Genomic DNA, 110,147 nt, shown 5'->3' with positions numbered 1-110,147 from the left:
AGGGTGACGACGAACAGGGTCAGGCCCAGGCCGAAGGCGGCCAGGGTCTTGGGGCTGTTGAACTCCTGGTCGCCGGTCAGCAGGGTGACGATCTGCACCGTGACGGTCGTCACCGTATCCAGCGGGTTCAGGGTCAGCTTGGCCGCCAGACCGGCGGCCATGGTCACGATCATGGTCTCGCCGATGGCGCGTGAGATGGCCAGCAGGAAGGCCCCGGCGATGCCCGGCAGGGCGGCGGGCAGCAGCACCCGCTTGACCGTCTCCGACTTGGTCGCGCCCATGGCGTAGGAACCGTCGCGCAAACTCTGCGGCACGGCGTTCATGATGTCGTCGGACAGGGAGCTGACGAAGGGGATCAGCATGATCCCCATGACCGCGCCGGCCACCAGCGCCATCTGGTTCTGCACCAGCATCAGATACTGGCCGACCCCGTCCAGCGGTCCGCCGACCAACCAGCCGCCGATGGTGTTGAAGAAGACGCGGAAGGCCGGCCCCACCGTCAGGGCGGCGAAGAAGCCGTAGACCACGGTCGGAACCCCGGCCAGGACCTCGAGCAGCGGTTTGACCACGGCGCGGGTGCGACGACCGGCGTATTCCGACAGATAGATGGCCGAGAACAGGCCGATGGGGCCCGCTACCATCATGGCGATCATCATGATCAGGAAGGTGCCCGCGAACAGCGGCACGGCCCCGAAGGCGCCCGACGAACCGATCTGGTCGGCGCGGATCGCCATCTGCGGGCTCCACTTGGTCCCGAACAGGAATTCGGTGATCGGCACCGCGTTGAAGAAGCGAAGGCTGTCCCACACCAGCGAGAAAATGATGCCCAGGGTGGTCAGCACCGCCACCGCCGAACAGGCGAACAGGACGATGCTGATCCAGCTTTCCACCCGGTTGCGCGCGCGCAGGTCGGGCCGGATGCGCACGAAGACGAACAGGCCGCCCAGCACCGCCGCGATCAGAGCCGCGACGCCGCCGCCCCAGCTCAGGGCGCTGGAGATGCTGTGGGCGCGACGCCCCTCGGACGGCAGTTCCTCGGCATAGGGGGCGGGCCAGATCTGCTGGGCCTCAAGCCCGTCGCCGATGCGGCGGGCGTCCGAGAAGAAGGCTTCGCGACGGAAGGGCTCCAACTGGGTGACGCTGGCGGGCGCGCCAGCCGCCAGCATCTGACGCTCCAGCGGCGTGGAGAAGATCGAGGCGGCGATCAGCACGGCCAAAGCCGGCGCGCCGACCCAGATCAGGGCGTAGAGGCCGTGCTGCCCCGGGCGCGAATGCGCCCTGACGCCCAGACTGCGACGCGCCGCAAGGCCGCGCCCGCCCAGATAGGCCAGCCCGGAGAAGGCGATCAGCAGTAACAGGAAAATCCAGATCATCCGGGTCCGTGCACGCGTGAATCATTAACGTGCCGGGTCCGGCGCGTTTCGGCCGGGAAACTGCCCGCGATTGGCGTGCGGATTACGACGGCCGCGTGACAGTTCTGTTACGGCGCCCATCCTTCATGTCGCAGGGCCGCCCACAGGTTCCGTCTCCCGCGCGGGCGCCAGGGGGAAGCAGGCGGCGAAGATCGCCCCCTGGCCCAGGGCGCTGTCCACCGCCAGGCCGCCGCGGTGACGGATGATGATGTGGCGCACGATGGCCAGACCCAGCCCCGTGCCCTGCCGCTCGCCGCTCTTCTGGCCTTCGACGCGATAGAACCGCTCTGTCAGGCGCGGCAGGTGCTCACGCGCCATGCCCGGGCCATGATCGCGCACCGTCACCACCGCGTATCGCTGGCCCGCCTCGCGGTCCGGCGTCGCCAGAGACAGCCGCGTGCCTTCCGGCATCCTCGCCGCCATGGCCTCGTCCAGGGTGCGGTCGCGGTCGATAGACAGTTCGACCACGCCGCCGCTGCTGGAATATTTCAGGGCGTTGTCGATCAGGTTCTGGATCACCTGGACGATCTCGTCGCGATCCCCGGCGACAGTCGCGCCGCCCTTCCCCAGGTCCGCCTTGATGGTCACGCCGCGCTCGCGCGAGATGACGCTGACGGCGTCCACCACATCCGCCGCCGCACGCGACAGATCCACCCGTCCCAGCGGCGCGATATGCTCGTTCAGCTCGATCCGGCTCAACGACAGCAGGTCCGCCACCAGTCGCCCCATCCGGTCGGCCTGGATGGCCATGATGTCGAGGAAACGGTCGCGCGCCTTGGGGTCGTCCTTGGCGTGGCCCTTCAGCGTTTCGATAAAGCCCGACAGCGAGGCCAACGGCGTCCGGAGTTCGTGGCTGGCGTTGGCCAGGAAGTCGACGCGCATCATCTCCATGCGCCTGGCATCGGTTTCGTCGCGCAGCCCGACCAGGGCCAGCGCCCCCGCCCCCCAGGCGTGGGCGTCGCGGGCCGGCAAAGGCCGGACGAAGGCGCGCCAGTGCCGCTCCTGGGCGCCGCCGCCGACATAGTCCACCGAACTGCTGATATCGCCGAACAGGGCCTCGTCCACCGCCTCCAGCACCTTGGGGTCGCGGATCACCGAGACCAGCAGGCCGCCGCCGGCGCCGTTCAGGCGAAACAGCTCGCGCGCGGCGGCGTTGGCCAAGGCGATTCGTCGCCCGGCGATGTCGTCAGCCTCGCCGCCGCTGACGATCAGGATGGGATCGCCCAGCGCCTCGAACACGTCGCCCAGGAGCGCCGCGTCCGGAGCCAGATCAACCGGGCCGCTGACGTCGAAATTGGTGTCGCTGAAGACGGCCGGCGGTCTGCGGTTCACCAGCCAGGTCGACAGCGCCACGGCCGCCGCGCCCGCCGCCAGCCACCCCGCCAACTCCGGCTTCATCACGGCCAGAACGAACATCACCAGAATGGCCACGCCGCCGCTGGCGCCTGCGGTCCACAGACGGGACGAGGCGGTAGGGGCGACCGGCGAAGGCGAGTGCTCGTAAGGCATGGTGATCGGCGTTATCTCATTATTCAGCGGACAGGCGATATGTTCGATACGACTTGGCGGAGCGGGGCGGCCGCGATCGGCAAACTCCGCGCATAGCGTATTTTCTTCACCGATTTGCGGCAGTTTGCATCAACGGCGCGGAGGGGCATCGGACGTGAATACGATCCTGAACTGTCTGGTTCAGCAGCACGACTGGCGGATCCTGCCTTTCGCCGGCCTAGTTTCGATCTTCAGCCTGTTGATCGCCCTCAGCCTGTTCGACCGCGCCCGCAGTTTGGCCCCACGTTCGCGCCGCCCCTATGTGATCGCCGTGCCCCTGATCGCGGGACTAGGCGTCTGGTCCACCCACTTCATCGCCATGCAGGCCTACGACGTCGGCGCGCCGGTCCGTTACGCCCTGACCGAGACCCTGGCGTCCCTGGCCATCATCCTTATTGCGTCCTTCACCGCCACGATTCTGGCGCTCGCGACCGAAGCGCGGCGCTGGCGGCTGCTGGCGGCGCTGACCTGCGGCGCCGGCGTGGCCGCCATGCATTTCGTCGGCATGGCCTCGCTGCGCATATCCGGCGCAACGCTGTCGTGGAACGCGCCCCTGGTCGCCCTCGCCGTCGGCGGCGGCATGGCCCTGATCTGCACGCCCTTCCTGGCCCTGCCCCCCGCCGGGATAAGGCGCGTCGTGATCACGCCCTTGATGGGAGCGCTGGGCGTCTGCTGGCTGCATGTGGTCGCCATGAGCGCCGTGGTTCTCACCCCCTCGCCCGGTGTTCTCCTGCCGGTCGCCGGAGCGCCGGCAACGACCATCACCCTGTGGGTCGGCGTCAGCGTCACGTTCCTGGCGATCACCGCCGCCTTCCTGACCGGCACGATCTGGTGGTCGCGACACAGCGCCCTGGGCCAGTTCCGCGAGGCCATCGAGGCCATGCCCGATGGCCTGGGTTTCTATGACGCCGACGACCGACTGGCGATCTGGAACCGCCGCTACGCCGAAGTGAACCCCGAGGTGGCGGCCGTTCTGAAGGTCGGCGTCACCTTCCACGAAATCCTCGTGGCCGGGGTCAAGGCCAGCCTCTATCCCTGCGCGAAAGATCGGGAACAGGCCTGGATCGCCGAACGCATGGCCAATCGCCGTCGACCGCGGGGCGCCATGGAGCAGCACATCGGCGACCGTTGGTTGCGGGTGCAGGATCGCCGCACCGCCGAGGGCGGCACGGTGACCATCTGCTCCGACATCACCGACCTGAAGCACGACGCCCAGGCCCTGGCCGAAGCCCGCGACGCCGCAGACGCCGCCAACCGCGCCAAGAGCCAGTTCCTGGCCAATATGAGCCATGAGATCCGCACCCCGATGAACGGCGTCATCGGCGTGGCCCAGGCCCTGGCCCGCACCGATCTGGACGAACAGCAGCGCGAGATGCTGGACCTGATCCATGCCTCCAGCCGGACCCTTCAGACCCTGCTCAGCGACATTCTCGATCTGGCGCGCGTCGAGTCGGGCCGCCTGGAGTTGCACGAGGAAGCGTTCGACCTGGCGCGTGCGGTGGACGAAGCGGCCCAGCTCTATGCCGCCGCCGCCCGCGACAAGGGGCTGCAGTTCTTCGTCGAGGTCGCGCCCGAGGCGCGCCTGTGGATTCACGGCGACGCCGTCCGCCTGAAGCAGGTCCTGACCAATCTGGTGTCCAACGCCGTCAAGTTCACCGCCTCGGGCTTCGTCAGCCTGACGGTCGACGCCGGGCCGCAAGGCCTGCGCTTCGTGGTCCAAGACACGGGGATCGGCTTCGACGCCGAGACACGCGATCGGCTGTTCAGCCGCTTCGAACAGGCGGACGGCGACATCACTCGGCGCTTCGGCGGATCTGGACTGGGGCTGGCGATCTGCCGCGAACTGGCCGGCATGATGGGCGGCGGACTGGGCTGCGAAAGCGAGCCCGGCGGCGGCGCGGCCTTCATCCTGACCCTGCCGCTGCGTGTGGTCGAAACGCCCGCCGCGCCCGAGCCGACGACCGTTCATGCCAGCGAAACGGCGCCGGTCGGAACGGCGCGCCGTCTGCGCATCCTGGTCGCCGACGACCATCCCACCAACCGCCGCGTGGTCGAACTGATCCTGGATCAGGCGGCGGTCGATCTGATCTCGGTCGAGGACGGGGCCCAGGCAGTGGAGGCCTGCCGCGCCTCCGCTTTCGATCTGGTGCTGATGGACATGCAGATGCCGGTCATGGACGGGTTGACGGCCACCCGCGAGATTCGCCTGCATGAAGCCGCCATGGGGTCGCCGCGCGTCCCCGTCGTCATGCTGACCGCCAACGCCCTGCCCGAACATGTGGCGGCGGGACTGGAGGCCGGCGCCGACCGCCATCTGGCCAAACCGTTCAGCGTCGAGGCCCTGCTGGCTACGGTGCAGGAACTGACGGCGAACGCGCCTCAGGCCGTCGAGCGGGCGGCCTGAGGATTTTCCGTCATTCGTAGCCGTGGGCAGCTTCGTTGATGACCTGCGACGGCATGGCCGAGAAGTCGACGCTCATCGCTCGGGCGGCCTTGGACTGGAAGGTCCTGATGACGTGCTCCAGCCGGCGGCGGACCTCGCGTTCGGCCTCGGTCGCGCCGTCCAGCGCCAGCGGCGCCAGACAGAAGTCGATGATGGCCTGGGGTCGGGTCAGCGGTTCCATGAGTGTCTCTCCTGATTGGATTTCGTTCTAGGCGGCGTGAAACTGGGCGGTCTCGGTGGAGTCTTTCAGGGCCGTGGTCGAGGACTGGCCGTTCGAGATCACCGTGGCGACCTGATCGAAATAGCCGGTGCCGACTTCGCGCTGGTGACGGGTGGCGGTGTAGCCGGCCGCCTCGTTCGAGAACTCGCGCTGCTGCAACTCGGAATAGGCCGCCATGCCGCGATCGCGGTAGCCGTCGGCCAGCTCGAACATGGCGTTGTTCAGGCTGTGGAAGCCGGCCAGGGTCACGAATTGGAACTTGTAGCCCATGGCGCCCAACTCGCGCTGGAACTTGGCGATCGCAGCGTCGTCCAGCTTGGCCTTCCAGTTGAAGGAGGGCGAGCAGTTGTAGGCCATCAGCTTGCCCGGATGCTCCTTCTGGATCGCCTCGGCGAACTTCTTGGCGTCGTCCAGATCCGGGTGCGAGGTTTCCCACCACAGCAGGTCAGCAATGTTGGCATAGGAAAGGCCACGCGCGATGCAGTGGTCCAGGCCGGTGCCTTCCTTCAGACGGAAGAAGCCCTCGGGCGTGCGGTTGTCGCGGTCGATGAAGGGCTGGTCGCGCTCGTCGATGTCCGAGGTGATCAGCTGGGCGCTCTCGGCGTCGGTGCGGGCGACGGTGATGGTCGGCGTGCCCATGACGTCGGCGGCCAGACGGGCGGCGACCAGGTTGCGGATATGGGCCTGGGTCGGGATCAGAACCTTGCCGCCCAGATGGCCGCACTTCTTCTCCGACGCCAGTTGGTCCTCGAAGTGAACGCCGGCAGCGCCCGCCTCGATGAAGGCCTTCATGATCTCGAAGCTGTTCAGCGGGCCGCCGAAGCCGGCCTCGGCGTCGGCGACGATGGGGGCGAACCACTCGCGCTTGGCCCCCTCTCCCGGCTTGGCCTCGGCGTGCTCGATCTGGTCGGCGCGTTGCAGGGTGCGGTTGATGCGGCGGCACAGTTCCGGCGCGGCGTTGGCCGGATACAGCGACTGGTCCGGATACATGGCCCCGGCGGTGTTGGCGTCGGCCGCGACCTGCCAGCCCGACAGATAGATGGCCTTCAGACCCGCCCGGACCATCTGCATCGCCTGATTGCCGGTGACGGCGCCCAGGGCGTTGATGAAGGGCTCGCTGTGCAGCAGTTCCCACAGACGGTTGGCGCCGCGCTCCGCCAGGGTGTGCGTGACCGGCACCGAGCCGCGCAGGCGCAGAACGTCCTCCGGCGTATAGGGGCGTTCGATGCCGTCGAAACGGCCAGCGGGCGAAGGAACCAGATCGGCGAAGGTCGTCATGTTCAACTCGGCTTTGAAAGGGCGCGGTCACTGCCGCTGTCACCCGGACCAGAACACCCAGCCGTCACGAATGACACACCGATGACCTCAACATTGAAGTCAAACAGTCACATAATGACACTTGCCAATCAGTCATATCATGACATCATCGCGTCATGAACGCCGCCGCTGATCGCAAGCTCTTCCTCGGCGGCCGCCTGAAACGGCTGCGGCGCGACCTCGGCCTGTCGCAGACGGCGATGGCGGGGGACCTAGGCGTCTCGCCCTCCTATCTGAACCATATCGAGCGCAATCAGCGGCCCGTCTCGGCCCAACTTCTGCTGCGTCTGGCCGAGACCTATGACGTGGACCTGAGGAACCTGGGCCAGTCCGGCGGCCCGGCGTCCGAGGCGGAACTGGCCGAGGCCTTCGCCGACCCCCTGTTCCAGGGCCTGGCCGTGCCGCGCCACGAGATCGTGCAACTGGCCGAGGATCAGCCCGCCGCCGCCGACGCCATTCTGAAGCTCTATCGCGCCTTCTCCGACCGGCGCGTGCGCGACCGAGCCGAGGCCGAGGTGGCCGGCGCCGCCTCCCCCGCCGACAGCCCGTCCGAATGGGTGCGCGAATACATCCAGGCCCGGCACAACCACGTTCCCGAACTGGATGCCCTGGGCGAGGCCCTGCACGAGGCCCTGAAGGCCGAGGCATCGTCGCCGGACGAGGGGTTCGAGGCCCTGGCCCGCGTGCGGCTGTTCGCCCGTCACGGCCTGACCGTCCGCACCCTGCCCGCCGAGGTCATGGTCGAATGGACCCGCCGCTTCGACCCGCACCGGGGACGGCTGCTGCTGTCCGAGACGCTGGGTCCGTCGTCGCGGGCCTTCGCCGTCGCCTGCCAACTGGCCCTGATGGAGCATGGGCCTGAGCTTCAGGCCCTGACCGAGACGGCCAATGCGCCCGACGCCCCGACGCGCAACCTGCTGAAGACCTCGCTGACCAACAGCCTGGCCGCCGCCATCCTGATGCCCTACGCCGCCTTCCAGCGCACGGCCGAGGAGACGGGCTATGATCTGGCCCGGCTGCAGGCTCGCTTCGGCGTCGGCTTCGAGCAGGCGGCGCACCGGCTGACGACGCTGTCGCGGCCTACGGCAAGAGGCGTGCCCTTCTTCCTGATGCGGGTCGATCAGGCGGGCAATGTGTCCAAGCGCTACGCCTCGGGTGCCTTTCCCTTTTCGCGCTTTGGCGGGTCCTGCCCGCGCTGGCGGCTGCACTCGGCCTTCCGCACTCCGGGCCGGATCGTCACCCAGATCATCGAGACTCCCGGCCAAGATGGGAAAGAGGGCTCGCGCTGGTTCACCCTGGCCCGCACCGTGGACCGCCAGGGCCAGGACGCCTTCACGGAAGGCCAGGACCTGGCTATCGGCCTAGGCTGCGAGCTGAAGCACGCCCACCGCCTGATCTATGCGCGCGGTCTGGACCTGCAGAAGCCCGAGGTCACGCCGATCGGGCCGGCCTGCCGGCTCTGTGAGAGACACCCCTGCGCCGAACGCGCCGCCCCGCCGGTCGGGCGGGCGCTGACGGTCGACGATTGGTCGAAGTCGGTCAGCCCGTATCCGTTTGCGTAAAAGACCTTCTCCCCTTGCGGGAGAAGGTGGCGGCCGAAGGCCGACGGATGAGGGGTTTTGCTGTCGGTTGAGAGACCCCTCATCCGACCTCGCTCCGCTCGGCCACCTTCTCCCGCAAGGGGAGAAGGGAGATTCTAGTGCGCCAGAAGCAGCGCCACCGGGGTTTCGGTCAGCAGGGTCTGGGTCACCCCGCCGAAGATCCACTGACGCATCCGCGCGTGGCCCCAGGCGCCACTGACGATGGCGCCGGCCTTCATCTCGGTGGCGCAATCCAGCAGGCGACGTCCGGCCGAGCGGTCGTCGTGGGCGCGGGCGTCGGCTTCGGCGGTCACGCCGTGGCGGACCAGCCAGGCGCAGACGTCGTCCGTCCTCAGACGGGCGCCGTCCATGTCCCCGGGATCGCACAGCTCGACCACCCGCACGGATTGCGCCCGCTGCATCAGCGGCAGGGCGGCCTGGGCCGCCAGACGGCTCTCGCGGCTGTCGGTCCAGGCCAGCAGGACCGGTCCGTCCATGATGGCGCGCGCGGGCGTCGGCGGCACGATCAGAACTGGACGGCCCGCCCGCATGACCAGATCGGCCGGATGCGGCGCGCGCCAGCCGCTGACGTTGGCGGCGTCCCGCCCCACGATCAGGACGTCGGCGGAACGCGCGTGCTTGACCAGAAGGCCCGTCGGATCGCCCACGTCGGCGCGCCACTCGCAGGGCACGCCCGCGCGGGTCACGGCCTCGCGAAACCGCTGCTCGGCCCCCTTCAGGGCGCTCTCGGCCCGTTCGTGCTGGGCGGCCAGCACTTCGCCCAACAGGATGCCGGCGCCATAGGCATCGGCCATGGGCGTTTCCGGCGCACAGGCGGAAACGCCGATCAGATGGGCGTCATGGATCAGGGCGAGGTCGCACGCCTGGGCGATGCGAGCCGCGTTGTCGGGTTCGTCATCGACATAGACGATCAGGCTGGACCAGGTCATGGCGACCTCCTCTTGCTCCACAGCCATAGAACACCCGGCGCAAGCTTTGGCCCTTGATCCCGATCAAATAACAGCGATCACGATCCGGACAGAACGACCTTGCCGTTCTCCAAACGGTGCGGGACGCCGGTCTTGCGGAACAACCCCGCGATCTCGGCCGCAGGATCGGCCGCGCCCTGATCCAGCATCCGGTCGATGGTCTGCGCCAGCCACGGATCGCCCGACACGCGAGTCAGCGCCTCCAGCCACTCGGCGCGAGTCAGCACCTTGTCCTCGCGGTTGGCCGCCAGGAGCCGGCGCAGGAAGTCGAACCAATCGCCGCCGTCGCGCCGCTTCTGCGCGCCCTCGGCCGCCATGGCGAAGACGGCTCCACAGGCGTAGTAGGCGCGGTGCTCGCCCCGCGCGCCAGCCTCGGCCACCGGCTTGCCGCGCGCCAGGTCGATGCAGTCGTCCACCTCGCTCTGCAACTCGGCCCGGTCGTCATAGGCCGGGTCCAGCGCCTTCAGCGCCCGCACGGCCATCAGGTCGGCGCCGCCCTCGGTGATCCAGGCGTCGCGCGCGAACTGATAGCGGACCGCCTGCCCCAGCCAGAAATGCGCGCCTTCGTGGCCGATGAACCAGCGCGACCGTTCCAGCATCTCCGCATTGGGCCGCAGCACGCCCACGCCCTCGAACTTCATGACGATCAGGCCGGGCAGGACGCTGCCGCCCATGCTGGACAGGCGTTCGGTCGGGCCGTTCCAGCTGACCATGACGGTCGAGGTCTCGCTGCCGACGCCGGGAGACCCCAGCCGACGCAGATAGTAGTCGCCGACATGGGGCGCGAAGCTGCGGATCTCCTCGCCGATCCAGGACGGCAGGTTGGGGTCGATGACCGTGGTCAGCCCCTCGCCCGGCGTCACCCGCGCCCGCCCCAGCAGGACGTAGGACCGCTCGCCCGTCGTGGTCAGTTGGGCGCGCCGCTCGCCGTTGAACAGCACCGGTCCAGCCGCGTCGCGCCAGGTCACGGAGGAAGCGCCGCCCTCCAGATCGATTCCGTTCAGATCGGCCGGCATGGCCTCGGCCGCCTCGACCGACGGCAGGGCGAAGACGTCGAACTGGCGCGTCGGCAGGGCCACGGCGCCGTCCGAGAAGGTCAGCGTGCCGTACTCCGCCTCCAGATAGACAGACTTGGGCTTGAGCGAAAAGCGCACGTGACGCGGCACGGGGCCCCCGTCCAGGCTGCGGATCACGTCATAGTAGCCGCGCCGCTCCATGACGACGCCGGGCGTGTCGACGCTCCACTGGGTCGGACGCCAGGGCTGACGGACGTCCACGATCAACGCCGAATCCATGAAGGCCCAGACCGGCGCGTCGCGATTGAACACATAGTCCGCCGTCCAGCGGTCGCCGTCGCGCGCGACCTCGACCATGGGCGCAGCCCGAGCATCCCAGGTCCCCGGCGGCAAGGGCGCGGCGGCGCAGGCGCCCAGCAGGGCGACAGCCAGAACGGTCGAGGCGGCGAGGGCTTTCAGACGCAAGGGACACTCCGGTATCGAATCATGAACGCCCCTGCCGAGGATCCATAAACGCGCCCGCTGGGGGTCCGAGGCGCAGCGATTGGACTAGCAGACCTCGAGTTTCTGGAAGGCCGAGGATGACGGATGGGGCCACCAGCGTCACCTTACGGATGGCTTAGGATTGCGCCCGCGCGAGGGCGCGCCCCGCCGCCGCCAGTTCGTCCGCCATCACCGATTTCAACCGCTGCGGCGACTCGATCGCCACCTGCTCGCCCCAGCTGAACAGGTGCCAGGCCAGTTCCCGCATCCCCGAGGCGCGGAAGCGCACCAGGACCGATCCGTCCGGCTGATCCTCCAGCGTCTGGGTCGGGTGCCAGCGCCAGCCGCGCGCCTCGGCCGCGCCCTCGGGCGTGATCCGCAGCACCACCTCCTCGATCTCGTCCTGATAGATGCCGAACGACTGGCTGGCGAAGGCGGCCAGATCGAAGTCACCGGGAGGCGTCGCCATCCCGTCGCCCGCCTCGACCGAGGTCATGCGATCAAGGCGAAATGTTTGAATGCGCCCGCTCTCGCGGTCCGCCGCCACCAGATAGTTGGCGCGGCCGAACATGACGCCGCAGGGGGCGACGCTGCGGCTGCGCGCCTCGGCCCCCGGTCGCGAATAGATGAAGCCGAGCGGCCGCCCCGCCAGCACCGCCCCGCGAATCTCGGCCAGCACCGCCTCGTCGGCCGAGGGACGCGGCCCGGCCTGGACGGCGATCGTCTCGGCCCGCACCAGGGCCTCCAGATCGGGGGCCAGCCGGTTCAGCGTGGTCGAGCGCATCGCCGCCTTCACCTTGCGCTCCAGCCCCTCCAGCGCCGCCGCCCGCCCGGCCTCGCCCGCGGCGCGCAGGCCCGCCGCCGCCTTGGTCAGCTCCAGCATCTCGGTCGCGGTCGGGGCCTGTTCAAAGGCCGACAGGCCGCCGCGAATGCGCCATCGCTTGGTCGGCGGGTCCGACACCTCCTCGACCTGAGGGAACAGCATCAGGACGGCGTCGCGCATCCGCTCGGCCGTGCGCCGCCCGACCCGCAGTTGCCCCGCCATCTCGTTCAGCGTCAGCCCCTCGGCGCTGGCCGCCATGCCGCGCGCCAGATCAATTACCATCGCCGCCTTGTCGTGCCGCACTGAAACGTCTCCACAAGCCTACGTCCGAAACTGGCGCAATGCTGTCGCATCCTCTCAACATCAGCAAGAGGCAATCGCTTCAGGAGATCCCGACATGGCCTTCGCCCGCACCCCCACCGTCCAGAAGCCCGCCCGCAAGGCGTTCGCCGAGCGCTACATGATTGTGCCGTGCGAGGCCGAAGGCGACCTGGCCGTCATCTGGGATCGCCAGGAAGAACAGGTCGTGGATGTCATCTCCGCCTCCGCCAGCAGCCGCTACTCCGACGAGGACGCCCTGTGGGACGAGTTCCACACCCCCGCCGCAGCGCACGCCGACTGGCGCATGGCGGCCTGAAGGAACCCCCAGCGGCTGACCGCGTTCGCCCAAGCGTGACCGTTCCGGTCCCGCCAGAACGGGGATTTGCCCATGACGTCGCCCCACTCCGCCGCGCCTTCGCTGGACAGCCTCGTGCGCTCGGCCCTGCACAAATCCTGGTGGCTGTTGCTGTTGCGCGGGATCGCCGCCGTGGTCTTCGGCGTGCTGACCTTCGCCTGGCCGCAGATCAGCCTGTTGAGCCTCATCATCGTTTACGGCGCCTATGCCCTGGTCGACGGGGTGCTGGCCATCGTCGCCGCCATTTGGGGCGGCGGCCTGGCCCCACGATGGTGGCTGGCGCTGTCGGGCGTGGCCGGGGTGGCGGCGGGCGTCCTGGCCTTCGTCTGGCCGGGGCTGACGGCTTTGGTGCTGATCTATCTGATCGGCTTCTGGTCGATCATGCGCGGCGTGCTGGAGATCGTCGGCGCCGTCCACCTGCGCAAGGAGATCGCCAACGAGTGGACGCTGGCGGCGGCGGGGATCCTGTCGATCCTGTTCGGCCTGATCCTGGTCTTCGCCCCTGGCCCCGGCGCCCTGGGCCTGCTGTGGCTGATCGCGGCCTGGGCCATCCTGTTCGGCGGCCTGATGATCTTCGTGGCCTTCCGCGTCAGGAAGCTGGCGAAGACTTGAAGGTCGCCTCGCGCGCCGTGACGCGGGCGCGGATCTCGCCGCGCATCCGTTCCAGTTCGCCGGCGTCGATCAGCCGGCCGCGCAGCACCACGTCGGCGATGCGCCGCGTCGCGCTGACGTCAGCCAGCGGGTCGGCGTCCAGCACCAGCAGGTCCGCCGACTTGCCCGCCGCCACGGCGCCGTAGCGCGCGCCCTGGTTCAGGAAGCGCGGGCCGTCGACGACCGAGCCCGCCAACGCCTCGCGCGGCGTCAGCCCCAGCTTCACATACAGCTCCAGCTCATCGTGCAGCGAGAAGCCCGGATAGTTGAACGAGTTGAGGAAGCCCGCGTCCGTTCCGGTCAGGATGGTCACGCCCGCGTCGCGCAGCATGGGCAGGGTGCGGGCGGTGACGTCCTTGACGAAGTGGCGGTCCGCCACCTGCTGCGGCGTGGCCTTGGCCGCACGCTCGACGCGCCAGTCATAGGTGGCGCGGATGCCCGGCCCGACATAGGCCAGCCCGGCGTCGTGCGAGTGGTCGTCCAGATCAAGGTTGGCCAGGGTGGTCGAGCCGTAGAGGGTCGGCGACACGGCCGTGCCCAACTCCCTCAGACGGGCATAGACCCGCCGCGCCGTCGCCACGTCGAAGGTGTCGGCATAGCGCCGCATGGTCTGGGCGTAGGTGTACTTGCCCGCCAGATAGTCGGCGGCGATGGCCGCTTCATCCTTCGAGCCCGCCTTCATGGCGTAGTCGAGGTGCTCGATCGACGACAGGCCCGCCTCGGCGGCCTCCAGCACGGTGATGCTGGCCGGGATGTGGGCCGAGGTCTTCATGCCCCGCTTCTTCGCCTCGCGCATGGCGTAGAGGAAGAGCTCGGGCTTCAGGGTGTTGTCGGTGATCTTGACGAAGTCGACGCGCAGGGCCTGCAGCCGGTCCAGAGCGGCGTCCACGTCGGCCTCGCTGCCGGTCTCGATCACGCCCTTCCAGACCGGGGCGATGCCCTCGATCTTGGGGCCGGAGGTGAAGATGCGCGGGCTGTCGGGCGTCGGCGGGGCGTCGCGCCAATCCAGCACCTGCTGCGCCAGATCGCCCGCCGCATCGCGCACCGCGACCACGCCGTTGACGACATAGAGGGGCATCAGCTCGGCGTTCTCGCCGATCAGGGTCTCGCCGCCGCCGAAGTGGACATGCATGTCCCACAGGCCCGGCAAGACGTAGCGGTCGCCGAGATCCTGCGTCCGCGTCGCGCGATAGCGGCGGGCCTCGCCTTCCGGCAGGACGGCGACGATGTCGCCCCCGCGCACGGCCACCAGTTGATCGGGCGTCGTCGTCCCCTTCTCGACATCGACCACCGTGGCCGAGGTCAGCAGCAGGTCGACCGTCTCGACCGGGGCTTCAACGGCGGTCAGCGGCGCCGTGGCGCAGGCGGACAAGAGGGCGGCGGCGGCGATCAGAAGGGTGCGCATGATCATCCGCTATACGCACGGCAGATTTCGCGGCAAGCCAATCAGGGATACCGGCGGTCCGTCAGGCGATGCGCCGCACAACTTCAGACGGGTGCGGACTCGACGGCGTCCGCAGCCAGCCCCGGCGCGGTCGAACAACTGGCCAGGGTCCAGTCGCCGAGGCTGCGGACCCGACGCCACGCGCCGCGCTCCGCAGCCGCCTGAGGCCGGTCAGGCCCCACGACCACCGGGCGCCGCCCCGTGTCGGTGACGATCTCCAGCTCCATCGGCGCGCCCATGTAGAAGGCCCAGATTTCGGTCGTCTCGACCAGACGCCACTCGCCCGCCTCGTCCGCCGTCAGCAGACGATAGTCAGTCGAGGCCTCCGACCCGCAGGCCGCCAGCCCCGGATCGCGCGCCATGGTGCGGAAATGCCCGCCCTCGGCATGCGGCGTCAGCGACAGGTTGGCGATGATCTCGTCCGCGCTGAAATCCACTTCACCCTCCCCCGTCATGACCGTCCGATACAGGTATCCGAGCCTTGATGGCGCTGTTCGCCAGCGGCGCCAATGCCCCGCCTCAACAGCCGCACTTTAGCCGCAAAACACCGATCTTTTTAATCACCGACGTTCACGTCGCAGGAGGGGAACCATGTTGATTGCGCTTATGTCTCTGGCCATGGCGCAGGCGCAGCCTGCCGCCGCCACTGACCCTTGCCCCCATGATCGGGCGGCGCTTCTGGCGCTGTCGCCGGCGGCCTTCGATCAGGATCTTGAGGGCGGCTGGCGAACCCTGGGTGAAAAGCCCGAATGCGCGGCTGCCGCCGCCGACCTTCTGGCCGCCTACCGCAAGGCGCATTGGGGCGAACTGACGCCCGGCGAACTGCACATCAACTTCTGGCACGAAGGCCAGCTTCGCGCGGGCCTCGGCCAGACCGAGGCCGCGACGCGGCTGATGATGGCAGGGGTGGATCCGGAACCCCCCAACAGCGGTTTTTCGGACTACGCCCTAGGGACCATCGCCTTCCTTCATCAGGATCGGCCAGGTCTGCTCGCCGCCAGGGAACGACTGGCCGAGACGCCCAAGCCCGTCGATTTCGATCGCGCCGCCGAACGCTTCAAGGCCGCCTACGGCTTCACCCTGACATGGCCAATGAACCTCGATGTGCTCGACGGTCTGATCGCCTGCTTTGGTCGCCCCTATAACGAAGCCTACGGCGACTGTCGGCCCGAGGCGCCCGCGCCCTAGAGCGCCTTCACGATCCCTTCGACCATCTTCTTGGCGTCGGCGAACAGCATCATGGTGTTGTCGCGGAAGAAGAGTTCGTTCTCGACCCCGGCGTAACCGGCCGCCATGCCGCGCTTGATGAAGAGGACGGTGCCGGCCTTCTCCACGTCCAGCACCGGCATGCCGTAGATGGGCGATTGCGGGTCGGTCTTGGCGGCGGGGTTGGTCACGTCGTTGGCGCCGATGACGAAGGCCACGTCGGCGGAGGAGAACTCGGAGTTGATGTCCTCCAGCTCGAACACCTCGTCATAGGGGACGTTGGCCTCGGCCAGCAGGACGTTCATGTGGCCCGGCATCCGGCCCGCGACGGGGTGGATGGCGTACTTAACCTCGACGCCCTCTTCCTTCAGCTTGTCGGCCATTTCGCGCAGAGCGTGCTGGGCCTGGGCCACGGCCATGCCGTAGCCCGGGACGATGATGACCTTGGACGCGTTCTTCAGGATGAAGGCGGCGTCCTCGGCCGAGCCCTGCTTGACGGGACGGGTTTCGACCGCGCCCGCGCCGCCGGCTGCTGCCGCATCGCCGCCGCCGAAGCCGCCCAGGATGACGCTGATGAAGCTGCGATTCATGCCCTTGCACATGATGTAGCTGAGGATGGCGCCGGACGAGCCGACCAGGGCGCCGGTGATGATCAGGGCGATGTTTTCCAGCGTGAAGCCCAGGGCCGCAGCGGCCCAGCCGGAATAGGAGTTCAGCATCGACACCACGACGGGCATGTCGGCCCCGCCGATGGGGATGATCAGGGTCGCGCCGAGGATCAGCGCGATGGCGAAGACGCCCCAGAAGGCCCATATGGCCGTGCCGCCGGTGACGATCAGCACGCCGATCAGGAAGACCAGGGCCAGGGCCAGGCCGATGTTGATCAGGTGCCGCGCCGGCAGCAGGATCGGCGATCCGCTCATGTTCCCGTTCAGCTTGGCGAAGGCGATGACCGAGCCGGTGAAGGTGACGGCGCCGATGGCCACGCCCAGCGACAGCTCGACGATCGACAGGGTCTTGATGCCGCCGGTCGCGGTCATGATGCCGAAGGCGTCGGGCGCATAGACGGCCCCGACCGCCACCAGACAGGCAGCCAGACCGACCAGCGAGTGGAAGGCCGCGACCAGCTGCGGCATGGCCGTCATCGGCACCCGCCTGGCGATCAGCGCCCCCGCGCCGCCGCCGACCACGACGCCGCCGCCGATCAAGGCGAGGGTGAGCCTATCCAGCGCGCCAGAGGTCGCCAGCGTCAGCAGGGTCACGCCGACGGCCAGCCCCATGCCGATCATGCCCAGGGTATTGCCGCGTCGGCTGGTCTCGGGGCTGGACAGGCCCCTGAGGGAGAGGATGAACAGGACCCCCGCGGCCAGATAGGCCAACGCGGCTATGGATGCGTTCATCAGATCCCCTCCCCCGGGGTTATTTCAGCGTGGTCAGAAAACGTTGATGACAGCCGGCTTGGCCGGATCGCGCGTGCCGGCGGCGGTGGCCTGACCGTTCTTGACGAGGGCGACGCCGACGGAGCCTTCGCCGCCCGTCTTGGTCAGGCGGCAGCTGCCGTTATCGCCCGGCAGGCGACCGGCCATGGGGCCCGTGCCCGTGTGATTGATGCGGTTCATATGGATGCCGCGCACGGTCACCGGCGCAAACTGGCACTGCAGCGCCCAGGTGGCGCCCTGCGGCGCGGCGACGGACCAGTGCAGGCCGCCGTAAGGGTTCTGGCCGACTTCTTCCGTGTGCTGGGCCGAGGCGGCGCCGGACGCGGCGACGGCGGCGGTCAGGGCGGCGGCGAAAATCAGGGTGGTCTTCATCACATACTCTTAGCGTTTGGTCAGACTTTGGGTGCGGGTCAGCCGCCACAACGCGGCGGCGATGAACAGCGGCCCCAATATTAACATGGCCCAGTCGAAGACCGTCATCTCGCGGTCCTGGATGACGATCCGCGTCAATACGGCGGCGAAGACCAGCACCACGCCGCAGTCCTGGAACCGCAGCTTGCCGATGGGGTCTTTCACTCGCAGCCAGCTCCAGATCCACAGGGCCACGCCCAGGCCGGTGGCGGCCCAGGAGACGTAGTAGGCGAACAGGGCGGGCGAGAAGATCACGAGGCCTTGGGCCTTTCCTTCTTCTTGTACATGGCCAGCATCCGTCGCGTGACCATAAAACCGCCGAAGATGTTGACGCTGGCCAGCGTGACGGCGACCACGCCCGCGCCCTTGGCGATCCAGGCGTTCGGCCCGGCGGCCTCGGGGCTGAGCGCCGCCGCGGCGATCAGGCCGCCGACGACGATGACGCTGGAAATGGCGTTGGTCACGGCCATCAGCGGCGTATGCAGGGCGGGCGTCACGCTCCACACCACATAATAACCGACAAAGATCGCCAGCACGAAAATGGCCAGGCGGAAGACGGTGGGATCGACGTGTTCCATGTTCAGACCCTTTGCTCCAGTCGAGCATCAATGCTGATGAGGACTCTCAAGAAACCACCGTTGAGCACGCTCCCAAAAAAGATCGGAGCAATGTTTGTGAGCCCTCGGCCGAATGCCTGGCCGGAACTATCCTCGACGAAGCCGATCATCAGCGCAAAGACGCAGAAGATCGGGCCTCCGAAAATCGCGACCAGCGAGAAGGTCGAAAGCGCATTTCGTAAACGAGCCGGAATCATCCCTTCACGCCCTCATGCACCACGGCCCCGCCGTGCGTCACGACGGCGGCCTTGAGGATTTCGTCTTCCAGATCCAGCGTCACCGCGCCGTCTTTCAGCATCAACCCGACGAAGGCGGCCAGGTTGCGGGCGTAAAGCGCGCTGGCGTCGGCCGCGATCCGGCCCGGCAGGTTGGTGTAGCCGACGATGGAGACGCCGCCCGCCGTGGTCACGACCTCGCCCGCCTTGGCGCCGGCGACATTGCCGCCCGCCTCGACCGCCAGATCGATCAGAACCGAGCCGGGCTTCATCGACGCCACCTGTTCGGCGCTGACCAGAACCGGCGCCGCGCGGCCGGGGATCAGGGCCGTGGTGATGACGATGTCCTGCTTCTTAATGTGTTCGCCGGTCAGGACGGCCTGCTTGGCCTGATACTCGGGGCTCATCGGCTTGGCGTAGCCGCCCGCCGTCTGGGCGTTCTTGAACTCTTCGTCCTCGACCGCCAGGAATTTGGCGCCCAGGCTCTCGACCTGTTCCTTGGTGGCCGGGCGCACGTCGGTGGCGGTGACGACCGCGCCCAGACGCCGCGCCGTGGCGATGGCCTGCAAGCCCGCCACGCCGACGCCCATGACAAAGACCTTGGCCGGGGCGACCGTGCCCGCCGCCGTCATCATCATCGGGAAGCCGCGGCCAAAGGCGTAGGCCGCCTCGATCACCGCGCGATAGCCGGCCAGATTGGCCTGGGACGACAGCACGTCCATGACCTGGGCGCGGGTGATGCGCGGCACGAATTCCATGGCGAAGGCGGTGACGCCGGCGCCTTTCAGCGCCTCGACCGTGTCCTTTTCGCGATAGGCGTCCAGCATGGCCACGACGACGGCGCCGGGCTTCAGGGCGCTGGTCTCCTGCGCCGTCGGGCCGCGCACCTTCAGCACGATGTCGGCCCCCTCCAGCACCGCGCGGGTGTCGGGCCTCACCGTCGCGCCGGCCGCGACGTAGTCCGCGTCGGGAATGGACGAGCCCAGCCCCGTCCCGGTCTCGACCGCAACGGTCGCGCCCAGGGCGATCAGCTTCTTCACCGTCTCCGGCGTTACGGCGCAGCGCGCTTCGCCTTCACGGCGCTCGCGGGTCACGGCGATGGCGACAGCCAAGCGAATCCCTCCCTTGTCCCCCAGAGCCCGAACGTTAGGACGAAGCGGAAGCGGGCGTCAAAGCGCAAATGGACCCGCGAGCCTGACGATTTGTTGCGACGAGAGGGCGAATTACGCGCCCAAAACGCAACTTTCGACCCGCCCGTTTACAACTCAAGACACGAAAAAGCCCGTCGAACGCGAAGCTCGACGGGCTTTCATGATTCGATACGCCGCGAGCGCGGCGCGGGCCTCAGTGCGCGGGCTTGGAGCGCAGGGCAAAGAAGCCGGCCACGAACAGGGCCACGGCGCTGATGGCACCCGCGATGAAGCCGGCGCCCACCGCAAACCAGACCGTCAGGAACAGCAGGACGGCGGCCATGAGCAGCGAGCCCCACTTGGCCAGGAACTGGAACAGGTGCCAGGTCGAAACCTGTTCCGAGATTTCCATCGAGCCGTGCACATAGGCGTGTTCGGCGTTGTCTGCGTGCTGGTCGGCCATTCAGGTCTTCCGAAAAAGAGTCGAGATTTCGACGGCCCTTATAGCGGTCGGGGCGCGCTGCTCAAGGCCCCGCCTCAATCAAGCGCGGCCAGAACGTCGCGGGCGAAGGCGGCGACGTCGAAACCCTTGCCCGTCGGGTCCTCGCCGCGCCGCACGATGACGACGTTGCGGCTGGGCACGATCACCACATACTGCCCGCGATTGCCGAAAGCGGCGAAGGCGTCGGCGGGCACGCCGTCCGACCGGTTCATCACCCAGAAGGTCGCGCCATAGCCGAAGGCGCCGGTCGGCGGCTGCGGCCCCGAGGGCGTCGAGACGAAGGCGCGCCAGCCCTCGGGCAGGATGCGCTCGCCCTCCCAGACTCCATCCTGAACATAGAGCTGGCCAAAGCGGGCCAGATCGCGCGCCGTGGTCCAGACCTGGCTCGACAGGATGTAGTTCCCGCGCCAATCGGTCTCGGCGAAGGTGTGCGTCATGCCCAGACGGTCGAACAGTTCAGCCGGCGGATGGGCGGCGAACGTCGGCGCGACGGCTAGGACCGCCAGCAGGGTGTCGTTGTTGGCGTAACGGTAGGTCGAGCCGACCGGCGCCAGCAGCGGCCAGCCGGGCGCCTGCTCGTCCACGGCGGTTCCGCCGAAATAGAGGGCGTCGGTGCGGTTGCCCGCCGTGTCGCTGGTCAGGCCGGAGGCCATCCGCATCAGGGCCTCCAGCGTGATGGCGCCGCGCGGATCGCCCTGCCCCCGCCAGTTGGCGATGGCGGCGGGGGCCTTCACATCGACCTCGCCGCGCTGGACCGCCGCCCCGATCAGGGTCCCGGCCAGGCTCTTGGCCACCGACCAGGTGCGCTGGGGCGTGTTGGGGCCAAAGCCCTCGGCGTATTTCTCGGCCACGATCCGGCCGTCCTGCAGCACGACCACGCCGGTCGTATTGGCGCCCGCGCCGAAACCGCCGCCGAACGCCTGCGCCACGGCGGCGTCCAGCGCCGCCGCATCGCCCTGCGCCTGCCCCGTCGGCAAGGCCGCCGCCGAGGTCCGCCGCGCTTGCGGCGCCCGCGCGGGCGCGCCGCCCACGACATAGCCCATCGGCTGAATGACGCAGCCGCGTCCCGGCGTGTGGACGGCGACGCGCGCGGGGGCCCTCTCGTCCCAGGCCACGGAGACGACATCGCCCGACATCTGGGCCGTCATCCCGTCGACCAGAGGCTGAAGCTCGGGATAGATTCCCACCAGCTCGTTCGCCTCGACGCTGGCCGGGGTGCGGGTCGCGCCCGCTTCCTTCGCCGTATGCAGGGCGCTGCACATCGTCAGCGCCTTGTAGCCCGCCGCCAGGGCGCGATGGTTGGCGGTCGGCGGCGTCTGGGCCAGCGCCGTCGTCGGCAGGGTGAGAACGGCGGCGAGAGCGAGGGCGCGATACGCGTGTTTCATACCGCCACGCTTTACGTCGCGGCGCCCGCTGTCAACGGCGGAACCCCTTCCTTCTCCCCTTGCGGGAGAAGGTGGCAGGCGAAGCCTGACGGATGAGGGGTCGCGCTGCCTCAAACGTCGCCAATATCCACTGTCGAGAAACCCCTCATCCGGCCGTGACGGGCCACCTTCTCCCGCAAGGGGAGAAGGGATTTTCTCAGCCCAGCGCCTCGAACTGATCCACCAGCCGCTCCAGCCGCTTGGTGCCGATGGTCCAGAAGGCCGGGTCGCGCGGGTTGAGGCCGAAGGGTTTCAGCGCCTCGACATAGGTATGCGCCCCGCCGCCGGACAGCAGGTCGCGATAGAGGGGCGTGAACGCCGCCGGGTCCTTGGCCCGCGTCTCCATCAGGGCCGCGACCAGCAGATCGCCAAAGGCGTAGGCGTAGACATAGAAGGGCGAGTGGACGAAGTGGCTGACATAGGCCCACCAGTTCTCATAGCCCGGGTTCAGCGTCACCGCCGAACCGAGGCTGGATCCCAGCTCCTCCATCCAGATTTCGCCGATGCGCTCGACGGGGACCTCGCCCGCCGCGCGCTCGTCGTGGAAGCGGGTCTCGAAGCGGTGGAAGGCGATCTGGCGCACCACCGTGTTCAGCCCGTCCTCGATGCGACCGGCCAGCAGGGCGCGCTGATCCTCGGGCGTCGCCTCGGCCAGCAGCCGATCAAACGTCAGACCCTCGGCGAAGATGGAGGCCGTCTCGGCCAGGGTCAGCGGCGTGTCGGCCAGCAGGCTCCCTTGCGCCGCCGCCAGGGTCTGGTGCACCCCGTGGCCCAGCTCGTGGGCCAGGGTCAGCAGGTCGCGCCGCTCGCCCATCCAGTTCAGGAAGACGTAGGGGTGGCGATCCGCCGTCACCGGGTGGGCGTAGGCCCCCGACTGCTTGCCCGCCCGCGCCTTGGCGTCGATCCACGGCCGGTCGAAGAACCAGCCCGCGCGCTCGGCGAAGTCGCCGCCCAGATCGCCGAAGCTGGCCAGCACCACCTCGCGGGCCTGAGCCCAGTCATAGGTGCGCGGCGGCGTCGCCTCAATGGGGGCGTTGCGATCCCAGTGATCCAGCGCCGTCTTGCCCATGGCCTTGGCCTTGAGCGCATAATAGCGGTGCGAGATGCGCGGATAGGCTTCGGCCACGGCCTCGGCCATGGCGTCCACGCTCTCGCCGTCCACCTCGTTGCCCAGGTGGCGGCTGTCGGCGGGGCGTTTGAAGCCGCGCCACTTGTCCTCCAGCGCCTTGTCGGCGGCGACGGTGTTCATGACCATGGCCATGGTCTGGGCCTTGTCGGCGAAGGCTTGCGACAGGCCCTCGGCGGCTGACGCGCGCTTGGCGCCGTCGGCGTCGCTGAGGCGGTTCAGGGCTTCCGACAGGGTCAGGCTCTCGCCGTCCGCCTCGGCCCGCAGCGCCGCCAGGGTCTCGTCGAACAGGCGCGGCCACTGGGCCTGGATGGGGCCGCGCTCGGCGATGAAGGTCTCCAGCTCGGTGGACAGCTCGTGCGGCTTCATGGCCCGCACCCGGCGCAGCCAGGGCGACCAGCGCGCGGCGGCCGGATGGGCGGTCAGAGCCGCGGCGATCTCGGCCTCGTCCAGCTGGTTGATCTCCAGCGTCAGCCAGACGGTCGGCGCAGCGATGACCGTCATCTTCTCGCGGATATTGGCCTCGAACCCTTGCGCGCCCGCATCGTCGCGCGCCGTGGAGGCCGCCAGGAAGGCGTAGGCGCCGAGGCCGCCCATGACGTCCGCCGCCTGCTCGTACAGCTCAATGGTCTGATCCAGCGCCTGACCCAGCGCCGCCGCCTCGCCGCGCTGGCCGACCAACTGGCCCTGATAGGCGTTCATCCGGTCCACCAACGCCTTGGTCCGCTCGAGGTCGGCGGCGATGCGCGCATCCTCGCGCGAGGCGTAGAGGTCGGACAGGTCCCACAGCGGGGCGTCGGCCAAGTCGGGGGTCAGGTCGGGGGTCTGGATGGGCGCGTTCATGCCGCTGTTGTGGAGACGGCGGGCCCAGGACGCAACGTCCGAAAGACGCCAGACACGCTCGGCCCACCGCGCGATGACGCCCCATGACCTATTGCATCACCCCCCTGCCGCTCGCGCCCTTTCGGCCTCTCTTCGCCCTCGACGACGCAGCTTTGGAACAACAGGGCGCCCGACGCATGATCGCGGAGACGCCCAACAGCGCCCCATGCCGCGTCTCGCTGATCGACGCCGAACCCGGCGAGCGCCTGATCCTGCTCAACCACGGCCACCTGACGACGTCCGCTTCGCCCTATCGGGCGACCGGGCCGATCTTCGTGCGCGAAGCCGCCGTGGAAGCGCCGCCCGTCGTGGACGCCCTGCCCGCCATTCTGGTCGGTCGCCTGCTGTCGCTGCGGGCCTATGATCGCGACTGGATGATGACGGATGCAGAGGTCGCGCAGGACGAGGCCGTCGAGGCCTGGCTGGCCGAACGCCTGGCCGACCCCGCGATCCGGACCGTTCACATCCACACCGCCCGGCGCGGCTGCTACATGGCCGCCGCCTGTCGCCGTTAACCCCTGACTCAGTTCTCCGAAACCCGATCTTCACCCCCTGTGGCCTAGGGTCAGCTCGAAACGAGCCGATCCCGAGCAACGAGGACGGCCGTTACGGTGATGTTTTAGGGTGTGTTTCACATGGCCAAGACCGTTCTGGTCGTCGACGATGATCCCACGCAGCGCCGCCTGATTCAGGCGGTGCTCGACCGCGAAGGCTATGCCGTCGTCCACGCCGAAAGCGGGGGCGAGGCGATCGACCGCCTGACCAAGGGCGGCGGGGCCGACGTGGTGCTGCTGGACCTCGTCATGCCCGGCCTGTCGGGGCTGGAGACGCTGGCGGAGATCCGCACGGCGGGCGTGGCCGTGCCGGTCATCGTCCTGACCGCCAACGGCGGCATCGAGACCGTGGTCAAGGCCATGCAGGCCGGGGCCCAGGACTTCTTCGTCAAGCCGGTCGGGCCTGAGCGCCTTCTGATCGGGGTGCGCAACGCCCTGCAGTTGACCCAGCTGTCGGCCGAGATCGGCCGCCTGAAGAAGCACGTCTCGGGCCGCACCTCGTTCGACGACATCGTCGGCGACAGCCCGCCGATGCGCATGGTCAAGGCTCTGGGCGTCCGCGCCGCCAAGTCCGGCATCCCGGTTCTGATCACCGGCGAAAGCGGCGTGGGTAAAGAGGTCATCGCCCGCGCCCTGCACGGCGCCTCGGACCGGGCCGGCAAGCCCTTCGTGGCCGTCAACTGCGGCGCCCTGCCCGCCAACCTGGTCGAGTCGATCCTGTTCGGCCACGAGAAGGGCAGCTTCACCGGCGCCACCGACAAACACCTCGGCAAGTTCATGGAGGCCAACGGCGGCACCCTGTTCCTGGACGAGATCGGCGAACTGCCGCTGGACATGCAGGTCAAGCTGCTGCGCGCTCTGCAAGAGGGCGAGATCGACCCGGTCGGCGCCAAGCGCGCGGTCAAGGTCGACGTCCGCATCGTCTCGGCCACCAATCGCGACCCGGCCCAGCAGGTCAAGGAAGGCGCCTTCCGCGAGGACCTGTTCTACCGCCTGAACGTCTTCCCGATCGAGGCCCCGGCCCTGCGCGAACGGCGCGAGGACATCCCGGCCCTGGTCGAGCACTTCATCGCCCGCTTCAACGTGGAAGAAGGCAAGCGCGTCGCTGGCTGCGCCGTCGAGACCATGGCCCTGCTGCAAGCCTTCGACTGGCCCGGCAACGTGCGCCAGCTGGAAAACTCGATCTATCGCGCCCTGGTGCTGGCCGATTCGCCGCTGTTGCAGCCGCACGACTTCCCGGCCATCTCGGGCGTCGCCATGCCCCTGACCTCGGGCGGCGTCATCTCGCATGACCGCGCCGAGACGCCCGCTGGCGACACGGGGGCCGAGGCCCTGCCCGACAGTCCTGTGCGCATCATCGACGCGCGCGGCCACCTGCGCACCCTGGAAGAGATCGAACGCGACCTGATCCAGCACGCCATCGAGGTCTATTCCGGCCACATGAGCGAGATCGCCCGTCGCCTCGGCATCGGCCGCTCGACCCTGTACCGAAAGGTCCGCGAACAGGGGCTGGAGGAGCAGCTGAAGGAAGCGGGCTGAGCCTTCAGACCCTCGGCCCGTAGCGATTCGGCCCCGGCGCGCCCCGCCCGGTCCCGCATCGCTTGACGCGACCGATCGGCGCCTCTATTGCCGCGACCGTCGAAAAGATTTTGAGGCCGGTGTGGTTATTCCGGCCCTCGCTCAGGCGAGATCTAGTCGCGCAGTTTTTGCGCGAACCCGCGGCGCCACCTGATCAGGAGGGCGCCCGGGGTATTCGATCCTCGTTCGCCGTCCGCAATTGCGAGAACGACGTGAACGAGAAGAAAGTCCTCCTGCTGGCCCAAGGCTTCATCACCATGATGATGGCCTTCTCCATGTCCGGCGTCATGAGCCTGATCGCGCTTGGCCCCACTCATCACTGGCTGATGGAATGGCCCAAGGCCTTCATCACGGCCTGGCCCATCGCCTTCTGTTTCACCCTGTTCGTGGGGCCGCTGGGCTTCAAGATGGCCTACAGGATCATGGGCCTGCTGGCCGCCCGCTCGGCGCGCTAGACGCGATCTGACGCCGTAGCCGGCGACGGCTGCGGCGTCGTCAGTCTTTCAGTTGCGCCGACGCCAGATCTCAGGGCTTCAGGAAGGCGACCACGTCTGCGGCGAACCGAGCAGGATCTTCGACAAACATGAAGTGTCCACGGCCCTCATATTCCAGCACCTGTGCATTGGGCAGATCGGACGCCAGCGCCCGCTGCGGTCCCACGCCCGTCTGGTAGTCGGCCCCACCCGCAACGATCATGACGGGCATTGTCAGGCTCTTGTGGCCCTCAAAGCGGTAATCCATCAGGCCATGCCCGAACAGGACACGCCCTATTTCGCCGGTGTTGCGCAGGCCCTCCTGCCCATCCGTTTCATCCACCAGAGTCATGATGGCCGGGTCCGGGAACATGGCGGAATCGATGAAGGCGCGCCCAGCGCTAAAGGCATTGCAGCGGGCCTTCATCCCCTCAGGCTTTTGCTCCACAGCGCGCTGATAGGCCTCGGGATCGACCACAGCCAGCCGGTCGCACTGCCCCTCTATGGCCCCCGGTAAATCCGGCGGCGCAGCCGTCAGTATAAGCCGCTCGGTATGACTGGGGTAACGGGCGGCGTATTCCAGCGCGATGATGGCGCCAAAGCTGTGCCCGACCACCACAATCTGTTCCACACCCCACAACTTGCGCAGCTGCTCCAGATCCTCAACCAGCAGATCCAGAGAGTAGGCCTCGTCCCACGGCCGTTCCGAGCGGCCGCTGCCCCGCTGGTCCAGATAGACCATGCGCAGATGCGGCTCGAGCTCGGGTCCGGCAAAACGGGCAAAGGTCTGACTGCCCTGTCCGGGCCCCCCGTGCAGGAAGACGACCGGCGCGCCCTCGGCCTGGCCCGCGACGCGATACCAGAGGCGCACCCCGTTCACGACCTGCTGGTGCTCACCGGTCGCAAGCGTCCGGACGTCATGAGCTTGGGCGACAGGGCCCCCCATGACCAGGGTCTGGGCCATGACCAGGCCGCACACGATTCCTGCAAGCTTGCGCACAATGGCCTCTCTGCCGTCACTGTTGAAACGGCGCTTTAGAGGCAAGCTCGACGACTTGAAAACAGCGTTCTGCTTTTGTGACCAAGGTTTAATCCGACTCAGGATCCGCCAGATCGCGGGTCGGTGTTCGCGTCCAGCGACGCTTGGGCTCCTCGCCCTTGGCCTTGGCGGTGATTTCTTTCAGCTTGCGGCCTTGCATGGTCGACAAGGCTTGACCGGGCGCGCCCTTCTCGGGGTCGGCGAATGCGCGGCCGTGGGTCTGGATTCGCTCGCCCACCGAATCGAGGAATTCGCCCTCCCATTCCGACAGCGAAACGCCCGCCTTCTCTGCCGAGCGGCGGGCGCGTTTCAGGGCGTTCAAGGCCGCCCGCTGGGCCGCTTCCTTCTGCTGCTCCCAGGGAGACAGCGAAGGCTTCTTTTTAGGGGCGCTACCGTCCTTCGGACTACTTGAGCGAGTCTTGTTGGCGCTATCGCCCTTCGGGCTGCTTGAGCGCAGCTTGGGAGCGCTACCGTCCTTCGGACTGCTTGAGCGCGAGAAGCCGCTGGACCGCAGCTTGCTCGCGTCGCCGCCCTTCAGGCTGCTGGAGCGTGAAGGGCCGTCGCAGGGGGGCTTGAAGGGGGTGCGCTTCAGGCCCGCCTCCCTCAGATCTCGCCGAGGGCCGACAGGTAGAGGTCCAGGATCGCTTCTTCTTCCTGACGCTTGGCCTTGTCCTGCTTGCGCAGGCGCAGGACCTTGCGCAGCACCTTGACGTCATAGCCCTCGCCCTTGGCCTCGGCGAAGACCTCCTTCATGTCGACCATGACGGCCTGCTTGTCCTCTTCGAGGCGCTCCAGGCGTTCGATGATGGAACGCAGACGGCCTTGAGCCGTGGCGGTCAGGACGTCAGCAGCAGAGGCGTCGAAGGCGGGGGCGTCGTCGGCCATGGGAGAGACTCCAGAACTCAAGCAGGCCAAGGGCCGTCAGAGCAGAAAGGGAATCGCCCCAGCCAGCCGTGGCCAACAAGAGCGACTAAGCACAAACGCCCTCAAGCAGGCCAAAGGCCGATTGGGCAACAAGAATGACCCGGACGCTAACCACGCCGCGCGGCGCGGCTCAACGCCGGACACGAAAAAGGCCGCGGACAATGTCCGCAGCCTTGTGGATATCGCAACCGCGACGCCCTTGCGGGCGCCGACGCGGTTCTTAGCCTTGCTTGGCTTTGAAGCGCGGGTCGGTCTTGTTGATCACATAGACCACGCCCTTGCGGCGAACGATCTTGCAGTCCCGGTGGCGGGTCTTGAGCGACTTGAGCGAGCTGCGGACCTTCATGGTCGGACGTCCCGAAAATTGGAGGCCCGTGAGGGCGTCAAAAAACAAATGCGCGAAACCCTGCGGACAGGACCTTGCGGCGGAGCGGTGCGTATAGAGAGGCCCTCGCCTTTCGTCAACATTCCGCACCGGGATTCCGCTGGAGCCTGTCCCCGGGTCGAACGGAGCGTCTCTGGACCTGGCCGTCCGGCACGTCGCGCCTCCGCCGCCGGGCCGTGTCCGAAGACAGATTCCCGCCTGTTAAAAGCACCGCCGTCGCAAAGGTTAGCGCCGCCTTAACCCTTATCACGGAAACCCCGACAGGCTTCGCGCGCTTGTGATTGGTAGTGGAATTCGGGGGCGTTAGCCTGTGGTCATGCGTATCGCTTATCGTCTTGTCCTGCTTGGTTCGGTCGCCGCCTGCGCGCCCATGATGCCGACGCCGCCACAGCCGCAGCCCGCGCCCCCGGCGGTCGTCGAGCCGGCCCCCGCCACGCCGCCCTCGACGCCGCCCCCGGCCGCCATGGACCTGTCGGACGCCTATGATCAGGCGGGCTTCGAGGCGTGGAAGCAGGGCTTCCTCAGCCGCCACGGCGGCGCGCGGAAGTGGGAGTATTCGCGCGAGCTGCAGAACGTGACGCCCAACGCCAGCGTCATCCGCCTGGACCGCAACCAGCCCGAATTCTCGCGCCCCGCCGGCGACTACATCAAGAGCGCCACGGCGGCCTCGCGAATCGCCATGGCCCGCCAACGCGTCGACCGCGTGCCGTGGGAGGTGACCCAGCGATTCGGCGTGCCGACCGAGATTCTTCTGGGCGTCTGGGCTCAGGAAAGCGCCTTCGGTCAGGTTCAGGGCGATTTCGACGTGATCCGCTCGCTGGCGACCCTGGCCTATGAAGGCCGCCGCCGCGCCTGGGCCGAGGACCAGTTGAAGAACGCGCTCGACATCGTCGTCGACGGTCGTCGCGATCGTGCAGGCCTGAAGGGCAGCTGGGCCGGCGCCATGGGCCAGACCCAGTTCATGCCCGACAGCTATCTGAAGCTGGGCGTCGATCAGAACGGCGACGGCAAGGTCGACATCTGGGGCTCGGACGCCGACGCCCTGGCCTCGGCGGCGAATCTGCTGGCCCAGGCCGGCTGGAAGCGTGGCCAGGGCTGGGCCTATGAGGTCATCCTGCCCGCCGGCTTCGACTACAGCCAGGCCGAGGGGCCGAAGCACAACTGGGCCTATTGGGCGGGGCGCGGCGTGCGTCTGGCCAACGGCGCGGTCCTGAACGCCGATGAAGCCGCCGAGGGCGCGACCATCCTGCTGCCGCAGGGCGCCAAGGGGCCGGTCTTCCTGGCCCTGCCCAACCACTATGTGATCCGGCGCTACAACAACTCGGTCAGCTATGCGCTCGCTATCGGCCTGATCGCCGACGGGGTGCAGGGCAAGCCTGCGCTGACCGCGACCTGGCCCAACGACGGCCCCCTGACCCGCGAACAGCGCGTCGGCGCCCAGACGGCCCTGACCAAGATGGGCTTCGACACGCAAGGCGTGGACGGCGTCATCGGCACCAACACCCGCACGGCCCTGCGCCGCTGGCAGCAGGCCAACGGGCGGGTCGCGGACGGCTATCTGACGGACATGCTGGCCGACGAGCTGATCCGAAAGGCGCGCTAAGCGGGCGGGCCGTCGCTGACGGCCCTGGCGATCCGGCTAACATGGCGAAGGTCGCCGCCGCAGCAGGCGCCCCATATGTTGATCCAGGGCAGACGGTCACGCAGCCTGCCGTGCAACTGGCCGAATTCATCGGGATCGCCCGCATCGAGATCGGGCGCTTCATCGAGTTCGACATGGCTGCGCCGTGAAGCGTTGGCGCGAACGCCCCGAATCCGGCGGGTCCAGTCGCGCCCGTCCAGAACGCTGGCGAAATGATCGGGATGGGCGCAGTTGATCATGAAATAGGCCGGGCCCTGATCGGTTTCGGCGTCCACCTCCGCGATCGCCTCGGCCAGGGGCTGACCGTCGGGCAGCGCGCCATCGGTTTCGACCGTGAAAGAAATCACCGCAGGCAGGCCCAAGGCCTTCGCCGCGCGCACCAACCCGACGGCTTCGCCCGCCTGGTTGAACGTCAGGCCGGTCACCATGTCGACCTCGGTCGCCGCCAGCCAGCCGAGTTGCTCTGCGAAGTAGCCCTCGGCGTCTTCGGCCGCGATGCGGCGCTCCGGTCGGTAGGCGTCGCCCTGAGGGCCGATCAAGGCGCCCAGGACGATGGGCCGGGCATTGTCCGCGCGATCACGCAGGGCGGCGGCGAAAGCCACCGCCGCCTCGTTCGCGGCCTGCAGTTCTTCGATCGACGCCTGGAGATCAGACGCCCAGCGCCGCTGCGCCTTCCACGTCACGGCGTCGAGGATGAACCCGGCGCCCACCTCCTGCGCCAGACGCAGAAAGCCGCTGAAATAGGCCTCCAGAGCCGCGCGCCCTGCCGGGTCGGGCAGCAGCGTGTGGGCAGCGAACTCCCGGATCGGAATGTTGCGGTTGAAGATGAGGTCGGTTTCCAGACCGGCGTCGGTCAGGAACATGTCGCCGCCAAGCTGGGGCAGCGCATTTCTGAAACGAGACATAGGCTAATCTCCCGGTTCCGCCTGTGTTCCGACCCCATCCATATCAGATTTCACCGTTCCCGCAGATCCGAGAAAAGACTCAGCCCTTCACCCGCCACGTCGCGCCCTGCGGGCCATCCATGACGACCACGTTCAGCTCGTTCAGGCGGTCGCGGATGCGGTCGGCTTCGCCCCAGTCCTTTTCGGCGCGCGCCGTCTGACGTTCGGCCAGCAGGGCTTCGACCTCGACCTTCAGGCCTTCGTCCACGCCCGAGAACCATTCCGACGGATCGGCCAGCAGCACGCCGAGAATCGATCCCGCCGCGATCAGTTGCCCCTTGGCGGTCCCCACCGCCGCGATGTCGCCAGCGGTCATGCCGCGCTCGATCTCGCTGGACAGGCCGAACAGCACCGCCATGGCGCCGGGCGTGTTCAGATCGTCTTCGACGGCTTTCAGGAACTCCGCCGGGGGTTCGTCCGTCAAAGGTTCGACCGCCGTCGCCCGCAGCAGGGCGCCGTACAGGCGGTCGAGGTTCTTGCGGCTCTGCTCCAGCAGGGTCTGGTTCCAGTCCAGAGGCTGACGATAATGCGCGCTCAACAAGGCCCAGCGCACCACCTCGCCCGGCACGGCCTGCACCAGATCGTGCAGCAGCAGGACGTTGCCGATCGACTTGGACATCTTCTCCGCGTCCACGGTCAGGAAGCCGTTGTGCATCCAGTAGCGGGCGTATTCGTCATGCGCTTTATCCCCATGCGCGTGGCCGTGGGCGCAGACGCCCTGGGCGATCTCGTTCTCATGGTGCGGGAAGACCAGGTCGATGCCACCGCCGTGGATGTCAATAGGCAGGCCCAGGGTCTGTTCGATCATGGCCGAGCATTCGATATGCCAGCCGGGACGCCCCTCGCCCCACGGCGACGGCCAGGACGGCTCGTCGGCCTTGGACGGCTTCCACAGGACGAAGTCGTGCGGGTTCTTCTTGTAGGGCGCGATCTCGACGCGGGCGCCGGCGATCATGTCGTCCAGATTGCGCCCCGACAGCGCGCCGTAGGCCGGGTAGCTGGACACGTCGAACAGCACGTGACCTTCGGCGGCATAGGCGCAGCCGGCGTCGACGATGGCCTGAATCTGGCTGACGATGGCGTCGATATAGTCGGTGACGTGCGGGGCGAGATCGGGCGGCGACACGTTCAACAGGCCCATGTCGGCCAGATAGGCGGCCTCGTAGCGGGCCGTGACCTCGCCGATGGCGACACCTTCACGGGCGGCCTTGGCGTTGATCTTGTCGTCCACGTCGGTGACGTTGCGGGCGTAGATCACCTGATCCGCGCCATAGGTCCGGCGCAGCAGCCGCACCAGGACGTCGAACACCACCGGCGGGCGCGCATTGCCGATATGGGCGTAGTCATAAACCGTCGGCCCGCAGACATAGAGGGTCACCCGGCTCGGATCGCGCGGTTCGAACAGACGCTTTTCACGGCGCAGGGTGTCATGAATGTGCAACGGCATCAGGAGCAGTCTTTGCGAGTTTTCTTGCGGGACGGACAACCTGTCCCATATAGCGGCCTGATACACATCCTACGCCCATTGGTAAAAGGTAAGCCGCAGCGGGCCCTCCCCCGCCGCCGTTGGACAGATTCATGAGCAACACGCCCGCCAAGCCCGTTCTCGTCGCCAACGAGGAAGCCCTCAAGCGCCCCAGCCGCGAGCAGGCGCTTGAAGCCGTGCGCACCCTGATCGCCTGGGCGGGCGACAATCCCGAACGTCCCGGCCTGATCGATACGCCCAAGCGCGTTGTCGACGCCTATGGCGAATGGTTCGACGGCTATGACGCCGATGCCGGCAAGGAGCTGTCGCGCACCTTCGAGGACGTGACCGGCTATGACGACATGGTCATCCTGCGCGACATCGAGATCGAGAGCCACTGCGAGCACCACATGGCCCCCTTCCTGGGCAAGGCCTATGTCGCCTATCTGCCGGGCGAAAAGGTCGTGGGCATCTCCAAGCTGGCGCGCGTGGTCGAGATCTACGCCCGTCGCCTGCAGAACCAGGAGACGCTGACCAACGACATCATCGAAGCCATCGAATCGCACCTGCAGCCGCGGGGCGTCGCCGTCCTGCTGGACGCCGCCCACCAGTGCATGACCACGCGCGGCGTGCATCACCGCCACGTCACCACCATCACCACCCGCTTCACCGGCGCCTTCAAGGACGACCCGGCCCTGGCTGACCGCTTCCTCAGGCTGGCCAAGGGCTGAGAGCAAGGGGTTTGAACCGGTCGTCTCGCACCTGCGAAACGGCCGGTTATGCAATCTTATTGCCCGATGACGCGAATTCGTCACGCATGACGGCTTTACAAGCCCGGCGCGGGACGCCAAGAGACGAACCATACCTTTGAGTGCTGCTCGCCGAAGAATGCGAGCCGTGATGGAGACGATGGCGTATGGGCTCTAAACTTTCCGGTCCCGCGGGCCAAGGCGGCAAGACGATCGAACAGAACGCGGACATCAACGTCACGCCGTTCGTCGACATCATGCTGGTGCTGCTGATCATCTTCATGGTCGCCGCGCCGCTGGCCACCGTGTCGATCAAGCTGGACCTTCCGCCGGCGACCCCGCCCGCCGCGAACGAGAAGCCCAAGGAACCCGTGTACATCACGATCCAAGAAGCGGGCGGCATCTACATCGCCGAGAAGGAAACCTCGCTCGCCACCCTGCCGGCCGACGTCTGCGCGGCTCAGGATGTGGCCACCGACTGCCGCGAAGAACGCGTCTTCGTCCGCGCCCAGGCGGAAGTGAAATACAACCAGTTCATGGAAGTCATGAACAAGCTTCAGGAAAACGGCTTCTACAAGGTCGGCCTTCTGAACGAAGACATCAGCTAAGACCCTCTTCACCGAGGATCAGGAAAAGGGTCGCCCCGTCGGGCGGCCCTTTTTCTTTGCCCGAATTCGTCGCCGATCGTCATCTCGACGCTTGCTCCCGCCCGCCGTCCGGTCCTTGATGCAGGCTGTTCATTTCGGGGGAAATCGCCATGCATCGCCGCACCTTCCTGTCCACCCTGCCTGCAGGCGCCCTTCTGGCCGGAGCCGGTTCAGCCGCCGCGCAGACCGCCGTGGCTCCCAGGCCCGCCGCCCCCGCCCCCCGTCCGGCCGATCCCTATGCGGGCGTCGGCATCGGCGACCGAGTGACGGGACCCAAGTTCGTCGGCCGCTCGACCGTCTGGGGCGCCAACGGCGCAGCCGCCACGGCCCACCCCGCCGCCACCCTGATCGGTCTGGACACCCTGCGGCGCGGCGGCTCGGCCATCGACGCCGCCATCGCCATCAACGCCGCCCTGGGCTTCCTTGAGCCGACCGCCAACGGCATCGGCGGCGACGCCTTCTGCCTGATGTGGGACCCGACCCAGAAGAAGGTCGTCGGCTTCAACGGCTCGGGAAACAGCCCGCGCGGCCTGTCTCTGGCCACCGCCCGTTCCAAGGCCGGCCCGGACGGCTACCTGCCCAAATACGGCGCCGTGACCGTCAACGTGCCCGGCACGGTCGACGCCTGGTGGAGCGCGCACCAGCGCTACGGCAAGCTGCCGTGGAAGGACGTCCTGCTGCCCGTCGCAGAACTGTGCGAACAGGGCGTGCCCATGCCCCAGGTCATCGCCTGGTATCTGGAGCGAAACATGGTCGGCTTCGACCGCGCCGCCGCCCAGATCGAAGAGAATGACAACCGTCAGAAGGTCTATCGCCCTAACGGCCGAACCCCGCGCGTGGGCGAGGTCTTCGCCAACCCGGACCTCGGCCGCACCCTGCGCCTGATCGCCGAGGGCGGCCGCGACGCCTTCTATGACGGCGTGATCGCCGACCATATCGAACGCTACTTCAAGCGCATCGGCGGCTGGATGACCCGCGCCGACCTGGCCGCCCATCGCACCGAATGGGTCGAGCCGCTGATGACCACCTATCGCGGGGTCGAAGTCTATAGCCTGGGGCCGAACACCCAGGGCCTGTCGACCAACCAGATCCTGAACATCTGCGAGCAGTTCGACCTGAAGGGCATGGGCTTCCAGTCCGCCGCCTCCATCCACCACCAGGCCGAGGCCAAGCGCCTGGCCTTCGAGGACCGCGCCCGCTACTTCGCCGACGAGCGGTTCAGCAAGGCCCCGACCGCCTGGCTGAACTCCAAGACCTACGCCGCCGAGCGGGCGAAACTGATCAACCCCGACCGCGTCATGGACCGGGTCTTCCCCGGCGACGCCCCGACCCAGGGCGACACCACCTATTTCAGCGTGGCCGACAAGGACGGGATGATGGTCAGCTGGATCCAGTCCAACTATCGCGGCATGGGCTCCGGCCTGACGCCCGATGGCCCCGACGGGCGGACGCTGGGCTTCATGTTCCAGGACCGGGGCGAACTGTTCGCCCTGACCGACGGCCACCCCAACGTCTATGCGCCGGGCAAGCGCCCCTTCCACACCATCATCCCCGGCTTCGCCTGCAAGGACGGCGAGCCCTGGCTGGCCTATGGCGTCATGGGCGGCGGGATGCAGCCCCAGGGTCAGGCCCAGATCATCATCAACATGGTCGACTACGGCCTGGACCCGCAGGAGGCCGGCGACAGCCCGCGCTGGCAGCACTACGGCTCGTCCGAGCCGACCGGCCAGCCCGCCGAGGGCGTCGGCAAGCTGCACCTGGAATCCGGCGTGCCGGCAGCGACCAAGCAGCGACTGACCGCGATGGGCTGGGACCTCGGCCCGCCCGACGGCGGCTTCGGCGGCTATCAGAACGTCATGAAGCAGATCAACGCACAGGGCCGCTGGACCTACGGCGCCGCCACCGAAATGCGCAAGGACGGCAACGCCCTGGCCTATTGATCCCGGAAAGGACCATCCGATGCTTGCGCTTTTGTCCGCCGCTCTTCTCGCCACGACGCCCTGTTCGGCTCCAACCGGCACGGACGCCTTGTGGCGCCCGGAAACCCGCTTCGTGGTTGTGGGAGAGATGCACGGCACGACGGAAACGCCGGCCGCCTTCGCCGAAATGGTCTGCGCCGCCGCCGCGCAGGGAGCCGTGACCGTCGCTCTGGAGTTGCCTCAGTCGATGCAGCCTCAGCTCGACGCCTTCCTGGCGGCGCCCGACGCCGATGCCGCCGCCGCGACGCTGAACGGCACCATGTTCCTCGACCCGAAGATGGCCGACGGTCGATCCAGCACGGCCATGCTCGCCATGCTCGAATCGGTTCGGGGCCTGAAGGCCGAGGGGCGCGACGTGGCCTTCCACGCCTTCCAGCCTAACCGATCCCGACCGCGCAGCCTGTCGCAGAACTACTATGAACTCGACATGGCGGTTGGCCTTGCTGACGCGCTTCATGCCCGTCCGGAGGCGCGGGTTCTGGCGCTCGTCGGGAATATCCACGCCCGCAAGACTCATCTCGAACGCTTCGACCTCATGCCGGCGACGGCCCTTCTTCCGGCCAAGGAAGTCGTCAGCCTGCTTGTCGTTCAACAGGGCGGAACAGCCTGGAACTGCGGACAGGACGCTTGCGGCGCCAATCCGATGGCGGCCAGCTACGACGCCACAGCGCGAGGCGTCATGCTCACCCCCTACGGCGAAGGCGCGTTCGACGGCGTCCTGGCGCTGGGCCCCGTGACAGCTTCGCCGCCTGTCGCCAAAGACTGACCGCTTGACCTGACGCCGCGTCAATCGCCTAGAGTTCGGCGCGCGGCGCGTCGGCCACAGGGACGCCTTCCGCAAGGGCATGGAGCCGCTGTGGACCGGATTTTCCACTGGCTGGAGAATGGCGAAGGCTGATCCAGCGCCTATATCGAGCGCTCCCAGACCGCGCCCGGAGCCTCCCCATGTCCTATTCGAACCAACCGACCGTCACCGCCTCGGGCGTGGAGATTCCGCTGCTCGGCTTCGGCACCTGGCAGTTGGAAGGCGAGGACGCGCGGCGCATGGTGCGCGAGGCCCTGCGCATCGGCTATCGCCACATCGACACGGCCTGGATCTACAAGAACGAGAAGGCCGTGGGCGACGGCATCGCCGACGCCGTGGCCGAAGGGATCGTGGCGCGCGAGGACGTCTTCGTCACCACCAAGATCTGGGTCGAGCATTTCCAAGCCGACGCCCTGCTGCGTCAGGCCGAGGAATCGGCCGCCAGCCTGGGGCTGACGCCCGACCTGCTGCTGCTGCACTGGCCCAAGCCGACGCCGTCCTTCGAGGAAACCATCGGCGCCCTGAACGAGGCGCAGGAACAGGGCTTCACCCGCCACATCGGCCTGTCCAACTTCCCGTCGGCGTTGTTCCGTCAGGCGGCCGGCCTGTCCAAGGCGCCGCTGGTGACCAACCAGGTCGAGTATCACCCCTATCTGTCGCAGAAGACGCTGATCGAGACGGCGCGCGAACTGGGCTCGTCCATCACCGCCTGGTCGCCGCTGGCCCAGGGCAAGATCGCCGACGACCCGGTGATCGGCGAAATCGCCAGTGCCCACGGCAAGACCAACGGCCAGGTCACCCTGCGCTGGATCATCCAGCAGGGCGTGGCCGCCATTCCGCGCACCGCCAAGGAAACTCGCGCAGCCGAGAATTTCGACATCTTCGACTTCGAACTGTCGGCCGAAGAGATGGCGCTTATCCATGCCCTGGCCCGTCCCGACGGCCGCCTCGGCGACTGGCTGGACGCTGCCTTCCAATGGGATCAGGATGCCGTCTGACAGCAACGCCTGATCGGGGCGTCGGGAGGCGACGATGGGTTCGGTTCTGGGGTTTCCGGGCGTTGACCCGATCGACGCCGTCATCGGCGCCCGCATCCGGCGATGGCGCGATCAGCGAGGCGTCGCCTCGTCCGATCTCGCCGTCGCCCTGAACCTGACACCCGAGGGCCTGCGCCGTGTCGAGGCGGGTCGCGAACATCTGAACACCGCCCAGATCGACGCCGCGATCCGCGCCCTGCGCCTGCCGGTCTGGGCTCTGAGGTCGGACGTTCCGGCCTGCTGATGGCCGCCCGTCTCTATCGCGCCGTCTTCGCTTGCATAGGCTGGTTCGCCGTGGCTCTGCAGTATGGCGTGACCATAACGGGCAATCCTGATCAGGCCCCGGGCGTGCTGACGCTGCATTTCTTCAGCTATTTCACCATCCTGAGCAATATTCTGGTCGCCTTGGCCCTGACCGCGCCGGTCCTGGCGCCGAGCAGCCGGCTGGGGCGCTGGTCCGCCAGCGAGGGCGTGCGAGCGGCCTTGGCCATGTATATCGTCGTGGTCGGCCTGACCTATCACTTCCTGCTGGCCGCCACCGGGAAGCCTCAGGTCTGGTCGCTGGTCGCCAACGATCTGCTGCACTATGTCATGCCCGCCGGCTTCGCGCTGGACTGGCTGCTGTTCACCCCCAAGGGGCGGCTGCGCTGGATCGACCCGGTAAAATGGCTGGTCCCGGTGCTGGCCTATGGGGCCTGGACCTTGCTGCACGGCGCATTGAGCGGCTGGTGGCCCTACTGGTTCGTGAACGTGGACAAGCTGGGGCTGGGCAAGGCCATGGTCTATTTCGCGGGCCTGCTGATCTTCTTCCTGATCGTCGGCCTGATCGTCGTGGCGATCGACCGCACCTTCGGACGGCGTGACAGACGGCCCGCGTCCGCTTAAGCGTCAGCACATGGCCTACAAGTCCCTGCGCGATTTCATCGCTGTCCTCGAAGCCGACGGCGAACTGGTTCGCGTCTCCGAACCCGTCTCCACCACGCTGGAGATGACCGAGATCCAGACCCGGCTGCTGCGGAACGGCGGCCCTGCGGTCCTGTTCGAGAAGCCGGTCATGCCGAACGGCTCGATCAGCCCCATTCCCTGCCTGGCCAACCTGTTCGGCACGGTGAAGCGCGTCGCCATGGGCGTGACGCTGGAAGGCAAGACCCGCACCACGGCGGGCGAGTTGCGCGAAGTCGGCGAACTGCTGGCCTTCCTGCGCAACCCGACGCCGCCCCGCGGCTTCGGCGACGCCATGGAGATGCTGCCCCTGGCCAAGACGGTCATGGCCATGCGGCCCAAGGTCGTGAAGAAGGCTCCGGTTCAAGAGGTGGTGCTAAAGGGCGACCAGATCGACCTGAACAGCCTGCCGATCCAGGGCTGCTGGCCCGGCGAGCCGGCGCCTCTGATCACCTGGGGTCTGGTCGTGACCAAGGGGCCGTCGGACGACCGCGAGGACGACTTCAACCTGGGCATCTATCGGATGCAGGTCCTGGGCAAGGACAAGGCCATCATGCGCTGGCTGGCCCATCGCGGCGGCGCCCAGCACTACGCCCGGCACAAGAAGGCGGGCAAGCGCGAACCCCTGCCCTGCGCCGTCGTGCTCGGCGCCGACCCCGGCACCATCCTGGCCGCCGTGACCCCGGTGCCGGAGACCCTGTCGGAGTATCAGTTCGCCGGCCTGATGCGCGGCTCAAAGGCCGAGTTGGTCCCGTGCAAGACCGTGCCGCTGATGGTGCCGGCCCAGGCCGAGATCGTGCTGGAAGGCCACGTCCTGCTGGACGAGTTCGAGGACGAAGGCCCCTACGGCGACCACACCGGCTACTACAACTCGGTCGAGAAGTTCCCGGTCTTCCAGGTCAGCGCCATCACCATGCGCAAGGACCCCATCTATCTGACCACCTTCACCGGCCGTCCGCCGGACGAGCCGTCCGTGCTGGGCGAGGCGTTGAACGAGGTCTTTATCCCCCTGATCCGCCAGCAGTTCCCCGAGATCGTCGACTTCTGGCTGCCCCCCGAAGGGTGCAGCTATCGCATCGCCGTGGTGTCGATGAAGAAGGCCTACCCCGGCCACGCCAAGCGGGTGATGATGGGCTGCTGGAGCTATCTGCGGCAGTTCATGTACACCAAGTGGATCATCGTCGTGGACCACGACATCAACGCCCGCGACTGGAAGGACGTGATGTGGGCCATCTCGACCAAGATGGACCCGGCCCGCGACATCACCGTCATCGAGAACACCCCGATCGACTATCTGGACTTCGCCTCGCCCGAAAGCGGCCTGGGGTCCAAGATTGGTCTGGACGCCACCGACAAGTGGGAGCCGGAGACCAAGCGCGAGTGGGGCGAGGAAATCCGCATGGACGACGCCGTGGTCGAACGAGTCAACGACCTCTGGGACCGCCTCGGATTGCCGGGCGACGGAACCCCGATCTGGAAATAGGGTCCAAGAAGGCCAAATGTGTCTCAAATGAGATTTCAGATGACGAAGCCGTAATCTCGTCATAGCGTTTCGAAGTATCAATCGGAGTGCTCCATGAAGCCCGCCTTCATTCTGACCCTCGCCCTCGTTGTGGCGACGCCCGCCCTGTATAGCCCCACCATCGCTGACGCTCAGGTTCGCGTGGGATCCGGGGGCATGGCCCGTCGCGCGCCTCCCCGCCCGCGTCCGCGCCTTTCGGAGGCGGAACAGGACCGTCTGGCCGCGGCCGAGGACGAAGTGCAGGATCTGGACGGCAAGATCGCCGACCTCGAAGCCGCCAATGAAACCGCCGGGGGCCTGACGGAGGCCCAGCGGGCCGAATGGCAAAGGCACACGGCCCGCCGACAAGAGGCCCAGACCACCATCGACCGTCTTCACGCCAAACGGAACGGCTGATCGGACTTGATCAGCGCGCCCGCGACGGCGGAAAACAGGCGCCATGCGCATCAGCCTGTTCCTCGCCGTCGTCGCGGCGCTCGCGTCGAGTCCCGCCATGTCAGAGGCCCCAACGCCGCGCCGTAGGGCCAGGCCTTCCTGTCGCCCGCGCCCGCCTGGAACGGAGCCTGCTGCGCGACGCGTCGGATCCGTGGGTCACGGCTTTCGAGGCCGACCCAGCCTGCCCTTAGCCATCGTGAGGAGGAGACCCGCCATGACCGTCCAAACCGCCGACGCGCCCCGCACCGCCGACTTCGACTTTCAGTTCGGCCATTGGACCGTGGAGCACCGCCGTCTGGTGGCGCGCGGCGTCGGCTGCGACGACTGGGACTCCTTCGAAAGCACCTCACAATGCCGGCCCCAGCTGGGCGGCGTGGCCAATGTCGAGGAGCAAGTCTGCGCGGCGCGCGGCTGGATGGGCATGGCCGTGCGCACACTCGACCGGGCGACCGGCGAATGGTCCATCTATTGGATCAGCGACGCCGACGGGCGGATGCAGCCCCCGGTGCGCGGCCGCTTCCGCGACGGCCTGGGCCGGTTCGAGGGGCCGGACGTCGATGGCGGACGCCCCATCATCGCCCGCTACGAATGGAGCCGCACCGACACGGCCCACCCGCGCTGGACCCAGTCCTTCTCCTATGACGACGGTGCGACCTGGGAAGTGAACTGGATCATGGACTTCACCAGCGCCTGACGGCTGGCGCCTGGGGCGAATGCGGTTAAGGTCCGCTGGTCGTCCACCGGAGCGCCAGTATGCGCCGCCTTATCCTGCCGGCCGTCCTAACCGCCGTGCTCGCGAGTCCCGCCATGTCCCAGTCCCCTTCCGTGCCCAACGCCGCCCCGTGGGACCAGGCCTTCCTGCCGCCCGCGCCTGCCTGGAACGGCGCCAGCCGCGCCCTGCTGCGCGACGCGTCGGATCCGTGGGTCTCGGCTTTCGAGGCGGACGCCGCCCGTGATTTCAGCCCGACCTACGCCGACACCCGCGCCTGGTTCGACCGGCTGGACGCGGCCTCGGACCTGATCCGTATCGAACAGTTCGGCGTCTCGCCGGAGGGGCGGCCGATCTACGCCGTCATCGCGTCCAAGGACGGCGCCACGCTCGACCCGAAGAAGCCCGTCCTGCTGGCCCAGGCCGGCATCCACCCCGGCGAGATCGACGGTAAGGACGCGGGCATGATGCTGCTGCGCGACATGGCCTTCTACGGCAAGGACGGCCTGCTGGACCGCGCCAACCTGATCCTGATCCCCATCCTCAGCGTGGACGGGCACGAGCGGACCAGCCCCTATTCCCGCCCCAACCAGCGCGGACCGCGCAATCAGGGCTGGCGTCACACGGCGACCAACCAGAACCTGAACCGCGACTTCATGAAGCTGGACCAGACCGAGATGCAGGCCGTCATGGGCCTGATCCACAAGTACAATCCAGACCTTTACCTCGACATCCACGTCACCGACGGCATCGATTATCAATACGACGTCACCTATGGCTACAACGGCGAGGACGGCATCTGGAGCCGCAGCCCGGCCATCGCCCAATGGCTGGACGACGCCTTCAAGCCCGACATGGACGCCGCGCTAGAGGCGCAAGGGCACATCCCCGGCGAACTGGTCTTCGCCATCGACGACCGCGATCCGAAGAAGGGCATGAACGACGGCGGTCTGGGCGAGCGCTATTCCAACGGCTGGGGCTCGGCGGCCCACGTCCCGACCATCCTGATCGAGAACCACAGCCTGAAACCGCACGAGCAGCGGGTTCTGGGCACCTATATCTTCCTGGAATCGGCGTTAAAGCTGCTGGCCGACAAGTCGCAGACCCTGCGCGCCGCCATCAGCGCCGACCGCGCCCTGCGTCCCGCCGAACTGCCCGCCAATTTCGACGGCGACGATCAGCCGACGCGGATCCGCCCGTTCAAGGGCATCCTCTACGACACCTACGACAGCGCCGCCTCGGGTCGTCCCGAACTGCGCTGGCTGGGTCAGCCGGACCCGGTGCTGTGGCAGGTGCCCTTCTTTGGCTCGCACCCGACCCTGACGCTGAAGCGTCCGACCGCCTACTGGGTGCCGTCCTATCGCGCCGACATCATTGAGCGGCTGAAGACCCACGGCGTGCAGATGGAGACGCTGGCCGCGCCGCGCACCGTCGCCGTCGACATGCTGCGCCTGGTCGATCCCAAGGTCTCGGCCCGCACCAACGAGGGCCATGTGCCGATCACGGTCAGCGAGGTCCGCGCCGAGGCCAAGGACTGGACCTTCCCCGTCGGCTCGGTGCGCGTGCCGACCGATCAACCGATGGGCGACCTCGCCATCCTGCTGCTGGAGCCGCAGTCGAACGAGAGCTTCTTCGCCTGGGGCATGTTCCCCGAGGTGCTGAGCCGCGTCGAATACATCGAGGCCTACGCCATCGCCCCGCTGGCCGAGAAGATGCTAGCCGCCGATCCGGCGCTGAAGGCCGAGTTCGAGGCCAAGCTGGCGGCCGAGCCCGCCTTCGCCGCCGACGGGGACGCGCGTCTGGCCTGGTTCTATGAACGCACCCCCTTCTACGATCAGCGCTACCGGCTGTATCCGGTCGGGCGGGAGAACTGAGCATGGTCCCTTCGATCCAGGCCGCCGCCCTGTGGGGCGGATTGCTGATCCTGACCCTGCTGGTCCTGTCCAGCGTCGTGGTCGGCCGCCGCCGTCGGTTCATGATCGAGTTCGGCGACGGCGGTAATCCCGAGATGACCCCCGCCGTCCGCGCCTTCGGCAACGCCGCCGAATATGTGCCCGCGGGCATCTGCGGCCTGATCCTGCTGGCCTTCGTCGGCGCCCCGCCCCTGCTGATCCACGGCGTCGGCGGCGTGCTGTTCCTGGGCCGGGTCATCCACGGCCTCGGCCTGCTGTTCCAGAAGGGACCGTCGCTGGGCCGGGTCACGGGCATGGTCCTGACCTGGCTGGCCCTGCTGATCGCCGCCGTCAGCCTGATCGCCTGGTCGGTGATCTAAGCCTTCTGGTTGCGATGCGGGGGCGGGTCCGCCATATCGGGGCATGTCCCAACAGACGCCCTCCCCCGACATCCTCCACGATCTGATCGCCGCCGCGCTGAAGGCCGGCGCCGACGCCGCCGAAGCCGTCTCGGCCCACCGCGCCTCCCTGTCCGTCGGCGTGCGCAACGCCGAGCTGGAAGAGGTCGAGCGCGAAGAGGCCCGCGACCTGGGCCTGCGCGTCTTCGTCGGCCGTCGTCAGGCCACGGTTTCCGCCTCCGATCTGTCCGACGCCACCCGCGCTCGCCTGGTCGACCGGGCCGTGGCGATGGCGAAGCTGGCCCCCGAAGACCCCTATGCGGGCCTGGCCCCGCAGGACCGGCTGGCGCAGGGGCCGCACGCCGACCTCGACCTGTTCGATCCGTCGGAACGCACCGCCGAGGCGCTGGAAGCCGCCGCCGCCGAGGCCGAGGCCGCCGCCCTGGGCGTCGAGGGCGTCGCCCGCTCCGAGGGCGGTCACGCCTCCTGGTCGGCCAGCGAATGGCGTCTGGTCACGTCTCACGGCTTCGACGGTCGTCACAAGGGTAGCGCCTTCTCGCTGGGCGTCGGCGTCATCGCCGAGAAGGACGGGGCGATGGAGCGCGGCGGCGAAAGCCGGGCGACGCGCCACCTGTCCGACCTGCCGGGCGCCGCCGAGATCGGCCTGAAGGCCGGCGAACGGGCCGTGGCCCGCGTCGGCCCGCGCAAGATCGCCTCGACCACCGCCCCGGTCATTTTCGAGAACCGCATCGCCACCCAGGTCCTGTCGCCGCTGCTGGGCGCCATTTCCGGCCCGGCCATCGCGCGCGGCAGTTCCTTCCTGAAGGACAAGCTGGGCCAGCGCGTCCTGCCCGAAGGCGTCAACCTGATCGACGATCCCTTCCGCTTGCGCGGCCTGGGCTCCACCCCCTTCGACGACGAGGGCGTGGCGGTCGAACGCCGCAATATCGTCGAGGGCGGCGTCATCACCACCTGGCTGCTGAACACGGCCGCCGCCGCCCAGCTGGGTCTGGCCTCGACCGGCCACGCCTCGCGCGGTCTGGCCGGCCCCTCGGGCGTCTCGACCCATAACCTGCATCTGGGGCCGGGTCAGCGCGACCGCGACGGCCTGATGGCCGACGCCGGTTCGGGCCTGCTGATCACCTCCATGTTCGGCCCGTCGCTGAACGGCAATAACGGCGACTGGTCGGCGGGGGTGTCCGGCTTCTGGTTCGAGGGCGGCCAGCTCGCCTATCCGGTCAGCGAAGTGACCGTGGCGGGCAATCTGATCGACCTCTACGCCCGACTGGTGCGCGGATCGGATCTGGAGTTCCGCGGTTCCTTCAACAGCCCGTCCCTGATGTTCGACGCGGTCGCTATCGCCGGAAAATGACCGACGCTTCTTCAGCACCTTGGGCTGCCGACCTCGAGCTGATCCGCGATGCGGCGCTGGCCGCTGGCCGGCTGGCGCTCGAGCATCGCGAGGCGGGGCTGAAGGTGTGGTCCAAGGAGGGCGGCTCGCCTGTCACCAGCGCCGATCTGGCGGTGGACCAGTTGTTGCGCGACACGCTTCTGACCGCCCGCCCCGACTACGGCTGGCTGTCCGAGGAGACGGCGGATAACGCCGACCGCCTGACGAAAAAGCGTATCTTCGTCGTCGATCCGATCGACGGCACGGTCGCCTATATGAAGAACAAGCCGTGGTGGTGCGTGCCCATCGCCGTCGTCGAGGACGGTCGCCCCGTCGCCGCCGTCATCCATGCCCCCATGCTGGGCGAGATGTTCGAGGCCACGCTCGGCGGCGGCGCCCGGTTGCAGAACCGGCCTATCAGCGCCTCGGACACCGACACGCTGGAGGACGCCGAGCTTCTAGCCGACGCCCGGCTGATGGAGGCTAGAGAATGGGCCGAACCCTGGCCGGAAATGCGCTTCACCAAGCGCAACGCCCTGGCTTACCGGATGGCCCTGGTCGCCGCCGGCGCTTTTGACGCGGCGATCGCCATCAGCCCCAAATGGGACTGGGACGTCTGCGCCGGCGCCCTGATCGCCGAGGAGGCCGGGGCCAAGGTCAGCGACCACATGGGCCGTCCGTGGCGATTTAACCGCCCTGATCCGCGACAAACCAGCCTGATCTGCGCCGCGCCGGCCCTTCACCCGTTGATCGTGCGCCGTACAGCGCCTATCCCGCTGGCGATCTGACCCTCCCTGCAATGGAAGCCCCATCCATGGCCGACGCCCACGACCCCCAACTGCTTCACCTCGTCATCGGCGGCGAAATGCGCCACCCGTCCGAGCCGGTCTTCCGCGACCTGGCCCAGGTCGAGTTCGTCGGCGCCTACGGCAGCTATGACGAAGCCAAGCAGGCCTGGAAGGCCCGCGCCCAGGCCACTGTCGACAACGCCCACATGCGCTACTTCATCCTGCACGCGCACAAGCTGATCGACCCGCGCAGCGACGCCTGATTTTCACGCGCGCCTCACGGCGACGTTCGGAACCGCACAGGCGGCTGGCGCGCTTTCTCGTCAGCCGCCTTTGGCGTTTCTGAGAGGACCCGACCGCCATGATCCCCACCCTGATCGTCCTGCTTCTGGTGATCGTGGCCGTGGTCGCGATCATCTGGGTGGTGCGACGTCAGCCGCCTCACAGGCCGCGTCCGGGCGAAGACCAGGACACCGCCTGGAACGACCCGATCACCCCGGCCGAACCGCCCCACCATCACCATCCTCACGAACCGGAGGCGCGACCGTGACCCTGTTCGGCTACGATTTGGACGGCCAGCAAATCATGGCCCTGGCGTCGCTGCTGTTGGTGCTGGCGCTCTGGCTGGTCGTCCTCGGCCGCGAGCGCGGCTATGCGCGCTGGTTCCGTCATTGGGAGGCCGACCGCAAGGCCCGCCATGACGCCGAGGCCGCCCTTCATGGCAAGGGTCCCAAGCGCGGTCCCTGGGGCTGACGCCTATTCCCGCTTCAGCAGGCGGTCGACCACCAGCCTGCCCCACCAGCCGGCCTTGAACTCGGCGCGGATGGCCTTGGGATCATAGGCGTCGCTGTCGATCCAGTCCTCGAAGCTGACGCCGGTCGGCTCGACCTCGTTGACGTATTTCTCCAGCACATAGTCCAGCACCCCCGTCAGTCCTTCGCGGCTGTGCAGGGTGCGCTTGCCCAGTTCCGACATGGCCGCCGAGATGGGTTCACCCAGATGGAAGTGGCGATACAGGACCGCCATCATCCCCGCCCGGTCCGCGCCCGACTTGCAGTGGATCAGGGCCGGATACTCGATGGCGCCGAACAGCTCGCGCGCCCGGTGGATGCGGTCGCGGCCGGGCGCATCGCGGGAATCCAGCGGGGCGTCGATCAGGGTCAGGCCCAGACGTTCGCAGGCGGCCTTCTCCAGCCAGTAATAGGCCTCGTCGCGTTGGCCGCGCAGATTGATGACCGTCTTGATACCGCGCCGCCGCCAATAGGCCAGCTGTCCCGGCGACGGCTGGTTAGTGCGCACCAGATCAGGTCCCAGCCAGTGGGCGTTGGTGAAGGCCGTGCGCAGGAAGGCGTGATCCTTCCAGAAATAAGACCAATGCGCCTTGAATCGGCCCATCGGGTTGGTCAGATCATAGCGCTCCATAAGCCGCAGATAGCGATGAAACCGCACCGCGTCACCTGCAGGCTTCGCCGCACGGCTTGACTTGGCGCCCAACCCGTTCGACCGAGAACCGATGACCACGACCGCCCCCGAACCGGCAGAACGTCTGCGCCCCCTGCTGGGCCGGATTTGGCGCGACTATCTCGCCCATCACAAGACCGCCCTGTTCACCTCCATGCTGTGCGCCGCGATCGCGGGCGGACTGTCGGCGGCGCTGCTGAAGCTGCTGGAGCCGGCGATCAACGGCCTGTTCGTGCGCCAGGACATGCCGATCCGGCTGTGGGGCGTCTTCGACGTGCCGACCGCGCACGCGGTCATCCTCATTCCCCTGGCCATCGTGGCGGTGGCCCTGATCCGCAACCTGGCGGCCCTGGCCCAGGCGGCCCTGGTCAACCGGCTGGGCCACGGCATCGTCGGCGACATCCAGGTGCGCCTGTTCGCCGCCATGATCCGCGCCGATCTGGCCCGGCTGCGCAGCCAGCACTCGGGCGCCTTCGTCTCGTCGGTCCTGTTCGACGCCAATCTGGTGCGCGAGGCCTTCACCTCGGGCGTGGTCAACTACACCCAGCACGGCCTGACGCTGGTCGCCGTGCTGGTGTCGATGGGCTTCATCGACTGGCGCCTGACGACCATCGTTCTGCTGGGCGTGCCCGCCGTCAGCCTGATCATCCGCCGCTTCGGCAAGAAGACGCGCAAGGCGGCGCGCGGCGCCATGGCCGAGACCGAGAACCTGTCGACCGCCCTGATGGAGAACCTCGACGGCGTCCGTCTGATCAAGATCGAGAACCGCGAAGCCGCCGAGGAAGCCAATATCGCCGCCGTGGTGGTGCGCCGTCAGCGCCACGTCATCAAGGGCGCCAACGCCCGCGCCTTCGCCGGTCCGGCCAGCGACATGGTGGCCATGATCGTGGTCGCCGCTGTCATGGCCTACGCCGGCTGGCGCGCCCAGGACGGCGCCATGAGCGTGGGCCAGTTCGCCGCCTTCATCGGCCTGCTGCTTCTGGCCGGCCAGTCACTGCGTCAGGTCACCAACCTGCAGACGGTGATGAGCGAGGGCCTGACCGCCGCGCGCCGCCTGTTCGCCGCCCTGGACATCCAGCCCGAGATTCGCGAGGCCGACGACGCCGAGACTCTGGCGCCCGGTCCGGCGACCGTGGCCCTGGAGAACGTCTCCTTCGCCTACAAAGCCGGCGAAGAAGACGGCGCGTCGACGCTGTCGGGCGTGTCCATTTCCGTGAAGCCCGGGGAAACCGTCGCCCTGGTGGGGCCCTCCGGCGGCGGCAAGTCGACCATCCTGTCGCTGCTGCCGCGCTTCTATGACGTGACCTCGGGCGCCGTGAAGGTGAACGGCCGCGACATTCGCGAGCTGCAGCTGCATTCCCTGCGCGAACGCATCGCCCTGGTGACGCAGGAGCCCTTCCTGTTCGACGACACCGTCGCCGCCAACATCGCCTATGGCCGCAAGGGCGCGTCGGCCGAACAGATCGTCGAGGCCGCCCGATTCGCCGCGGCCCACGACTTCATCACCGCCCTGCCCGAGGGCTACGCCACCCGCGTCGGCGAGGCCGGGATGCGCCTGTCGGGCGGCCAGCGCCAGCGCATCGCCATCGCCCGCGCCTTCCTGAAGGACGCCCCCATCCTGCTGCTGGACGAGGCCACCTCGGCGCTGGACACCGAGAGCGAGGCCCTGGTTCAGGCGGCGCTGGAGCGTCTGATGCACGGCCGCGCCACCCTGATGATCGCCCACCGCCTGTCGACGGTTCAGAACGCCGACCGCATCTATGTGATCGACGCCGGCCGCGTCGTCGAACAGGGCTCCCACGCCGCCCTGGTCAGGAAGGGCGGCCTCTACGCCCGCCTGGCCAAGCAGCAGTCGCTGGACGGCTCGCCCCCCGTCACGGTCGAAACCGTCGCATGAGGCCGTTGCGCAATCCGGTCGTCCAGACGATTCTGGCGTGGACCCTGGCGCAATGGATGCGCTTCTGCTTCGCCACCATCCGCTGGACGCATGAGAACGAGGCCCTCGCCGAGGCCGTCTGGGACAAGGGCGGCGGCGTGCTGTGCGCCTTCTGGCATTCGCGCATCGGCCTGTCGCCCGCCTGCTGGCCGCTGGGCCGGGCGCAGTCGGCCAAGGCGCTGATCTCATTGAGCGCCGATGGCGAGTTCATCGCCAAGGCCGTGGCGCGTCAGGGTTTTCCCGCCGTGCGCGGCTCCTCGGCCAACAAGGACAAGGCGGCCCAGTCCAAGGGCGGGACCCAGGCCCTGCGCGACGGCCTGAGGCAGTTAAAGGTCGGCGCCCTGGCCATCACCCCGGACGGCCCGCGCGGTCCGGCGCGTCAGATGGCCGAGGGCCTGCCGCTGCTGGCCAAGCTGTCGGGCGCGCCGACCCTCTTCATCGGCCTGTCCTGCAGCCCGGCGATCCGCCTGAACAGCTGGGACAGCGCCATCCTGCCCCTGCCCTTCGGCAGGGGCGCTATCGTCTGGGACGCCGCCCTTTATCCCGAGGGCGCCGATCTGTCCGAGGTCGCCGCCGACTGGACCGCCCGGCTGAACGCGGTCGAGGCCCGCGCCGACGCCCTGACCGGCTTGGGGCACGCTTGACGTGATCTTCAGTCCCGCCCTGATCGCCTATCGCCTGCTGACTCGGCTGATCGAGCCGCTGGCCCCGCGCCTGCTCGACGCCCGGGTCAAGCAGGGCAAGGAAGACCCGCGGCGGGTCGACGAGCGGCTGGGGTTGGCTGGCGCGGCGCGTCCGGCCGGGCCGCTGATCTGGATCCACGGGGTCAGCGTCGGCGAGGCCCTGTCCATCCTTCCGCTGGCCGAGCGCATCAGGAAGGACCGGCCCGACGTGACGGTTCTGGTCACCACCGGCACCCTGACCTCGGCGCAGATCCTGGCCCATCGCCTGCCGCCCGGCGTCATCCACCAGTTCGCCCCGGTGGACGGCCCCGCCGCCGTGGCCGCCTTCCTTGATCATTGGCGACCGAGCGTCGGCGTCTTCGTCGAGAGCGAGCTGTGGCCCAACCTGCTGACGGCGGCGAAGAAGCGCGGCGTGCCCCTGGCCCTGGTCAGCGCCCGCATCACCGACAAGACCGCCGAGGGCTGGAAGAAAGCCCCCGGCATGGCCCGCGCCCTGACGGCCACCTTCGCCCACGTCTGGCCTCAGGATCAGGCCAGCGCCGACCGGCTGACGGCCCTGGGCGCCCGCGTCGACGGTCAGGTCAATTTGAAACTGTCTGGCGAGCCCCTGCCCTACGACAAGGCCGAGTTCTCGCGCCTGTCGGCCCTGATCGACGACCGCCCCGTCGTCGTCGCCGCCAGCACCCACGAGCACGAGGAAATGGCCATCGTCGGGGCGCTGGACCATCTGGCGGACCGCCTGTTCCTGATCGTCGTGCCGCGCCACCCCGACCGCGCCGACGAGATCGCGCGGTCCCTGAGCCAAGATGGCTACAGCTTTGCCCGGCGCAGCCAACGCCAGCCGATCACGGATCAGACCGACATCTATCTGGCCGACACCCTCGGCGAACTGGGCCTGTTCCTGCGACTGGCCGACGTCGTGGTCATGGGCGGATCGTTCGCGCCCGCGCTGGGCGGCGGGGCCGTCGGCGGGCACAATCCGCTGGAGCCCGCGCGCCTGGCCAAGCCGGTCGTCACCGGCCCCGACGCCAGCAACTGGAACGCCGTGACGCGGATGCTGAAGCAGGCCGGCGGTCTGGTTTCCGTCCTGTCGCCCGCCGAGCTGCCCGGCGTCGTCGCCCCTCTGCTGGCCGATCCCGACGCCGCGCGCGACATGGGCGAGCGCGCCCGCCGCGCCGCCGCCGACGCCGCCGCCGGGCTGGATCGGCTGTGGCTGGCCTTGCAGGCGCATCTGCCCGCCGCCCCCTCGCGAGGCCGCCGATGAAGCTGAACACGCCCCGCTGGTGGTACAGCCGCGACCGCCGCCATGCGCCGGTGGCGCGGATGCTGCTCAAGCCCGCTTCGTGGATCTGGGCCGGCGTCACCGCCCGCCGCATCGCCCGCGCCGCGCCCCTGGATCCCGGCGCGCCTGTCATCTCCATCGGCAATCTGACGGTCGGCGGGTCTGGCAAGACCCCGATCGCGCGCGAGGTCCTGCGTCTGCTGCACGCGCAAGGCGTCAACGCCGCCGCCCTGTCGCGGGGCTACGGCGGCGCGCTGGAAGGGCCGGTTCAGGTTGATCTGAACCTCCACACTGCCGCCGACGTGGGCGACGAGCCGCTGATGCTGGCTGCCGACGCCCCCGCCTGGATCGCTCGCGACCGCGTCGCCGGAGCCAAGGCCGCCGTCGCCGCCGGGGCCGAGGCCCTGGTGCTGGACGACGCCCATCAGAACCCGACGCTGCAAAAGACCCTCAGCCTGATCGTCGTCGACGGCGAGACGCGCGACGAGGAATGGCCCTTCGGCGACGGCTCGGTCTTCCCGTCCGGTCCGATGCGCGAGCCGCTAAAGGCCGGCCTGGCGCGCGCCGACGCCGTGATCATCCTGCTGCCCGCCGACCTGGCCGAGGCCGACCCTGAACTGGTCGCGACCTTCGGCGACCTGCCGGTCTTCATCGCCCGGCTGGAGCCCGCCGCCGCGCCGCCGCCTGGACCTCAGGTCGGCTTCGCCGGCATCGCCAAGCCGTGGAAGGTCGAGCGGTCGCTGATCGCCGCCGGTTGCGACCTGAAGGACTTCGTCCCCTTCCCGGACCACGCCGCCCTGTCAGAGCGCGACTTCGCCCTGCTTACGGATCGGGCCGCCCTGTTCGACGCCGGTCTGGTGACGACCGAAAAGGACTGGGTGCGTCTGCCGCTTGAATGGCGGACGCGGATCGTGTCTTGGCCCGTGGTCGCGCGGTTGGAGCAGGAAGCGGCTTTCGCCGGCTTCCTTACCAAGGCCCTTCTCCCCTTGCGGGAGAAGGTGCCAGCCGAAGGCTGACGGATGAGGGGTCGCGCCGCGCTTGCCAACGCCCCCTTCATCCGACCGCCAGAAACCCCTCATCCGACCCGCTGCGCGGGCCACCTTCTCCCACAAGGGGAGAAGGAATTAGTCGGCGCGGAAGACCTGACCGTTCTTCATCACGAAGCGCACGCGTTCCAGTTCGGTCACGTCGCTCAGCGGATCGCCTGAGACGGCGATCAGGTCGGCGGGCATCCCCGCCGCCAGACGACCGGCCTCGTTCGATATCTTCAGGTGTTCGGCCGCGCCGATGGTGGCGGCCTGGATGGCCTCGAGCGGGGTCAGGCCCGCGCGGACCAGCAGCGCGAACTCCTGAGCGTTGTCGCCGTGGGCCGAGACGCCGGAGTCGGTGCCGAAGGCGATGCGGACGCCCCCGTCATGGGCGCGGCGCGCCATGTCCACCATCTTGGGCCCGATTTCCAGCGCCTTGGCGGTCTGAGCCGGGGTGAAGAAGTTATCGGGGCTAGAGGCCACGCGCGCCACATAGTCGCCGGCCATCAGGGTCGGCACCAGCCAGGCGTTGTGCGATTTGAACAGGCGCATCGACTCATTGTCGAGGTAGGTGCCGTGTTCAATGGAATCGCCCCCCGCCTTGAGGAAGGCGTTGATGCCGTCGACGCCGTGGGCATGGGCCGTGACCTGACGCCCCATGCGGTGAGCCGAGGCGACGATGGCCGCCAGTTCGTCCTCGCTGAACTGCTGGGCCAGACCTGCGGCGGTGTTGGACAGGACCCCGCCGGTGGCGGTGATCTTGATGATGTCGGCGCCGCTGCGGACCTGCATCCGCACGGCCCGCATGCAGTCCTCGACCCCCGAGCAGACGCTTTCCGGCGACAGGACATGCATGACGTCCTCGCGATAGCCGTTGACGTCGCCGTGGCCGCCGTGGACCGAAACCGCCGAGCCGGCCGCGATGATGCGCGGTCCCGGCACGTCGCCGCGCCGCACCGCGTCGCGCAGGGCGAAGATGGCCTCGTTGCTGGCGCCCAGGTCGGCGACGGTGGTGAAGCCCGCGTTCAGGGTGCGGCGGGCGTAGCGCGCGCCGATCATCGCCTGGGTCGCGGTCGACTCGGTCACATTGTCCAGGCGCGCGGTCGGGCTCTGCTGGTGGGTCAGGTGGACATGGCTGTCGATCAGGCCCGGCAGGACGAAGGCGCTCCGCAGATCGACCACTTTTCCGTCGCCGACAAAGCCGTCGCGGATTTCGACGACTTGGTTCCCTCTGATCACGAGAGTTTTATCGCGCAGCACCTGGCCGTTGGCCGGATCGGCCAGGAGCCGCCCCACTTGAACGAACGTCGTCGGCTGCTCGGCGGAAACGGCAGCGACCGTAGGGGCTTGTTGCGCCTGTGCGGACGTGGCCGTCAGAACGGCGGCGGTCACAATCAGAGCCAGTTTCTTCATCGGTCCCTCCCAGAACTCCAGATTTCACCTTAGACGCTCAGCGGGTTTCGCCAAGGCTCAGGTTGCGTCGTTACGGGGCTTTATGAAACAAGCGGATACAGTTGTTTAATGGTGCGAGGGGCGTCGCATGCGGCTTTCCAGACGTGGCTTGATCTTGGGCGGTTCGGCCCTGTTGGCGGGATGTTCCTCCGCCGCCTCCACCGTTCAACTCGCCGGAGCCACGCCTGGCAGCCTTCCCGTCGTTCCCGTCCCGACCGTTGCGCCTCAGCCCGTTGCCGTGGCGAGGGCGACCGGCCCCGTCATTGATCCGCATGGCGTCGTCCGCAAGGACCTGCTGGAACGGGCCCACGCCGCGCTGGATGTGCACGGCCACAAGATCACCAAACGCGACCGTATGTATCTGGTCGATTTCCAGAAATTCTCGGGCGAGGACCGGCTCTACGAGGTCGATCTGGAAGGCGGCTGGGTCACGGCCTACCGCACCTGTCACGGCCGGGGGTCGGACCCTGCGCACTCGGGCTTCGCCCAGACCTTCTCGAACGACATGGACTCGCACAAGTCGTCCATCGGCGCCTACGCCACCGCGGGCGCCGGCTGGGGCGGCCAGCAGGGGCCGAACGTCCTGCTGGACGGGCTGGAGTATTCCAATAACCGGGCGCGCGAGCGGGCCATCATCATCCACGGCGCCGACTACGCCGACCCGGCCTTCCTGGCCCGCGAGGGCAAGCTGGGTCGGTCCTACGGCTGTTTCTCGGTGTCCCACGCCGACCTGGCGCCCCTGCGCGAACGCATGGGCGAGGGCCGGCTGCTGTTCGCCATGGCCTGAGCCTTAGCGGAGCCGCCCAGCGCGGTTCCATTATTCCCAGAGCGCTTAACGCGGCTCCAGCGCCCGCCAGCCGATGTCGGTGCGGTTGAAGCCGCCCGGCCAGTCGATCTTGGCGATGGCTTCATAGGCCCGCGTCCGCGCCTCGGCGATGTCGGCCCCATAGGCGCAGACATTCAGCACCCGGCCGCCGGCGGCCACCAGGGTGCCGTCCTCGCGCTTCCTGGTCCCCGCATGGAAGACCTGGACGTGGGGGCCGAAGTCCTGATCGGCGCCGCGAATGACCGAACCTTCCAGCGGGCTGTCGGGATAGCCCTTGGCCGCCATGACCACGCAGATCACCGTGCCGTCCTTAAACCGGGGCGCGGGCGCGCGGGTCAGATCGCCGCGCGCGCAGGCCAGCAGCAGAGGCACGATGTCGCCGTCGAAACGCATCATCAGCACCTGACATTCCGGGTCGCCGAAGCGGGCGTTGAACTCGACCACCTTGGGGCCGTCGCTCGTCGCCATCAGGCCGGCGTAGAGGACGCCGCGATAGGGCGCGCCCTCGGCGGCCATCATGCGGATGGTCGGCTGCACCACGCGTTCGTCGGCCTGCTGCACCAGTTCGGGGGTGAAGACCGGCGCCGGCGAATAGGCGCCCATGCCGCCCGTGTTCGGCCCCATGTCGCCGTCAAAGGCGCGCTTGTGGTCCTGCGCCCCGCCAAACAGGACGGCGCGCTGGCCGTCGCACAGGGCGAACAACGAGCCCTCCTCGCCGTCCATGAATTCCTCGATCACCACGCGCGACCCGGCCGAGCCGAAACGCCCGCCCAGCATCCGCTCGATCTCGGCTTCGGCGTCCTTCTTGTCGGGGCTGATGGCCACGCCCTTGCCGGCTGCCAGGCCATCGGCCTTGATGACATAGGGGGCCGAATACTGGTTCAGCGCCGCCTTGGCCGAAGGCACGTCCTCATAGACGCCATAGCCCGCTGTCGGAATGTCGTGCCGCGCCAGGAAGGCCTTGGAGAAGGCCTTGGAGGTCTCCAACTGCGCCGCCTTGGCGGTCGGACCGAAGCAGGGGATCCCCGCCGCGTTCAGCCGATCGGCCAGGCCCTCGGCCAGGGCCGATTCGGGGCCGACCACGACCAGGTCCGCCTTCATCACGCGCGCGAGGGCGGCCAAACCGTCAGCGTCGGTCGCCTTCAGATCGGGCCTCAGCTCGGCGTGTTTCGCCATGCCGGGATTGCCGGGCGCGACGACAAGCCGCGTGACCAGCGGCGACTGGGCGATTTTCCAGGCCAAGGCGTGTTCACGCCCACCCGAACCGACGAGCAGAATGTTCATGCTTGCGCAATGACGGGCTCGGCCGCACGGGTCAAGCGGGCGAAAGGGTTAGCGACGTTTCAGGGCGTCCAGCCGGGCAGAGCCTTGACCTCTTCCCAGGTCCGGGTCGTGACCACGTCATGATAGGGTCCATTCACCTTCACGGTCAGCCCGTCGAGCGGCAGACGCACCCAGCGCTGGCCCGGACCGGTCGGCGCGACGATCAGGCCGACGGCCTTGCCCGCACTGTTGACGTCGACGCGCACGACGTCGCCCAGGTCCGAACCATTGGTCGACAGCAGGTTGGCGCCGTCGAACTGGGCGGCGGTCAGGCCAAGGGCGATGGGTTCGTCCCGGGTGAGGGCGTCGGACACGGCCGGCGCTTCCGCGGCGGGCGGCGCCTTTTCCTTATGCTGGGAACAGGCCGCCAGCAGGGCGGCGGCCGAGGCGAGGACGATCAGGCTGCGGTTCATGACGAAGATCCTACTTCAGTGGCAGCAAGGCTGACGCCGCATAGACCACGACGCCCAGCAGAACGACGCCCATCAGCAACAGCCAGGGGCTGACCGACGGATTGCCGCTGCGGCGCGAGAGGTCGCGTTCAGTCGGGTCTTCCTCGGGCGGTTTTGGCGGAAGGGAATAGTCGGACATCACCGACGGCAACGCCTGCCGAACCGCCCCGTTCCCGTCGCCCGCCGCAGAGGCTAAGGTGCGCCCATGAGCTTTGACGACGACTATGCTTTCGAAGGCGCCGCCGAGGCGCCGACCGCCCCGCGCGACAACAACCCGCCCCTGTCGATCTCGGAACTCAGCTTTGCGCTGAAACGCACGCTGGAGGACCGCTTCGGCCACGTCCGTCTGCGCGGCGAGATCTCCAAGGTGAACCGCCACGCCTCGGGTCACGTCTATCTGACGCTCAAGGACGACAAGGCGGCCATCGACGGCGTCATCTGGAAGGGCGTGGTCAAGGGCCTGGGCGCCCAGCCGGAAAGCGGTCTGGAGGTCATCGTCACCGGCAAGATCACCTCCTACCCGGCGCGGTCCTCCTATCAGATCGTCATCGAGAGCATGGAGCCGGCGGGCGCGGGGGCCCTGCTGGCCCAACTGGAGCGCTTGAAGGCCCGTCTGCGCGACGAGGGCCTGTTCGAGCCGGGCCGCAAGAAGCCCCTGCCGACCTTCCCCGCGACCATCGGCGTCATCACCAGCCCCACCGGTGCGGTGATCCGCGACATCCTGCACCGCATCGCCGAACGCTGGCCCTGCCGCGTCATCGTCTGGCCGGTGGTGGTTCAGGGCGACGCCGCCAGCGGTCAGGTGGCCAAGGCCATCCGCGGCTTCGACGCCATGACGCCCGACGGGCCGATCGCGCGTCCCGACCTGCTGATCGTCGCGCGCGGCGGCGGCTCGGTCGAGGACCTGTGGTGCTTCAACGACGAAGCCCTGGCCCGGAGCGTGGCCGAGGCCCGCATTCCGATCATCTCGGCCGTTGGGCACGAGACCGACACCACCCTGATCGACTTCGTCTCCGACCGCCGCGCCCCGACGCCGACCGGCGCGGCCGAGATCGCCACCCCGGTTCTGGCCGACCTGCGCTGGACGTTGAGCGATCTCGACGGGCGACTGGCGCGGGCCGGATCGCGTCTGCTGGAGGACCGCCGCACACGGCTGCGCGCCGCCGCCCGCGGCCTGCCCGCCCGACCCGAGGACCTGCTGGCCCTGCCGCAGCAACGCCTCGACCACGCCGCCAGCCGTCTGGGCTCGGGTCTGCACCGCAACGTCGCCGTGCACGAGCGCCAGCTGGCGCTGGTCGGCGGGCGTCTGTCCAAGGGTCTGCTGGACCGGGCCATCGAACGGCGCGGCGACCGGCTCACGGCCTATGCGGATCGCTTCGGCCCGGCGATGAAGCGGCGGCTGGACCGCGACGAGACCCGCCTGGCCGCCTTGTCGCGGGCGCTGGCGACGCTGGACCCCAAGCGGCCCAAGCCAGGCTTCGCCCGGATTGAGAACGAGGCCGGCGCCATGATCGCCTCGGCCGCCGCGCTGTCGCCCGGTCAGGCCGTCCGCATCGTCTTCGGCGACGGGGCCCGGGACGCGACCATCAACGACGAAGGCGCCGCGCCTCCGCCCCTCGCGCCACCTGCTCCCAAGCCCGCGCCGCGCCCGAAAGCACCGACAGCGGGCCAGGGCGACCTGTTCTAGCTTTTCCCTTCCCACTCCGTGGGGAGGGGGACCGCGTGGCGGTGGAGGGGCTGCTTCAGCGGAACCAAGCGGCCCCTCAGTCTCGTCCGCTTCGCGTCCGATCCTCCTCCCCATGAAATGGGGAGGAGAGCTTACCGGCCCGCCGCCAGCAGCCCCCGCACCGCCTCAACGTCCAGAGCCTCGACCGTCACCGTCTTGCCGTCGATCACCGACGTCGTCGTCTCGGCCTTCAGCAGGGAGTTGAGGATGGCCTCCTCGGTCGCTTCCGCGACGGCGACGAACAGGGGCGACATGCGGTCGTTGGGCCAATCAGCCACCGTCGTCGCGCCTGCCCGGCGCGCCGCAGTGCGGCGCACGCCCTCGGCGGTCGAAAAGGCGATGGCGTAGTCGCCCGACCCGTTCGAGAAGGCCGCCCCCGTCCGCGCCAAACCGGCGAAGGCCCGGTTCGCCAGCCGCTCCAGATTGCGGTCCGACAGGGGCGCGTCGGTCGCCACCACGATCATGATTGAGCCGTCGGCCCGCTCGGCCTCGACCTCCTGACGTAGATAGTAGCGGCCCAGCGGCACCCCGACGGGCGTCCCGTCCATGCTCAGCACGCCGCCGAAATTCGACTGCACCAGAACCCCCACGGTGAAGCCGCCGAGGCTGGCGGGCAGCTTGCGCGAACTGGTGCCGATCCCGCCCTTGAACCCAAACGCAATGGTGCCCGTCCCTGCCCCGACCGCGCCCTGCTCCACCGGCCCCGACGTCGCCGTCTCGATGGCCCCCACCACATCGGCGGCCGTCACCACCCGCGCCCGGATATCGTTCAGCCCGCCGTCGTTGGTTTCGCCCACCACGGCGTTGGCCGAGCGGATGTCCTCATGCCCCGGCTGTTTCAGCGTCCAGTCCAGCACGCCGTCGATGCCGCGCGCCACGGACAGGGTGTTGGTCAGGACAATGGGCGTCTCGATCTCGCCCAGTTCGCGGATCTGGGTCGCGCCCGCCAACTTGCCGAAACCGTTGGCCACCGACAGGCCCGCCGGAACCTTGTCGCGGAACAGGTCGCCGCCGTGCGGCAGGACGGCCGTCACCCCGGTGCGGATGCTGTCGCCGCGCCGCAGCGTCACCTGCCCCACCCGCACGCCCGCCACGTCGGTGATGGCGTTCAGCAGCCCCGGCGACAGCACGCCGGGCGCGCGGCCCAGATCGCGGATCGTCGGACGCGTCTCGCTCGCTTGAGCGGCTGCCGAGGACGCGGCTGCCGCCAATGTCGCCGCCAGCGCGACTGCGCACCAACACGCATAAGGACGGATCATCAGCGGCTCCTGTCATCAACTCTTTTTCAGATGACAGTGATTCGCCCTCGTCTCGCGCGGCGAGCCATGCCAATCATCGTTCCATGACGACGCCTGCTTCTCCGCCCGTTTCGCCCTCGCCCGCCACGCTGCATTATGGCGACGGCGAGTTCGCCGTTCTGCGCCCCGGCGCCTACGTGACCTGCGCCGTCAGCGGCGTGCCGATCCCGCTCGCCGCACTGCGCTACTGGTCGGTCGAACGGCAGGAAGCCTACGCGAGCCCGCTCGAGTTCATGACGGCCGCGCGCGGCTGATCGCCAGTCCTCCTGATTAGCGGCGTCGACGACGCCCCCAGATCGTGTCGTGTTCCCATGTCCGCCCTGCAATCGCTCGACATCCTGTTGGCCGACGACAATCCGAACATGCGCGCCATCGTCTGCGTCATGCTGAAATCGATCGGCGTCACCCGGGTGCGCGAGGTCGAGGACGGCGCGGCCGCGCTGGAGGCACTGAAGACGCACCCGGCTGACCTGGCCATCGTCGATTTCAAGATGCTGCCGGTGGACGGCGTGACCTTCACCCAGTTGATCCGCACCGCGCCGGACAGCCCCAATCCCTATCTGCCGATCATCATGATGACGGGCCATTCCGAGAAGCGCCGCGTCGCTCAGGCGCGCGACGCGGGTGTGACCGAGTTCGTGACCAAGCCCGTCAACGCCCAGGCCCTGCTGACCCGAATTCAGGCTGTGATCATGCGGCCCCGCACCTTCATCCGGGGCGGCGGCTATTTCGGCCCCGACCGTCGGCGCACCCAGACAGACGACTACGCCGGCCCCTATCGCCGGTCGACGGATTCCAGCGCCGCATAGACCTCGGCCGGCCAGCGTTTGTGGACCCAGAACCAGTCCACCGGATGCTCCTTCACCCGCTCCTCCACGAAGCGATTGACGGCCTGAACGCCCGCCAGGACGTCGGCGGCCTTGTCGCCGGTGTCGGGCACGGCGATCAGTTCGTGCGCCGTCACGCGGAAGCGCACGCCGGGCAGGCGCACCACCGACAACGGCTGCATCACCGTGCCGAATTTCAGCGCCATCCGCGCCGCGCCGGGCGAGGCGTTGACCGGCTGGCCGAAGAATTCGACCTCCGGCCCCTGACTGTATTTCTGGTCGACCAGCAGGGCGATGGATTCGCCCCGCTTCATTCCCGCCATCAGTTCGCGCGTGCCGTCGCCCTTGGGCGCAAACAGCTTGATGCCGTAGCGCTCGCGGCTCTGACGGATCAGGGCGTCGACATAGGGGTTGTTGGCCGCGCGATAGGTGACCTGGCACGGCACCCCCGCCGCCATGATGACCGCCGCCATGACCTCGAAATTGGCCAGATGGCCCGAGACCAGCACCACCGGACGGCCAGAGTCGCGGATGGCGTGCAGCCGCTCCAGCCCGACGATGTCGATGCGTCCGCTCTCGGGCGTCAGGCGATCCATGACCGCCAGTTCGGCGAAGGTCCGCCCCGTCTGCTCCCACTGATCGACGGCCAGACGCTCGCGCTCGGCTGCGTCCATGTCGGGGAAGGCGATGCGCAGATTGCGCGTCACCGTTTTGTGCGTGCCGGTCAGCGGTCCCAGCGTCCGCAGCAGCTTGCCGCCGAAACCCGAGGCCCGCTCGACGCCCAGCGCCCGCAGGAAGGCGAACAGCCCCGAAAACGCCGCCGCCTCCAGCCGCCAGGTCAGGTCCTGGGCAAGCCCAGGTTTGTTAGAGGCGCTACCGCCCTTCGGGCTACTTGAGCGCATATCGCTGTCGCTACCGCCCTTCGGGCTGCTTGAGCGCATATCGCTGTCGCTACCGCCCTTCGGGCTGCTTGAGCGCATATCGCTGTCGCTACCGCCCTTCGGGCTGCTTGAGCCCGTTTGATCTTCACCAGGCAATCGTCAGTCCACCGTCCACCACAAGGGTCTGCCCGGTCACATAGGCCGAGGCAGGGCTGCACAGATAGACTGCCGTGCCAGCGATTTCATCAGGCTGGCCGATCCTTTTCAGCGGGGCAGGCTCGGTGACCGTCTTCAGCAGCTCCGGGTTCTCCCACAGGTATCTGGCGAAATCGGTCTGGACCAGGCCGGGCGCGATGCAGTTCACCCGCACGTTCGACGGCCCGTATTCCACCGCCAGATTGCGCGCCAGCTGCATGTCGGCGGCCTTGGAGATGTTGTAGGCGCCGATCAGGGCGTTGCCGCGAAGCCCGCCGATCGAGGAGATGATCAGGATCGCCCCGTCCTTGCGCTCCAGCATCTGCGGCGCGACCATCTGGATCAGCCAGTGGTTGGAGATGACGTTGTTCTGAAGAATCTTCTCGAACTGGTCGTCGGCGATGCCCGCCATCGGCCCGGCGTAGGGATTGGTCGCGGCGTTGCAGACCAGGATGTCGATATGGCCGAATGCCTGATTGGTGTCGTCCACCAGCCGTTGCAGGTCTTCCTTGGAGGCGATGTTGGCGGGGATGGCGATGGCGCGGCCCTCGCCGTGCCTTTCATTGATGGCGGCGGCGACCTCGGCGCATGGCCCGGCCTTGCGCGACGAGATGACGACGCAGGCGCCGTGTTCGGCCAGACGCTCGGCGATGGCCTTGCCGATGCCCTTGGAGGAGCCGGTGACGACCGCGACCTTGCCGCTCAGATCGAACAATTCCATGCGTTAACCCCCTTTACGGTCGGATTTCTGTGTCCGAACCCTAGCCGTTACCTTTAGTTAGACCGATACTTGGCCGATTCCATACGGGAAAGGCGGTTTAACACCGGTCCCATGCGCAAGATTACCGGCGGATTTCTGTTCTTCGGCTACCTGTTCCTGTCCCTGACCATCGGGGCGGCGATCTGGCGCGCCGGTATGGGCGCAGGGGCAGGCGCGGCCGGCGTGCTGGGCGCGCTGGGCGTTCTGGTCGGGCTGCACGCCGTCGTCGCCGGGGTTCTGGACCGCCGCGCCCTGCGCAAGGAAATCGCCAAGGTTCGCGAGGCGCACCGCCTGCTGGCCGATGCGATGGAGTCGACCCAAGGCGCCCTGACCGAACTGGCCCAGGCCATCGAGAGCGGCGCCCTGTCGCGCACCGAGGCCCTGACCGGCGAAGTGCGGATGCTGGAAGGCCTGATCCAGCAGATGAGCGAGTCCATCGACGACCGCCTGTCGTCCTCGCCAATCACCGCCGACACCTATGAGGGCCGTCGTCAGGTCCAGTCGAACACTCTGCTCAAGACCGTCCACGACGCCCTGACCGAGAACCGGGTCGACCTCTATCTGCAGCCTGTCGTGACCCTGCCCCAGCGCCGCACCGTCTTCTACGAGAGCTTCACCCGCCTGCGCGATCCGTCCAACCGGATCATGATGCCCGCCGAATACCTGTCCGTGGCCGAGGGCGAGGGCCTACTGCCCGCCATCGACAACCTGCTGCTGTTCCGCTGCGCCCAGATCGTGCGCCGCCTGGCGCGGCAGGACCGCAAGGTCGGGGTCTTCTGCAACGTGTCGCTGGCCTCGCTGGGCGACGAGACCTTCTTCCCGCAGTTCCTGGATTTCCTCAGCCAGAACCGCGACCTGAAGGAGGCCCTGATCTTCGAACTGGGTCAGGCCACCTTCGACGCGCGCGGCGCCGCCGAGGCCCGCAACATGGCCAAGCTGGCCGACCTCGGCTTCCGCTTCTCCATCGACAAGGTGCAGACCCTGGATCTGGACTTCGCCGACCTGCAGCGCTCGGACGTGCGCTTCATCAAGATCTCGGCCGATCTGCTGATCGAACAACTGCTGGATCTGGACGGCGCCACGCCCCTGGCCTCGCAGCCCGACATCCAGGCCGCCGACTTCGCCCCCCTGACGCGTCGCTATGGCCTCGAACTGATCGCCGAAAAGGTCGAGAGCGAGAAGCAGGTCGTCGACATCCTCGAACTCGACATCGGCATGGGCCAGGGCCACCTGTTCGGCGAGCCCCGCGCCATCAAGGAAGCCGTCCTGGCCGAGACGGATCCCCCGGCCGAGTTCGTCCGCGCGACGCTGCATTCGGCCGAACAACGCCGCCGACACTAGCCGCCTCTTTCCTCCCCAATCCATGGGGGGGGGGACCGCGTAGCGGTGGAGGGGGCGACGTCGCCCTAAGCCTCTCATCCACAAATAGCCGTCGCGCCGCTCCCTCCGTCACGGACGCTGCGCGTCCGCGCCACCTCCCCATGGAATGGGGAGGAAAACCGAGGCCGAAAACCGCCAGACAAACCGGGTCGGCAGTCGTCTATGGGCGTCAATGACCGACGCCCTCGACTGGCCCCGCATCACTGATGACCTGGATGTCCGGGGCTGGGCCGTCGTGGGGCCGCTGCTGACGCCCGCGACGTGCGAGACCCTGCAGGCCCTCTACGACCAGCCCGAACGGTTCCGCAGCCGCATCGTCATGCAGCGCCACGGCTTCGGACAGGGCGAGTATCAGTATTTCGCTGACCCGCTGCCCGATCTCCTGCCCCGGCTGCGGGCGCGGCTCTATGCGGGTCTGGCGCCGGTCGCCAACGGCTGGGCGGCGCGGCTGGAGCGGCCGAGCTTTCCCGATAATCTCGATGAGCTGACCGCCCAGTGCCGGGCGGCGGGTCAGACACGGCCGACCTCGCTGATGCTGCGCTACGGCCCCGGCGACTACAACCGGCTGCATCAGGATCTCTACGGCGATCTCGTCTTCCCGCTGCAGGCCGCGATCCTGCTCAGCGATCCGGCCGAGTTCGAGGGCGGCGAGTTCGTTCTGGTCGAGCAGAAACCCCGGTCCCAGTCACAGGCCCACGTCGTGCCGCTGAAACAGGGCGAGGCCGTCATCTTCGCCGTGCGCGAACGGCCCGTCGCCGGCACGCGCGGCGACTATCGCGTGCAGATGCGCCACGGGGTCAGCACGGTGCGCGCGGGCAAGCGAATGACCTTAGGGCTGATCTTTCATGATGCAGCGTGAACCCTTCTCCCCTTGCGGGAGAAGGTGGCAGGCGAAGCCTGACGGATGAGGGGTCGCGCCGCGCTCTGGTCACGCGCCTTCATCAACTGTCGCAAGACCCCTCATCCGAGCCCTTCGGGCCCACCTTCTCCCTCAAGGGGAGAAGGAAGAAAAAGGCCCCTTCGCCGGAGCGAAGGGGCCTGATCCCTTAGGCCTTCTGGGCGTCCAGCCACCGCACCGCGTCGGCGTCGCGGGCCGACAGGTCGGGGAAGTCGGCGTCGGAGCCGACGTCCGGCACCCGGCGCCACGAGCGGGCGCACTTGGGATGGTCGGCGGTCTTCACCTCGACCGTCACGGCGTCGCCGCCGACCACAAGCTCAGCGCCCGAGGTGCGGAACACCTCGGCGGCGTCCAGGCCGTCGAACGGGGCGAAGGCCTCGGCCGGACCGGTCACCACCGGCCAGGCGTCAAGCGCCCCGCCGATCAGCTTGTCGCGGCGCGCGGCTTCCAGCGCCTCGTTGACGATCTCCAGCACCGTATTGACCCCGGCCCAGCGCTCGGCCTCGGCCGGGTTGCGCCATTGGCCGGGCGTGTCCGGGATGACGCGGGCGCAGTTGGTGCCAGCGTCGGGGAAGCGCGTCGTCCAGGCCTCTTCCATGGTGAAGGGCGTCAGCGGCGCCAGCCAGGCGGTCAGGCGGCTGAAGACCTCGTCCATCACCGTGCGCACGGCGCGGCGACGAAGGCTGTCGGGACGGTCGCAATAGAGGCTGTCCTTGCGCACGTCGAAATACAGCGCCGACAGGTCGCCCGAGCAGAACTCCAGCACCGGACGCACCACGTCCTGGAAGCGGTAGTCGCGGTAGGCCTCGCGCACCTGGCCGTCCAGTTCCCACAGGCGATGCAGGATAAACTGCTCCAGCGGCGGCATCTGGTCATAGGGCAGGCGTTCGGCCTCGTCGAAGCCGTTCAGCGCGCCCAGCAGATAACGGACCGTGTTGCGCAGCTTGCGATAGGCGTCGACCGTAGTCTGCAGGATCTGCTTCCCGATCCGCTGGTCCTCGGCATAGTCCACCAGGGCGACCCAGAGGCGCAGGATGTCGGCGCCCGACTCCTTGATGACGACAGCCGGGTCGGTGGTGTTGCCACGCGACTTCGACATCTTCTCGCCGTTCTCGTCCTGGGTGAAGCCGTGGGTCAGGACGGCGTCATAGGGGGCGCGGCCGCGCGTACCGCTGCCTTCCAGCAGGTTGGACTGGAACCAGCCGCGGTGCTGGTCCGACCCTTCCAGATAGAGGTCGGCGGGCCAGTGCGACGGGCGGTCGCCCTTGTAGCCGTGGGCCGGATCGCGGGCCTCCAGCGTGAAGGCGTGGGTGCAGCCCGAGTCGAACCAGACGTCCAGAATGTCCTGGATTTTCTCGAAGCGGTCGGCGTCGTGCGCGCCGAGGAAGTCGGCGTCGGGCCGGTCGAACCAGGCGTCGGCGCCGCCTTCGGACACGGCCTTCAGGATGCGGGCGTCGACCTCGGGGTCATGCAGCGGCTGGCCGGTCTGCTTGTCCACGAACATGGCCAGCGGCGTGCCCCAGGCGCGCTGACGGCTGATCAGCCAGTCCGGGCGGCCTTCGACCATGGAGCGGATGCGGTTCTTACCCGCGGCCGGGTGGAAGGCGGTGGCGTCGATGGCCGTCAGGGCCTTCTCGCGCAGGGTGTCGCCCCCGTCGAGCGGCTCGTCCATGCGGATGAACCACTGCGGCGTATTGCGGAAGATGATCGGGGCCTTGGAGCGCCACGAGTGCGGGTAGGAGTGCTCCATCCGGCCGCGCGCCAGCAGGTTGCCGGCCTCGATCAGCTTGTCCATCACCGCGCCGTTGGCGGGACCGAACTTACCGGTCTTCTTGCCCTCGGTCTCCAGCACCTTGAGGCCGGCGAACAGGGGGACGTGGTCGTAATAGGCGCCGTCGGCGTCGACCGTGTCCGGCACCTCGCGGTGGCCGTGCGCCAGCCAGACGGCGTAGTCGTCCGCGCCGTGGCCGGGCGCGGTGTGGACAAAGCCGGTGCCGGCGTCGTCGGTGACATGGTCGCCGGCCAGCAGCGGCACCGAGAAGCCGTAGCCGTTATCCAGCGCCGCCAGCGGGTGGGCGCACTCCAGGCCCGACGGGTTGATGCCGTCGACGCGGGTGAAGCCGCTGATCTTGGCCGCCTTGAACACGTCCTCGGCCAGCTTGTCGGCGATGATGAAGCGGTCGCCGGGCTTGGCCCAGGGCTCATAGTCCAGGCCCTGCTCCAGCGCCGTGACCTCATACAGCCCATAGGCGATGTCGGGGCCGTAGCTGATGGCCCGGTTGGCCGGGATGGTCCAGGGCGTGGTCGTCCAGATCACCACCGAGGGCGTCGCCGCGCGGAAGGCCAGCAGGTCGTCCGGGTGGCTGTCCGTCGCGCCGATCACCGGGAACTTGACCCAGATCGTGGGCGAAACGTGGTCGTGATACTCGACCTCGGCCTCGGCCAGAGCCGTGCGCTCGACCGGCGACCACATGACGGGCTTGGAGCCGCGATACAGCTGATCGGAGTTCTTGAACTTGTGGAACTCGGCGACGATGGCCGCCTCGGTCGTGAAGTCCATGGTGGCGTAGCGGTTGGCGAAGTCGCCGGTGATGCCCAGGCGCAGGAACTGGTCGCGCTGCACGTCGATCCAGCCGGCGGCGTATTGGCGGCAGGCGGCGCGGAACTCGGCCTTGGAGACCTCGTCCTTGCGGCGGCCCTTGGCGCGGAACTGCTCCTCGATCTTCCACTCGATCGGCAGGCCGTGGCAGTCCCAGCCGGGGACGTAGTCGACGTCATAGCCGAGCAGGAAACGCGAGCGGACCACGAAGTCCTTCAGCGTCTTGTTCAGGGCGTGGCCGATGTGGATGTCGCCGTTGGCGTAGGGCGGGCCGTCGTGCAGCACATAGAGCGGCGCCTTCTGGGCCTGACGGATGCTGCGCAGATGGCCGTACAGGTCGCCCCACTGGGCCAGGATTTCCGGCTCCTTCTTGGGCAGCCCGCCCCGCATGGGGAAGGGCGTCTCGGGCAGGAAGACGGTGTCGCGATAGTCGCGGCCCGAAACAGCGTCGGAAGCGGTGTCGTTGGTGGCGTCGGCCATGGGAAATCTTTGTCTTGTTCGCGGGCGCCGAGGGGGCGGCGCGGGCGCAGTCTAGCGTGAAGGCCGTTGGACGGCATCGGCGATATTCGATCCCGACGTGCGCGGGGCTAGGCCCTGGGCGCTACGCCGGGCGGCTAATCGAAATCGGACGGATCACGCGAACGGCCATGGTGGAAACGGTCTAGCAGACCGGGCGGCGCCTGCGCCATAGTCGAAGCGAACAGACGGGAGGCGACGGATGCGCATTCAGGCGATGACAGCGGCGGCGGTTCTGGCCCTGACGGCGGCGGCCTGTTCCGGCGCCGACGAGGCCCCGCCCGCCCCGACCGAGGCGCCGGCGCCCCTGCCGCAACCCCTGCCTCTGGGCCGCGAAGGCGCCTATCAGGCCGCGAGCGGCGATCCCGAGGGCTTCGTGCGCGCCCTCTACGCCATCTACGCCGCGCCGGATCGGACCGCGCCGGAACCGGGCCGTGATCCGCTCTACACCCGCACCCTGAACGCCCTGGTCGGTGAGGACTTCCGCCGCGCGACCGGCGGCAAGCCCTGGCTGGACGGCGATCCCGTCTGCGACTGCCAGGACGGCGCGGTCGTCCTGACCTCGGTCGCGGTGACGCAGACGGACCGGAACACCGCCGAAGCCGCCGTCGTCTTCACCGTCGACGGTCAGGAAAGACGCCAGACCCTGAAACTGTCCCGCGAAGCCACGGCCTGGCGGGTCGCCGACGTTCTGGTGGCGGGGCGTCCCGCGCTGTCGGAGAGCCTGCTGAAGGCGATCGGGTAGCGCCGACGAGGACGATATGAACGCAACATTGTCCTGCAAGAAGGCAGCGCCCGCCACTTCCACGGGGCTTGGCTTGCGATGATTGAAACAGAACGACTGCGTCTGCGTGGTTGGCGCAATAGGGACAAGCCTCGCTTTGTCGAGTTCGCCGATACGCCCTCCATGATGGCGCACATGGGAGGCGCGCGAGCGGTGTCAGAAATCGATGCGCTGATCGATCAACAAATGGCGATGCAGGCCGCTCACGGCCTTTGCATGTGGGCCATGGAAGAGAAGAATTCCGGACGCGTTATCGGGATTTGCGGCCTTCGCTTTGGAGGGCACCCGGGCACCCCCGTCGAAGACGAACTGGAAATTGGGTGGCGGGTTGCGGAAACCGAATGGGGCAAGGGATATGCCCTGGAAGCGGCACAGGCGAGCCTCGCGTGGGGCTGGCGGCACACGGAGCGATCACGGATCGCAGCGTGGACAGTGCTTTCCAATCGGGCTTCATGGGGCTTGATGTTGCGCCTAGGGATGGTGCGACGCTCCGATCTTGATTTTGACCATCCTCGTTTCGAGCAAGGCCATCCTCTGCAAAGGCACGTCACCTACGTGGCTGAAAGGCCCGCGATGCTTTGATGACGTCGCCTTCTGGCTGCCTGCTGTAACGCGCCCCCAGACGACCGAGCAGCCTACTTCAGCCCAGCACGGCCCGCGCCGCCGTTGCATCCGCCTCGATCTGGACCTTGAGCGCGTCCAGGCTGTCGAACTTCATCTCGCCGCGCAGGAAGGCGACCAGTTCGGTTTCGACGGTCTGACCGTAGAGGCTTTCGTCGAAGTCCAGCAGCCAGACTTCCAGCAGGGGTGCGTCGATCTCGAACATGGGGCGGACGCCCAGGTTGGCGACGCCCTTGACGACCCGTCCGTCCGGCAGTCGGGTGCGCGTCGCGTAAACCCCATAGGCGGGGCGCATGTAGTCGCCCATGGCGATGTTGGCGGTGGGAACGCCGATGGTGCGGCCGCGCTTGTCGCCGTGGATCACCTCCCCCTGGATGGCGAAGGGGCGGCCCAGGATGGCAGCGGCGCGGGCCATGTCGCCGGCCTTCAAGGCCTCGCGCACGGCCGAGGACGACAGCTTCAGGCCCGAGACGTCATCGATGCGGTCGGTGACGGAGACGGTGAAGCCCAAAGCCTCGCCATAGGACCGCAGCGCCTCGGGCGAGCCGGACCGTCCCTTGCCGAAGGTGAAGTCGAAGCCGACCGCGGCGTGGGTTATGCCCAGACCTTCCGACAGGACGCGACGGGCGAACGCCTCATCGCTCATCGCCGCCAACTCGCGGTCGAAGGGGATCAGATACAGGCGGTCGACGCCCAGCGGGGCCAGGGCGCGCGCCATCTGGTCCGCCGTCATCAGGCGAAAGGGCGCGGCCTCAGGCTGGAACAGGCGGCGCGGATGCGGATCGAAGCTGACCACGCCCAGCGGGACGCCCAGCCGTTCGGCGGCGGCGCGGGCCGTGGCGATCACCGCCTGATGGCCCCGATGCACCCCGTCGAAGGCGCCGACGGCGACCGCCGCCCCGCGCTGCGAGACGGGCAGGTTGCGCCAGCCGCGGATCACCTCGACCGTCACCGGCTTCAGCCCTTGGCGGGCTTGCGACGCCGGGGGACGCGGACGACGGCGACGCCGTCCATGATCAGCTTGTCCTCGACAAAGCCTTCGCATTTCAGCGTGGCGCGCGCGCTTTCCTGCTCGACCTCCATCACCGTGATGACGATGCGCACCGTGTCGTCGATCCGCACCGGGAAATGGAAGGCCAGGGTCTGGGAGATATAGATCGCCCCCGCGCCCGGCAGGATGGTGCCGACCACGGCCGAGCCAAAGGCGGCGCTGAGCAGGCCGTGAGCGATGCGGCCGCGATAGGCGGTCTTGGCCGCGAAGGCCTCGTCCAGATGCACCGGATTGAAGTCGTCCGACGCCTCGGCGAACAGGCGAATTCGGTCCTCGGTGACGTGGACCGTCTTCTCTGCGGCCATGCCGACGTGGAGTTCATCGAGGATGTAACCGCCCGACGGGTGCTGTGTGACGTATTCGACCATAGCCGGGCTTTACGGCAGGTGTGACGAAATGGCGAGCCTCACCACGCCAGTTCGAGCGCGGCGTAGCGGGCGAAGGTCGTCTCGGCCCGGAGCAACTCGGCCGCGCGGGCCGGATCCAGCGTGCCATCCGCCGCCTTGGCGGCGTCGCCGTGGATGCCCTGGGCGATGAACAGGCAGTCCAGTGCCTGCTCGGCGGCGCCCAGAACGTCCGTCACCACGCCGTCGCCGATGCACAGGACGCGCGAGCGGTCGACAGGGCGACCCATCAGCGCCTGCGCTTCCCGCAGCGCCAGTTCGTAGATCGGGCCGAACGGCTTGCCGGCCATGACCACCCGCCCGCCCATCGATTCGTAAAGATCGGCGATCGCGCCGCCGCAATAGATGATCTGGTCGCCGCGCTGGACGATGCGATCGGGGTTGGCGCAGATCATCTCCAGATCGCGCGCGACCGCGGGGACCAGCCGTTCACGGTAATCCTCAGGCGTCTCGTTCGCATCGTCGTAGGGACCGGTGACGGAGATGAAGGCGGCGTCCGTGGCGTCGTGAGCGCTCTCGAGGTTCAGGCCCTCATACAGCACGAAGTCGCGGTCCGGGCCGATGATCCAGGCGGGGCCGGGCGCGCGGCGGGTCAGTTCGGCGCGGGTGGCGTCGCCCGAGGTGACGAAGGCCTTCCAGCTGTCGCGCGGCACGCCCAAGGCGTCCAGTTGCGCAACAACGTCCGACGACGGCCGCGGCGAGTTGGAGATCAGGACGACATGGCCGCCCTTTTCGTTGAACTTGGTCAGGGCCGTGCAGGCCGTGGGCCAGCTCTCGCGGCCATTGTGGATCACGCCCCAGACGTCGCACAGCAGGATGTCATAATCGTCGGCGACGGCGGACAGGCGAGGCAGGGCGTGAGGCAGGGTCATAGGCCGGTTATAGCCGCCGGGACGCCGGGGGAAAGGCCGCAAGCGCCCCCTCCCCGCCATGGGGCGTGGTCGCTTTCCCTCTTCGCCCTCGCCTCTCTTCCTGCTAACCGGCTTTCAGCATGAAAATACCTCGCATCGCCTACGCCGCCTACGGCATCGCCCTGGCCGTCATCGTCCTGGACCAGTTGACCAAGGCTTGGGTCCTGGGCGTGATCGACGCCTCGCACATCTCGCAGATCCGCGACGGCTATCGCATCGCCGAGGTCGCGCCGCCGGTCTTCAACCTGACCTATGTGCTGAACACGGGCGTCAGCTTCGGCCTGTTCGGCGGCGGCGCCGGGCGCTGGATCCTCAGCGCCTTCTCCGTCCTGGTCGCAGCCGTCCTGGCCTGGTGGGCGACGCGCGCGGATCGGCGGCTGCTGGTCGCGGCCATCGGTCTGGTCATGGGCGGCGCCCTGGGCAACGTCTTCGACCGCATCCGCTTCGGCGGGGTCGTGGACTTCCTCGACTTCTCGGGAACGGGCCTGTTTCCGTGGATCTTCAACGTCGCCGACAGCGGCATTACGGTCGGCGTCGTCCTGCTGATCCTCGACAGCTTCCTGTCAGAACGTCGTCCGACGGTTGGCGCGGCCAACGAAAAGTCGTAATCACCCCCTCTTCACTATCGTCCCGAGCCAGCGCCATTGGGCGCGCCTCCCGGAGCCGAGCTGACCCTATGCGTATCCGTAGCGCCTTCACCGTGGCCCTTTTCGCCACCACCGCCCTCAGCCTGACCGCCTGTTCGAGCATGAAACAGAGCATCGGCCTGACCAAGGTCGTGCCGGACGAGTTCGTCACCGTCGCCAGCGCGCCCCTGTCGGTGCCGCCGGAATACGGCCTGACCCCGCCCTCGCCGGGCCAGCCGCGTCCGCAGGAACTGGCCCCCGAAAGCGCCGCCCGTCAGATCCTGCTGGGTCAGCGCCAGGCCGTGACCCGCACCGGCGGCGAACAGGCCCTGGCCGCTCAGGCCGGCGCCGACCGCGCCGACCCCCTGGCCCGCTATGTCGTCGACGACGAGTTCGGCGACCTGGCCCACAAGGAAGAGGGCTGGGCCAACCGCGTCATGTTCTGGCGCAAGAATGATCCGGCCACCCAGGCGCCGACCGTCAGCCAGACTACCCAGGGCGCCGTGACCATCGACGCCAACTCCGAACACGCGCGGCTTCAAGCCCTGACCGGCGCGCAACAGGGCATCACCATCGCCCCGCGCAAGGATCGCGGCTTCAAGCTGCCGGGCCTGTAAGAAGGCCGAATGGCCAAGAGATCAAGGGGCGCGTTCGTTTCGGCGGACGCGCCCTTTTTCGTTAGCGCATCTTCTTTCCTCCCCATTTCATGGGGAGGTGGCGCGGCGGCGAAGCCGACGAGACGGAGGGGGCGACCCGCCGTCAGGCCGTCAGGACGCGCGGCAGTTTGAACGAGACGGTCTCGCGCTCGCCGTCGTCCTCGGTCACGGTCGCGTCGAAGCGTCCGCGGATGGCCTCGATCAGGGCCTCGATCAGCGGCTCGGGCGCCGAGGCCCCGGCGGTCACGCCGACGGTCGTCACGCCGTCGAACCACGACCAGTCCACATCGCGCGCGTCATCGACCAGCCGCGCGTCGCCGGCCCCCGCCTTCAGAGCCACATCGACCAGACGGGCCGAGTTGGACGAGTTCTTGGAGCCGACCACCAGCACCAGCTGGCAGCCCTCGCCCAGGCGCTTGACCGCTTCCTGCCGGTTGGTGGTGGCGTAGCAGATGTCTTCCTTGTGCGGGTCCGGCAGTTCCGGGAAGCGCCGCTTCAGCGCCGCCAGAATGTCGGCGGTGTCGTCCACCGACAGGGTGGTCTGGGTGGCGTAGGCCAGAGGCTGGTCGCCGGGGCGCTGGAAGGTCTCCGCGTCCGCCGCCGTCTCGACCAGGCTGATGGCGCCGGGCGGCAACTGGCCCATGGTGCCGACGACCTCGGGGTGGCCCGCGTGGCCGATCAGGATGATGTGCCGGCCCGCCGCGTGATGGCGCTCGGCCTCGACATGGACCTTGGACACCAGGGGGCAGGTGGCGTCGAGGAACAGAAGTTCGCGCGACCGCGCCGTGGCGGGGACCGACTTGGGCACCCCGTGCGCCGAGAAGACGACCGGCCGGTCGTCGGGGCATTCGTCCAGTTCCTTGACGAAGACCGCCCCCATGCCCTTCAGCCGTTCGACGACATGGCGGTTGTGGACGATCTCGTGGCGGACATAGACGGGGGTGCCGAATTTCTCGATGGCGCGCTCCACGATCTGGATCGCCCGGTCCACCCCGGCGCAGAAGCCGCGCGGCGTGGCGAGGCGCACGCTCAGGGGGCGGCGCTCAAGGGCGGAGGGCGAGCCAGAGGACGAGACTGAGGACAAGACGGGCGCGTTCATGGCTGGAACCTAGTCGCTCGCGCGCCTTCCCGCCACCGGCTGCATGGTCGCGTTTGCCGCGCCTCGCTTTAGCCGCTATCACCACCGAGCGTGGCCTGGTCGGACGCCCGATCGTCCCGCGCCCCTTTCGACTGCCGGAAAGCTCCTGATGCGTCGCGTCCTGACCGCCCTCGCCGCCCTCTCCCTCGCGGCCGCGCTGATTCCCCAATCCGCCGAGGCCCAGTCTCGCGGCCGCCAAGGCGGCCAGAAAAGCGGCAGCCAGTCGCCGGATCAGGGCACGTCGCAGCGCTCGCGCGAGGTGCGCATCGCCCCGTTGAACCGCCGCGCCAACGCCGGCCCCTGCCCCTATGTGAAGGTGCTCTACGACGCGGCCCGCTATGTCGAGCTGGCCGACTTCAACCGCCCCTCGGCCGCGGGCGTCGGCTTCACGGGCGAGATCGAAGGCGTCTCGGCCGACTGCGCCTATCGCGGCGCCGATCCGATCCGTCTGGACTTCAACATCCTGTTCAACCTCGGCAAGGGACCGCAAGCCAGCGGCGACACCCGCACCTATCGCTATTGGGTGGCGGTGACCGAGCGGAACACGGCCGTCCTGGCCAAGGAATATTTCGACCTGCCGGTCAATTTCGACGGGCAGCAGACCGCCTCGATCCAGAAGGCCGAGTCCATCGTCATCCCCCGCGCCGACGCCACCACCAGCGGCAACAACTTCGAGGTCCTGATCGGCTTCGACGTCACGCCCGAAATGGCCGAGTTCAACCGCTCGGGCAGCCGCTTCCGCGTCACCGCCGGCCAGACCCAACCGAACGACTAATGACCGATCTCAGAACCTCCCTGGGCGAAGCGGTAGCCGCCGCCTTCGCCGCCGAAGGCGTGGACGCCGCTCTCGCCCGCGTCGTCGCCTCCGACCGTCCCGATCTGGCCGACTTCCAGTCGAACGGCGCGCTTGCCGCCGCCAAGGCGCTGAAGGCCAATCCGCGTGAGCTGGCCGCCAAGGTCGCCGAGCGCCTGGCCGCCGACCCGCGCCTGTCGTCGGTCGAAGTCGCCGGTCCCGGCTTCATCAACCTGAAGCTCTCCAACGCCGCCCTGGCGCAGCGCGCCGCCGAGGTCGCCGCCGACATGACCCTAGCCGGCGCCTCGCTGAACACGCCCGCGCGCAAGGTCGTCATCGACTACGCCGGCCCCAACGTGGCCAAGCCGATGCACGTCGGCCACCTGCGCTCGTCGATCATCGGCGAGAGCCTGAAGCGCCTGTTCCGCTTCCGCGGCGACATCGTCTGGGGCGACGCCCACTTCGGCGACTGGGGCTTCCAAATGGGCCTGCTGATCACCGCTTGCGGCGACGAGCATCTGGCCGACGCCTTCATGGCCGACGGCGACGGTCCCTTCCCCCCCGACAGCCCGGTCACGCTGGAAGACCTTGAGCGCCTCTATCCGCAGGCCGCCGCCAAGGCCAAGGAAGACCCCGCCTTCCGCGACCGCGCCCGCAAAGCGACGGCCGAACTGCAGGGCGGCCGTCCGGGCTACCGCGCGCTGTGGGCTCATTTCGTCGCCGTCAGCCGCACCGCGCTGGAGCGTGAGTTCGGCGCGCTCGACGTCACCTTCGACCTGTGGAACGGCGAGAGCGACGCCGATCCCCTGATGCCCGAAATGCTGGCGCACCTGAAGGAGACCGGCCTGCTGGTCGAGGACGACGGCGCCCAGGTGGTTCACGTCGCCAGGCCCGGCGAGACCCGCAAGAAGAAGCTGGCCGACGGTTCGGTCATCGAGGCCGCCAGCCCGCCGCCCCTGCTGGTGGTTTCGTCGGAAGGCTCGGCCATGTACGGCACGACCGATCTGGCCACGATCCTCGACCGCCGCAAATCCATCGATCCCGACCTGATCCTCTACGTCGTCGACGAGCGTCAGGCCGAGCATTTCGAACAGGTCTTCCGCGCCGCCTATCTGGCCGGCTACGCCCCCGAGAAGTCGCTGGAGCACCTCGGCTTCGGCACCATGAACGGCGCCGACGGCAAGCCGTTCAAGACCCGCGCGGGCGGGGTGCTGAAGCTGCACGACCTGATCACCATGGCCACCGACAAGGCGCGCGAGCGTCTGCACGAGGCCAAACTCGGCGACGACCTGCCGGAAGCCGAGTTCGAGGACATCGCCCGCAAGGTGGCGGTGGCGGCGCTGAAGTTCGCTGACCTGTCGAACAACCGCACCACCTCCTACGTCTTCGACCTCGACCGCTTCATGAGCTTCGAGGGCAAGACCGGCCCCTATCTGCTGTATCAGGCCGTGCGGGTGAAATCCCTGCTGCGCAAGGCGGCCGATCAGGGCGTCGCGACCGCCGCCATCGCCATCAACGAACCGGCCGAGCGCGACCTGGCCCTGACGCTGGACGCCTTCGACGCGGCCACGGCCGACGCCTATGACAAGCGTTCGCCCAACCTGATCGCCGAGCACGCCTATCGGCTGGCGCAGAGTTTCTCGAAATTCTACGCCGCCTGCCCGATCCTGGTCGCGCCCGACGCCGCCACCAAGGGCTCGCGCCTGGCCCTCGCCGCCGCCAGCCTGCACCAGCTCGAACAGGCGCTGGAACTGCTGGGCATCGAGACGCCGGAGCGGATGTAAGACAACTTCCTTCTCCCGATGGGAGAAGGTGGCCCGAAGGGCCGGATGAGGGTCGACGCTTTCAGTCGGCATTAGCCGCCGCGCGCCCTTGCCTATTTCTCCGTCATCCTCGGGCTTGTCCCGAGGATCCAGACGCTAAAGCGTTTCTGTGCTGAGTTTCGACTTCAAACGTCGCGTTTATGGATCCTCGGGACAAGCCCGAGGATGACGCGCCTAGAAAATCCACGGCTGACGCGGGGAACCCTGACCGCTAGACTTCAGGCCAAGCTACGGAGCCTCCCCCCATGTCCCTCGACGCCTTCATCGCCGGCCTGCCCAAGGCCGAACTGCACCTGCACATCGAAGGCTCGCTGGAGCCCGAACTGATGTTCGAACTGGCGCAGCGCAACGGCGTCGCCATTCCCTATGACAGCGTCGAGGCCGTGCGTGCGGCCTATGACTTCTCCAACCTTCAAGACTTCCTCGACATCTATTACGCGGGCGCCGCCGTGCTGCTGACGCGTCAGGACTTCGAGGACCTAGCCTTCGCCTATTTCCAGCGCGCCGCCGCCGACAACGTCCGCCACGCCGAGATCTTCTTCGATCCCCAGACCCACACCGACCGGGGCGTGCCCTTCGGCGTGGTGGTCGAGGGCCTGATCGCGGGCATGGACCGAGCCAAGGCCGAGTTGGGCGTGACCAGCGGCCTGATCCTCAGCTTCCTGCGCCACCTGAGCGAGGACGAAGCTTTCGCCACGCTGGAGGCCGCCAAGCCCTATCTGCACCACTTCATCGGCGTCGGGCTGGATTCGTCCGAGGTCGGCCATCCGCCGGCCAAGTTCCAGCGCGTCTTCGCCGCCGCCCGCGACCTGGGCCTGAAGCTGTGCGCCCACGCCGGCGAGGAAGGCCCGCCCGCCTATGTGCACGAGGCCCTGGACCTGCTGCACATCGACCGCATGGACCACGGCAACCGCTCGATGGAGGACGAGGCCCTGATCGAACGCCTGGCTGCGTCCCAGATGACGCTGACGGTCTGCCCGCTGTCGAACCTGAAGCTGCGCGTGGTCAAGGACCTGAAGGACCACCCCGTCCCCGAGATGCTTCGCCGCGGCCTGCACGTCACCCTGAACTCGGACGACCCCTCCTATTTTGGCGGCTATGTGAACGCCAACTACATCCAGCTGGCGAAGGCCGTGGGCCTGACGCGGGAGCAGGTCGTGCTGCTTGCCAAGAACAGCTTCGAGGGCAGCTTCCTGCCCGAGGCCGACAAGGCGGCGCGGCTCGCCGAAGTGGACGCCTACGCGGCGACGCACTGAACCTCGTCGCCCGTCTCCCCTCTCCTGCCGTCATCCTCGGGCTTGACCCGAGGATCCAGCGTCGTGGCAAGCTGGCGCGTGATGGATCGTCTGCCGCGCCGATCCAGCGACGGCTTGCGGGCGGACAGCCCGATCCTCGGGTCAAGCCCGAGGATGACGGCTTAAGAGAGCGGCAGCCCCCCGATTCAGGCCGCCGCGATCTGATCGACTTCGTTGGCCGAGCCCAGGGCCACGGGGATGCGCTGGTGCAGGGCGGTCGGGGTCACGTCCAGAATGGCCTGCACGCCGTCCGTCGTCGCCTTGCCGCCCGCCTGTTCGATCAGGAAGGCCATCGGATTGCCCTCGTACATCAGACGCAGCTTGCCCGGCTTGTTCGGCTCGCGCGCATCCCACGGATACAGGAACACCCCGCCGCGCATCAGGATGCGGTGGACGTCGGCCACCATGGCGGCGACCCAGCGCATGTTGAAATTCTTGCCCCGGGGACCGTCGGCGCCGGCCAGACAGCCGGCGATATAGCGTTGCACGCTTTCGGCCCAGTGGCGCTGGTTCGACATGTTGATGGCGAACTCCTTGGTGTCCGCAGGCACCGTGATCGCTCCATGCGTCATCAGCCACTGGCCGTCGTGCGACAGGGTGAAGCCCGCCACGCCCTGGCCCGTGGTCAGCACCAGCATGGTCTGGCCGCCGTAGAGGCAATAAAGGGCCGCGGCCTGCTGGCGGCCCGGCTGCAGGAAGTCGGCCTCGGTCGGCTGGGCCGACGGCGACTTCAGCACCGAGACGATGGTGCCGACGGGGGCGTTGATGTCGATGTTGGACGAGCCGTCCAGCGGGTCGAACAGAACCAGATACTCGCCCGCCGGGTTCGTCGCCGGCTGGACCGTGTCCATTTCCTCGGACGCCACCCCCGCCACGACCGGGCAGGCCAGCAGGGCGTGGGTCAGGACGTCGTTGGCGATGACGTCGAGCTTCTTCTGCTCCTCGTCCTGCACGTTGACCGCGCCGGATGCGCCCAGGGCGCCGACCAGGGCCCCGCCCGACACCACCTTGCGGATTTCGACGCAGGCGGCGGCGGCGACCGTCAGGGTCTCGGTCAGGCCCTGCGGCAGATCGAGAGACGCAAGGTGGGCGGCGAGGTCGGTGCGGGCGGTCATGGCGTCCTTCAATCCTGTCGCGAGGGCGGCGTTTGCGCTCCTCATGGCCCTTCGGATCGTTCGCGGCAAGCCCGGCGCCGCTTGACTTCGCGCCGGAGTCGGGGCCTTAGGTCGCACGCTCTCGCGGGAGAGATCGGCGGTCGTGAAACGGCTGTCGGAGCCGAAGGCGCAACCGCCCCGGAAACGCTCAGGCAAAAGGACCGCGAAAGCGCACGGACGCTGGAAAGTCGCCGTATGGCGCGCCGACGGAGCAAGGCCGACCTCGATCGGGGGCGGTCGGAATCTCTCAGGCTTCAGGACAGCGGGGGCGCGACGACGGCGAAGCTATCGCCGCAACCCGCGACCCGGAGTGCGCCATGAGCGACCAGGCCCTGAAGACCACCCCTCTCAACGCCGCGCACCGCGCGCTGGGCGCCCGCATGGTCGGCTTCAGCGGCTATGACATGCCGGTCCAGTACGAGGGCGTGCTGGCCGAGCATCGCTGGACCCGCGAACACGCCGGCCTGTTCGACGTCTCGCACATGGGTCAGGCCAAGCTCACCGGCGCCGACGCCATCACCCAGTTCCAGCGCTTCGTCCCCGGCGACTATGAAATCCTGAAGGCCGGCAAGCAGAAGTATTCCCTGCTGCTGAACGCCGAGGGCGGCATCATGGACGACCTGATGGCCGGCAAGCCCGACCATGACGGCCTCTATGTCGTGGTCAACGCCGGCAACAAGGACGCCGACTTCGCCTTCTTGAACGCCAACCTGGCCGGCGACGCCAAGCTGACGGTCCTCGACGACCGCGCCCTGATGGCCATCCAGGGGCCGGAAGCCGCCGAGGTCATGGCCGCGCACGAGCCGGTCCTGGCCGAGATGGGCTTCATGGATTCGGCCCGCCTGATGCTGTTCGGCGTCGACTGCTTCGTCTCGCGCTCGGGCTACACCGGCGAGGACGGTTATGAGATTTCCGTGCCGAACGCCGACGCCGAGCGTATCTGGAACCTGCTGCTGTCCGACGCCCGCGTGAAGCCGATCGGCCTGGGCGCCCGCGACTCCCTGCGCCTCGAAGCCGGCCTGCCGCTGCACGGCCACGACGTCGACGCCGCGACCAGCCCGGTCGAGGCCGCGCTGACCTTCGCCCTGTCCAAGTCGCGCAAGGAAGCCGCCGACTTCAATGGCGCCAAGCGCATCCTCAAGGAACTGGCCGACGGCCCGTCGCGCGTCCGCATCGCCCTGATCGTCAAGGAAGGCGCCCCGGCCCGTGAAGGTGCCGAGATCGCCGACGCCGATGGAAACGTGATCGGCGTCATCACCTCGGGCGGCCCCTCGCCGACCCTGGGCCGCAACATCGCCATGGGCTACGTCCCGCCGGCCTTCGCCGCGCTGGGAACGGACCTGAAAGTCATCGTGCGCGGCAAACCCGCCGCCGCCGAAGTCGTCGCCACCCCCTTCGTGGCGACCCGCTACTATCGGAAGCCGAAGGCCTAACGCCCTCTCATTCCGTCATTCTCGGGCCTGTCCCGAGGATCCAGAAACACCGACGCCCGCCGTCGGATCACGACTTCCCAAGCTGGGGGTCTGGATCCTCGGCACAAGGCCGAGGATGACGAGTTAAACAGGCTGCTTCGGCCGCATGAGGAAGATCGAAATGCGCTTCACCAAGGATCACGAGTGGGTTCGCCTCGAGGGCGACGTCGCCACAGTCGGCATCTCCAAGCACGCTGCTGACGCCCTGGGCGACGTGGTGTTCGTCGAGACGCCGGAAGCCGGCAAGAGCTTCAACCAGGGCGACAGCTTCGCCGTGGTCGAAAGCGTCAAGGCCGCCTCGGACGTCTACGCCCCCGTCTCGGGCGAAGTGGTCGAGGGCAACGCCGCCCTGGCCTCGGCCCCGGAAACCGTCAACGCCGATCCCGAAGGCGAAGGCTGGTTCGCCAAGATCAGGATTTCGGACGCTTCGCAGGTCGAAGCCCTGATGGATCAGGCCGCCTACGACGCCTTCCTCGCCACCCAGTAAGACCCGTCGTCCCCGGACGGCGCGGCGCGCCGGTCCGGATCGCCGGATTTCCCGCCGCTTGAAGCGCTCCCGGACGTCGCCTTCCGCGACCTCCGGGATGCCGCCGAGGACCCCCGATGCGCTACCTCCCCCTGACGCCCGACGACCGTGAGGCCATGCTGGCCGCTATCGGCGCCAAATCCATCGACGACCTGTTCATCGACGTGCCGCAGGCCGCGCGCCGCGACGGCTTTGTCGACCTGCCCCGCGTGGCGGGCGAGCTGGAGGTCGAACGCGCCCTCTCGGCCATGGCGGGCAAGAACGCCACGGCCTCGACCGTTCCCTTCTTCTGCGGCGCCGGCGCCTACAAGCACCACGTCCCAGCCACGGTCGATCACGTGATCCAGCGGTCGGAATTCCTGACCAGCTACACCCCCTACCAGCCGGAAATTGCTCAAGGCACGCTGCAGTACCTGTACGAGTTCCAGACCCAGGTCGCGAACCTGACCGGGATGGAAGTCGCCAACGCCTCCCTCTATGACGGCTCGACCGCCATGGCCGAAGGCGTGCTGATGGCCACCCGCGTGACCCGTCGCAATAAGGCGGTGATCTCAGGCGGGGTGCACCCCCACTACGTCAAGGCGACCGAGACCGTGGTTCACGCCGTCGGCGTCGAGACCCAGGTCCTGAGCGCCGCCGTCGACGCCGAAGACGCCGTGATCGCCCAGATCGGCGCTGATACGGCCTGCGTCGTCGTCCAGACCCCCAACGTCTTCGGCACCGCCACCGACGTGACCAAGATCGCCGAGGCCGCCCACGCCGCCGGCGCCCTGCTGATCGTCGTGGTCACGGAAGCCGTGTCGATGGGCCTGCTCAAATCCCCTGGCGAAATGGGCGCCGACATCGTCGCGGCCGAAGGCCAGTCGATCGGCAACGCCCTGAACTTCGGCGGCCCCTACATCGGCCTGTTCGCCACCCGCGAGAAGCTGCTGCGCCAGACGCCCGGCCGCTACTGCGGCGAGACCGTCGACGCCGACGGCCGTCGCGGCTTCGTCCTGACCCTGTCGACGCGCGAGCAGCACATCCGCCGCGACAAGGCCACGTCGAACATCTGCACCAACTCGGGCCTGTGCTGCCTGGCCTTCACCATCCACATGAGCCTGCTGGGCGAGACGGGCCTGCGCCAGATGGCCCTGCTCAACCACGAGAAGGCCGTCGCCACGCGCGACGCGCTCGCCGCCATTCCCGGCGTCGAAATCCTGACCCCGCGCTTCTTCAACGAGTTCGCCGTCAAGCTGCCCAAGAACGCCGCTGAAGTGGTCCAGACCCTGGCCGACCATCACATCCTGGCTGGCGTGCCCTACAGCCGTCTGGCCCCGGAAGCGGGCCTCGACAACGTCCTGCTGGTCGCCGCGACCGAGACCACCCTGGACGCCGACATCACGATTCTGGCGGGTTCGCTCGCCAAGGTCCTGGCCGCCTAAAGGGAGTTTGGAACCATGAGCACGATGAACACTGTCGGCCGTCCGACCGCCCCGAACGCCTCTGACGCCGCCTACAAGCCCGCAACCCTGACGGGCGGGCGCGGCCTGCTGCAGGACGAGCCGCTGATCTTCGAGGGCGAAGGTTGGGGCAAGACCGGCGTCGATCTGCCCAAGCCCGCCACGGACGGTTCGGACCTGGGCGACCTGGTCCGCAAGGACCCGATCGGTCTGCCCGGCCTGTCCGAGCCCGAGGCCATGCGCCACTATGTGCGCCTGAGCCAGAAGAACCACGCCATCGACCTGGCCATCTATCCGCTTGGCTCGTGCACGATGAAGCACAACCCGCGCCTGAACGAGAAGATGGCGCGTCTGCCGGGCTTCTCGGACATCCACCCTCTGCAGCCGCAATCGACGGTTCAGGGCGCGCTGGAGCTGATGGACCAGTTGGCCCACTGGCTGAAGACGCTGACGGGCATGCCCGCGGTGGCCCTGTCGCCCAAGGCCGGCGCGCACGGCGAACTGTGCGGCCTGATGGCCATCCGCGCCGCCCATGAGGCCAAGGGCGAGCATGAGCAGCGCCGCAAGGTTCTGGTCCCAACCTCGGCCCACGGCACCAACCCGGCCACCGCCGCCTTCGTCGGTTACTCCGTCGTCGAAGTCGCCCAGACCGACGACGGTCGCGTGGACGTGGCCGATCTGGCCGCCAAGCTGGGTCCGGACGTGGCGGCCATCATGGTCACCAACCCGAACACCTGCGGCCTGTTTGAACGCGACATCCTGGAGATCAGCCGCCTGACGCACGAGGCGGGCGCCTACTTCTATTGCGACGGCGCCAACTTCAACGCCATCGTCGGCCGGGTCCGCCCCGGCGACCTGGGCGTCGACGCCATGCACATCAACCTGCACAAGACCTTCTCGACGCCGCACGGCGGCGGCGGCCCGGGCGCGGGCCCGGTCGTGCTGTCGGAAGCCCTGGCCCCCTTCGCGCCCGCTCCGTGGGTCGTGAACACGGGCGACTGCTACAAGCTGGTCGAGCGCGAGGAAGACGAGGCGGCCCAGGCCTTCGGCCGTCTGTGCGCCTTCCAGGGGCAGATGGGCATGTATGTGCGCGCCCTGTCCTACATGATGAGCCACGGCTCTGACGGCCTGCGTCAGGTGGCCGAGGACGCCGTCCTGAACGCCAACTACATCAAGGCCCGCCTGTCGGACCTAATGAGCGTTGCCTTCCCCGAAGGCCCCTGCATGCACGAGGCCCTGTTCGACGACGAATGGCTGAAGGGCACGGACATCACCACGCTCGACTTCGCCAAGGCGATGATCGACGAGGGCTTCCACCCGATGACCATGTACTTCCCGCTGGTGGTGCATGGCGCGATGCTGATCGAGCCGACGGAAACTGAGTCCAAGGCCGAGCTGGATCGCTTCATCCACGCCATGCGTCTGCTGGCCGAGGCGGCGAAAGCCGGCGACGTGGATCGCTTCAAGGGCGCGCCCTTCCATGCGCCCCTGCGGCGTCTGGACGAGACCCGCGCCGCGCGCTCGCCGCGCCTGCGCTGGTCGGCCCCGGAAGGCTCCAACATCGCCGCCGAATAAACGCCCGATCGAGACCTGAAGTAGAGCGCCGTGTCTTTCGAGACACGGCGTTTTGCTTTTCGACCCCTCTTACGAAAGCGTCATTCGCACGCCACGGTTCAGCCTTGTCACACGTGTCTAGGAGAGTGTGACAGCGTCGCTGCGGTCGGTGCGACCTCCATCGGGAGGACGCCTGCCGGCGCGAGGAGGCGTTGTTCGCCTGCCCTCCTCCCCCTAGCCCGTGGCGCCCGTGACCCTGGCCCTGATTTCCTTCCGCGCCCACAGCCGGCCTCGCCAGAGGCCCGGACTGCTGCGTCGTGCGAAGCGGCTGGGGATGATGTCGCTGGGCATACTGATCATCGGCCTGGGCATTCTGATCGCTCCCCTGCCCGGCCCCGGCGGCGTGCCCGTCATCGCGCTCGGCCTGATTCTGCTGCTGCGCAATTCGTGGTGGGCCAAGCGGCAGTTCATCCGCGCCCAGCACGCCCGGCCGAAATGGGTCTATCCCTTCCGCCGCCTGATGCGGAAGAACCCGGAGATCGCCCCAGTTTTCTGGCAACAGGCCCTCCGCGCCGAAAAGGTGGTGCTGCGCAAACGCCCGTCCCGCCAGTTGATCCGGGCCCGCAAGCGCGTCCGCCGCTCATTCCGCAAGCTGTTCCGCTAAAAAAAGCCTCATTTCACCGCACACGGTAACGTGAACACCGCCGTAACCCGGTCGGCGATGAACGGCGTATGCTCCCCTCGCGTAGTCAAAAGACAGATAGCGTTGGGAGGCGCTTTTCTCATGATGTCACGCGTAAAACAGGGAATCGTCGCCGGCTTCATTGCGACCGTCGCGGTTTCCATTCTCGAGTTGGTGAACCTGTTGTTCGCCAAGGTCTTCGACCCGTTCCCCGAGGTCGTCGCCAAGATGTTCGGCATGCCGGGCAATCTGGCGGCCGGTTGGGCCATCCACTTCGTCATCGGATCGCTGATCCTGGGGCCGCTTTTCGCGGTCATCTACGACCGGCTGCCAACCAAGACGCCAGAGACCAGGGGCATCCTGTTCGCCGTGGCGGCCTGGGTGGCGATGATGCTGATCATCACCATGATGGGCGACCCGCGCACCTTCACCGGAAGCGCCGGCTTCGGCACCTTCGGCTGGATGCTGATCACGCACATGATCTTCGGCGGCGTGATGGGCAACGTCTTCGCCCGGCTGCTGGCCCGCGAGAAGCGCGCCGCCGGCTTCATCCACGGCGCACCGGCTCACTGATCGAGGCGAACCGCTGAAACGCAAAAGGCCCCGCCGTCGCCGGCGGGGCCTGATGTGTTTGTCGCTATGACAGCGGTCAGTTCAGCTTGACGCCGATCTGGCTGATGGCGGCGTCGATCAGGGCGTCGCCCTTGGCCCCGGCCAGACGAGCGGCCAGGATGTCCTGAGCCGCCTTGGCCGCCAGGTCGGCGGCAGCGGCCTTGACCTCGATCGTGGCCTGAGCCTCGGCTTGGGCGATGCGGCGTTCGGCCAGAGCCTGACGACGGGCCAGACCCTCTTCCAGACGAACCTTGGCTTCGGCCTCCAGACGGCGAGCGTCGGCTTCGGCGGCGGCCAGCATGTCAGCGGCCTGAGCTTCGGCTTCAGCCTTTTCCAGACGGATCTGGGCCAGCATGGCTTCGGCTTCGGCGCGCAGGCGGGCGGCCTCGTCCAGTTCCGATTGAATCTTGGCGCCTTGCGCGTCCAGGGCCTTGGCCATGGCGCCCGGCACCTTGGCCAGAACCAGGATGCCCAGGAAGATCACCAGACCGACGGCGACCCAGAACTCGGCGTTCGAGAGATCCCAGAACTCAGGATTGAAGAAGGCGGGCATGTCAGGCGGCTCCCTTGACGGCGGCGTCGGCTTCGGCGGCCGTGGCGGCCTTGCCGGTCAGACGCTCGACCATGGCGCGGGCGGTGTCGGAGGCGATGGTCGAGACATTGGCCATGGCCGCGTCGCGGGTCTTGCCGATGGCGGTCTCGGCCTCGGCGATGCGGGCGTTGACGACGGCTTCCTCAGCGGCCTGACGGGCGTGGGCCTCTTCGGTCACGCGAGCCTTGGCGGCGGCGGCGGTGGCGCGGGCGTCGGCGCGGGCCTTGGCGACGTCGGCCTTGGCGGCGTCCGCCTGGGTGGCGGCCTCGGCCTGCACCTGACGGGCGGCGTCGACGGCGCCGGCGATCGTCCCGGCGCGTTCGTCACGAACGGCACGCAGACGCGGCAGGAAGACCTTCGACAGCAGAATGTAGAGAACGGCGAAGATCAGCAGCAGCCAGACGATCTGACCAGCCCAGTGCTGCATCTCCAGCTGCGGCAGACCGCCGGAGCCATGGGCGTCGCCGTGGGCGACTTCGGCCTGATGGGTCGCCTCGGGGGCGGCCACGGGCGCGATCTCACCGTTCTGGACGGTGACGGTCGGCGCAGGCTGGGTCGGGTCTTGCGAGGCGACGCTCGCGATAGGGGCGGCCATGGGCTCTATCCGGTGATCTCAGAAAGACGCGAGCGGCGGAACGGTCGTGAAGACCGCGCCGCCGCCCAGATATTCAGTTCGACTTAGCTGAACAGGCAGAGCAGGCCGATCACGAAGGCGAAGATGCCCAGTGCTTCAGCCAGGGCGGCGCCCAGGATCAGGTTGGTGAACTGGCCGGGAGCGGCCGAAGGGTTACGCGTGGCGCCTTGCAGGAAGCCCGAGAAGATCAGACCGACGCCGAGGGCCGAACCGATCATGCCGAGGGTAGCGAGACCGGCGCCGATGTATTTTGCTGCTTCAGCATCCATAACTTTAGTTCCTCGTTGGGATGGATTGAAAGAAAGGGTTGGCGGGCTGGCCCAGCGCTTAGTGCTGATCCAGATGCACGACGTCGTTCAGATACACGGTGGTCAGAACGGCGAAAACGAAAGCTTGCAGGAAGGCGACGAGGAACTCCAGCGCTGTCAGGGCGACCACGCCGCCCATGGCCAGGACCGCGCCGGGGATGCCGATCAGGCCGATGCCGCCCAGCGTCACCACGAAGCCGGCGAAGACCTTCATCGCCACGTGACCGCCCAGCATGTTGCCGAACAGACGAAGGGCCAGCGACACCGGACGCAGCAGGAAGGAGATGAACTCGATCGGCGAAACCAGCAGCAGCAGGTACCACGGCACGCCCGTCGGGGCGAACAGCTTGAAGAACTTGATGCCGTTCTTGGCGAAACCGACGCCGATGACCAGCAGGATGGTCAGCATGGCGAAGGTGGCGGTCACGGCGACCTGCGACGTCGCGGTGAAGACGGTGAGCATGCCCAGCAGGTTCAGCGACAGAATGAAGACGAACAGCGTCAGGATGAAGGGGAAGAAGGCGCGGCCCTGTTCACCCATGATCGAGACCGCGAGATCGTCGATGAAGGCGAACGCCCCCTCGCCCACCACCTGCAGTCGACCAGGCACCAGCTTTGGCTTGGCCGTCACGGCGGTGAAGAACAGGGTAATCAGCACGGCGGCGACCATCATGGCCAGCGTCGAGTTGGTGATCGACAGATCAACCATGCCGAGGCCGGGCACGTTGACGGCCGGAAGATCAACAACCTTGCTGATCTGGAACTGGTGCATCGGATCGGCCATGCCGCCCGGTCTCCTAAGTCAAAAGGCCAAACCGCCGTACGACAGTTTGGTCAAAAATCCCGCTCGTCCTCGACCTCGTCGTCGGTCAGATCCTGGGGAGGCCCCAGTTCCTTCAACGCGATCGCACTCATTTTTCGGGCCGAACGAACCGCCAGCCAGATCGATAGACCGAAACCGATCAGGGTTCCGGCGATAATTCCCCAAGGCATGGTCCCGACCAGAAGATCGAAACCCCACCCCAGACCCAGACCGACAGCCAGGCCGCCGATCATCTCGCCCATCAGGCGATAGCCGTAGCCCGCCGCGTTCGCCCCATAGTCGGGAGGCGTCGGCGTGGCCCGTGCCTTGAGCGAGTCGGCCTGCTCGTTGAGGCGTTTGATCGCCTCTTCGCGCGATTCCATCGTTGGGGACATGGCCTGTGCGCTCAGCACCCCGGCAGGGACGCCAGGGCAGGTCTGAATTCGGCGCGGAACCTATAGCCGAGGGGGCCGAAGGTCAAGGCACGGAACGGAGTGCACAAGGTATTGGAATATCAGATTTTCTTACTCATTGCGGCGAGGGCGTGGCGATGCGTCGCTGTCGGCGACGGGCCCCTGACCGCGCCAAGGCGTCGCAGGTCCCTAAAAACTAGTCCTCGTTGACGAAGTCCTGGGCGAATTCGGGCGCGCCGTCGTCGAGGGCGGTCAGCAGGTCCTCGCCTTCCGACTCGCCGCTGCGCGTGGGATCGGGCACCTCGAAGCCGACAGGAATCGACAGGTCCAGCAGCCCCGCCGCCTTCATCTCCTGCACGCCAGGCAGGTCATAGAGGCTGGCCAGGCTGAAATGCTCGAGGAAGCGGTCGGTCGTGGCGTAGGTGACGGGCCGCCCCGGCGTGCGGCGACGCCCGCGCAGCCGCACGAAGTCCATCTCCAGCAGCAGGTCCAGCGTCCCCTTGGACAGGGAGACGCCGCGCACGCTCTCGATCTCGGCGCGGGTGCAGGGCTGGTGGTAGGCGATGATGGCCAGGGTCTCCAGCGCCGCCTTGGACAGACGACGCGGCTCCTCGCGCTCCTCGGTCATCAGGAAGCCCAGGTCGGCGGCGGTGCGGAAACGCCAGCGATCGGCGACGCATTCCAACTCGACGCCGCGTCCCTGATAACGTTGGCGCAGGGCCGCGATGGCCCGCCCCGCGTCGGCGCCCTCGGGCAGACGACGCGCGATCTCGGCCGCCGACAGCGGCGCGGCGGCGGCGAACAACAGCGCCTCGACCCGGCGCTCGATCTCGGCGTCGTCGGGGATGAAGGTCAGGCTCACGGCGTCAGCTCCAGGGGTTGGCCCAAGCCCCGGCGCTTGAGGAAGAGGTCGGCGAAGGCCTCGGCCTGGCGCACGTCCATCGCCCCCTCCTTCACCAGCTCCAGACTGGCCGACAGGGTCGAAGCGGTATAGCTGGCCTGGCTCGGCCCCTCGCCTTCGCTGTCCTCGCGCGCGGGCGCCACCTGATCCAACGGCGTCCAGTCAGCCAGACGCGGCATCATGGACCGCAGCCAGTCGCGCGCGGCCTCCAGCTGGAAGGCCTCGACCCGCTGGCCGGGCGCATAGTTGCGGCGCTCCTCGCGCCGACGCTGGGCGACATAGGCCGCCATCAGCTCATAGAGGCTGGCGTCCACGCGGTCCGACGGGATGATGACGGTGGCTTCCGGGTCGCCGCGCGTGAAGACATCGCGCTTCAGCTGCGGGCGGCTGGTGATGGCCTCGACCGAGCGGCGCATAGCCTCCAGCTTTTGCAGGCGAAACGCGAGCGCGGCGGCCATCTCCTCGGCCGGCGGTTCCTCCGCCTTGCCTTTTTCGGTGCGCGGCAGCAGCAGGCGCGACTTCAGATAGGCCAGCCAGGACGCCATCACCAGGTAGTCGGCGGCCATGGCGAAGTTGCGCCGCCGCGCCTCGTGAACGAAGGCCAGATACTGTTCCGCCAGCCTGGTGATGGACAGCTTCAGCAGGTCCACCTTCTGCGTGCGCGCCAGCGCCAGCAGGACGTGCAGCGGCCCTTCATAGCCCTCCAGATCAACGACGAAGGCCTCGGCGGCGTCAGCGTCGTCAACGGCGGCGAAGTCCAGATTGGGCTGGAACGCCTGATCCATCTTTAGGCCTGGGCCTCGCCGACATCCGGCCCCTTGGCGGCTTCGAAACGACCGCTCAGGGCCGCCTCCAGCCGGGCGCGGGCCTCGGCCACATCCAGCGGCTCGGGCGTGTGGACGATGCGGCTGAGCGCAGCCTCGGCGCGGCGTTTGGCCTCGCCCTTCAGCTTGCCAGTCCCCTCGGCTGCCTGACGCATTTCGCCGAGGTCGCCGTTGCAGTGCAGGATGACGTCGCAGCCCGCTTTAAGCGACTGTTCGGCGCGCTCGGTCAGCGTGCCCGACAGGGCCTTCATCGACAGGTCGTCGGACATGATCAGGCCCGAGAACCCCAGATGCTCGCGCATCAGGCGGATGCCCTTCTTGGAGGTCGTGGCCGGGCGCTTGGCGTCGACGGCGGTGAAGACGACGTGGGCCGTCATCGCCATCGGCATGTCCGACAGGGCCTTGAACGGAGCGAAGTCCCAGGCGTCCAGCATCGCCAGATCAGTCTCGACCACCGGCAGGTCGTGGTGGCTGTCCGAGAAGGCGCGGCCGTGGCCGGGGATATGCTTGATGATGGGCAGGACGCCGCCCGCCAGAAGCCCCTCGGCCGCCGCCCGGCCCAGCTGGGCCACGGTGGCGGGGTCCTGGGCGTAGGCCCGGTCGCCGATGATGTCGTGAGCGCCCGGCACCGGCACGTCCAGCACCGGCACGCAGTCCACGGTGATGCCCAGTTCGCGCAGGTCGTGGGCGATCAGCCGCGCCCCCAGACGCACCAGTTCGCGCGCCGCCGCCGCGTTTCCTGTCGCCTGAAGATAGGCGGCGCCCGGCGGATACTTGGACCAGTGCGGCGGGCCGAGGCGCTGCACCCGGCCGCCCTCCTGGTCGATCAGGACCGGCGCGTCGTCGCGGCCGATGCTGTCGCGCAGCTCGGCCACCAGGGCCTTGACCTGATCGGGGCTGTCCACGTTGCGCCGGAACAGGATGAAGCCCCAGGGGCGGACTTCGGCGAAGAAGGCGCGCTCCTCCGCCGTCAGCTTATGGCCGGAACAGCCGTAGATGGCGGCGGAGGTCATGCAGTCAGGCCCTAGCGGACGATGCAGTCGCGGCCGGCGGCCTTCAGCGCGTTGCAGAAGGCGACGGCGCGCTCGCGGCTCATGCCGGTGAAGGTGGTGCGATAGACGGTCGAGCCGTTGGCGGCGGTGACTTCCTGCACGCGCTTTTCAGCGCCCGAGGCGAACGAACCGAAGCGCGAGGCGACGGCGGCGTATTCACGGTCGGCGATGGCGGTCGACGAGAAGGCGCCGATCTGCACGCCCGACGAACCACCAGCGGCGGGGGCGCTCGGAGCGGGAGTCGCCGGGGCCTTGACGGCAGGGGTCACAGGCTTGGCCGGGGCGACCGGCGCGGGCGCAACCACGGCGGGCGCTGCGGGCGGCAGGGCGGTGGCGGCGACCGGCGGGGCGATGGGAGCCGGCGCGGGGCGCGGCTCGACGGCTTCGGGACCGGGGGTGAAGGTGGGGGCGGCGCCGACGGCCTCGCCGCCGTCGCGATAGACGCGCACGCCGGCTTCCGGGTCGATCGGCTGGGCGTCCAGCGGCGCCTCGACCTTCATGCTTTCGACGGGCGTGCCCACGGCGGGCGGGGCGTCGGTCGAAGAGCGCACGCCCGAGCGATAGAAGACCACCACGGCCACGATCAGCAGCAGCAGCACCACGGCGCTGATGATCAGGGTGATCGGCGGCGACTTGGCGGCCGGTGCGCGACGGGGATCATAGCTGCGACGCTCGAACGGCAGGTCGTCGTCGGTGGGCGGCGTATAGGCCCCCCGCTCGCGGCCGGCGTTGGGATTGCCTCGGTGATCGTCGTCGTAGGACATGGGTCGCGCTTTCTGGATCGGCCCCGCGCGAATCGGCGCGGGGAAGTAGTCAGTCTAGCCCGCCCGTGGCCGCTTTCGAATCACAGATCAAGCGCCAGGTCGAGACTGAACAGCTTGCCATGCACCTCGATGGCGTAGCGGTCGGTCATGCCGGCGATATAGTCGCACACCGCCCGCGCCCGCTTGACCGGGTCGTCCGACGACGCCGGCCCCGACCATTCGGGCGGCATGACCTCGGGCTCGGCCATGAACAGCTGGAACAGCTGCGACAGGACGCGGCGCGCCTGGCTGCGGGTGCGGTTGACGCGGTAGTGGCGATACATCCGCTCGAACAGGAAGCGGCGCAGCACGCCGAGATCCGCCAGCATGCCCGGCGAGAACTGCACCATCATCTGCGGCGCGCGGCGCACGTCCTCGACGACGACGATATTGTGCGCGGCCAGCCGGCGCTCAGTTTCGGCCAGGACGTCGTCGACCATGATGCCGATCATGCGGCGCACGGCCTCCAGACGCACCATGCGGTCGTCCAGCGCGGGCCAGTCGCGGCGCACCCCGGCCAGGCACGGCCCGATCAGCGGCACGTCGGCCAGATCGGCCAGGGTGAACAGGCCCGCCTGCACCCCGTCGTCCACGTCGTGGTTGTTATAGGCGATGTCGTCGGCGATGGCCGCGCACTGGGCCTCCAGCGAGGCGAAGGTGTCGAGCCGCAGGTCCCAGTCCGCCGCCCCGCCGGGCGCATAGGCCGCGACCGTCTTCCACGCGGGTTCGTCCAGGTGATGCATCACCGGGCCGTTGTGCTTGATGACGCCCTCGACCGTTTCCCAGCTCAGGTTCAGACCGAGGAATTTCGGATAGCGGACTTCCAGCTCCGTGATGACGCGGAAGCTCTGGACGTTGTGATCAAAGCCGCCGTAGTCGGCCATCTGGGCCTGCAGCTCGTCCTCGCCCGCATGGGCAAACGGCGGGTGCCCCAGATCGTGGGCCAGGGCGATGGTCTCGGCCAGATCGTCGTCCAGCCGCAGGGCATGGGCCAGGGACCGGGCGATCTGCGCCACTTCCAGACTGTGGGTCAGACGGGTGCGATAGTGGTCGCCCTCGTGCGCCACGAAGACCTGGGTCTTCTCCTTCAGGCGGCGGAAGGCGGTGGCGTGAATGATGCGGTCGCGGTCGCGCGCGAAGGGAGTGCGGGTGCGGCTGGCGGGCTCGAAGACATGGCGGCCGCGGCTGGCGGCGGGGTCTTCGGCGAAGGACGCGCGGGTCTGGCTCAAGGCGGACAGCACTTCTATTGCAGCGCAGGCCTTTGCGAATGCCTGTCCGCTCCTCATATAGGGAGCCGTGAGCACCGTCCAATCCACAGAATCAGTCCGCGACCTGTCGCTTTCCATTTCGGCCCGCGCGCCGGAAGGCATCGTCTTGGCCGAAAGCGCGGCCAAGCGTCTGGCCAAGCTGGCCGCGACCGAGGGCAAGCCGGTCATGCTGCGCGTCGCCGTCGACGGCGGCGGCTGCTCGGGCTTCCAGTATCGTCTGGAACTGGTCGATGCGGCCGAGGCCGATGATCTGGTCATCCGCCGCGACGGTCAGGCGGCGCTGGTCGACCCCGTCTCGATCCCCTTCCTCAAGGGGTCCGAGATCGCCTTTGTCGACGAACTGGCCGGCGCGCAGTTCGTGGTGCGCAACCCCAACGCCTCCTCCAGCTGCGGCTGCGGCGTCAGCTTTTCGATCTAGGTCCTTCCAGCGTTTCTTTTTCCGTCATCCCCGGGTTTGTCCCGGGGATCCAGAGACTCGACCTCGATAGGGGCCACGGCATTCCACCCTGACAGGCCGCGTATCTGGATTCTCGGCACAAGGCCAAGAATGACGAGTGAAATCAAGGAACAACTGGGCTCGCCCCCCCTGTCGGTTAACGACCCCGTTTGGCGCGGGACGACCGGGCGCCCATGTTTTGATCATGCGCCGCCTGTTCCTCATGACCGTGCTGCTGGCCGCCCTGCCTCTGGCGGCGAACGCCCAGATTTGGCCCGGTTGGCCGGGTCCGCCGCCCCCCGGATATGACCCCGGCTCGGCCATCGCCGACCAGCATCGGATCGAGATGGAGCGTCTGCGCAATCAGGCCGCCGAGCGCGAGGCCTTGGCCCAGCAGCAGCGATTGCAGGCGCAGCTGACGATCCTGCAGCTTCAGGCCGCGCGCCAACCGACGCCGCCCCTGACCCCGCCCATCGCCTATGTCCGTTCGCCCGAAGAAGAACGGCTGGCGCGCGAGGCTCAGGACGCGCGCCGCGATCAGATGGTGCGCGGCGTCACCGAGATCGACGCCTGGCTGGATCGACGCCCGAACTGATCTCCGTCACGATTGCATCTCTTCCCGCCCCCCGACGTTTCGACCTAGTTTCGGGCATCGGTTCAGGGCGGAGACGACATCATGCGTTGGCAGGGCGGACGGCGCGGCGGCGGCATCGAGGACCGGCGCGGCATGGGCGGCGGGGCCGTGGCGGGCGGCGGCATCGGCGTTCTGGTGCTGGCGGCCATCGGCTATTTCGTCTTCGGCATCGATCCCAACACCACCCAGCAGGTCGCCAGCCAGTTCGGCGGCGCCAGCCAGTCCGAACAGGCCGGCAAGCTCGGTTCGCCCGGGGATCAGGCGGGCCAGTTCGTCGAGGTCATCGGCTCCAACATCAACGACGTGTGGAAGACCAAGCTGCGCGGCTACACCCCGCCCACGACGGTCCTCTACGAACAGGGCACCCAGACCGGCTGCGGCATGGGCCAGTCGGCCATGGGCCCCTTCTACTGCCCCAACGACCAGAAGGTTTATCTGGACCTCGGCTTCTGGCGTGAGATGGAGACCAAGCTGGGGGCCTCGGGCGCCGACTTCGCCAAGGCCTATGTCATCGCCCACGAATTCGGCCACCACGTGCAAAACCTGACCGGCGCCAGCCAGCAGGTGCAGCGCGCCCAGCAGCAGGCCAGCAGCCGCGCCGAGGGCAACAAGTATTCGGTCGCGCTGGAGCTTCAGGCCGACTGCTACGCCGGCGTCTGGGCCAAGAACGCCGCCGCCGTGTCCAACGGTCAGGTGGCGCTGGAGCCCGGCGATCTGGAAGAAGGCATGAAGACCGCCCAGGCCATCGGCGATGATGCGCTGCAACGTCGCGGCGGCGGCCGCGTCTCGCCCGAAAGCTTCACCCACGGCTCTTCGGCCCAGCGGGTCGAGTGGCTGCAACGCGGCTATCAGACCGGCGACCCGGCGGCCTGCGACACCTTCAAGGGGCTTTGACGTCTACCCCACCGTCAGGTCCATCTGGGACGAGACGTGCAGACGCCCGCGCCCGAGGTCGAGCACCGCTTCGCGATCCGCGAAGGCGGCCACGCCCAGCAGGGCGTCGGGCGCATGGGGCAAAGGTCCGTCGCTGAAGACCGGCGTCGGCACGAACCGCCACAGGTCGTCGCCGAAGGTGACGGTTTTCGCCTCGATCACCCGCGCCGGAGCCACCCCGCCCAGGACGATGCTGGAGCCCGCCGTCTCGGGCCGGCCGTCCAGCAGGCCCGCCGCCTCGGCTGCGCCCTGGCTCAGGGCGATCAGAGATGAAAACCCGGTGTCGACCACGGCGCGGATCACCGCCCCCTCGACCGTCACCTCGGCCGTCAGGGCCGTTCCCGTCCGCCTGACCGGAACGGGACGCAGGGCGGGCGGTACGATATGAGCCGCCGGATCGGCCAGGCGGACGCGGCGGCGCTTCATATCCAGATCCAGCACCGCCTCGCCCAAAACGTCCTGACCCAGGACCAACGACGCGCCCAGCCCCGCCGCCGCCGCCAGCGGCCCCAGGTCGAGGATGGCGGTGCGCAGGGCGCCGATCCGCATGGCCCCGACCGTCACGTCCAGCGTCACCCCGCGCCCGACCTGAGGCTGGCCCCCGACGCCATAGGCCACCAGCGGCATGTCGAAGAAGGTCGTCAGGCCCAGGGCCTCCACCAGCCCTCGGTCGATCACCGAATACTGGGCGCCGCTGTCGATCAGGGCTGTCACCTCGCGCCCGGCGATCCGCGCCCGCACGGTCGGCGTGGCGGCGTCATTCACCACGAACGGCAGCCAGCCGCTGGTCCCGCCCTCAGGGAATCCCAGCTTGGGCCGACGCCAGATCACATGGTCCTTGAGCCACAGGCCGCCGCCGACAGCGGCCGCGGCGGCGCCCGCGCGGATCAGAAAGGAACGGCGTCTCATCGCCCCTGACATGGACCGGACCGCGACGTTGCGCCAGCCCCGGCGCCGCTTCTTGCATCCCGCCGTCATCTTGTTGCGCAAAACCCCAAAATCGCCTTCGCAGACGCAAAATAATCATGACGAAGCGCCGCCCTACGGCTAGAAACGACCCGTCATGACCTCCTCCCCCGACCGCTACCTTTCGACGCGCGGCGACGCCGCCCCGACCAGTTTCGCCGACGCCCTGCTGCGCGGCATCGCCCCCGACGGCGGCCTCTACATGCCGCAGGCCTGGCCCACCCTGCCCGCCGACGCGGCGCGGCCCGGACGGACCTATGCCGAGATGGCGAGGGAGGCGATTTCCCCCTTCATCGGCGACGCCCTTCCTGCAGGCGCGCTCGACCGCGCGCTGGACCGCCTGATCCAGGGCTTCGACCATCCCGCGGTGACGCCCCTGGTCGAGCTGGAGCCCGGCCTGTTCGTGCTGGAGCTGTTCCACGGCCCGACTGCCGCCTTCAAGGATCTGGCGATGCAGTTGGTCGCCGCCCTGTCGGACGAGGCTTTGGCCGCGACGGGCCAAAAGCTGACCCTGCTGACCGCCACCAGCGGCGACACTGGCGCCGCCGCCGTGCGCGCCTTCGCGGGCGCCGAACGCATCAACCTGGTGGTGCTGCACCCGCTGGACCGCGTCTCGCCGGTGCAGCGCAAGCAGATGACGACGGTGCAGGCGGACAACGTCCTGAACCTGGCCGTGCGCGGCGACTTCGACGACTGCCAGCGTCTGGTGAAGGGTCTGCTGGCCGAGGAATCCCTGCGCGAAGGCCGCCGCCTGTCGTCGGTCAATTCGATCAACTGGGGCCGACTGGCGGGACAGATCCCCTACTATATCTCGGCCACGGCCCAGCTGGGTCAGGCGGCGACCTTCGTCGTCCCGACCGGCAATTTCGGCGACGCCTTCGCCGGCATCGCCGCAAAGAAGATGGGCCTGCCGGTCAACGGCTTCGTCGCCGCCGTCAATCAGAACGACGCCCTGGCCCGCGCCATCAACGAGGGCGTCTATGCCCGCCGTCCCGCCGTCGAGAGCGGCAGCGTGTCGATGGACGTGCAGGCGCCGTCGAACTTCGAGCGCCTGGTCTATGAGGCCTCCGGCCACGACGCCGACGCCACCCGCGCGGTGTTCGAGACCTTCGCTCGCGACGGCTCCGTCACCCTGCCTGCCGACCTGCTGGCCGCGCTGAAAGCCGAGGTCTCCGCCGTCTCCATCGACGAGGCCACGACCCAGGCCGAGATCGCCCACGCCCACGCCGCCTGGGGCCGCGTCGTCTGCCCGCACACGGCCGTGGCCCTGGCCGCCGCGCGCCAGCTGGACCGCGCTGACGGCCCCGTCGTCGCACTGTCCACCGCCCACCCGTCCAAGTTCGGCGCCTTCGTCTCGAACGTGCTGGGCTTCGAACCCGAACCCGCTCCCGTAATCCGCGCCCTGGGCGACCGGCCCGAACGTCTGACCGTGATCGACAACACGGCCGAAGCGGCGCTGGCGGCGGTGAAAGGGTTCGCGGGCTAGGTCGGGAGCTTATATTTTGTTCGTCATTCTCGGCCTTGCGCCGAGAATCCAGAAACACGACAGTTGAAATCGGAGCTCGGCGTTTCCTTCGTCTTCCCTCGAGTCTCTGGATCCCCAGCACAGGGCCGGGGATGACGGCAAGAAAGCGGGCCGAATGTGAGCCCCAACCTGCGCCGTCACCCCACCCAGCGGGGGTGGCGGGGGCGGCCCTCCGCGCATTCCAGCCCCGCGCGATCCCATCCGCCCAGATCGGCGGCGGCCTCATAGGTGCTCTCAAGGAAGGCGCTCAGCACGGCGTCGGGATCGGCTGCGGTCCTGACGGCCTCATAGGGCAGCAGAAACTCGCCCAGCCCCGCGTCCCAGCGCGCCGCAGCCGGTTGGACCGCCGCCGCGTCGAATCCCGGCGGCGCGGGATAGGCGTAGGCGTAGAAGCACGGCCCCCGCCCCGGATCGCCGGGCCAGAAGCCCGCGCTGGACACCTCGTGCGAATAGGCTTCGCGCGTGACAGCGTCGGGCAGGTGTGGAACCCCGCCCGGATGCAGCGGCGCCCGCCGTCCCGAGAACCGCGTCACGGCCAGATCAAAGGCGCCCCAGAACAGATGCACCGGGCTGCACTTGCCCAGGAACCGGGTGCGGAAACCGTTCAACACGCGATCGACCTGCACCAGGGCGCGCCAGTAATCCCGCGCCACCGCCGCATCATACTCGCGATGCCGCGTGTCGGCCGGAAAGGGCGTCGCCTCCGCCATCTCGTCCGGCGTCAGATCAATGCGGCACGCCACGCCCAGCGTCGCCAGCGCGCCCATGACCTCCGCATAGAAGTCCGCCACCGCCCTGGGCTTGAGCGCGATCCGGCGCTCGCCCCCGTCGCTGACGCGGATGACCAGTTCACTGGCAATGAAGTCGAACTCCATCTCGAAACCGACCGCGCCATGGGGAATGAGGCCGGTCGCCAGCCCCCGCGCCGACACCCGCAGCGTCACGTGCCAGCCGTGGTTGAGCCAGGGCGTCTGCGACAGCCTGACCTTGCCGACGACCTGCGCCCACAACTGCAGCGTCTCCATCGTCGGCCACAGCGACGCAGCCGACAATTCGGGCCATACCTGGGCGTTCGCGTGCGGCCTCATCAGGAGGGTCCTCGCCGGTTTCCCTTCCCTGAAGTCTGACGCGAGAAGATCGTTGCATGGATCCGCGCCGACTTGGGCGACCGGCGGATGGATCACACCTCAGCGAAACATAACACAACATTGTTATTTAAAATTGCGCACGGGTCGATGCCTACTTCCGGTCGCCAGCTTGGCTATTAGGGAGAATTCCATGTCTTTGAAGGTGATGGGCATCGCTTTGGCGGGCCTGACGATGTCTACGATGGTCGGCGCTGCCGCGCCGATGCCCATGGTGCAGCAGTATGTCCCAGGGGAGGGAATCTACTGCATGGGCCGCGACGGATGCTATCCGATCGCCTACCAGCGGGATGTTTATTCCGACGCCGCGTTGACCAATCTGATCGCCAGCGCATCAGATGGCTGCACTCAATCAGGAGATTGGGTCTGGATTACGACACCCCAGTTACCCACCGGCTATGAGGTCAAGACGCCGATGTGGGTTTGCTCGCCCATGGGCCCCTACCTGCCGCACGACTGGTAACAAGCCCGTACATTAAATGGAACAGGGCGGCCCCGAGGCCGCCTTGTTTTGCATTTTCCAGACTAAACCGCCTCCACCGCCCGCCAGTAGTCCAACCGCCGGAAGAAGGGCGCCGGGTCCTTGGGGGTGACCAGGTTGGCGGGGTCGTGGAAGATGCGGTCGTGCAGGCGGGTCAGGGTGAAGCGCACCGCCGCCGCAGCCCCCAATCCCGGAAGGGCCTCGGTCTCGGCGGGCGTCAGAGGACGCACTGATTCATAACCCTTCTGGAAGGCGTGCAGGGCCGACGGGATCGGCCGTCCCTCGGTGTCGAAGCCCCAGGCGCTGAGGGCGATGGCCAGGTCGTAAGCCAGCACGTCGTTGCAGGCGAAATAGAAGTCGATGACCCCGCCGATGTCGCTCTTGCCGTGTTCGTTGGTGGCGAACAGGACGTTGTCGGGGAAGTAGTCGGCGTGGACCGGTCCGCGCGGCAGGGCCGGATCGCTCCACGGCTCGGCCAGACGCGGCAGCAGGGCCTTGATCTGATCCAGCATCTTGCGATCCCCCCCGCGCGCCGCGCCGTCGCAGCGCGCGGCCAGCGCCGCCCAGGCCTCGGGCCCGACCGGGTTCTGGCGTTCAGCCGCATAGTCGGCGGCGTCGAGGTGCAGCAGGGCCAGGACCTGACCCGCGCGATACCGTTCCTTGTCCGAGGGCTGACGCTTCCAGGCGCCGGGCGCCCAGTTGAGGATGGCGGCGGCCCGACCGTTCAGACGGCCGATGATCTCGCCCTGATGGTCCGCCACCGGCGACGGCGTGGGAAAGCCCCGCGCCGCCAGATGCCGGGTCAGGCCGAGGCAGAAGGGCAGAGAAGCCGCGTCGGTGCGCCCCTCGAACAGGGTCAGGACATAGGCCCCTTGAGTCGTCTCCAGCTTGTAGTTGGTGTTCTCGACCCCCTCGGCGATCGGCGTCAGCGCGACCAGATCGCCCAGGGGGTAACGCATGAGATAGTCGGCGGCCTGATCCGGCGTGACGGGCGTAAAGACAGCCATATCTAGATCAGCTCCGCCGCCGCGCGACGGGCGCGCACCACGTCGGCCACGTCGGCCAGCACGCTCTCCGTCGTGGCCCAGCGCCCCGCGCCGCGCCCCTTGCACGTCCAGACGCGACCGTCCTGACCATAGACTTTCAAGGCGTTGCGCTCTCCGTTCAGCGCCTGGAAGAGCGCGTCTTTCAGATCGCCGTCAAGCCGGACCGAGGCCTCCAGACAGCCGTCGCGATCATGGCAGGCGCCGATCTGACGCACAGGCTGGTCGCCCAGCGGCGTTTCCGCCGACAGCTCGTCGCGCGGCAGGTCGGCGGGGGCGCGGCCAAAGGCCTCGAAGGACAGCAGCTTCACCTTGGCGGCGGCGTCGTGGCCTTCCAGGTCCGAGGACGGGTCTTCTTCCGCAAAGCCCGCCGCGCGGGCGTCGGCCAGGGCGTCGGCGAAGGCCGCGCCCTCGCCCAGGCGCTGCAGCATGAAGTTGACCGTGCCGTTCAGCACCGCCTCGAACCCGGCGACGGGACCGGCGGCGCGGGCGGCGCGCAGGGTCTCGATCATCGGCGCGCCGCCGCCGACCGAGGCCGACCAGGCGACGCGAGCGCCGTTGGCCGCAGCCAGGGCCTGCAAGCCTGCCGGGTCGCGGGCCACGGCCTGCTTGTTGGCGCTGACCACGTCGACGCTGGCTTCCAGCGCGCGGCGGATCAGGGCGTGACCGGCCTCGCCCTCGGACAGGGCTTCCAGCAGCAGATCAGGCTTCTGGGCCAGCAGGGCCTCGACGTCGCTGGAGAACAGGTCGGCGGCCGCCGAGACGTCGCGCGCCTTGCCCGGATCGCGGACCAGAACGCCGACCACCTCATAGCGCTTGTCGGGCAGCAGGCGGTTCAGCAGACCGCCGCCGACGACGCCGCAGCCGGCCAAAGCCACGCGCAGCGGCGCGTTCGATTGCACCGGGCCGGGAGGCGCGCCGCGCTCGCCGACCACCGTGCCTTCGGCGCGGCCCAGGGCGGCGACCTCGATCTCGACCCCGCGCTGCTCGCCCAGATCGATGGCGTCATGCTGAACCAGGGCCCCGCCCAGACGGCGCGCCGTCTCCCAACTGGCGCGGCGATAGCGCAGCGGCGTGCCCGTCTCCGAGGCCGGATCGCGATCGTAGAGGCCATCCACGTCCTTCACCAGACGCACCCGGTCCAGCCCCAGCTCGGCGGCCAGAACCACCGCCGTCAGGTCCGACCCGCCCCGGCCCAGCAGGGCCACCCGACCGTTCGCCCGCACGCCGCCGAAGCCAGGCACCACCACCACCTCGTGCTCGGCCAGCGCCTCATGCAGCCGCGCGCCCTTCAGGCTGACGGGACGGGCGTGCTGCGCCGGGCCTTCGACGACGATGCCCAGTTCCCGCACCGACAGACCCACCGCGTCCAGCCCCACCCGGTCGCAGGCGATGGCGACCAGGGCCGCCGCCTTCTCCTCGCCCAGCACGACATAGGCGGGCAGAAGCTCGTTCTCGTGATCCAGACCCAGCGAGCGGGCGTCGGCCAGCAGCCGGTCGGTGTGCCCGGACAGGGCCGAGACCACCGCCACCACTTTGCGCCCAGCGCGGACATGGCCGTAGATTTCCGAGGCCACGGCGGGCGCCTCGGCGGCGTTGCGCAGGACCGAGGAGCCGAATTTCAGCACCGCGACTTCGGCGGCGAAGGCCGCCTGCGGTTTCTCTTTATCGGCGACGAGGGCGAGGGCGGAAGCGGGCATCGGGGAGGTCCTGGAGTCTGGATCGGGGAGGATGGCGAGGCGGTCGGCGGTGAGGTTCGGGCCATAAAAAAACCCGCCCGGGGGTCCGGGCGGGGTGATCGGTTTTTGCGTTTCTCGCCTAGGCGGCGCGCATCATCCGGTCCCCGCCCGCAAGGGCATGGTGGTGGTGGTACCGGTGGTCGTAATCACGGACGCGACGAGGCCCGTCGCCGAAGCGGCGAGGCGGGTGGTCTGCGAGAGGGCGAGGCGGTCAAGCACAGGCGGCGTCCGGTTGAAAATCGTTCCTCAGGGTGATCCACCACCCCGCACCGCGTCAACCCCGATAAGAACATTTTTTGCTCGATGCGGCTACAAATGCGGTATTTCACCAACCTTATGCCAATGAAGAACGAAATGAGGTGAATTTTTCCGCTTGACCGGCGCCCTTCGCAACCGCAACGTAAGGTCACTCATCAAGACCGGCTGAGGGATTAGGCCCTTTGACGCCGGGGCAACCATCGGGTTCCGCCCGAAACGGTGCCAACTCCTGCGGGGTTCTCGAGACTTGTCTTGGGGGCTGCGAGAGATGAGTGGAGCATCGACGAGGCGACGCTCCACGATCTGTCACTGCATGGGTTCCTCGGTGGGCCGTTTTGCTGAGTGACGAGATCCATGACCCTGGCCCTGATCGACCCCATCGCCCCCGCCGAAGACCCCGCCTGTCGGGCCGCATCCGCGCGTCGTCCGTCCGAGTTGCTTCAGCGCGACGGCGCTCATGACGTCGTCGTCCCGATCCCCGACGGCTTCCTGCTGGATTTTGGCGGGACGCTGAACCAGAAGCAGATCGTCGGCCGTCTGCACGGCCGGGCCAACGCCCCGCTGATCGTCGTGGCCGGCGGCATCTCCGCCGACCGCTATGTCCACCGCACAGAGACCAAGGGCCTGGGTTGGTGGTCCGGCGCCGTGGGCGTCCGCGCGCCCATCGACCTGAACCGTTTCCGCGTTCTCGCCTTTGATTTCGCGCCCGATTTCGGTCCCGACGCCAAGGACGCCAAGCCGCCGCTGACCATCACCACCCAGGACCAGGCGCGGCTGCTGGCCCTGCTGCTGGACCATCTCGGCGTGGAGAAGGTCGCGGCCTTCATCGGCTGTTCCTACGGCGGCATGATCGCCCTGGCCTTCGGCGAGCTCTTCCCCGACTGGGCCGAGCAGCTGGTGGTGGTGTCGGCCGCCCACCGCCCTCACCCGCTGGCGACGGCCTGGCGCGGGATCCAGCGCCGCATCCTGCAGTTGGGCCTGGAGACGGGCCGCGTGGATCAGGCCGTCGGCCTGGCGCGCGAACTGGCCATGACCACCTATCGCACCCCCGACGAGTTCGGCGAGCGCTTCGATTCCGAGGCCCCCAGCCACGCGGGTCAGGCCTACCCCGTCTGCGACTACCTGCAATCTCGCGGCCGGGCCTATCGCGACCGCACCACCCCCTCGCGCTGGCTGACCCTGTCGGACTCCCTCGACCGCCACCGGGTCGAGCCCGAGGCCATCAGCGCCCCCGTCACCCTGGTCGGCTTCACCAGCGACCGCCTCTGCCCCATCGACGACATGAGGGAGCTGGCCGCGCGCCTGCCCAACCTCTGGCGCTTCGTGGAATCTCCCTCCCTCTACGGCCACGACGCCTTCCTCAAGGAAGACGTTCTGGTCGCTGACATCCTGACTTCCGTACTGAAGGACATCGACCAATGAGCCGCGCCCGCCCCGCCGATCCCCGCACCATCGCCGCCCGCTCGGGCGTGGATACGGACACGGCTCATGGCGCGGTCATGCCGCCGCTGTACCTGTCGTCCAACTATTCCTTCGCCGGCTTCGACCAGAAGCGGAAATACGACTACTCGCGCTCGGGCAATCCGACCCGCGACGTCCTGGCCGAGACCCTGGCCGAGCTGGAAGGCGGCGCCGGCTGCGTCGTCACCGCCACCGGCATGGCCGCCGTCGATCTGCCGCTGAGCCTGCTCAACCCCGGCGAGCTGCTGATCGCGCCGCACGACTGCTACGGCGGCACCCACCGCCTGCTGACCGCCCGGGCGAAGAAGGGCCATTTCCGCGTCGCCTTCATCGATCAGAACGACGGCGAAGCCCTGGACGCGGCCCTGGCCGACGGCGCCAAACTGGTTCTGATCGAGACCCCGTCCAACCCCCTGCTGCGCGTGGTGGACGTGGCCGACGTCTGTCGTCGCGCCCACGCCGTGGGGGCCAAGGTGGTCTGCGACAACACCTTCCTGTCGCCGGCGCTGCAACGGCCGCTGGAGTTGGGCGCCGACATCGTCGTCCACTCGACCACCAAATATATCAACGGCCATTCCGACGTGGTCGGCGGCGCCGTGATCGCGGCGGATCCGGCCGACTTCGAGCAACTGGCCTGGTGGGCCAACTGCCTGGGCGTCACGGGGTCTCCGTTCGACGCCTATCTGACCCTGCGCGGCATCCGCACCCTGTTCACCCGCATCGAGCGCCAGCAGACCACCGCCGGTCTGGTCGCCGCCGCTCTGGAGCAGCATCCGGCGGTCAAGGCCGTCCACTATCCGGGCCTGAAATCCCACCCCGGCCACGCCCTGGCGGCGCGCCAACAGTCGGGGCCGGGCGCCATGCTCAGCTTCGAACTGAACGGCGGGACCGAGGCCGTGCGCGACCTTATCGAGGGCCTGGACATCTTCACCCTGGCCGAGTCGCTGGGCGGCGTCGAAAGCCTGATCGCCCACCCGGCCACCATGACCCACGCCGCCATGACGCCCGAAGCGCGTGTCGTCGCCGGCATCACCGATGGCCTGATCCGCCTGTCGGTCGGGCTTGAGCACCAGGACGACATCCTGGCCGACCTGACCCAGGCGCTGGACGCCTTGGTGCTGCGCGCCGCAGCCTGACGCTTAGGCGCTTTCCTCCCTGTCGCGCAGCGATGGGGAGGTGGCGCGGCGCCGAAGGCGACGTGACGGAGGGGGCGACTCCACGGCTGACGTTTGCATCGCCCTCTCCACCACTTCGTGGTCCCCCTCCCCATAAAATGGGGAGGAAAGTGGACCTTAACCCACCGCGCGCGCCAACCGCTGCTGCTGACCACGCGCGTCCATCGCGGCGTCGTCCAGCGAAAACTCCCCCATCATCCGGTCCAGTTCGCGGGCGTCCTGGGCCAGGGAATGGCTGGCGGCGGTCGATTCCTCGACCATGGCGGCGTTCTGCTGGGTGACCTGATCCATCTGGGCCACGGCGATATTGACCTGTTGCAGGCCGCTGGACTGTTCCTGCGAAGAGGCGACGATCTCGCCGGCGATGGCCGTCACCCGTTCGATCTGGCCGCCGATCCGCTTCAACGCCTCGCCGGTGTCGCTGACCAGTTGCACGCCTTCGCCCACCTGGCGGCTGGACGCCGAAATCAGGGTCTTGATCGCCTTGGCGGCCGCGGCCGAACGCTGGGCCAGGGCCCGCACTTCCGAGGCCACGACGGCGAAGCCACGCCCGGCGTCGCCCGCGCGCGCCGCCTCGACCCCGGCGTTCAGGGCCAGCAAGTTGGTCTGGAAGGCGATCTCGTCGATCACGCCGATGATGTTGCCGATCTCGTTCGAGGAGCGTTCGATCTCGCCCATGGCGGCGATGGCGCGGCCGACCACGGCCTGGCCCTTGACCGCCTCCTCGTGAGCTCCGTCCACGACGCCGCCCGCCTCGACGGCGCCCTCGGCCGAGCGGGCGACGGTGGCGGTGATCTGCTCCAGAGCGGCGGCGGTTTCCTCCAGCGAGGCGGCCTGCTGCTCGGTGCGGCGCGACAGGTCGTCCGACGCCTGGCTGATCTCATGGGCGCTGGCGCCGATGGCGCTGGAACGGTCGACGATGCCGCGCATCGTGTCCTGCAGCCTGGCCATCGCCCCGTTGAAGTCGGCGCGCAGCTGTTCGTATTGAGGCGCAAAGCTCGTGTTCAGACGGAAGGCCAGTTCGCCGCTCGACAGGCGATCCAGACCGGCGGCGAGACCGTCGACGACCTGGGCCTGCTGGCGGGCCGCTTCTGCCTCACGCTCGGCCTGGGACACGCGGGCCTGTTCGGCGGCGGCGCGCTGGACCTCGGCCTCGGCTTCCAGCCGCACCTTCTCCTCGGCGTTCTGCTTGAAGGTCAGGACGGCGTCCGCCATATGGCCGATCTCGTCGCGACGGCCGACCGCCGGGATGTCGATGTTCAGGTCGCCCGAAGCCAGCCGGCTCATGGCGCGGGTCATCGCCTCGACCGGACGGCTCAGGGCGCCGATCAGCCAGGCCACCGCCCCCAGCGCGATGACCAGCGCCAGCGCGCCGCCGATCGCGAAGCTCCAGTAGGCCTCTTCGAAAGCGAGGGTCTTGGCCTTTTGCCGCTGGGCGGCCAATACGGCTTCCTTCTCCTGGATGGCCGATATGGCGGCGCGAACGTCGAACAGGCGCACCGCCTGCTTGAGGCCGGACAGAGCCTGGGCATGGGTCGCCGGGTCTCGCGCCAGGGCGATCTCGCGATCCGCGTCCTCACGGAAGGCCTTGCCCGCCGCATTCAGCTTGTCCTGCTCGGCGCGATAGGCGGCCGTCGCGTCGAGCGAGGCCAGATCCGCCAAACGCGCCGTGAACTTGCCCGACGCCTCCTCGTAATGGCCCAGGAATTCCTGATCGCGCGTGGCGACATAGCCGCGCACGGCGTTCTGTTGCTCGACCGCTGCAGCCAGGAGCAGATCGGAACCCTTGAAAATGGCGTTCGAAGCCGCGTCGGCGGCGTCGGCGCGTTGCAGCGCCGCCACGCTCCACAACACCACCAGGGTGGCCATCCCGCAAGCGCCGATCACGGCGGCGAAGGACAGGAGGAGCTTCTTGGGAACCGACAGATGCTGCAGCATTTTTTACGCTCGGAGGAACTAAGCCCTCCTCCTGCGCCGCACAGTTCGCCAAAGCCTTATCGTCCGACAGCGGAACTCTACTTAGAAACGCTCAGAGCGCCTTCAGCACCACCGACAGGGCGGTCAGCAACAGGTAAGCGGCGAAGGCCTTTCTCAGCACCTTGCGGTTCAGGCGGTGCGCCAGCCGCGCGCCATAGGGGGCGGTCAGCGCCGTCAGCAGCCCCATGATCACCGCCGCCGGCACGTTGACGTAACCCAGCGACAGCGGCGGACGGCCCGGCGCGTCCCATCCGAAGGCGGCGAAACCCAGGGCCGCCGTCGCCCCGATAGCCAGACCGAAGCCCGAGGCCGTCGCCACCGCCTGATGGATCGGTCGTCCGCACAGGGTCATGGTCATACCGCCGAAACTGCCGCCGCCGACGCCCATCATGGCCGACAGCAGGCCGATGCCCGTGCCGATCCCGCGCCGTCCCCAGCCCGTCGGCAAGTCTTTGCGCAGGGTCACATGCTCAGGCAGCAACCCCATCTGCATGGCGATCAACAGCAGGCAGACGCCATAGACGATGGCCAACCCCTCCATCGAGGTGAAGCCCGCGATCGCCGCCCCGACCAGACCGCCGAACGCCACCCAGGGCGTCCAGGTCTTCAGCACCTGTTCGTCCACCGCCCCATGGGCCCGGTGCGTCGCCAGCGATCGCAGCGAGGTGGCCACGATGGTCAGCAGCGAGGTGCCGATGGCGACGTGCAGATTGCTCTCGCCGCCGACGCCCAGCACCGCGAAGGCATAGAAGAGCGCGGGCACCAGCACCGTCCCGCCGCCGACCCCGAACAGGCCGCCGATCACCCCCGCCAGCGCGCCCGCCGCGATCAGGGCGGCGGCCATCATGAGAATTTCGGAAAGGGGCAAGGCGCTCATGGCTTGGGCATAGCGGTGCAACCCGCCAGCGTCATCCCGGAAAGAGCGTCAACCCGCCCCGCCCCCCTTTCGTCATGCTCCGGCAAAACGCAGCGGCGCCAACCGGGGAACCCAGCGGCGCCTGGAGGGCGAAACCGTCACCCGCCACGCTTTCAGTAGAGATCGCCTGCGGCGCCGCTGGGTCGTCCGGTCAAGCCGGAGGATGACGAAAGAATGCGGTGGCGCTTAAGGATCAGGCGGCTTCTTCCGACGCCGCTTCACCCAACCGGCTATGCCGCGCCTCGGCTTCGCGCACGGCCTCGACCGCGCGGTCCACGACCTCCAGCCCGGCCCCGGCCTTGACGCCCTCGACCGTCAGGATGCGGCGGAAGGCGCGCGCCCCAGCCCGGCCGTGCATCAGGCCCAGCATATGCCGCGCCATGCCGGCCAGATGCGCGCCCTCGGCCAGCCGCCCGGCCATGTAAGGCTTGTAGCGTTCGATGGCGGCGAAGGGATCGACGTCCTCGACATCCATCCCGAACAGCCGCCGGTCCACCTGTCCCAGCAGCGCCGGCTCATGATAGGCGGCGCGGCCCAGCATGACCCCGTCCAACTGCACGCCGTCAGCATCATCGAGGTGCGCCTCGGCCTGATCCAGATCGCCGATGCCGCCGTTGATGCAGATGGTCAGATGCGGCCGCTCGCGCTTCAGACGCCGCACCAGAGCGTAGTCCAGCGGCGGCACGTCGCGGTTTTCCTTGGGCGACAAGCCCTTCAGCCAGGCCTTGCGCGCATGGACGACGAAGTGGGTGATGCCGACCGCCGCCGAGGCGTCGACCGTGGCGAACAGGCTGACCTCGGGATCCTGATCATCGACGCCGATGCGGCATTTGACGGTGGCGGGGACGCTGACCGCGTCCTTGATCGCCGCCATGCAGTCGGCCACCAGTTCCGGCTCGCGCATCAGACAGGCGCCGAACTTGCCCGACTGCACCCGGTCCGAGGGGCAGCCGACGTTCAGGTTGATCTCGTCATAGCCATAGGCCTCGCCGATCCGCGCCGCCTCGGCCAGTTGCGCCGGGTCCGACCCGCCCAGTTGCAGCGCCACCGGATGCTCGACGGCGTCGAAGCCCAGCAGCCGCTCGCGGTCGCCGTGGATCACCGCCGGAGCCGTCACCATCTCGGTATAGAGCAGCGCCCGGCTGCTCAGGGCGCGGTGAAACGCCCGGCAGTTGCGGTCGGTCCAGTCCATCATCGGGGCGACGGACAGTCTGTGCGGCGGATGTGGCGTCATGACCTCAAGGGCGCGGCGGTTCGGGCGATGGCCGCGTCCTATAGAGACAATGGGCCGGAATGGCGACTGGCCCGCCCGTGCCCCCAACGGCCGTCATCCCAAGGGAGGTCGCAGAAGCCCTCCCCCCGGCGTCATCCTCGGCCTTGTGCCGAGGATCCAGACAGGCAGAGGCATGCAGGTCATGTCGAAAGACCGTCCCGCGTCGAGTCTCTGGATCCTCGGCACAAGGCCGAGGATGACGGGTAGAGTAGGAGCTGACCGTCCCATCATGCCTGCGATTGTCAGTCGCGCGCGACCTGGAAGCCGGCGAAGGACTGGCTGACCGGCATCAGCTCCAGGCTGTTGATGTTCAGGTGGGGCGGCAGGGTCGCGACCCAGAACAGGGTCTCGGCGATGTCCTCGCCGGTCATCGGCTGAGCGCCGCCATAGAGGGCGTCGGACGCGCCCTGGTCGCCGCCGGTGCGGACCAGGGTGAACTCGGTCTCGGTCATGCCCGGCTCGATCGAGGTGACGCGCACCCCCGTGCCGTGCAGGTCCGAACGCAGCCCCAGCGAGAACTGGCGCACGAAGGCCTTGGTCCCGCCGTAGGCGTTGCCGCCCTTGTAGGGATAGGTCGCCGCCACCGAACTGATGTTCAGGATGGCGCCCTTGCGTTGGATCAGGCGCGGCAACAGGCGCCGCGTGATGGTCACCAGGCCGGTGATGTTGGTGTCGATCATCTGACGCCACTGATCCAGGTCGGCGTCCTGGGCCGCGGCCGTGCCCAGCGCCAGGCCGGCGTTGTTCAGCAGCACGTCGATCTCGCGGAAGCCTTCGGGCAGGGCGTCCAGCGCCGCGTCGATGGCGGCCTCGTCGCGCATGTCGAAGGCGGCGGCGTGAACCTTGTCCGCGCCCAGTTCGGCCACCAGGGCGTCCAGCCGCTCCTGACGACGGCCGGTGGCGATCACCTTCCAGCCGGCGCCGACAAAGCGGCGCGCCGCCGCCTGACCGATGCCCGCCGTGGCGCCGGTGATCAGAATCGTGCCGCTCATGTCCGCTCCGCGTGTCAGATATTTCGAGGACGCTTAATCCCTGACCAGACCGCCGTCGACCACCAGATTCTGGCCCGTCACCGCCCGGCTCCACGGCGAGGCGAAGAACAGGATGGCGTCGGCGAACTCCTGCGGCGTGGTGACCGAGCGCAACGGCGTCATCCCGGCGATCAGGTCGAACACCGCATCCGGCGTCGCCGCGCTGGCGTCCGTGGTCCGCAGCAGCCCGCCCGAGACCATGTTGACCGTGATCCCCGACGGGCCCAGGTCGCCCGCCGCCGTCCGCGTCAGGCTGAGCAAGGCGGCCTTGGCGGCGGTGTAGTCGTGATAGGGCACGACCGGATTCTGCAACGCCATTGAGTCTATTTGTCGTATTTTATTGATATATTTCAATAAGTTATGAAGATCGGTACCGCAGAAACCCTGTTCACACGGGCCGACGTTCCGATCAAATGGCTGCGCCACGCCTGACCGCAAGCGTCACACTAACCCCGTGGTAAAACCGGATGTTCAGAATGTCCGTTAGGGGCGGTGGGCTCAACCGGTGAACGCAACACGCTAACTTTTCTTCGGAGATGGAGCGTGGGCGATGAAGCAGCGGCGGCGGATCTATTACTCGGCGGCCCAGCGGGCTGAAATCTGGGATCGCTGGAAGGCGGGCGAGTCGATGAGTTCTAT

113 protein-coding genes and 2 riboswitches (1 of these 115 running past the window's edge) are annotated in these 110,147 nt (G+C 68.3%); of the genes, 56 read left to right on the top strand and 57 right to left on the bottom strand.

All coding sequences use genetic code 11. The annotated features are described in order from the left end of the window. Together pstC and AB4Y68_RS09915 are read right to left on the bottom strand one after the other, a co-directional pair. On the bottom strand, positions 1-1,373 hold the 5' portion of the coding sequence (gene pstC, locus AB4Y68_RS09920; RefSeq protein WP_441455431.1) for a phosphate ABC transporter permease subunit PstC. It extends 58 nt beyond the left edge of the window; only the first 1,373 of its 1,431 coding nucleotides appear in the window; the start codon lies at positions 1,371-1,373; its stop codon lies off the left edge, out of view. Positions 1,374-1,496: 123 nt separating this feature from the next. Continuing rightward, positions 1,497-2,921, bottom strand: a complete 1,425-nt coding sequence (locus AB4Y68_RS09915) for an ATP-binding protein (RefSeq protein ID WP_441455430.1) — start codon at positions 2,919-2,921, stop codon at positions 1,497-1,499. Between the two features lie 154 nt (positions 2,922-3,075). Between AB4Y68_RS09915 and AB4Y68_RS09910 the strand changes: the two genes are divergently transcribed. Then, positions 3,076-5,364 carry an ATP-binding protein gene (locus AB4Y68_RS09910; RefSeq protein WP_441455428.1) on the top strand — a complete coding sequence of 763 codons (2,289 nt, stop codon included), beginning with the start codon at positions 3,076-3,078 and terminating at the stop codon, positions 5,362-5,364. Positions 5,365-5,374: 10 nt separating this feature from the next. On the opposite strand, the gene AB4Y68_RS09905 is transcribed toward AB4Y68_RS09910, so the two are convergent. After that, positions 5,375-5,584: a hypothetical protein gene (locus AB4Y68_RS09905; RefSeq protein ID WP_441455427.1), complete on the bottom strand. Its 210-nt coding sequence runs from the start codon at positions 5,582-5,584 to the stop codon at positions 5,375-5,377. A 27-nt stretch (positions 5,585-5,611) separates the two neighbouring features. Continuing rightward, a complete protein-coding gene (gene aceA / locus AB4Y68_RS09900) occupies positions 5,612-6,901 on the bottom strand; it encodes an isocitrate lyase (RefSeq protein WP_441455426.1) in 1,290 nt (429 codons plus the stop codon). Between the two features lie 155 nt (positions 6,902-7,056). On the opposite strand from aceA, the gene AB4Y68_RS09895 reads away from it, so the two are divergent. Then, a complete protein-coding gene (locus AB4Y68_RS09895) occupies positions 7,057-8,502 on the top strand; it encodes a helix-turn-helix domain-containing protein (protein WP_441455425.1) in 1,446 nt (481 codons plus the stop codon). Positions 8,503-8,636: 134 nt separating this feature from the next. Here the strand turns inward: AB4Y68_RS09895 and AB4Y68_RS09890 are convergent, their stop codons facing one another. The 3 genes from AB4Y68_RS09890 to AB4Y68_RS09880 form a co-directional block, all read right to left on the bottom strand. Further along, positions 8,637-9,470 (bottom strand): hypothetical protein, encoded by an 834-nt coding sequence (locus tag AB4Y68_RS09890; protein WP_441455424.1) that lies wholly within the window; start codon positions 9,468-9,470, stop codon positions 8,637-8,639. 77 nt (positions 9,471-9,547) lie between these two features. Continuing rightward, a complete protein-coding gene (locus AB4Y68_RS09885) occupies positions 9,548-10,990 on the bottom strand; it encodes a hypothetical protein (protein ID WP_441455423.1) in 1,443 nt (480 codons plus the stop codon). Between the two features lie 154 nt (positions 10,991-11,144). Then, positions 11,145-12,134, bottom strand: coding sequence for a helix-turn-helix transcriptional regulator (locus AB4Y68_RS09880; protein WP_441455421.1), 990 nt, complete (start codon positions 12,132-12,134; stop codon positions 11,145-11,147). Between the two features lie 94 nt (positions 12,135-12,228). Between AB4Y68_RS09880 and AB4Y68_RS09875 the strand changes: the two genes are divergently transcribed. Both AB4Y68_RS09875 and AB4Y68_RS09870 read left to right on the top strand, forming a co-directional pair. Then, a complete protein-coding gene (locus tag AB4Y68_RS09875; protein ID WP_441455420.1) occupies positions 12,229-12,468 on the top strand; it encodes a hypothetical protein in 240 nt (79 codons plus the stop codon). A gap of 72 nt (positions 12,469-12,540) precedes the next feature. Then, positions 12,541-13,119 (top strand): HdeD family acid-resistance protein, encoded by a 579-nt coding sequence (locus AB4Y68_RS09870; RefSeq protein ID WP_441455418.1) that lies wholly within the window; start codon positions 12,541-12,543, stop codon positions 13,117-13,119. Here AB4Y68_RS09870 and AB4Y68_RS09865 read toward each other — a convergent pair. Continuing rightward, positions 13,097-14,563: an amidohydrolase family protein gene (locus tag AB4Y68_RS09865; protein ID WP_441455416.1), complete on the bottom strand. Its 1,467-nt coding sequence runs from the start codon at positions 14,561-14,563 to the stop codon at positions 13,097-13,099. The two genes, AB4Y68_RS09870 and AB4Y68_RS09865, sit on opposite strands and share 23 nt — an antisense overlap. An 83-nt stretch (positions 14,564-14,646) precedes the next feature. Further along, positions 14,647-15,039, bottom strand: coding sequence for a cupin domain-containing protein (locus tag AB4Y68_RS09860; protein ID WP_441455414.1), 393 nt, complete (start codon positions 15,037-15,039; stop codon positions 14,647-14,649). Between the two features lie 154 nt (positions 15,040-15,193). On the opposite strand from AB4Y68_RS09860, the gene AB4Y68_RS09855 reads away from it, so the two are divergent. Continuing rightward, positions 15,194-15,790, top strand: coding sequence for a hypothetical protein (locus tag AB4Y68_RS09855; RefSeq protein ID WP_441455413.1), 597 nt, complete (start codon positions 15,194-15,196; stop codon positions 15,788-15,790). Here AB4Y68_RS09855 and AB4Y68_RS09850 read toward each other — a convergent pair. From AB4Y68_RS09850 to AB4Y68_RS09810, 9 genes are all read right to left on the bottom strand, one after another. Then, entirely contained in the window at positions 15,787-17,208 is a 1,422-nt protein-coding gene (locus AB4Y68_RS09850; RefSeq protein ID WP_441455411.1) for an NAD(P)(+) transhydrogenase (Re/Si-specific) subunit beta, read from the bottom strand. The two genes, AB4Y68_RS09855 and AB4Y68_RS09850, sit on opposite strands and share 4 nt — an antisense overlap. Positions 17,209-17,241: 33 nt before the next feature. Beyond that, positions 17,242-17,619 (bottom strand): hypothetical protein, encoded by a 378-nt coding sequence (locus AB4Y68_RS09845; RefSeq protein ID WP_441455410.1) that lies wholly within the window; start codon positions 17,617-17,619, stop codon positions 17,242-17,244. Between the two features lie 9 nt (positions 17,620-17,628). Beyond that, positions 17,629-17,913, bottom strand: a complete 285-nt coding sequence (locus AB4Y68_RS09840) for a hypothetical protein (protein WP_441455409.1) — start codon at positions 17,911-17,913, stop codon at positions 17,629-17,631. After that, entirely contained in the window at positions 17,910-18,236 is a 327-nt protein-coding gene (locus tag AB4Y68_RS09835; RefSeq protein WP_441455407.1) for an NAD(P) transhydrogenase subunit alpha, read from the bottom strand. Before AB4Y68_RS09835 ends, AB4Y68_RS09840 begins: the two co-directional genes overlap by 4 nt. Positions 18,237-18,238: 2 nt before the next feature. Then, entirely contained in the window at positions 18,239-18,472 is a 234-nt protein-coding gene (locus AB4Y68_RS09830) for a hypothetical protein (protein ID WP_441455406.1), read from the bottom strand. After that, positions 18,469-19,602, bottom strand: coding sequence for a Re/Si-specific NAD(P)(+) transhydrogenase subunit alpha (locus tag AB4Y68_RS09825; protein WP_441455405.1), 1,134 nt, complete (start codon positions 19,600-19,602; stop codon positions 18,469-18,471). Before AB4Y68_RS09825 ends, AB4Y68_RS09830 begins: the two co-directional genes overlap by 4 nt. Positions 19,603-19,834: 232 nt before the next feature. After that, a complete protein-coding gene (locus AB4Y68_RS09820) occupies positions 19,835-20,083 on the bottom strand; it encodes an aa3-type cytochrome c oxidase subunit IV (protein ID WP_441455404.1) in 249 nt (82 codons plus the stop codon). Positions 20,084-20,157: 74 nt separating this feature from the next. Beyond that, entirely contained in the window at positions 20,158-21,507 is a 1,350-nt protein-coding gene (locus AB4Y68_RS09815; RefSeq protein ID WP_441455403.1) for a serine hydrolase domain-containing protein, read from the bottom strand. A 196-nt stretch (positions 21,508-21,703) separates the two neighbouring features. Continuing rightward, complete coding sequence (locus tag AB4Y68_RS09810) at positions 21,704-23,515, bottom strand: M3 family oligoendopeptidase (protein ID WP_441455401.1); 1,812 nt, start codon at positions 23,513-23,515, stop codon at positions 21,704-21,706. Positions 23,516-23,598: 83 nt separating this feature from the next. Here AB4Y68_RS09810 and AB4Y68_RS09805 point away from each other — a divergent pair, with 83 nt between their 5' ends. The 3 genes from AB4Y68_RS09805 (at position 23,599) to AB4Y68_RS09795 (ending at position 26,141) form a co-directional block, all read left to right on the top strand. Then, positions 23,599-24,069: a DUF1203 domain-containing protein gene (locus AB4Y68_RS09805; RefSeq protein WP_441455400.1), complete on the top strand. Its 471-nt coding sequence runs from the start codon at positions 23,599-23,601 to the stop codon at positions 24,067-24,069. A gap of 120 nt (positions 24,070-24,189) precedes the next feature. Then, a complete protein-coding gene (locus tag AB4Y68_RS09800; RefSeq protein WP_441455398.1) occupies positions 24,190-25,647 on the top strand; it encodes a sigma-54-dependent transcriptional regulator in 1,458 nt (485 codons plus the stop codon). A gap of 251 nt (positions 25,648-25,898) precedes the next feature. Next, complete coding sequence (locus AB4Y68_RS09795; protein ID WP_441455397.1) at positions 25,899-26,141, top strand: DUF2798 domain-containing protein; 243 nt, start codon at positions 25,899-25,901, stop codon at positions 26,139-26,141. A gap of 70 nt (positions 26,142-26,211) precedes the next feature. On the opposite strand, the gene AB4Y68_RS09790 is transcribed toward AB4Y68_RS09795, so the two are convergent. The 4 genes from AB4Y68_RS09790 to ykgO form a co-directional block, all read right to left on the bottom strand. Beyond that, on the bottom strand, positions 26,212-27,123 hold the full coding sequence (locus AB4Y68_RS09790; RefSeq protein ID WP_441455396.1) for an alpha/beta fold hydrolase: 912 nt from the start codon (positions 27,121-27,123) through the stop codon (positions 26,212-26,214). A gap of 124 nt (positions 27,124-27,247) precedes the next feature. Further along, the gene (locus tag AB4Y68_RS09785; RefSeq protein WP_441455615.1) at positions 27,248-27,565 is read right to left on the bottom strand and encodes a hypothetical protein; all 318 of its coding nucleotides are present in this window, start codon (positions 27,563-27,565) and stop codon (positions 27,248-27,250) included. Positions 27,566-27,801: 236 nt separating this feature from the next. Continuing rightward, positions 27,802-28,083, bottom strand: a complete 282-nt coding sequence (locus tag AB4Y68_RS09780; RefSeq protein ID WP_441455395.1) for a DUF2312 domain-containing protein — start codon at positions 28,081-28,083, stop codon at positions 27,802-27,804. A 259-nt stretch (positions 28,084-28,342) separates the two neighbouring features. Then, a complete protein-coding gene (gene ykgO / locus AB4Y68_RS09775) occupies positions 28,343-28,468 on the bottom strand; it encodes a type B 50S ribosomal protein L36 (RefSeq protein WP_013479043.1) in 126 nt (41 codons plus the stop codon). Between the two features lie 355 nt (positions 28,469-28,823). On the opposite strand from ykgO, the gene AB4Y68_RS09770 reads away from it, so the two are divergent. Then, on the top strand, positions 28,824-30,110 hold the full coding sequence (locus tag AB4Y68_RS09770) for a lytic murein transglycosylase (RefSeq protein WP_441455393.1): 1,287 nt from the start codon (positions 28,824-28,826) through the stop codon (positions 30,108-30,110). On the opposite strand, the gene AB4Y68_RS09765 is transcribed toward AB4Y68_RS09770, so the two are convergent. Together AB4Y68_RS09765 and cysS are read right to left on the bottom strand one after the other, a co-directional pair. Continuing rightward, entirely contained in the window at positions 30,107-31,054 is a 948-nt protein-coding gene (locus tag AB4Y68_RS09765; protein ID WP_441455392.1) for a homocysteine S-methyltransferase family protein, read from the bottom strand. The two genes, AB4Y68_RS09770 and AB4Y68_RS09765, sit on opposite strands and share 4 nt — an antisense overlap. Before the next feature lie 79 nt (positions 31,055-31,133). Further along, positions 31,134-32,540, bottom strand: coding sequence for a cysteine--tRNA ligase (gene cysS, locus AB4Y68_RS09760; RefSeq protein ID WP_441455390.1), 1,407 nt, complete (start codon positions 32,538-32,540; stop codon positions 31,134-31,136). A gap of 131 nt (positions 32,541-32,671) precedes the next feature. Here cysS and folE point away from each other — a divergent pair, with 131 nt between their 5' ends. The 17 genes from folE (at position 32,672) to AB4Y68_RS09675 (ending at position 46,604) form a co-directional block, all read left to right on the top strand. Next, the gene (folE, locus tag AB4Y68_RS09755; protein WP_441455389.1) at positions 32,672-33,289 is read left to right on the top strand and encodes a GTP cyclohydrolase I FolE; all 618 of its coding nucleotides are present in this window, start codon (positions 32,672-32,674) and stop codon (positions 33,287-33,289) included. A gap of 185 nt (positions 33,290-33,474) precedes the next feature. Then, on the top strand, positions 33,475-33,915 hold the full coding sequence (locus AB4Y68_RS09750) for a biopolymer transporter ExbD (RefSeq protein WP_441455388.1): 441 nt from the start codon (positions 33,475-33,477) through the stop codon (positions 33,913-33,915). Positions 33,916-34,064: 149 nt separating this feature from the next. Beyond that, positions 34,065-35,894 carry a gamma-glutamyltransferase family protein gene (locus AB4Y68_RS09745; RefSeq protein WP_441455387.1) on the top strand — a complete coding sequence of 610 codons (1,830 nt, stop codon included), beginning with the start codon at positions 34,065-34,067 and terminating at the stop codon, positions 35,892-35,894. Positions 35,895-35,913: 19 nt separating this feature from the next. Continuing rightward, positions 35,914-36,699 carry a hypothetical protein gene (locus AB4Y68_RS09740; RefSeq protein WP_441455386.1) on the top strand — a complete coding sequence of 262 codons (786 nt, stop codon included), beginning with the start codon at positions 35,914-35,916 and terminating at the stop codon, positions 36,697-36,699. A gap of 179 nt (positions 36,700-36,878) precedes the next feature. Continuing rightward, complete coding sequence (locus AB4Y68_RS09735) at positions 36,879-37,736, top strand: aldo/keto reductase (RefSeq protein ID WP_441455384.1); 858 nt, start codon at positions 36,879-36,881, stop codon at positions 37,734-37,736. A gap of 34 nt (positions 37,737-37,770) precedes the next feature. Beyond that, on the top strand, positions 37,771-38,019 hold the full coding sequence (locus AB4Y68_RS09730; protein ID WP_441455383.1) for a helix-turn-helix domain-containing protein: 249 nt from the start codon (positions 37,771-37,773) through the stop codon (positions 38,017-38,019). Beyond that, positions 38,019-38,660, top strand: a complete 642-nt coding sequence (locus tag AB4Y68_RS09725; protein WP_441455382.1) for a Pr6Pr family membrane protein — start codon at positions 38,019-38,021, stop codon at positions 38,658-38,660. The genes AB4Y68_RS09730 and AB4Y68_RS09725 overlap by 1 nt, the downstream gene beginning before the upstream one ends. Positions 38,661-38,670: 10 nt before the next feature. Next, entirely contained in the window at positions 38,671-40,200 is a 1,530-nt protein-coding gene (locus tag AB4Y68_RS09720) for a UbiD family decarboxylase (RefSeq protein WP_441455381.1), read from the top strand. A 93-nt stretch (positions 40,201-40,293) separates the two neighbouring features. After that, positions 40,294-40,635 (top strand): hypothetical protein, encoded by a 342-nt coding sequence (locus tag AB4Y68_RS09715; protein WP_441455380.1) that lies wholly within the window; start codon positions 40,294-40,296, stop codon positions 40,633-40,635. A 253-nt stretch (positions 40,636-40,888) separates the two neighbouring features. Next, the gene (locus tag AB4Y68_RS09710; RefSeq protein WP_441455379.1) at positions 40,889-41,368 is read left to right on the top strand and encodes a DUF1579 domain-containing protein; all 480 of its coding nucleotides are present in this window, start codon (positions 40,889-40,891) and stop codon (positions 41,366-41,368) included. 113 nt (positions 41,369-41,481) lie between these two features. After that, on the top strand, positions 41,482-43,257 hold the full coding sequence (locus AB4Y68_RS09705) for a M14 family metallopeptidase (protein ID WP_441455378.1): 1,776 nt from the start codon (positions 41,482-41,484) through the stop codon (positions 43,255-43,257). A 2-nt stretch (positions 43,258-43,259) separates the two neighbouring features. Then, a complete protein-coding gene (locus tag AB4Y68_RS09700; RefSeq protein WP_441455377.1) occupies positions 43,260-43,655 on the top strand; it encodes an MAPEG family protein in 396 nt (131 codons plus the stop codon). A gap of 43 nt (positions 43,656-43,698) precedes the next feature. Further along, a complete protein-coding gene (locus tag AB4Y68_RS09695) occupies positions 43,699-45,045 on the top strand; it encodes a TldD/PmbA family protein (protein WP_441455376.1) in 1,347 nt (448 codons plus the stop codon). Next, the gene (locus AB4Y68_RS09690) at positions 45,042-45,851 is read left to right on the top strand and encodes a 3'(2'),5'-bisphosphate nucleotidase CysQ (RefSeq protein ID WP_441455375.1); all 810 of its coding nucleotides are present in this window, start codon (positions 45,042-45,044) and stop codon (positions 45,849-45,851) included. The genes AB4Y68_RS09695 and AB4Y68_RS09690 overlap by 4 nt, the downstream gene beginning before the upstream one ends. A gap of 11 nt (positions 45,852-45,862) precedes the next feature. Beyond that, positions 45,863-46,114, top strand: a complete 252-nt coding sequence (locus tag AB4Y68_RS09685) for a DUF4170 domain-containing protein (RefSeq protein WP_441455373.1) — start codon at positions 45,863-45,865, stop codon at positions 46,112-46,114. Between the two features lie 98 nt (positions 46,115-46,212). Beyond that, positions 46,213-46,401: a hypothetical protein gene (locus AB4Y68_RS09680; protein WP_441455371.1), complete on the top strand. Its 189-nt coding sequence runs from the start codon at positions 46,213-46,215 to the stop codon at positions 46,399-46,401. Continuing rightward, on the top strand, positions 46,398-46,604 hold the full coding sequence (locus tag AB4Y68_RS09675; RefSeq protein ID WP_441455370.1) for a hypothetical protein: 207 nt from the start codon (positions 46,398-46,400) through the stop codon (positions 46,602-46,604). The genes AB4Y68_RS09680 and AB4Y68_RS09675 overlap by 4 nt, the downstream gene beginning before the upstream one ends. Positions 46,605-46,607: 3 nt before the next feature. On the opposite strand, the gene AB4Y68_RS09670 is transcribed toward AB4Y68_RS09675, so the two are convergent. Then, positions 46,608-47,273 carry a fused DSP-PTPase phosphatase/NAD kinase-like protein gene (locus AB4Y68_RS09670; RefSeq protein WP_441455614.1) on the bottom strand — a complete coding sequence of 222 codons (666 nt, stop codon included), beginning with the start codon at positions 47,271-47,273 and terminating at the stop codon, positions 46,608-46,610. 91 nt (positions 47,274-47,364) lie between these two features. Here AB4Y68_RS09670 and AB4Y68_RS09665 point away from each other — a divergent pair, with 91 nt between their 5' ends. From AB4Y68_RS09665 to lpxK, 4 genes are read left to right on the top strand one after another with little or no spacing between them, the layout of a single operon-like run. Further along, entirely contained in the window at positions 47,365-49,209 is a 1,845-nt protein-coding gene (locus AB4Y68_RS09665; RefSeq protein WP_441455369.1) for an ABC transporter ATP-binding protein, read from the top strand. Further along, the gene (locus AB4Y68_RS09660; protein ID WP_441455368.1) at positions 49,206-49,892 is read left to right on the top strand and encodes a lysophospholipid acyltransferase family protein; all 687 of its coding nucleotides are present in this window, start codon (positions 49,206-49,208) and stop codon (positions 49,890-49,892) included. Before AB4Y68_RS09665 ends, AB4Y68_RS09660 begins: the two co-directional genes overlap by 4 nt. A gap of 1 nt (position 49,893) precedes the next feature. Continuing rightward, entirely contained in the window at positions 49,894-51,195 is a 1,302-nt protein-coding gene (locus AB4Y68_RS09655) for a 3-deoxy-D-manno-octulosonic acid transferase (protein WP_441455367.1), read from the top strand. After that, positions 51,192-52,229 (top strand): tetraacyldisaccharide 4'-kinase, encoded by a 1,038-nt coding sequence (gene lpxK, locus AB4Y68_RS09650; protein WP_441455366.1) that lies wholly within the window; start codon positions 51,192-51,194, stop codon positions 52,227-52,229. The genes AB4Y68_RS09655 and lpxK overlap by 4 nt, the downstream gene beginning before the upstream one ends. A gap of 108 nt (positions 52,230-52,337) precedes the next feature. Here lpxK and AB4Y68_RS09645 read toward each other — a convergent pair whose 3' ends face one another. After that, positions 52,338-53,654, bottom strand: a complete 1,317-nt coding sequence (locus AB4Y68_RS09645) for an amidohydrolase family protein (RefSeq protein ID WP_441455365.1) — start codon at positions 53,652-53,654, stop codon at positions 52,338-52,340. A gap of 277 nt (positions 53,655-53,931) precedes the next feature. Here AB4Y68_RS09645 and AB4Y68_RS09640 point away from each other — a divergent pair, with 277 nt between their 5' ends. Beyond that, a complete protein-coding gene (locus AB4Y68_RS09640) occupies positions 53,932-54,480 on the top strand; it encodes a murein L,D-transpeptidase catalytic domain-containing protein (protein ID WP_441455364.1) in 549 nt (182 codons plus the stop codon). A 45-nt stretch (positions 54,481-54,525) separates the two neighbouring features. Here the strand turns inward: AB4Y68_RS09640 and purD are convergent, their stop codons facing one another. The 3 genes from purD to AB4Y68_RS09625 are packed head-to-tail and all read right to left on the bottom strand — an operon-like array spanning position 54,526 to position 56,433. Further along, positions 54,526-55,803, bottom strand: a complete 1,278-nt coding sequence (gene purD / locus AB4Y68_RS09635; protein ID WP_441455363.1) for a phosphoribosylamine--glycine ligase — start codon at positions 55,801-55,803, stop codon at positions 54,526-54,528. 59 nt (positions 55,804-55,862) lie between these two features. Beyond that, positions 55,863-56,255: a hypothetical protein gene (locus AB4Y68_RS09630; RefSeq protein ID WP_441455362.1), complete on the bottom strand. Its 393-nt coding sequence runs from the start codon at positions 56,253-56,255 to the stop codon at positions 55,863-55,865. A gap of 10 nt (positions 56,256-56,265) precedes the next feature. Further along, positions 56,266-56,433: a hypothetical protein gene (locus AB4Y68_RS09625; protein WP_441455361.1), complete on the bottom strand. Its 168-nt coding sequence runs from the start codon at positions 56,431-56,433 to the stop codon at positions 56,266-56,268. A 66-nt stretch (positions 56,434-56,499) separates the two neighbouring features. On the opposite strand from AB4Y68_RS09625, the gene xseA reads away from it, so the two are divergent. Next, positions 56,500-57,981 (top strand): exodeoxyribonuclease VII large subunit, encoded by a 1,482-nt coding sequence (xseA, locus tag AB4Y68_RS09620; RefSeq protein ID WP_441455360.1) that lies wholly within the window; start codon positions 56,500-56,502, stop codon positions 57,979-57,981. A 131-nt stretch (positions 57,982-58,112) separates the two neighbouring features. On the opposite strand, the gene AB4Y68_RS09615 is transcribed toward xseA, so the two are convergent. Continuing rightward, positions 58,113-59,279 (bottom strand): DmpA family aminopeptidase, encoded by a 1,167-nt coding sequence (locus tag AB4Y68_RS09615; RefSeq protein WP_441455359.1) that lies wholly within the window; start codon positions 59,277-59,279, stop codon positions 58,113-58,115. Between the two features lie 83 nt (positions 59,280-59,362). On the opposite strand from AB4Y68_RS09615, the gene AB4Y68_RS09610 reads away from it, so the two are divergent. Then, positions 59,363-59,572 (top strand): DUF2093 domain-containing protein, encoded by a 210-nt coding sequence (locus AB4Y68_RS09610; protein ID WP_441455358.1) that lies wholly within the window; start codon positions 59,363-59,365, stop codon positions 59,570-59,572. Positions 59,573-59,629: 57 nt separating this feature from the next. Next, positions 59,630-60,127: a response regulator gene (locus AB4Y68_RS09605; RefSeq protein WP_441455357.1), complete on the top strand. Its 498-nt coding sequence runs from the start codon at positions 59,630-59,632 to the stop codon at positions 60,125-60,127. Here AB4Y68_RS09605 and AB4Y68_RS09600 read toward each other — a convergent pair. Both AB4Y68_RS09600 and AB4Y68_RS09595 read right to left on the bottom strand, forming a co-directional pair. Beyond that, on the bottom strand, positions 60,094-61,047 hold the full coding sequence (locus AB4Y68_RS09600; protein ID WP_441455356.1) for a lysophospholipid acyltransferase family protein: 954 nt from the start codon (positions 61,045-61,047) through the stop codon (positions 60,094-60,096). The genes AB4Y68_RS09605 and AB4Y68_RS09600 overlap by 34 nt on opposite strands. Before the next feature lie 124 nt (positions 61,048-61,171). Next, positions 61,172-61,942, bottom strand: coding sequence for an SDR family NAD(P)-dependent oxidoreductase (locus AB4Y68_RS09595; protein ID WP_441455355.1), 771 nt, complete (start codon positions 61,940-61,942; stop codon positions 61,172-61,174). A gap of 111 nt (positions 61,943-62,053) precedes the next feature. Here AB4Y68_RS09595 and tipF point away from each other — a divergent pair, with 111 nt between their 5' ends. Both tipF and AB4Y68_RS09585 read left to right on the top strand, forming a co-directional pair. Then, positions 62,054-63,322 carry a flagella assembly cyclic-di-GMP phosphodiesterase TipF gene (gene tipF, locus AB4Y68_RS09590; RefSeq protein WP_441455354.1) on the top strand — a complete coding sequence of 423 codons (1,269 nt, stop codon included), beginning with the start codon at positions 62,054-62,056 and terminating at the stop codon, positions 63,320-63,322. A 211-nt stretch (positions 63,323-63,533) separates the two neighbouring features. Further along, positions 63,534-64,220: a 2OG-Fe(II) oxygenase gene (locus AB4Y68_RS09585; protein ID WP_441455353.1), complete on the top strand. Its 687-nt coding sequence runs from the start codon at positions 63,534-63,536 to the stop codon at positions 64,218-64,220. A gap of 187 nt (positions 64,221-64,407) precedes the next feature. Here AB4Y68_RS09585 and ileS read toward each other — a convergent pair whose 3' ends face one another. Beyond that, complete coding sequence (gene ileS, locus AB4Y68_RS09580; RefSeq protein ID WP_441455352.1) at positions 64,408-67,338, bottom strand: isoleucine--tRNA ligase; 2,931 nt, start codon at positions 67,336-67,338, stop codon at positions 64,408-64,410. A 238-nt stretch (positions 67,339-67,576) separates the two neighbouring features. On the opposite strand from ileS, the gene AB4Y68_RS09575 reads away from it, so the two are divergent. Beyond that, positions 67,577-68,119 (top strand): DUF3828 domain-containing protein, encoded by a 543-nt coding sequence (locus AB4Y68_RS09575; RefSeq protein ID WP_441455351.1) that lies wholly within the window; start codon positions 67,577-67,579, stop codon positions 68,117-68,119. Between the two features lie 78 nt (positions 68,120-68,197). Next, positions 68,198-68,740 carry a GNAT family N-acetyltransferase gene (locus AB4Y68_RS09570; RefSeq protein ID WP_441455350.1) on the top strand — a complete coding sequence of 181 codons (543 nt, stop codon included), beginning with the start codon at positions 68,198-68,200 and terminating at the stop codon, positions 68,738-68,740. Positions 68,741-68,798: 58 nt separating this feature from the next. Here the strand turns inward: AB4Y68_RS09570 and AB4Y68_RS09565 are convergent, their stop codons facing one another. From AB4Y68_RS09565 to AB4Y68_RS09555, 3 genes are read right to left on the bottom strand one after another with little or no spacing between them, the layout of a single operon-like run. Continuing rightward, positions 68,799-69,731, bottom strand: coding sequence for a bifunctional riboflavin kinase/FAD synthetase (locus AB4Y68_RS09565; RefSeq protein ID WP_441455349.1), 933 nt, complete (start codon positions 69,729-69,731; stop codon positions 68,799-68,801). A gap of 5 nt (positions 69,732-69,736) precedes the next feature. After that, the gene (locus tag AB4Y68_RS09560; RefSeq protein ID WP_441455348.1) at positions 69,737-70,198 is read right to left on the bottom strand and encodes a MaoC family dehydratase; all 462 of its coding nucleotides are present in this window, start codon (positions 70,196-70,198) and stop codon (positions 69,737-69,739) included. A gap of 38 nt (positions 70,199-70,236) precedes the next feature. Then, a complete protein-coding gene (locus AB4Y68_RS09555) occupies positions 70,237-71,106 on the bottom strand; it encodes a TIGR01459 family HAD-type hydrolase (protein ID WP_441455347.1) in 870 nt (289 codons plus the stop codon). Between the two features lie 119 nt (positions 71,107-71,225). Here AB4Y68_RS09555 and lspA point away from each other — a divergent pair, with 119 nt between their 5' ends. Both lspA and AB4Y68_RS09545 read left to right on the top strand, forming a co-directional pair. Next, positions 71,226-71,753 (top strand): signal peptidase II, encoded by a 528-nt coding sequence (lspA, locus tag AB4Y68_RS09550; protein WP_441455346.1) that lies wholly within the window; start codon positions 71,226-71,228, stop codon positions 71,751-71,753. A gap of 68 nt (positions 71,754-71,821) precedes the next feature. Next, a complete protein-coding gene (locus AB4Y68_RS09545; RefSeq protein WP_441455344.1) occupies positions 71,822-72,388 on the top strand; it encodes a DUF3035 domain-containing protein in 567 nt (188 codons plus the stop codon). Positions 72,389-72,530: 142 nt separating this feature from the next. Here the strand turns inward: AB4Y68_RS09545 and ispH are convergent, their stop codons facing one another. Continuing rightward, positions 72,531-73,526 carry a 4-hydroxy-3-methylbut-2-enyl diphosphate reductase gene (ispH, locus tag AB4Y68_RS09540; protein WP_441455343.1) on the bottom strand — a complete coding sequence of 332 codons (996 nt, stop codon included), beginning with the start codon at positions 73,524-73,526 and terminating at the stop codon, positions 72,531-72,533. Positions 73,527-73,674: 148 nt separating this feature from the next. Between ispH and AB4Y68_RS09535 the strand changes: the two genes are divergently transcribed. The 3 genes from AB4Y68_RS09535 to AB4Y68_RS09525 all read left to right on the top strand — a co-directional run bounded on the left by AB4Y68_RS09535 (position 73,675) and on the right by AB4Y68_RS09525 (position 77,437). Next, on the top strand, positions 73,675-74,340 hold the full coding sequence (locus AB4Y68_RS09535) for a Tat pathway signal sequence domain protein (protein WP_441455342.1): 666 nt from the start codon (positions 73,675-73,677) through the stop codon (positions 74,338-74,340). Beyond that, complete coding sequence (gene argS / locus AB4Y68_RS09530; RefSeq protein WP_441455341.1) at positions 74,340-76,142, top strand: arginine--tRNA ligase; 1,803 nt, start codon at positions 74,340-74,342, stop codon at positions 76,140-76,142. Before AB4Y68_RS09535 ends, argS begins: the two co-directional genes overlap by 1 nt. 284 nt (positions 76,143-76,426) lie before the next feature. Beyond that, complete coding sequence (locus AB4Y68_RS09525; protein WP_441455340.1) at positions 76,427-77,437, top strand: adenosine deaminase; 1,011 nt, start codon at positions 76,427-76,429, stop codon at positions 77,435-77,437. Positions 77,438-77,622: 185 nt separating this feature from the next. On the opposite strand, the gene AB4Y68_RS09520 is transcribed toward AB4Y68_RS09525, so the two are convergent. Continuing rightward, on the bottom strand, positions 77,623-78,591 hold the full coding sequence (locus tag AB4Y68_RS09520) for a class 1 fructose-bisphosphatase (RefSeq protein ID WP_441455339.1): 969 nt from the start codon (positions 78,589-78,591) through the stop codon (positions 77,623-77,625). 114 nt (positions 78,592-78,705) lie between these two features. Beyond that, positions 78,706-78,804, top strand: a riboswitch (glycine riboswitch). Positions 78,805-78,947: 143 nt separating this feature from the next. Between AB4Y68_RS09520 and gcvT the strand changes: the two genes are divergently transcribed. The 6 genes from gcvT (at position 78,948) to AB4Y68_RS09490 (ending at position 84,879) form a co-directional block, all read left to right on the top strand. Beyond that, complete coding sequence (gene gcvT, locus AB4Y68_RS09515) at positions 78,948-80,063, top strand: glycine cleavage system aminomethyltransferase GcvT (RefSeq protein ID WP_441455337.1); 1,116 nt, start codon at positions 78,948-78,950, stop codon at positions 80,061-80,063. Between the two features lie 160 nt (positions 80,064-80,223). Beyond that, a complete protein-coding gene (gcvH, locus tag AB4Y68_RS09510) occupies positions 80,224-80,589 on the top strand; it encodes a glycine cleavage system protein GcvH (RefSeq protein WP_441455613.1) in 366 nt (121 codons plus the stop codon). 116 nt (positions 80,590-80,705) lie between these two features. Continuing rightward, complete coding sequence (gene gcvPA / locus AB4Y68_RS09505; protein ID WP_441455336.1) at positions 80,706-82,052, top strand: aminomethyl-transferring glycine dehydrogenase subunit GcvPA; 1,347 nt, start codon at positions 80,706-80,708, stop codon at positions 82,050-82,052. 15 nt (positions 82,053-82,067) lie between these two features. Beyond that, positions 82,068-83,645, top strand: a complete 1,578-nt coding sequence (gcvPB, locus tag AB4Y68_RS09500) for an aminomethyl-transferring glycine dehydrogenase subunit GcvPB (RefSeq protein WP_441455334.1) — start codon at positions 82,068-82,070, stop codon at positions 83,643-83,645. Between the two features lie 229 nt (positions 83,646-83,874). Further along, entirely contained in the window at positions 83,875-84,288 is a 414-nt protein-coding gene (locus tag AB4Y68_RS09495; RefSeq protein ID WP_441455333.1) for a hypothetical protein, read from the top strand. Positions 84,289-84,408: 120 nt separating this feature from the next. Beyond that, positions 84,409-84,879, top strand: a complete 471-nt coding sequence (locus AB4Y68_RS09490; protein WP_441455332.1) for a DUF6789 family protein — start codon at positions 84,409-84,411, stop codon at positions 84,877-84,879. A 76-nt stretch (positions 84,880-84,955) separates the two neighbouring features. On the opposite strand, the gene AB4Y68_RS09485 is transcribed toward AB4Y68_RS09490, so the two are convergent. The 10 genes from AB4Y68_RS09485 to AB4Y68_RS09440 form a co-directional block, all read right to left on the bottom strand. Next, entirely contained in the window at positions 84,956-85,471 is a 516-nt protein-coding gene (locus AB4Y68_RS09485; RefSeq protein WP_441455330.1) for a F0F1 ATP synthase subunit B, read from the bottom strand. 1 nt (position 85,472) lies between these two features. After that, positions 85,473-86,105 (bottom strand): F0F1 ATP synthase subunit B family protein, encoded by a 633-nt coding sequence (locus AB4Y68_RS09480; protein ID WP_441455329.1) that lies wholly within the window; start codon positions 86,103-86,105, stop codon positions 85,473-85,475. A gap of 83 nt (positions 86,106-86,188) precedes the next feature. After that, positions 86,189-86,413 carry a F0F1 ATP synthase subunit C gene (locus AB4Y68_RS09475; protein WP_441455328.1) on the bottom strand — a complete coding sequence of 75 codons (225 nt, stop codon included), beginning with the start codon at positions 86,411-86,413 and terminating at the stop codon, positions 86,189-86,191. A gap of 58 nt (positions 86,414-86,471) precedes the next feature. Then, complete coding sequence (locus tag AB4Y68_RS09470; protein ID WP_441455326.1) at positions 86,472-87,236, bottom strand: F0F1 ATP synthase subunit A; 765 nt, start codon at positions 87,234-87,236, stop codon at positions 86,472-86,474. A 50-nt stretch (positions 87,237-87,286) separates the two neighbouring features. Continuing rightward, positions 87,287-87,649 carry an AtpZ/AtpI family protein gene (locus AB4Y68_RS09465; RefSeq protein WP_441455324.1) on the bottom strand — a complete coding sequence of 121 codons (363 nt, stop codon included), beginning with the start codon at positions 87,647-87,649 and terminating at the stop codon, positions 87,287-87,289. 214 nt (positions 87,650-87,863) lie between these two features. Beyond that, positions 87,864-88,529: an SMC-Scp complex subunit ScpB gene (scpB, locus tag AB4Y68_RS09460; RefSeq protein ID WP_441455323.1), complete on the bottom strand. Its 666-nt coding sequence runs from the start codon at positions 88,527-88,529 to the stop codon at positions 87,864-87,866. Then, entirely contained in the window at positions 88,526-89,353 is an 828-nt protein-coding gene (locus AB4Y68_RS09455) for a segregation and condensation protein A (RefSeq protein WP_441455321.1), read from the bottom strand. The genes scpB and AB4Y68_RS09455 overlap by 4 nt, the downstream gene beginning before the upstream one ends. A gap of 2 nt (positions 89,354-89,355) precedes the next feature. Beyond that, positions 89,356-90,405 (bottom strand): beta-N-acetylhexosaminidase, encoded by a 1,050-nt coding sequence (gene nagZ / locus AB4Y68_RS09450; protein ID WP_441455320.1) that lies wholly within the window; start codon positions 90,403-90,405, stop codon positions 89,356-89,358. Between the two features lie 11 nt (positions 90,406-90,416). Beyond that, entirely contained in the window at positions 90,417-91,208 is a 792-nt protein-coding gene (locus tag AB4Y68_RS09445; protein WP_441455319.1) for an SPOR domain-containing protein, read from the bottom strand. A gap of 80 nt (positions 91,209-91,288) precedes the next feature. Next, positions 91,289-92,476 carry a deoxyguanosinetriphosphate triphosphohydrolase gene (locus AB4Y68_RS09440; RefSeq protein WP_441455318.1) on the bottom strand — a complete coding sequence of 396 codons (1,188 nt, stop codon included), beginning with the start codon at positions 92,474-92,476 and terminating at the stop codon, positions 91,289-91,291. Between the two features lie 115 nt (positions 92,477-92,591). Between AB4Y68_RS09440 and erpA the strand changes: the two genes are divergently transcribed. From erpA to ypfJ, 3 genes are all read left to right on the top strand, one after another. Further along, positions 92,592-92,933 carry an iron-sulfur cluster insertion protein ErpA gene (erpA, locus tag AB4Y68_RS09435; protein WP_441455612.1) on the top strand — a complete coding sequence of 114 codons (342 nt, stop codon included), beginning with the start codon at positions 92,592-92,594 and terminating at the stop codon, positions 92,931-92,933. Between the two features lie 223 nt (positions 92,934-93,156). Continuing rightward, entirely contained in the window at positions 93,157-93,546 is a 390-nt protein-coding gene (locus AB4Y68_RS09430) for a hypothetical protein (RefSeq protein WP_441455317.1), read from the top strand. 81 nt (positions 93,547-93,627) lie between these two features. Beyond that, positions 93,628-94,479, top strand: coding sequence for a KPN_02809 family neutral zinc metallopeptidase (gene ypfJ, locus AB4Y68_RS09425; protein WP_441455316.1), 852 nt, complete (start codon positions 93,628-93,630; stop codon positions 94,477-94,479). 3 nt (positions 94,480-94,482) lie between these two features. Here ypfJ and AB4Y68_RS09420 read toward each other — a convergent pair whose 3' ends face one another. Continuing rightward, positions 94,483-95,427 (bottom strand): aspartyl protease family protein, encoded by a 945-nt coding sequence (locus tag AB4Y68_RS09420; RefSeq protein ID WP_441455315.1) that lies wholly within the window; start codon positions 95,425-95,427, stop codon positions 94,483-94,485. A 154-nt stretch (positions 95,428-95,581) separates the two neighbouring features. On the opposite strand from AB4Y68_RS09420, the gene thrC reads away from it, so the two are divergent. Then, a complete protein-coding gene (gene thrC, locus AB4Y68_RS09415) occupies positions 95,582-96,970 on the top strand; it encodes a threonine synthase (protein ID WP_441455314.1) in 1,389 nt (462 codons plus the stop codon). A gap of 176 nt (positions 96,971-97,146) precedes the next feature. On the opposite strand, the gene AB4Y68_RS09410 is transcribed toward thrC, so the two are convergent. Further along, positions 97,147-98,097, bottom strand: a complete 951-nt coding sequence (locus tag AB4Y68_RS09410; RefSeq protein ID WP_441455313.1) for a DUF5996 family protein — start codon at positions 98,095-98,097, stop codon at positions 97,147-97,149. A gap of 190 nt (positions 98,098-98,287) precedes the next feature. Between AB4Y68_RS09410 and AB4Y68_RS09405 the strand changes: the two genes are divergently transcribed. Continuing rightward, positions 98,288-98,617 carry a hypothetical protein gene (locus tag AB4Y68_RS09405; RefSeq protein WP_441455311.1) on the top strand — a complete coding sequence of 110 codons (330 nt, stop codon included), beginning with the start codon at positions 98,288-98,290 and terminating at the stop codon, positions 98,615-98,617. A gap of 62 nt (positions 98,618-98,679) precedes the next feature. On the opposite strand, the gene AB4Y68_RS09400 is transcribed toward AB4Y68_RS09405, so the two are convergent. Together AB4Y68_RS09400 and AB4Y68_RS09395 are read right to left on the bottom strand one after the other, a co-directional pair. Continuing rightward, complete coding sequence (locus AB4Y68_RS09400) at positions 98,680-99,642, bottom strand: homoserine kinase (RefSeq protein WP_441455310.1); 963 nt, start codon at positions 99,640-99,642, stop codon at positions 98,680-98,682. 2 nt (positions 99,643-99,644) lie between these two features. Then, positions 99,645-101,378: an amino acid kinase family protein gene (locus AB4Y68_RS09395; RefSeq protein ID WP_441455308.1), complete on the bottom strand. Its 1,734-nt coding sequence runs from the start codon at positions 101,376-101,378 to the stop codon at positions 99,645-99,647. Positions 101,379-101,824: 446 nt separating this feature from the next. Then, positions 101,825-101,950: riboswitch (SAM riboswitch) on the top strand. 79 nt (positions 101,951-102,029) lie between these two features. Here AB4Y68_RS09395 and metX point away from each other — a divergent pair. Continuing rightward, positions 102,030-103,097 (top strand): homoserine O-succinyltransferase MetX, encoded by a 1,068-nt coding sequence (metX, locus tag AB4Y68_RS09390; RefSeq protein ID WP_441455307.1) that lies wholly within the window; start codon positions 102,030-102,032, stop codon positions 103,095-103,097. Beyond that, a complete protein-coding gene (metB, locus tag AB4Y68_RS09385; RefSeq protein WP_441455306.1) occupies positions 103,094-104,272 on the top strand; it encodes a cystathionine gamma-synthase in 1,179 nt (392 codons plus the stop codon). Before metX ends, metB begins: the two co-directional genes overlap by 4 nt. Positions 104,273-104,428: 156 nt before the next feature. Here metB and AB4Y68_RS09380 read toward each other — a convergent pair whose 3' ends face one another. The 5 genes from AB4Y68_RS09380 to AB4Y68_RS09360 all read right to left on the bottom strand — a co-directional run bounded on the left by AB4Y68_RS09380 (position 104,429) and on the right by AB4Y68_RS09360 (position 109,826). Then, the gene (locus AB4Y68_RS09380; RefSeq protein ID WP_441455305.1) at positions 104,429-106,249 is read right to left on the bottom strand and encodes a methyl-accepting chemotaxis protein; all 1,821 of its coding nucleotides are present in this window, start codon (positions 106,247-106,249) and stop codon (positions 104,429-104,431) included. A 91-nt stretch (positions 106,250-106,340) separates the two neighbouring features. Further along, entirely contained in the window at positions 106,341-107,165 is an 825-nt protein-coding gene (locus AB4Y68_RS09375) for a sulfite exporter TauE/SafE family protein (protein ID WP_441455304.1), read from the bottom strand. Positions 107,166-107,397: 232 nt separating this feature from the next. Next, positions 107,398-108,438, bottom strand: a complete 1,041-nt coding sequence (dusA, locus tag AB4Y68_RS09370; RefSeq protein WP_441455303.1) for a tRNA dihydrouridine(20/20a) synthase DusA — start codon at positions 108,436-108,438, stop codon at positions 107,398-107,400. Positions 108,439-108,719: 281 nt separating this feature from the next. Then, positions 108,720-109,469: an SDR family NAD(P)-dependent oxidoreductase gene (locus AB4Y68_RS09365; RefSeq protein ID WP_441455302.1), complete on the bottom strand. Its 750-nt coding sequence runs from the start codon at positions 109,467-109,469 to the stop codon at positions 108,720-108,722. A 33-nt stretch (positions 109,470-109,502) separates the two neighbouring features. Continuing rightward, complete coding sequence (locus tag AB4Y68_RS09360) at positions 109,503-109,826, bottom strand: SDR family oxidoreductase (RefSeq protein WP_441455300.1); 324 nt, start codon at positions 109,824-109,826, stop codon at positions 109,503-109,505. Between the last annotated feature and the right edge of the window lie 321 nt (positions 109,827-110,147).

The sequence above is a fragment of the Brevundimonas sp. 2YAF1 genome (assembly GCF_052114745.1).
GTDB lineage: Bacteria > Pseudomonadota > Alphaproteobacteria > Caulobacterales > Caulobacteraceae > Brevundimonas.
This window is presented reverse-complemented; position numbering and strand designations above follow the sequence as displayed.

Coding starts and splice junctions, on each gene's coding strand:
- AB4Y68_RS09805 (WP_441455400.1), top strand. CDS start 23,599: ATGACCTATTGCATCACCCCCCTGCCGCTCGCGCCCTTTCGGCCTCTC.
- AB4Y68_RS09855 (WP_441455413.1), top strand. CDS start 15,194: ATGTTGATTGCGCTTATGTCTCTGGCCATGGCGCAGGCGCAGCCTGCC.
- AB4Y68_RS09680 (WP_441455371.1), top strand. CDS start 46,213: ATGATCCCCACCCTGATCGTCCTGCTTCTGGTGATCGTGGCCGTGGTC.
- AB4Y68_RS09695 (WP_441455376.1), top strand. CDS start 43,699: ATGTCCCAACAGACGCCCTCCCCCGACATCCTCCACGATCTGATCGCC.
- AB4Y68_RS09555 (WP_441455347.1), bottom strand. CDS start 71,106: ATGACCCTGCCTCACGCCCTGCCTCGCCTGTCCGCCGTCGCCGACGAT.
- AB4Y68_RS09705 (WP_441455378.1), top strand. CDS start 41,482: ATGTCCCAGTCCCCTTCCGTGCCCAACGCCGCCCCGTGGGACCAGGCC.
- nagZ (WP_441455320.1), bottom strand. CDS start 90,405: ATGACCTCCGCCGCCATCTACGGCTGTTCCGGCCATAAGCTGACGGCG.
- AB4Y68_RS09725 (WP_441455382.1), top strand. CDS start 38,019: ATGGCCGCCCGTCTCTATCGCGCCGTCTTCGCTTGCATAGGCTGGTTC.
- AB4Y68_RS09770 (WP_441455393.1), top strand. CDS start 28,824: ATGCGTATCGCTTATCGTCTTGTCCTGCTTGGTTCGGTCGCCGCCTGC.
- AB4Y68_RS09465 (WP_441455324.1), bottom strand. CDS start 87,649: ATGTCCCCAACGATGGAATCGCGCGAAGAGGCGATCAAACGCCTCAAC.
- xseA (WP_441455360.1), top strand. CDS start 56,500: ATGAGCTTTGACGACGACTATGCTTTCGAAGGCGCCGCCGAGGCGCCG.
- AB4Y68_RS09585 (WP_441455353.1), top strand. CDS start 63,534: ATGACCGACGCCCTCGACTGGCCCCGCATCACTGATGACCTGGATGTC.
- folE (WP_441455389.1), top strand. CDS start 32,672: ATGAGCAACACGCCCGCCAAGCCCGTTCTCGTCGCCAACGAGGAAGCC.
- AB4Y68_RS09865 (WP_441455416.1), bottom strand. CDS start 14,563: ATGCGCACCCTTCTGATCGCCGCCGCCGCCCTCTTGTCCGCCTGCGCC.
- AB4Y68_RS09445 (WP_441455319.1), bottom strand. CDS start 91,208: ATGTCCTACGACGACGATCACCGAGGCAATCCCAACGCCGGCCGCGAG.
- AB4Y68_RS09365 (WP_441455302.1), bottom strand. CDS start 109,469: ATGAGCGGCACGATTCTGATCACCGGCGCCACGGCGGGCATCGGTCAG.
- AB4Y68_RS09750 (WP_441455388.1), top strand. CDS start 33,475: ATGGGCTCTAAACTTTCCGGTCCCGCGGGCCAAGGCGGCAAGACGATC.
- AB4Y68_RS09380 (WP_441455305.1), bottom strand. CDS start 106,249: ATGCTGCAGCATCTGTCGGTTCCCAAGAAGCTCCTCCTGTCCTTCGCC.
- AB4Y68_RS09710 (WP_441455379.1), top strand. CDS start 40,889: ATGACCGTCCAAACCGCCGACGCGCCCCGCACCGCCGACTTCGACTTT.
- AB4Y68_RS09455 (WP_441455321.1), bottom strand. CDS start 89,353: ATGGATCAGGCGTTCCAGCCCAATCTGGACTTCGCCGCCGTTGACGAC.
- AB4Y68_RS09560 (WP_441455348.1), bottom strand. CDS start 70,198: ATGGTCGAATACGTCACACAGCACCCGTCGGGCGGTTACATCCTCGAT.
- AB4Y68_RS09875 (WP_441455420.1), top strand. CDS start 12,229: ATGGCCTTCGCCCGCACCCCCACCGTCCAGAAGCCCGCCCGCAAGGCG.
- AB4Y68_RS09815 (WP_441455403.1), bottom strand. CDS start 21,507: ATGAAACACGCGTATCGCGCCCTCGCTCTCGCCGCCGTTCTCACCCTG.
- AB4Y68_RS09905 (WP_441455427.1), bottom strand. CDS start 5,584: ATGGAACCGCTGACCCGACCCCAGGCCATCATCGACTTCTGTCTGGCG.
- AB4Y68_RS09475 (WP_441455328.1), bottom strand. CDS start 86,413: ATGGATGCTGAAGCAGCAAAATACATCGGCGCCGGTCTCGCTACCCTC.
- AB4Y68_RS09625 (WP_441455361.1), bottom strand. CDS start 56,433: ATGTCCGACTATTCCCTTCCGCCAAAACCGCCCGAGGAAGACCCGACT.
- AB4Y68_RS09690 (WP_441455375.1), top strand. CDS start 45,042: ATGACCGACGCTTCTTCAGCACCTTGGGCTGCCGACCTCGAGCTGATC.
- AB4Y68_RS09660 (WP_441455368.1), top strand. CDS start 49,206: ATGAGGCCGTTGCGCAATCCGGTCGTCCAGACGATTCTGGCGTGGACC.
- AB4Y68_RS09720 (WP_441455381.1), top strand. CDS start 38,671: ATGGCCTACAAGTCCCTGCGCGATTTCATCGCTGTCCTCGAAGCCGAC.
- AB4Y68_RS09740 (WP_441455386.1), top strand. CDS start 35,914: ATGCTTGCGCTTTTGTCCGCCGCTCTTCTCGCCACGACGCCCTGTTCG.
- AB4Y68_RS09765 (WP_441455392.1), bottom strand. CDS start 31,054: ATGTCTCGTTTCAGAAATGCGCTGCCCCAGCTTGGCGGCGACATGTTC.
- AB4Y68_RS09525 (WP_441455340.1), top strand. CDS start 76,427: ATGTCCCTCGACGCCTTCATCGCCGGCCTGCCCAAGGCCGAACTGCAC.
- AB4Y68_RS09810 (WP_441455401.1), bottom strand. CDS start 23,515: ATGAACGCGCCCATCCAGACCCCCGACCTGACCCCCGACTTGGCCGAC.
- AB4Y68_RS09480 (WP_441455329.1), bottom strand. CDS start 86,105: ATGGCCGCCCCTATCGCGAGCGTCGCCTCGCAAGACCCGACCCAGCCT.
- AB4Y68_RS09835 (WP_441455407.1), bottom strand. CDS start 18,236: ATGGAACACGTCGATCCCACCGTCTTCCGCCTGGCCATTTTCGTGCTG.
- AB4Y68_RS09375 (WP_441455304.1), bottom strand. CDS start 107,165: ATGAGCGCCTTGCCCCTTTCCGAAATTCTCATGATGGCCGCCGCCCTG.
- lpxK (WP_441455366.1), top strand. CDS start 51,192: ATGAAGCTGAACACGCCCCGCTGGTGGTACAGCCGCGACCGCCGCCAT.
- thrC (WP_441455314.1), top strand. CDS start 95,582: ATGACCTCCTCCCCCGACCGCTACCTTTCGACGCGCGGCGACGCCGCC.
- ispH (WP_441455343.1), bottom strand. CDS start 73,526: ATGAACGCGCCCGTCTTGTCCTCAGTCTCGTCCTCTGGCTCGCCCTCC.
- gcvPB (WP_441455334.1), top strand. CDS start 82,068: ATGAGCACGATGAACACTGTCGGCCGTCCGACCGCCCCGAACGCCTCT.
- AB4Y68_RS09870 (WP_441455418.1), top strand. CDS start 12,541: ATGACGTCGCCCCACTCCGCCGCGCCTTCGCTGGACAGCCTCGTGCGC.
- AB4Y68_RS09360 (WP_441455300.1), bottom strand. CDS start 109,826: ATGGCGTTGCAGAATCCGGTCGTGCCCTATCACGACTACACCGCCGCC.
- AB4Y68_RS09800 (WP_441455398.1), top strand. CDS start 24,190: ATGGCCAAGACCGTTCTGGTCGTCGACGATGATCCCACGCAGCGCCGC.
- AB4Y68_RS09420 (WP_441455315.1), bottom strand. CDS start 95,427: ATGAGACGCCGTTCCTTTCTGATCCGCGCGGGCGCCGCCGCGGCCGCT.
- AB4Y68_RS09780 (WP_441455395.1), bottom strand. CDS start 28,083: ATGGCCGACGACGCCCCCGCCTTCGACGCCTCTGCTGCTGACGTCCTG.
- AB4Y68_RS09790 (WP_441455396.1), bottom strand. CDS start 27,123: ATGGCCCAGACCCTGGTCATGGGGGGCCCTGTCGCCCAAGCTCATGAC.
- lspA (WP_441455346.1), top strand. CDS start 71,226: ATGAAAATACCTCGCATCGCCTACGCCGCCTACGGCATCGCCCTGGCC.
- ypfJ (WP_441455316.1), top strand. CDS start 93,628: ATGCGTTGGCAGGGCGGACGGCGCGGCGGCGGCATCGAGGACCGGCGC.
- AB4Y68_RS09630 (WP_441455362.1), bottom strand. CDS start 56,255: ATGAACCGCAGCCTGATCGTCCTCGCCTCGGCCGCCGCCCTGCTGGCG.
- AB4Y68_RS09545 (WP_441455344.1), top strand. CDS start 71,822: ATGCGTATCCGTAGCGCCTTCACCGTGGCCCTTTTCGCCACCACCGCC.
- AB4Y68_RS09670 (WP_441455614.1), bottom strand. CDS start 47,273: ATGGAGCGCTATGATCTGACCAACCCGATGGGCCGATTCAAGGCGCAT.
- AB4Y68_RS09490 (WP_441455332.1), top strand. CDS start 84,409: ATGATGTCACGCGTAAAACAGGGAATCGTCGCCGGCTTCATTGCGACC.
- AB4Y68_RS09605 (WP_441455357.1), top strand. CDS start 59,630: ATGTCCGCCCTGCAATCGCTCGACATCCTGTTGGCCGACGACAATCCG.
- AB4Y68_RS09575 (WP_441455351.1), top strand. CDS start 67,577: ATGCGCATTCAGGCGATGACAGCGGCGGCGGTTCTGGCCCTGACGGCG.
- cysS (WP_441455390.1), bottom strand. CDS start 32,540: ATGCCGTTGCACATTCATGACACCCTGCGCCGTGAAAAGCGTCTGTTC.
- AB4Y68_RS09600 (WP_441455356.1), bottom strand. CDS start 61,047: ATGCGCTCAAGTAGCCCGAAGGGCGGTAGCGCCTCTAACAAACCTGGG.
- AB4Y68_RS09535 (WP_441455342.1), top strand. CDS start 73,675: ATGCGTCGCGTCCTGACCGCCCTCGCCGCCCTCTCCCTCGCGGCCGCG.
- AB4Y68_RS09685 (WP_441455373.1), top strand. CDS start 45,863: ATGGAAGCCCCATCCATGGCCGACGCCCACGACCCCCAACTGCTTCAC.
- AB4Y68_RS09700 (WP_441455377.1), top strand. CDS start 43,260: ATGGTCCCTTCGATCCAGGCCGCCGCCCTGTGGGGCGGATTGCTGATC.
- gcvH (WP_441455613.1), top strand. CDS start 80,224: ATGCGCTTCACCAAGGATCACGAGTGGGTTCGCCTCGAGGGCGACGTC.
- AB4Y68_RS09400 (WP_441455310.1), bottom strand. CDS start 99,642: ATGGCTGTCTTTACGCCCGTCACGCCGGATCAGGCCGCCGACTATCTC.
- argS (WP_441455341.1), top strand. CDS start 74,340: ATGACCGATCTCAGAACCTCCCTGGGCGAAGCGGTAGCCGCCGCCTTC.
- dusA (WP_441455303.1), bottom strand. CDS start 108,438: ATGACGCCACATCCGCCGCACAGACTGTCCGTCGCCCCGATGATGGAC.
- AB4Y68_RS09485 (WP_441455330.1), bottom strand. CDS start 85,471: ATGCCCGCCTTCTTCAATCCTGAGTTCTGGGATCTCTCGAACGCCGAG.
- AB4Y68_RS09715 (WP_441455380.1), top strand. CDS start 40,294: ATGAAGCCCGCCTTCATTCTGACCCTCGCCCTCGTTGTGGCGACGCCC.
- purD (WP_441455363.1), bottom strand. CDS start 55,803: ATGAACATTCTGCTCGTCGGTTCGGGTGGGCGTGAACACGCCTTGGCC.
- AB4Y68_RS09890 (WP_441455424.1), bottom strand. CDS start 9,470: ATGACCTGGTCCAGCCTGATCGTCTATGTCGATGACGAACCCGACAAC.
- metX (WP_441455307.1), top strand. CDS start 102,030: ATGACCCTGGCCCTGATCGACCCCATCGCCCCCGCCGAAGACCCCGCC.
- AB4Y68_RS09745 (WP_441455387.1), top strand. CDS start 34,065: ATGCATCGCCGCACCTTCCTGTCCACCCTGCCTGCAGGCGCCCTTCTG.
- AB4Y68_RS09610 (WP_441455358.1), top strand. CDS start 59,363: ATGACGACGCCTGCTTCTCCGCCCGTTTCGCCCTCGCCCGCCACGCTG.
- AB4Y68_RS09850 (WP_441455411.1), bottom strand. CDS start 17,208: ATGAACGCATCCATAGCCGCGTTGGCCTATCTGGCCGCGGGGGTCCTG.
- AB4Y68_RS09520 (WP_441455339.1), bottom strand. CDS start 78,591: ATGACCGCCCGCACCGACCTCGCCGCCCACCTTGCGTCTCTCGATCTG.
- AB4Y68_RS09405 (WP_441455311.1), top strand. CDS start 98,288: ATGTCTTTGAAGGTGATGGGCATCGCTTTGGCGGGCCTGACGATGTCT.
- AB4Y68_RS09830 (WP_441455406.1), bottom strand. CDS start 18,472: ATGATTCCGGCTCGTTTACGAAATGCGCTTTCGACCTTCTCGCTGGTC.
- AB4Y68_RS09665 (WP_441455369.1), top strand. CDS start 47,365: ATGACCACGACCGCCCCCGAACCGGCAGAACGTCTGCGCCCCCTGCTG.
- AB4Y68_RS09570 (WP_441455350.1), top strand. CDS start 68,198: ATGATTGAAACAGAACGACTGCGTCTGCGTGGTTGGCGCAATAGGGAC.
- AB4Y68_RS09730 (WP_441455383.1), top strand. CDS start 37,771: ATGGGTTCGGTTCTGGGGTTTCCGGGCGTTGACCCGATCGACGCCGTC.
- AB4Y68_RS09470 (WP_441455326.1), bottom strand. CDS start 87,236: ATGGCCGATCCGATGCACCAGTTCCAGATCAGCAAGGTTGTTGATCTT.
- tipF (WP_441455354.1), top strand. CDS start 62,054: ATGCGCAAGATTACCGGCGGATTTCTGTTCTTCGGCTACCTGTTCCTG.
- AB4Y68_RS09915 (WP_441455430.1), bottom strand. CDS start 2,921: ATGCCTTACGAGCACTCGCCTTCGCCGGTCGCCCCTACCGCCTCGTCC.
- AB4Y68_RS09735 (WP_441455384.1), top strand. CDS start 36,879: ATGTCCTATTCGAACCAACCGACCGTCACCGCCTCGGGCGTGGAGATT.
- AB4Y68_RS09595 (WP_441455355.1), bottom strand. CDS start 61,942: ATGGAATTGTTCGATCTGAGCGGCAAGGTCGCGGTCGTCACCGGCTCC.
- metB (WP_441455306.1), top strand. CDS start 103,094: ATGAGCCGCGCCCGCCCCGCCGATCCCCGCACCATCGCCGCCCGCTCG.
- AB4Y68_RS09845 (WP_441455410.1), bottom strand. CDS start 17,619: ATGAAGACCACCCTGATTTTCGCCGCCGCCCTGACCGCCGCCGTCGCC.
- AB4Y68_RS09820 (WP_441455404.1), bottom strand. CDS start 20,083: ATGGCCGACCAGCACGCAGACAACGCCGAACACGCCTATGTGCACGGC.
- AB4Y68_RS09895 (WP_441455425.1), top strand. CDS start 7,057: ATGAACGCCGCCGCTGATCGCAAGCTCTTCCTCGGCGGCCGCCTGAAA.
- ykgO (WP_013479043.1), bottom strand. CDS start 28,468: ATGAAGGTCCGCAGCTCGCTCAAGTCGCTCAAGACCCGCCACCGGGAC.
- AB4Y68_RS09410 (WP_441455313.1), bottom strand. CDS start 98,097: ATGAGGCCGCACGCGAACGCCCAGGTATGGCCCGAATTGTCGGCTGCG.
- AB4Y68_RS09645 (WP_441455365.1), bottom strand. CDS start 53,654: ATGAAGAAACTGGCTCTGATTGTGACCGCCGCCGTTCTGACGGCCACG.
- AB4Y68_RS09395 (WP_441455308.1), bottom strand. CDS start 101,378: ATGCCCGCTTCCGCCCTCGCCCTCGTCGCCGATAAAGAGAAACCGCAG.
- AB4Y68_RS09430 (WP_441455317.1), top strand. CDS start 93,157: ATGCGCCGCCTGTTCCTCATGACCGTGCTGCTGGCCGCCCTGCCTCTG.
- ileS (WP_441455352.1), bottom strand. CDS start 67,338: ATGGCCGACGCCACCAACGACACCGCTTCCGACGCTGTTTCGGGCCGC.
- AB4Y68_RS09615 (WP_441455359.1), bottom strand. CDS start 59,279: ATGATCCGTCCTTATGCGTGTTGGTGCGCAGTCGCGCTGGCGGCGACA.
- gcvPA (WP_441455336.1), top strand. CDS start 80,706: ATGCGCTACCTCCCCCTGACGCCCGACGACCGTGAGGCCATGCTGGCC.
- aceA (WP_441455426.1), bottom strand. CDS start 6,901: ATGACGACCTTCGCCGATCTGGTTCCTTCGCCCGCTGGCCGTTTCGAC.
- gcvT (WP_441455337.1), top strand. CDS start 78,948: ATGAGCGACCAGGCCCTGAAGACCACCCCTCTCAACGCCGCGCACCGC.